General features: G+C 64.3%; 101 protein-coding genes and 1 pseudogene (2 of these 102 only partly in view). 48 read left to right on the top strand and 54 right to left on the bottom strand.

Features of this window, described 5'->3' with window-relative positions:
• Both LK459_RS14760 and LK459_RS14755 read left to right on the top strand, forming a co-directional pair.
• Positions 1 to 494: the final stretch of an AbrB family transcriptional regulator gene (locus tag LK459_RS14760; protein ID WP_227919193.1), read on the top strand. Its footprint begins 661 nt before the window's first position; 494 of the gene's 1,155 nt are visible here — the last part of the coding sequence; its start codon lies beyond the left edge, outside the window; it ends in the stop codon at positions 492 to 494.
• Between the two features lie 74 nt (positions 495 to 568).
• The gene (locus LK459_RS14755) at positions 569 to 1,909 is read left to right on the top strand and encodes a saccharopine dehydrogenase family protein (RefSeq protein WP_227919191.1); all 1,341 of its coding nucleotides are present in this window, start codon (positions 569 to 571) and stop codon (positions 1,907 to 1,909) included.
• Between the two features lie 13 nt (positions 1,910 to 1,922).
• Here the strand turns inward: LK459_RS14755 and LK459_RS14750 are convergent, their stop codons facing one another.
• From LK459_RS14750 to LK459_RS14735, 4 genes are all read right to left on the bottom strand, one after another.
• Positions 1,923 to 7,475, bottom strand: a complete 5,553-nt coding sequence (locus tag LK459_RS14750) for an Ig-like domain-containing protein (RefSeq protein WP_227919189.1) — start codon at positions 7,473 to 7,475, stop codon at positions 1,923 to 1,925.
• 165 nt (positions 7,476 to 7,640) lie between these two features.
• The gene (locus LK459_RS14745) at positions 7,641 to 8,630 is read right to left on the bottom strand and encodes a GGDEF domain-containing protein (protein ID WP_227919188.1); all 990 of its coding nucleotides are present in this window, start codon (positions 8,628 to 8,630) and stop codon (positions 7,641 to 7,643) included.
• 167 nt (positions 8,631 to 8,797) lie between these two features.
• Positions 8,798 to 9,454 (bottom strand): PaaI family thioesterase, encoded by a 657-nt coding sequence (locus LK459_RS14740; protein WP_227919186.1) that lies wholly within the window; start codon positions 9,452 to 9,454, stop codon positions 8,798 to 8,800.
• A 21-nt stretch (positions 9,455 to 9,475) separates the two neighbouring features.
• Positions 9,476 to 9,637: a hypothetical protein gene (locus LK459_RS14735; protein ID WP_007238641.1), complete on the bottom strand. Its 162-nt coding sequence runs from the start codon at positions 9,635 to 9,637 to the stop codon at positions 9,476 to 9,478.
• A 62-nt stretch (positions 9,638 to 9,699) separates the two neighbouring features.
• On the opposite strand from LK459_RS14735, the gene LK459_RS14730 reads away from it, so the two are divergent.
• On the top strand, positions 9,700 to 10,671 hold the full coding sequence (locus LK459_RS14730) for a 1,4-dihydroxy-2-naphthoyl-CoA synthase (protein ID WP_039993944.1): 972 nt from the start codon (positions 9,700 to 9,702) through the stop codon (positions 10,669 to 10,671).
• 20 nt (positions 10,672 to 10,691) lie between these two features.
• Here LK459_RS14730 and LK459_RS14725 read toward each other — a convergent pair whose 3' ends face one another.
• Positions 10,692 to 11,912: an EAL domain-containing protein gene (locus LK459_RS14725; protein WP_007238639.1), complete on the bottom strand. Its 1,221-nt coding sequence runs from the start codon at positions 11,910 to 11,912 to the stop codon at positions 10,692 to 10,694.
• A gap of 251 nt (positions 11,913 to 12,163) precedes the next feature.
• On the opposite strand from LK459_RS14725, the gene LK459_RS14720 reads away from it, so the two are divergent.
• Positions 12,164 to 12,826 carry a YdcF family protein gene (locus LK459_RS14720; protein WP_227919178.1) on the top strand — a complete coding sequence of 221 codons (663 nt, stop codon included), beginning with the start codon at positions 12,164 to 12,166 and terminating at the stop codon, positions 12,824 to 12,826.
• Positions 12,827 to 12,895: 69 nt separating this feature from the next.
• On the opposite strand, the gene LK459_RS14715 is transcribed toward LK459_RS14720, so the two are convergent.
• The gene (locus LK459_RS14715) at positions 12,896 to 13,966 is read right to left on the bottom strand and encodes an LLM class F420-dependent oxidoreductase (RefSeq protein WP_227919177.1); all 1,071 of its coding nucleotides are present in this window, start codon (positions 13,964 to 13,966) and stop codon (positions 12,896 to 12,898) included.
• A 316-nt stretch (positions 13,967 to 14,282) separates the two neighbouring features.
• Between LK459_RS14715 and LK459_RS14710 the strand changes: the two genes are divergently transcribed.
• The 5 genes from LK459_RS14710 to menE all read left to right on the top strand — a co-directional run bounded on the left by LK459_RS14710 (position 14,283) and on the right by menE (position 17,898).
• A complete protein-coding gene (locus LK459_RS14710) occupies positions 14,283 to 15,515 on the top strand; it encodes an inorganic phosphate transporter (protein ID WP_039993937.1) in 1,233 nt (410 codons plus the stop codon).
• Positions 15,516 to 15,556: 41 nt separating this feature from the next.
• Positions 15,557 to 15,841, top strand: coding sequence for a hypothetical protein (locus LK459_RS14705; RefSeq protein WP_227919174.1), 285 nt, complete (start codon positions 15,557 to 15,559; stop codon positions 15,839 to 15,841).
• Positions 15,842 to 15,884: 43 nt separating this feature from the next.
• Entirely contained in the window at positions 15,885 to 16,214 is a 330-nt protein-coding gene (locus LK459_RS14700) for a DUF3349 domain-containing protein (protein ID WP_227919173.1), read from the top strand.
• Positions 16,215 to 16,310: 96 nt separating this feature from the next.
• On the top strand, positions 16,311 to 16,679 hold the full coding sequence (locus LK459_RS14695) for a DUF3349 domain-containing protein (RefSeq protein WP_227919172.1): 369 nt from the start codon (positions 16,311 to 16,313) through the stop codon (positions 16,677 to 16,679).
• A 10-nt stretch (positions 16,680 to 16,689) separates the two neighbouring features.
• Positions 16,690 to 17,898, top strand: coding sequence for an o-succinylbenzoate--CoA ligase (gene menE / locus LK459_RS14690; RefSeq protein WP_227919171.1), 1,209 nt, complete (start codon positions 16,690 to 16,692; stop codon positions 17,896 to 17,898).
• On the opposite strand, the gene LK459_RS14685 is transcribed toward menE, so the two are convergent.
• On the bottom strand, positions 17,839 to 19,344 hold the full coding sequence (locus tag LK459_RS14685; protein ID WP_227919169.1) for an alpha/beta hydrolase-fold protein: 1,506 nt from the start codon (positions 19,342 to 19,344) through the stop codon (positions 17,839 to 17,841). The two genes, menE and LK459_RS14685, sit on opposite strands and share 60 nt — an antisense overlap.
• Positions 19,345 to 20,025: 681 nt before the next feature.
• On the opposite strand from LK459_RS14685, the gene LK459_RS14680 reads away from it, so the two are divergent.
• Genes LK459_RS14680 through LK459_RS14655 form a run of 6 tightly spaced genes read left to right on the top strand, consistent with a single transcriptional unit; the run spans position 20,026 to position 26,572 of the window.
• A complete protein-coding gene (locus LK459_RS14680) occupies positions 20,026 to 21,156 on the top strand; it encodes a GumC domain-containing protein (RefSeq protein ID WP_227919167.1) in 1,131 nt (376 codons plus the stop codon).
• Positions 21,157 to 21,161: 5 nt separating this feature from the next.
• Positions 21,162 to 22,019: a glycosyltransferase family 2 protein gene (locus tag LK459_RS14675; RefSeq protein WP_227919165.1), complete on the top strand. Its 858-nt coding sequence runs from the start codon at positions 21,162 to 21,164 to the stop codon at positions 22,017 to 22,019.
• Positions 22,016 to 23,365 carry an oligosaccharide repeat unit polymerase gene (locus LK459_RS14670; RefSeq protein ID WP_227919164.1) on the top strand — a complete coding sequence of 450 codons (1,350 nt, stop codon included), beginning with the start codon at positions 22,016 to 22,018 and terminating at the stop codon, positions 23,363 to 23,365. The genes LK459_RS14675 and LK459_RS14670 overlap by 4 nt, the downstream gene beginning before the upstream one ends.
• Positions 23,362 to 24,453, top strand: coding sequence for a right-handed parallel beta-helix repeat-containing protein (locus LK459_RS14665; RefSeq protein WP_227919162.1), 1,092 nt, complete (start codon positions 23,362 to 23,364; stop codon positions 24,451 to 24,453). The genes LK459_RS14670 and LK459_RS14665 overlap by 4 nt, the downstream gene beginning before the upstream one ends.
• Positions 24,450 to 25,517 (top strand): glycosyltransferase, encoded by a 1,068-nt coding sequence (locus tag LK459_RS14660; protein WP_227919160.1) that lies wholly within the window; start codon positions 24,450 to 24,452, stop codon positions 25,515 to 25,517. Before LK459_RS14665 ends, LK459_RS14660 begins: the two co-directional genes overlap by 4 nt.
• A complete protein-coding gene (locus LK459_RS14655; protein ID WP_227919158.1) occupies positions 25,514 to 26,572 on the top strand; it encodes a glycosyltransferase family 4 protein in 1,059 nt (352 codons plus the stop codon). Before LK459_RS14660 ends, LK459_RS14655 begins: the two co-directional genes overlap by 4 nt.
• A gap of 20 nt (positions 26,573 to 26,592) precedes the next feature.
• Here LK459_RS14655 and LK459_RS14650 read toward each other — a convergent pair whose 3' ends face one another.
• A complete protein-coding gene (locus LK459_RS14650; RefSeq protein ID WP_227919156.1) occupies positions 26,593 to 27,903 on the bottom strand; it encodes a lipopolysaccharide biosynthesis protein in 1,311 nt (436 codons plus the stop codon).
• Between the two features lie 86 nt (positions 27,904 to 27,989).
• On the opposite strand from LK459_RS14650, the gene LK459_RS14645 reads away from it, so the two are divergent.
• Positions 27,990 to 29,375 (top strand): glycosyltransferase family 87 protein, encoded by a 1,386-nt coding sequence (locus LK459_RS14645; protein ID WP_227919154.1) that lies wholly within the window; start codon positions 27,990 to 27,992, stop codon positions 29,373 to 29,375.
• Here LK459_RS14645 and LK459_RS14640 read toward each other — a convergent pair.
• Both LK459_RS14640 and LK459_RS14635 read right to left on the bottom strand, forming a co-directional pair.
• Positions 29,312 to 30,283, bottom strand: a complete 972-nt coding sequence (locus LK459_RS14640) for a polysaccharide deacetylase family protein (protein WP_227919153.1) — start codon at positions 30,281 to 30,283, stop codon at positions 29,312 to 29,314. The genes LK459_RS14645 and LK459_RS14640 overlap by 64 nt on opposite strands.
• The gene (locus LK459_RS14635) at positions 30,280 to 31,161 is read right to left on the bottom strand and encodes a DMT family protein (RefSeq protein WP_227919151.1); all 882 of its coding nucleotides are present in this window, start codon (positions 31,159 to 31,161) and stop codon (positions 30,280 to 30,282) included. The genes LK459_RS14640 and LK459_RS14635 overlap by 4 nt, the downstream gene beginning before the upstream one ends.
• Before the next feature lie 61 nt (positions 31,162 to 31,222).
• On the opposite strand from LK459_RS14635, the gene wecB reads away from it, so the two are divergent.
• From wecB to LK459_RS14615, 4 genes are all read left to right on the top strand, one after another.
• The gene (gene wecB / locus LK459_RS14630; protein WP_227919149.1) at positions 31,223 to 32,377 is read left to right on the top strand and encodes a non-hydrolyzing UDP-N-acetylglucosamine 2-epimerase; all 1,155 of its coding nucleotides are present in this window, start codon (positions 31,223 to 31,225) and stop codon (positions 32,375 to 32,377) included.
• Positions 32,378 to 32,549: 172 nt separating this feature from the next.
• Entirely contained in the window at positions 32,550 to 33,368 is an 819-nt protein-coding gene (locus LK459_RS14625) for a glycosyltransferase family 2 protein (RefSeq protein ID WP_227919147.1), read from the top strand.
• A complete protein-coding gene (locus LK459_RS14620) occupies positions 33,365 to 34,678 on the top strand; it encodes an FAD-dependent oxidoreductase (protein WP_227919145.1) in 1,314 nt (437 codons plus the stop codon). Before LK459_RS14625 ends, LK459_RS14620 begins: the two co-directional genes overlap by 4 nt.
• A 25-nt stretch (positions 34,679 to 34,703) precedes the next feature.
• The gene (locus tag LK459_RS14615) at positions 34,704 to 36,065 is read left to right on the top strand and encodes a sugar transferase (protein WP_227923769.1); all 1,362 of its coding nucleotides are present in this window, start codon (positions 34,704 to 34,706) and stop codon (positions 36,063 to 36,065) included.
• Here the strand turns inward: LK459_RS14615 and LK459_RS23330 are convergent.
• The gene (locus tag LK459_RS23330) at positions 36,059 to 36,301 is read right to left on the bottom strand and encodes a hypothetical protein (protein WP_407648833.1); all 243 of its coding nucleotides are present in this window, start codon (positions 36,299 to 36,301) and stop codon (positions 36,059 to 36,061) included. The two genes, LK459_RS14615 and LK459_RS23330, sit on opposite strands and share 7 nt — an antisense overlap.
• Positions 36,302 to 36,337: 36 nt before the next feature.
• Positions 36,338 to 36,607: pseudogene (locus LK459_RS23325) on the bottom strand (arsenate reductase/protein-tyrosine-phosphatase family protein); the annotation flags it as partial.
• Between the two features lie 162 nt (positions 36,608 to 36,769).
• On the opposite strand from LK459_RS23325, the gene LK459_RS14605 reads away from it, so the two are divergent.
• Positions 36,770 to 37,147: a histone-like nucleoid-structuring protein Lsr2 gene (locus LK459_RS14605; protein ID WP_227919143.1), complete on the top strand. Its 378-nt coding sequence runs from the start codon at positions 36,770 to 36,772 to the stop codon at positions 37,145 to 37,147.
• A gap of 20 nt (positions 37,148 to 37,167) precedes the next feature.
• Here the strand turns inward: LK459_RS14605 and LK459_RS14600 are convergent, their stop codons facing one another.
• Together LK459_RS14600 and LK459_RS14595 are read right to left on the bottom strand one after the other, a co-directional pair.
• Positions 37,168 to 37,584: a hypothetical protein gene (locus LK459_RS14600; protein ID WP_227919142.1), complete on the bottom strand. Its 417-nt coding sequence runs from the start codon at positions 37,582 to 37,584 to the stop codon at positions 37,168 to 37,170.
• Between the two features lie 129 nt (positions 37,585 to 37,713).
• On the bottom strand, positions 37,714 to 39,135 hold the full coding sequence (locus LK459_RS14595; RefSeq protein WP_227923768.1) for a sugar transferase: 1,422 nt from the start codon (positions 39,133 to 39,135) through the stop codon (positions 37,714 to 37,716).
• A 997-nt stretch (positions 39,136 to 40,132) separates the two neighbouring features.
• Here LK459_RS14595 and LK459_RS14590 point away from each other — a divergent pair.
• Complete coding sequence (locus LK459_RS14590) at positions 40,133 to 41,509, top strand: IS1380-like element ISGbr1 family transposase (protein ID WP_064862420.1); 1,377 nt, start codon at positions 40,133 to 40,135, stop codon at positions 41,507 to 41,509.
• Positions 41,510 to 41,622: 113 nt separating this feature from the next.
• On the opposite strand, the gene LK459_RS14585 is transcribed toward LK459_RS14590, so the two are convergent.
• Positions 41,623 to 42,765 carry a vWA domain-containing protein gene (locus LK459_RS14585; RefSeq protein WP_227919141.1) on the bottom strand — a complete coding sequence of 381 codons (1,143 nt, stop codon included), beginning with the start codon at positions 42,763 to 42,765 and terminating at the stop codon, positions 41,623 to 41,625.
• 712 nt (positions 42,766 to 43,477) lie between these two features.
• On the opposite strand from LK459_RS14585, the gene LK459_RS14580 reads away from it, so the two are divergent.
• Together LK459_RS14580 and LK459_RS14575 are read left to right on the top strand one after the other, a co-directional pair.
• Positions 43,478 to 44,710 (top strand): HNH endonuclease signature motif containing protein, encoded by a 1,233-nt coding sequence (locus LK459_RS14580; RefSeq protein ID WP_227919140.1) that lies wholly within the window; start codon positions 43,478 to 43,480, stop codon positions 44,708 to 44,710.
• A 280-nt stretch (positions 44,711 to 44,990) separates the two neighbouring features.
• Positions 44,991 to 45,647: a thymidine kinase gene (locus tag LK459_RS14575; protein ID WP_227919139.1), complete on the top strand. Its 657-nt coding sequence runs from the start codon at positions 44,991 to 44,993 to the stop codon at positions 45,645 to 45,647.
• A 106-nt stretch (positions 45,648 to 45,753) separates the two neighbouring features.
• On the opposite strand, the gene LK459_RS14570 is transcribed toward LK459_RS14575, so the two are convergent.
• Positions 45,754 to 47,565 (bottom strand): DUF4012 domain-containing protein, encoded by a 1,812-nt coding sequence (locus LK459_RS14570; RefSeq protein WP_227919138.1) that lies wholly within the window; start codon positions 47,563 to 47,565, stop codon positions 45,754 to 45,756.
• 541 nt (positions 47,566 to 48,106) lie between these two features.
• Here LK459_RS14570 and LK459_RS14565 point away from each other — a divergent pair.
• The 4 genes from LK459_RS14565 (at position 48,107) to LK459_RS14550 (ending at position 52,996) form a co-directional block, all read left to right on the top strand.
• Complete coding sequence (locus LK459_RS14565; RefSeq protein ID WP_227919137.1) at positions 48,107 to 48,763, top strand: response regulator; 657 nt, start codon at positions 48,107 to 48,109, stop codon at positions 48,761 to 48,763.
• On the top strand, positions 48,730 to 49,959 hold the full coding sequence (locus LK459_RS14560; RefSeq protein ID WP_227919135.1) for a sensor histidine kinase: 1,230 nt from the start codon (positions 48,730 to 48,732) through the stop codon (positions 49,957 to 49,959). Before LK459_RS14565 ends, LK459_RS14560 begins: the two co-directional genes overlap by 34 nt.
• Positions 49,944 to 50,972: a hypothetical protein gene (locus LK459_RS14555; RefSeq protein WP_227919134.1), complete on the top strand. Its 1,029-nt coding sequence runs from the start codon at positions 49,944 to 49,946 to the stop codon at positions 50,970 to 50,972. The genes LK459_RS14560 and LK459_RS14555 overlap by 16 nt, the downstream gene beginning before the upstream one ends.
• Positions 50,973 to 51,277: 305 nt before the next feature.
• Entirely contained in the window at positions 51,278 to 52,996 is a 1,719-nt protein-coding gene (locus tag LK459_RS14550) for a DUF4012 domain-containing protein (protein ID WP_227919132.1), read from the top strand.
• A 22-nt stretch (positions 52,997 to 53,018) separates the two neighbouring features.
• Here LK459_RS14550 and LK459_RS14545 read toward each other — a convergent pair whose 3' ends face one another.
• Positions 53,019 to 54,485: an alpha/beta hydrolase gene (locus LK459_RS14545; RefSeq protein ID WP_227919131.1), complete on the bottom strand. Its 1,467-nt coding sequence runs from the start codon at positions 54,483 to 54,485 to the stop codon at positions 53,019 to 53,021.
• 195 nt (positions 54,486 to 54,680) lie between these two features.
• Here LK459_RS14545 and LK459_RS14540 point away from each other — a divergent pair, with 195 nt between their 5' ends.
• The 3 genes from LK459_RS14540 to LK459_RS14530 all read left to right on the top strand — a co-directional run bounded on the left by LK459_RS14540 (position 54,681) and on the right by LK459_RS14530 (position 56,960).
• Positions 54,681 to 55,070 (top strand): DUF5313 domain-containing protein, encoded by a 390-nt coding sequence (locus LK459_RS14540; protein ID WP_227919130.1) that lies wholly within the window; start codon positions 54,681 to 54,683, stop codon positions 55,068 to 55,070.
• Between the two features lie 158 nt (positions 55,071 to 55,228).
• Positions 55,229 to 56,416 (top strand): hypothetical protein, encoded by a 1,188-nt coding sequence (locus tag LK459_RS14535; RefSeq protein WP_227919129.1) that lies wholly within the window; start codon positions 55,229 to 55,231, stop codon positions 56,414 to 56,416.
• A gap of 37 nt (positions 56,417 to 56,453) precedes the next feature.
• Positions 56,454 to 56,960, top strand: a complete 507-nt coding sequence (locus LK459_RS14530) for a hypothetical protein (protein ID WP_227919128.1) — start codon at positions 56,454 to 56,456, stop codon at positions 56,958 to 56,960.
• Positions 56,961 to 56,995: 35 nt separating this feature from the next.
• Here the strand turns inward: LK459_RS14530 and LK459_RS14525 are convergent, their stop codons facing one another.
• Positions 56,996 to 57,580: an excalibur calcium-binding domain-containing protein gene (locus LK459_RS14525; protein WP_227919127.1), complete on the bottom strand. Its 585-nt coding sequence runs from the start codon at positions 57,578 to 57,580 to the stop codon at positions 56,996 to 56,998.
• 175 nt (positions 57,581 to 57,755) lie between these two features.
• Here LK459_RS14525 and LK459_RS14520 point away from each other — a divergent pair, with 175 nt between their 5' ends.
• The 3 genes from LK459_RS14520 to LK459_RS14510 all read left to right on the top strand — a co-directional run bounded on the left by LK459_RS14520 (position 57,756) and on the right by LK459_RS14510 (position 62,158).
• Positions 57,756 to 59,906 (top strand): hypothetical protein, encoded by a 2,151-nt coding sequence (locus tag LK459_RS14520; protein ID WP_227919126.1) that lies wholly within the window; start codon positions 57,756 to 57,758, stop codon positions 59,904 to 59,906.
• Between the two features lie 176 nt (positions 59,907 to 60,082).
• A complete protein-coding gene (locus tag LK459_RS14515; RefSeq protein ID WP_227919125.1) occupies positions 60,083 to 61,156 on the top strand; it encodes a PE-PPE domain-containing protein in 1,074 nt (357 codons plus the stop codon).
• A gap of 9 nt (positions 61,157 to 61,165) precedes the next feature.
• Positions 61,166 to 62,158 (top strand): glycoside hydrolase family 26 protein, encoded by a 993-nt coding sequence (locus LK459_RS14510; RefSeq protein ID WP_227919124.1) that lies wholly within the window; start codon positions 61,166 to 61,168, stop codon positions 62,156 to 62,158.
• Here LK459_RS14510 and LK459_RS14505 read toward each other — a convergent pair.
• From LK459_RS14505 to LK459_RS14495, 3 genes are read right to left on the bottom strand one after another with little or no spacing between them, the layout of a single operon-like run.
• Complete coding sequence (locus LK459_RS14505) at positions 62,155 to 64,203, bottom strand: acyltransferase family protein (RefSeq protein ID WP_227923767.1); 2,049 nt, start codon at positions 64,201 to 64,203, stop codon at positions 62,155 to 62,157. The two genes, LK459_RS14510 and LK459_RS14505, sit on opposite strands and share 4 nt — an antisense overlap.
• A 41-nt stretch (positions 64,204 to 64,244) precedes the next feature.
• Entirely contained in the window at positions 64,245 to 64,427 is a 183-nt protein-coding gene (locus tag LK459_RS14500) for a cellulose synthase (UDP-forming), glycosyl transferase family 2 (RefSeq protein ID WP_227919123.1), read from the bottom strand.
• Positions 64,424 to 65,953: a glycosyltransferase family 2 protein gene (locus tag LK459_RS14495; protein ID WP_407648800.1), complete on the bottom strand. Its 1,530-nt coding sequence runs from the start codon at positions 65,951 to 65,953 to the stop codon at positions 64,424 to 64,426. The genes LK459_RS14500 and LK459_RS14495 overlap by 4 nt, the downstream gene beginning before the upstream one ends.
• A gap of 313 nt (positions 65,954 to 66,266) precedes the next feature.
• Here LK459_RS14495 and LK459_RS14490 point away from each other — a divergent pair, with 313 nt between their 5' ends.
• Complete coding sequence (locus tag LK459_RS14490) at positions 66,267 to 67,352, top strand: lipase family protein (protein WP_227919121.1); 1,086 nt, start codon at positions 66,267 to 66,269, stop codon at positions 67,350 to 67,352.
• A gap of 38 nt (positions 67,353 to 67,390) precedes the next feature.
• Here LK459_RS14490 and LK459_RS14485 read toward each other — a convergent pair whose 3' ends face one another.
• Positions 67,391 to 67,609, bottom strand: a complete 219-nt coding sequence (locus tag LK459_RS14485) for a hypothetical protein (protein ID WP_227924026.1) — start codon at positions 67,607 to 67,609, stop codon at positions 67,391 to 67,393.
• On the opposite strand from LK459_RS14485, the gene LK459_RS14480 reads away from it, so the two are divergent.
• Both LK459_RS14480 and LK459_RS14475 read left to right on the top strand, forming a co-directional pair.
• Positions 67,608 to 68,252, top strand: coding sequence for an SGNH/GDSL hydrolase family protein (locus tag LK459_RS14480; protein WP_322590785.1), 645 nt, complete (start codon positions 67,608 to 67,610; stop codon positions 68,250 to 68,252). The two genes, LK459_RS14485 and LK459_RS14480, sit on opposite strands and share 2 nt — an antisense overlap.
• A gap of 30 nt (positions 68,253 to 68,282) precedes the next feature.
• Entirely contained in the window at positions 68,283 to 69,152 is an 870-nt protein-coding gene (locus tag LK459_RS14475) for a 1,4-dihydroxy-2-naphthoate polyprenyltransferase (protein WP_227919120.1), read from the top strand.
• A 370-nt stretch (positions 69,153 to 69,522) separates the two neighbouring features.
• Here the strand turns inward: LK459_RS14475 and LK459_RS14470 are convergent, their stop codons facing one another.
• The 14 genes from LK459_RS14470 to LK459_RS14405 form a co-directional block, all read right to left on the bottom strand.
• Positions 69,523 to 70,428 (bottom strand): Clp protease N-terminal domain-containing protein, encoded by a 906-nt coding sequence (locus tag LK459_RS14470; protein ID WP_227919119.1) that lies wholly within the window; start codon positions 70,426 to 70,428, stop codon positions 69,523 to 69,525.
• Positions 70,429 to 70,466: 38 nt separating this feature from the next.
• A complete protein-coding gene (locus LK459_RS14465; RefSeq protein ID WP_005208515.1) occupies positions 70,467 to 70,697 on the bottom strand; it encodes a hypothetical protein in 231 nt (76 codons plus the stop codon).
• Between the two features lie 99 nt (positions 70,698 to 70,796).
• Positions 70,797 to 71,279: a glycoside hydrolase family 16 protein gene (locus tag LK459_RS14460; protein ID WP_407648592.1), complete on the bottom strand. Its 483-nt coding sequence runs from the start codon at positions 71,277 to 71,279 to the stop codon at positions 70,797 to 70,799.
• Positions 71,280 to 71,581: 302 nt separating this feature from the next.
• Positions 71,582 to 72,709: a glycosyltransferase gene (locus LK459_RS14455; RefSeq protein ID WP_227919117.1), complete on the bottom strand. Its 1,128-nt coding sequence runs from the start codon at positions 72,707 to 72,709 to the stop codon at positions 71,582 to 71,584.
• A gap of 26 nt (positions 72,710 to 72,735) precedes the next feature.
• Complete coding sequence (locus LK459_RS14450; RefSeq protein ID WP_227919115.1) at positions 72,736 to 73,509, bottom strand: alpha/beta hydrolase; 774 nt, start codon at positions 73,507 to 73,509, stop codon at positions 72,736 to 72,738.
• A 56-nt stretch (positions 73,510 to 73,565) separates the two neighbouring features.
• Positions 73,566 to 74,744, bottom strand: a complete 1,179-nt coding sequence (locus LK459_RS14445; protein ID WP_227919114.1) for a glycosyltransferase family 4 protein — start codon at positions 74,742 to 74,744, stop codon at positions 73,566 to 73,568.
• Positions 74,741 to 75,973 carry a hypothetical protein gene (locus tag LK459_RS14440; protein WP_227919112.1) on the bottom strand — a complete coding sequence of 411 codons (1,233 nt, stop codon included), beginning with the start codon at positions 75,971 to 75,973 and terminating at the stop codon, positions 74,741 to 74,743. The genes LK459_RS14445 and LK459_RS14440 overlap by 4 nt, the downstream gene beginning before the upstream one ends.
• Before the next feature lie 12 nt (positions 75,974 to 75,985).
• Positions 75,986 to 79,240, bottom strand: a complete 3,255-nt coding sequence (locus tag LK459_RS14435) for a glycosyltransferase (protein ID WP_227919110.1) — start codon at positions 79,238 to 79,240, stop codon at positions 75,986 to 75,988.
• A 20-nt stretch (positions 79,241 to 79,260) separates the two neighbouring features.
• On the bottom strand, positions 79,261 to 80,541 hold the full coding sequence (locus LK459_RS14430; RefSeq protein ID WP_227919109.1) for a lipopolysaccharide biosynthesis protein: 1,281 nt from the start codon (positions 80,539 to 80,541) through the stop codon (positions 79,261 to 79,263).
• The gene (locus LK459_RS14425; protein ID WP_227919107.1) at positions 80,538 to 81,350 is read right to left on the bottom strand and encodes a glycosyltransferase family 2 protein; all 813 of its coding nucleotides are present in this window, start codon (positions 81,348 to 81,350) and stop codon (positions 80,538 to 80,540) included. The genes LK459_RS14430 and LK459_RS14425 overlap by 4 nt, the downstream gene beginning before the upstream one ends.
• Before the next feature lie 245 nt (positions 81,351 to 81,595).
• Positions 81,596 to 84,130: an ABC transporter permease gene (locus LK459_RS14420; protein WP_227919105.1), complete on the bottom strand. Its 2,535-nt coding sequence runs from the start codon at positions 84,128 to 84,130 to the stop codon at positions 81,596 to 81,598.
• Complete coding sequence (locus tag LK459_RS14415; protein ID WP_227919103.1) at positions 84,130 to 84,843, bottom strand: ABC transporter ATP-binding protein; 714 nt, start codon at positions 84,841 to 84,843, stop codon at positions 84,130 to 84,132. Before LK459_RS14415 ends, LK459_RS14420 begins: the two co-directional genes overlap by 1 nt.
• A 27-nt stretch (positions 84,844 to 84,870) precedes the next feature.
• Complete coding sequence (locus tag LK459_RS14410) at positions 84,871 to 85,245, bottom strand: holo-ACP synthase (protein ID WP_227919102.1); 375 nt, start codon at positions 85,243 to 85,245, stop codon at positions 84,871 to 84,873.
• Positions 85,242 to 85,490, bottom strand: coding sequence for an acyl carrier protein (locus LK459_RS14405; RefSeq protein ID WP_227923763.1), 249 nt, complete (start codon positions 85,488 to 85,490; stop codon positions 85,242 to 85,244). The genes LK459_RS14410 and LK459_RS14405 overlap by 4 nt, the downstream gene beginning before the upstream one ends.
• A gap of 215 nt (positions 85,491 to 85,705) precedes the next feature.
• Between LK459_RS14405 and LK459_RS14400 the strand changes: the two genes are divergently transcribed.
• The 3 genes from LK459_RS14400 to LK459_RS14390 are packed head-to-tail and all read left to right on the top strand — an operon-like array spanning position 85,706 to position 89,592.
• Entirely contained in the window at positions 85,706 to 86,854 is a 1,149-nt protein-coding gene (locus LK459_RS14400) for an acyl-CoA dehydrogenase family protein (RefSeq protein ID WP_322590784.1), read from the top strand.
• Positions 86,855 to 86,859: 5 nt separating this feature from the next.
• The gene (locus tag LK459_RS14395) at positions 86,860 to 87,804 is read left to right on the top strand and encodes an amino acid--[acyl-carrier-protein] ligase (protein WP_227919099.1); all 945 of its coding nucleotides are present in this window, start codon (positions 86,860 to 86,862) and stop codon (positions 87,802 to 87,804) included.
• Between the two features lie 3 nt (positions 87,805 to 87,807).
• Complete coding sequence (locus LK459_RS14390) at positions 87,808 to 89,592, top strand: alpha/beta hydrolase (RefSeq protein WP_227919097.1); 1,785 nt, start codon at positions 87,808 to 87,810, stop codon at positions 89,590 to 89,592.
• Here LK459_RS14390 and cds1 read toward each other — a convergent pair.
• Positions 89,565 to 90,716 (bottom strand): L-cysteine desulfhydrase Cds1, encoded by a 1,152-nt coding sequence (gene cds1 / locus LK459_RS14385; protein WP_227919095.1) that lies wholly within the window; start codon positions 90,714 to 90,716, stop codon positions 89,565 to 89,567. The genes LK459_RS14390 and cds1 overlap by 28 nt on opposite strands.
• Positions 90,713 to 91,075, bottom strand: coding sequence for a DUF4229 domain-containing protein (locus LK459_RS14380; protein ID WP_227919094.1), 363 nt, complete (start codon positions 91,073 to 91,075; stop codon positions 90,713 to 90,715). Before LK459_RS14380 ends, cds1 begins: the two co-directional genes overlap by 4 nt.
• Positions 91,076 to 91,233: 158 nt before the next feature.
• On the opposite strand from LK459_RS14380, the gene LK459_RS14375 reads away from it, so the two are divergent.
• The 3 genes from LK459_RS14375 (at position 91,234) to LK459_RS14365 (ending at position 92,361) form a co-directional block, all read left to right on the top strand.
• Entirely contained in the window at positions 91,234 to 91,455 is a 222-nt protein-coding gene (locus tag LK459_RS14375) for a BldC family transcriptional regulator (RefSeq protein WP_007237419.1), read from the top strand.
• A 70-nt stretch (positions 91,456 to 91,525) separates the two neighbouring features.
• Positions 91,526 to 91,732: a hypothetical protein gene (locus LK459_RS14370; protein WP_007237418.1), complete on the top strand. Its 207-nt coding sequence runs from the start codon at positions 91,526 to 91,528 to the stop codon at positions 91,730 to 91,732.
• Between the two features lie 131 nt (positions 91,733 to 91,863).
• Positions 91,864 to 92,361, top strand: a complete 498-nt coding sequence (locus LK459_RS14365) for a helix-turn-helix domain-containing protein (protein WP_227919092.1) — start codon at positions 91,864 to 91,866, stop codon at positions 92,359 to 92,361.
• Here LK459_RS14365 and ccsB read toward each other — a convergent pair.
• The 11 genes from ccsB to LK459_RS14310 form a co-directional block, all read right to left on the bottom strand.
• The gene (gene ccsB / locus LK459_RS14360; protein ID WP_007237416.1) at positions 92,318 to 93,331 is read right to left on the bottom strand and encodes a c-type cytochrome biogenesis protein CcsB; all 1,014 of its coding nucleotides are present in this window, start codon (positions 93,329 to 93,331) and stop codon (positions 92,318 to 92,320) included. The two genes, LK459_RS14365 and ccsB, sit on opposite strands and share 44 nt — an antisense overlap.
• Before the next feature lie 51 nt (positions 93,332 to 93,382).
• The gene (gene resB, locus LK459_RS14355) at positions 93,383 to 95,041 is read right to left on the bottom strand and encodes a cytochrome c biogenesis protein ResB (RefSeq protein WP_227919090.1); all 1,659 of its coding nucleotides are present in this window, start codon (positions 95,039 to 95,041) and stop codon (positions 93,383 to 93,385) included.
• Positions 95,038 to 95,175: a hypothetical protein gene (locus LK459_RS14350; RefSeq protein WP_227919088.1), complete on the bottom strand. Its 138-nt coding sequence runs from the start codon at positions 95,173 to 95,175 to the stop codon at positions 95,038 to 95,040. Before LK459_RS14350 ends, resB begins: the two co-directional genes overlap by 4 nt.
• Positions 95,172 to 95,951: a cytochrome c biogenesis CcdA family protein gene (locus LK459_RS14345; RefSeq protein WP_227923760.1), complete on the bottom strand. Its 780-nt coding sequence runs from the start codon at positions 95,949 to 95,951 to the stop codon at positions 95,172 to 95,174. Before LK459_RS14345 ends, LK459_RS14350 begins: the two co-directional genes overlap by 4 nt.
• 5 nt (positions 95,952 to 95,956) lie before the next feature.
• Complete coding sequence (locus LK459_RS14340; protein ID WP_007237413.1) at positions 95,957 to 96,562, bottom strand: TlpA disulfide reductase family protein; 606 nt, start codon at positions 96,560 to 96,562, stop codon at positions 95,957 to 95,959.
• Between the two features lie 14 nt (positions 96,563 to 96,576).
• Complete coding sequence (locus LK459_RS14335; protein WP_007237412.1) at positions 96,577 to 97,203, bottom strand: histidine phosphatase family protein; 627 nt, start codon at positions 97,201 to 97,203, stop codon at positions 96,577 to 96,579.
• Positions 97,203 to 98,537, bottom strand: coding sequence for a glutamate-1-semialdehyde 2,1-aminomutase (gene hemL, locus LK459_RS14330; protein ID WP_227919086.1), 1,335 nt, complete (start codon positions 98,535 to 98,537; stop codon positions 97,203 to 97,205). Before hemL ends, LK459_RS14335 begins: the two co-directional genes overlap by 1 nt.
• A 172-nt stretch (positions 98,538 to 98,709) precedes the next feature.
• Complete coding sequence (locus LK459_RS14325; protein ID WP_227919080.1) at positions 98,710 to 98,871, bottom strand: hypothetical protein; 162 nt, start codon at positions 98,869 to 98,871, stop codon at positions 98,710 to 98,712.
• 272 nt (positions 98,872 to 99,143) lie between these two features.
• Positions 99,144 to 100,079 carry a type IV toxin-antitoxin system AbiEi family antitoxin domain-containing protein gene (locus LK459_RS14320; protein WP_227919078.1) on the bottom strand — a complete coding sequence of 312 codons (936 nt, stop codon included), beginning with the start codon at positions 100,077 to 100,079 and terminating at the stop codon, positions 99,144 to 99,146.
• Positions 100,080 to 100,175: 96 nt separating this feature from the next.
• Positions 100,176 to 101,195 (bottom strand): SGNH/GDSL hydrolase family protein, encoded by a 1,020-nt coding sequence (locus LK459_RS14315; RefSeq protein ID WP_227919076.1) that lies wholly within the window; start codon positions 101,193 to 101,195, stop codon positions 100,176 to 100,178.
• Positions 101,192 to 102,694: a PucR family transcriptional regulator gene (locus tag LK459_RS14310; protein WP_227919074.1), complete on the bottom strand. Its 1,503-nt coding sequence runs from the start codon at positions 102,692 to 102,694 to the stop codon at positions 101,192 to 101,194. Before LK459_RS14310 ends, LK459_RS14315 begins: the two co-directional genes overlap by 4 nt.
• A gap of 104 nt (positions 102,695 to 102,798) precedes the next feature.
• Here LK459_RS14310 and gabT point away from each other — a divergent pair, with 104 nt between their 5' ends.
• From gabT to LK459_RS14295, 3 genes are read left to right on the top strand one after another with little or no spacing between them, the layout of a single operon-like run.
• A complete protein-coding gene (gene gabT, locus LK459_RS14305) occupies positions 102,799 to 104,178 on the top strand; it encodes a 4-aminobutyrate--2-oxoglutarate transaminase (RefSeq protein ID WP_007237407.1) in 1,380 nt (459 codons plus the stop codon).
• Between the two features lie 45 nt (positions 104,179 to 104,223).
• Positions 104,224 to 106,170, top strand: a complete 1,947-nt coding sequence (locus LK459_RS14300) for a primary-amine oxidase (RefSeq protein ID WP_227919073.1) — start codon at positions 104,224 to 104,226, stop codon at positions 106,168 to 106,170.
• Positions 106,148 to 107,617, top strand: coding sequence for an NAD-dependent succinate-semialdehyde dehydrogenase (locus tag LK459_RS14295; RefSeq protein ID WP_227919071.1), 1,470 nt, complete (start codon positions 106,148 to 106,150; stop codon positions 107,615 to 107,617). Before LK459_RS14300 ends, LK459_RS14295 begins: the two co-directional genes overlap by 23 nt.
• A 117-nt stretch (positions 107,618 to 107,734) precedes the next feature.
• Here the strand turns inward: LK459_RS14295 and LK459_RS14290 are convergent, their stop codons facing one another.
• The gene (locus tag LK459_RS14290) at positions 107,735 to 108,358 is read right to left on the bottom strand and encodes a TetR/AcrR family transcriptional regulator (RefSeq protein WP_227919070.1); all 624 of its coding nucleotides are present in this window, start codon (positions 108,356 to 108,358) and stop codon (positions 107,735 to 107,737) included.
• Positions 108,359 to 108,494: 136 nt separating this feature from the next.
• On the opposite strand from LK459_RS14290, the gene LK459_RS14285 reads away from it, so the two are divergent.
• Complete coding sequence (locus tag LK459_RS14285) at positions 108,495 to 109,475, top strand: oxygenase MpaB family protein (protein WP_227919068.1); 981 nt, start codon at positions 108,495 to 108,497, stop codon at positions 109,473 to 109,475.
• A 95-nt stretch (positions 109,476 to 109,570) separates the two neighbouring features.
• On the opposite strand, the gene LK459_RS14280 is transcribed toward LK459_RS14285, so the two are convergent.
• The 4 genes from LK459_RS14280 to LK459_RS14265 all read right to left on the bottom strand — a co-directional run bounded on the left by LK459_RS14280 (position 109,571) and on the right by LK459_RS14265 (position 113,877).
• The gene (locus tag LK459_RS14280; RefSeq protein ID WP_227919066.1) at positions 109,571 to 110,734 is read right to left on the bottom strand and encodes an acyl-CoA dehydrogenase; all 1,164 of its coding nucleotides are present in this window, start codon (positions 110,732 to 110,734) and stop codon (positions 109,571 to 109,573) included.
• 91 nt (positions 110,735 to 110,825) lie between these two features.
• Positions 110,826 to 111,335, bottom strand: coding sequence for a DUF6328 family protein (locus LK459_RS14275; protein WP_227919064.1), 510 nt, complete (start codon positions 111,333 to 111,335; stop codon positions 110,826 to 110,828).
• Between the two features lie 82 nt (positions 111,336 to 111,417).
• Positions 111,418 to 112,107, bottom strand: a complete 690-nt coding sequence (locus LK459_RS14270; RefSeq protein ID WP_227919062.1) for a TetR/AcrR family transcriptional regulator — start codon at positions 112,105 to 112,107, stop codon at positions 111,418 to 111,420.
• 81 nt (positions 112,108 to 112,188) lie between these two features.
• The gene (locus LK459_RS14265; protein WP_227919060.1) at positions 112,189 to 113,877 is read right to left on the bottom strand and encodes an AMP-binding protein; all 1,689 of its coding nucleotides are present in this window, start codon (positions 113,875 to 113,877) and stop codon (positions 112,189 to 112,191) included.
• Between the two features lie 345 nt (positions 113,878 to 114,222).
• Here LK459_RS14265 and LK459_RS14260 point away from each other — a divergent pair, with 345 nt between their 5' ends.
• On the top strand, positions 114,223 to 115,343 hold the 5' portion of the coding sequence (locus LK459_RS14260; protein WP_227919059.1) for a hypothetical protein. 409 nt of this gene lie beyond the right edge of the window; only the first 1,121 of its 1,530 coding nucleotides appear in the window; the start codon lies at positions 114,223 to 114,225; its stop codon lies off the right edge, out of view.

Here is a 115,343-nt window from a genome sequence, read left to right as displayed (position 1 = left end):
TGCTGCTCCTCGCGGTCTGCATCGGTGTGGGATATCCCCTCGGACGCCTCGTCCATCTGCCCGCCGCGGGCCTGCTCGGACCGATGGCGCTCGCGACCGCAGCCGAACTCACCGGGATCGCCGGTGACGCAGCCGTCCCATCGGTGCTGCTCGCGGTCGCATACGCGGTCATCGGATGGCAGGCAGGCCTCGGATTCACCGTTCCCCGACTTCGCGCCATCGGCCGTATCCTCCCCGCCGCGATCGTCCTGATCCTCGCGATAGGCATCGGCTGCGCCCTGCTCGGCGTGCTGCTGTCGTGGTGGACCGGCGAATCGATGTTCGATTGCTACCTGGCCACCACTCCCGGCGGCATCTACGCAGTGCTCGCCGCCGCGACCGCTGCCGGATCGAACGTCGCATTCGTGGTCGCCGCGCAGATCCTGCGCGTGCTTCTCATGCTGTTCGTCGCACCGTTCGCCGCACGTGCCGCGGCACGCAGACCTGCCTCCTGATCGGTGCAACCACCGGACTCCCATTGTTGGACTCCCATTGTTACTGTGACCGGAGTCGCATATACATTGAAGCCATGACCGGTGAGAGCCAGCCCGAAAAGACCACACCGACGACACCACAGAGCGCCCCGACGGCACCGGACACCGCGCCCGCGACACCCGACGACTCGCCTCGCGAGTTCGACGTCGTGGTCTTCGGCGCAACGGGATTCGTCGGCGAACTCACCGCCCGCTACCTGGCCGAGCATGCCCCTGCGGGGACGCGGATCGCGTTGGCCGGACGGTCGGAGACCAAACTCGCCGACACCCGACGCCGACTTCCCGCCGCGGCCCGCGACTGGCCACTCGTCGTCGCCGACACGTCGTCACCCGCATCGCTCGACGCAATGGTGGCCCGCACCCGCGTCGTGTGCACCACCGTCGGGCCGTACCTGCGCTACGGCGAAGCTCTCGTGGTCGCGGCAGCCACCGCAGGCACCGACTACGTCGACCTCACCGGCGAGGTCCCCTTCGTCCACTACTCGATCCAGAAGGCGCACGAGGTCGCCGAGGCTACGGGAGCCCGCATCGTGCACTCGTGCGGCTTCGATTCCGTCCCCTCCGACCTCGCCACATATGAGCTCTACCGCGGCGTCACCGACGCCGATGCAGGCGAGATGACCGACACCACCATGGTCGTCACAGCGATGCGAGGTGGCGTGTCCGGCGGAACCATCGATTCCATGCGTGTGATCGCCGAACAGGCCAAGGATTCCAGCGTCCGACGCCTGCTGCTCAATCCGCAGGCGCTGTCCGGTTCGCCGACCGAGACTCCGCGAGCCGCTCTGTCGTCCGAACCCAGCGACATCGGGATCATCAACGCGCGCAAGGTCGATCCGTCACTGCGCGGAACCCTCGCCCCGTTCTTCATGGCATCGCACAACACCCGCATCGTTCGACGCTCCAACGCGCTGCTCGACGGCGCTTACGGCTCCGACTTCCACTATGCGGAGACGATGGCCGTCGGCGGCGTTCCGGGTTTGTCGACGGTGCTCGCCGGCGGTGTCAGTGTCGGATCGGGCTTGTTCCTCGGCGCGATGTCGTTCGCTCCCACACGCGCGGTCCTCGACCGCGTGCTCCCCAAGCCGGGTTCCGGTCCGAGCGAGAAGTCCAGGGAGAACGGCTATTTCGTCGTCCACACCTACACGCGCACATCGACCGGACGCCGATTCCGGTCGACGTTCTCGATGAAGGGCGATCCCGGCTACAAGGCAACCGCCGTCATGCTGGGCGAGAGCGCACTGACACTCGCGGTCAACCGCAGCCAATTACCCACGCGCGCAGGTGTTCTCACCCCTGCTGTCGCCATGGGCGACGCCCTCATCGACCGTCTGCGCACCGCCGGGGCGACCATCGAGGTCACCGAGTTGCACTAGGAACGCCGGGGCATCACGCGCGCCGACCACCCAATGCACCGACCAACCAGTGCCAGAAATAGTTCCACGCGCTCGACGTAGCGCCGTGCACCGTCGCGTAGAACGCGGCAACACCACTCCAGAACTTGGCCCAGCCGGTCTGCGCTGGCGCCGCGGGCTTCTTGACCGCGACGGTCACAGCCTTCTGGCTGATGCCACCATGCCCGTCAGAGGCCGTGATCGTGAACGAGTCGGAGTAGTCGCCTGCGGCACGCTTGGTCGCGTTCGGGGTGTAGGTGAACGTGCCGTCCGCATTCGACGTCACGGTGCCACCGGTCGGCTGCGTTGTCACCGCCGTGGTCACGGTATCGCCATCCGCGTCAGCGACGGTGGGCGTCACGGTCACCGCTCCGGTCGACGCATCAGCGGCCCCCTGCGCGATCGCGATGGTCGGCGTCGCATTGCGCTTCGCGACCGCGATCTGCGCCTGGGTTGCCGTCTCCAACGCGCCGTCACTGGCTGTCACCGTCAGCGTCTCGACGAAGTCCTGTTCGTGGGCATACCCGGAATCCGGTGTGTAGGTGTAGGTTCCATCGCCGTTGTCGGTCACAGTCCCGTGCTGAGCGCCGATGATCTTGACCGTCACCGGGTCGCCGTCGGCATCGGTGTACGCCGGAGTCAACACGACGACGCCCGCCGCGTCGGCGGAACCCACCGTCACGGTTCCCGTTGGCGCGGTGTTCTTCGGAGTGATCACCACCGCGACCGGAACGTTCACCGATCCGCCGTGACCGTCGGACACCGTGACCTCGAAGGCATCCGACGCCGGACCGCCGAGGCCCGCAGCATGCTCGGCACCCGCGTTCGGGGTGTAGACATATGACCCGTCAGCGCCAACGGTCACGGTGCCGTGCAGTGGCTGACCGATCACCGTGTAGCTCAACGCATCGAGGTCGGCGTCAGTTCCGGCGACCGAGCCCGTGTAGCTACCGGCCACGGCGTCGGGCACGGTCGGCAGAGTGTTCTTCGGTGTCAACGTCACCGCCACCGGGACGACCACCGAACCACCGTATCCGTCGGATACCTTCACCTCGAAGGCATCCGACGACGCACCACCGGCCGCGGCAGCATGCTCAACACCCGCGTTCGGCGTGTAGCTGAACTGTCCCGTCGCGGGATCGAGGGTCACCGATCCGTGCGACGGACCGGACACGACGGTGTAGGTCAGCGAATCGTTGTCCGTATCGGCTCCGACGACGGTGCCTGCGTATTCGGCGTCACCGTCGCGCGTCACACTGCCGGTCGGCACGGCGTTGGGCCCGACGAGCGTCACCGCTACGGGCACCACGGCGCTTCCTCCGTAACCGTCGTCCACCGTGACGTCGAAACTGTCGTGCAGTGTGCTCCCGTGAGCCACCGGCGTCGTCGGCGTGTACGTGTACGAGCCGTGTGAATCAACCACCACCGAACCCGAAACCGGTTGCCCCGACACCGTATACGCCAGCGGGTCGTGGTCTGCGTCCTGCGCAGCGATCGCACCGGTCGCGCCGCTACCGGTCGCGGACGCGGTGGGCGCCAGGTTCTTCGGCGCGAGGGTGACCGGTACCGTCACCGTTGCGGTGCCGCCGTGTCCGTCGGATACCAGCACCGTGAACGAATCCGTTGTCGGCCCGTCGCCCGCCGCGGCGTGCTCCGCCCCGGCGTTCGGCATGTACGTGTAGGCCCCGGTCGACGAGTCGACGGTGACGATGCCGTTCGTTGCACCTGTCCCAATCGCATACGTCAGCGGGTCGTTGTCCTGATCCGACCCGAGAACCGTTCCGCTATACGAGTTCTGACCGGGCGACAACTGCGCCGTCGGTGCGGCGTTGTCTCCGGTCGCCGTCACCGAGACAGGCACCGTCAGGCTGCCGCCGTGTCCGTCGAAGACATAGACGCTGAACGAGTCCGACAACGTGTCACCGTGTGCCAGCGGGGTCGTCGGGGTGTAGACGTAGGTGCCGTCGGCGTTCACGACGACCGAACCCTTGGTCGGCCCAGAAGCAACGTAGTACGACAGGTGGTCGCCATCAGGGTCGGTGACACCGACCGAACCGGCGGTTCCGCCGTCGACCGTCGAGCCGGGACCGACGGGCACCTGGTTCTTCGGCGTGATCTGCACGCCGATGTTCTGCTGCGACGATGCCCCGTACTGATCGGTGATGGTCACGAGGAACGAGTCGTAGCTCGTCTGACCACTCGCTGCCTGATGCTCGACGCCGGCATTGGGCGTGTACACATAAGCTCCCGTTGCCGGATCGAACACCACCGTGCCGTAGAGCGGCTGGCCGGTGAGCTGCATCGTCGTCGTGTCTCCGTCGGGATCAAGCGTTTTCACCGTCCCGGAGTACCCGGTGGTGTTCGACGATGCGTAGGGGGCATTGTTGGTGATCAACGCTGTGCCGTCCTGCGCATACGCCGACCCGTAACCCGCGGAGACGAGTCCGTACACCACAGGCTTCCCCTGCGCGTTGCGCGCCCCCTGGACGAGGTACGTGCTCTGACCGAACGACGAATCGGCCACGCTGTAGGTCTTGCTGGTGCCCGCCGCCAGTACGTCGAAATTCTCGGCTCGCGAATTCACCACCGCGACATCGTGAGTGCCGGAGTTGGTGATGGTCACCGTTCCCGCGGAAGAGTCGTAGGTATAGGTGACGCCCGCATCCGCGAGTGTTTGCATCTCGGCGAATCGGGGGTACTGGCCAGAACCCTGGTAGGTCTGATCGGGATCACCCGGCGTCCAATACGAGTTCGACGGGTCCGCGGATCGCCAGAACTCGGACGTGATCGGAGCGATGGTGTCGCCAGGGATCGTGTCGTACACAGAGTAGGTCGCAGGCGATGTCGATGTACCCGGGTACATCATCACGACCCCGTAGAGCACGGGTGTACCGGCATCGACGCCGCTGGCGACCCGCGGGGCCTGCACGGTCAGATACACAGGGGCACTGCTGTATTCAGCGCGCGACTGGTTGAAGGTGAACCTGTCTCCCGGCGATACGACCACCAGGGACTGCTGGTCGTCGTTGCTGCCCGCGTAGGGATTCGTCACCACAATGGCGATGTCGTGGTCGCTGCCGTTGTGGAATGTGATGCCGTCACTGCCGGTCGAGTAATACACCCCGTCAGCGGCCGCATCACCGCCCACTGCTGTCGCGGGCACAACCGACTGGGTGGTCGTGTCGCTGTCACCAGGATCCCAGAATCTGTTGTCGGGGTCGGCGTCGAGCCACTTGTGTGTCGAAATCGTCGGGATGCCGTCATTCGGGAAGAGGTCGTAGGTGATGGTCTGCAGACCGGCGCCCGTGCCGGGGTTTTGCGCAATCACCACGCCGTACAGGGCGGGTTTACCCGTGTCCGGCCCCGTCGAGACCCGCTGGCCCTCGACCACGACGTACGACGTTACGCCGGAGGCAACCGTGACGGTGTGAGTGGTGCCCGCCGCGATCTCGGTGAAGTGGGTCGCACGGGCCCCGGATGGGGACACACTCGTGACCAGCACCGCGATGTTCTTCGTTCCGTCGTTGTAGACGGTGACGTCGTGCCCGTCGACGGAGTAGTACACGCCATCGGTCACGGGATTGGCGCCGACGGCGTTGGTGGGCACGAGGCCGGTGGACGGATCGGAGTCGGTCGGGTTCCAGTAGAGGTTTCCCGGGTCGGTGTTGAGTTCCTCGACCGACGGGATGGCGGGCACTGTTCCGATCGGTACTGACGAGGCCATCCCGTCTTTCAGCAACACAAACCCGAGTAGGCCGACCTTCCCGTCGGAATCACGCGGGGTTTCGACGTAGTAGCCGGCGTAAGGCGCCGTGGGGGCGGTCGCGGACTCGTGCGGAGCTATCACATAGATTCCGTTGCCCAGGGGCGCATTGCTGTACACATTGGCTCCCATCAGAGCCACGGTCTCCTCGGAGTCGTTGTGAAATGTGATCGTCGAGCCGTCATTTGCCAGTTCGTAGCTCAATCCTGTCGGGTTGCCCGGCGTGAACTGCAACGACGCCGGATCGTCGCCGGCATCGAGGTACTTGTTGTCCGGGTCGATCGCAGCCCACAGTTGTGACGACGAGTTTCGCACGGGAGCCACCTGCGTCCCCGTCACGTTCGAGACGCTGGGGGTTCCCGAATTGTTGGTCACCTGCACGAGTCCCAGCACCACCGGGGTTCCACCGCCTGTTGGCTGGCCGTTGGCATCGACGCGTTGTCCCTGGATCGCCAGGTTCCGCGAGGAGCCGGTCGAGTAGCTCGCGCTGGACCCGGGGTCGATGATCTTCGTCGAAGTCACCGAGGCGTTGATGGAGTCGATGACCGCCACCGGAGCCGACCCCCCGTTGCTGATCGTCACGCTGGCGCCGTCATCGGACACGGTGTAGGTCAGGCCTGCGTCGTCGGGATTTCCGTACACGACTGTGCCGTTCGGCATCCCGTTGTAGTCGACGCCACTGAAGTCGCTGTCGTCGGGATCGAGGAAGAGGTTGCCGGCGTCGAACACTGTCGACAACAGCATCACCGAACGCGCCGCGAACGTCTGCGCCGTTGGCTCGGTCAGCTCGACGTCGTCGGCCTCGGCATCCCAGCTGTGTTTGCCCAGCGAGAGATCCGCGACGGTGCGCTCAGGGACGAACACCGACTCGCCGGGCTGCATCACGGCGAGGTAGTTGTCGGCGGAGTCGGACTCCGAATCGCGTGAGCGTCTGTTGAGCACCGCGGCGGCCACAGCGCCCTGGTTGACCAGGATCAGCCCCTGGGTGCCATGATCGCCGACGATCTGCCCGATGATGCCTTCCTTGACGGTCTCGAACGCATCAGTCAGGGCATCGGTGACCGAGCCGACGGCCGAGCCGACGGCCGTGATGACCGCACCGCTCACGGATGCCCCGCCGGAGATCGGTTGGGCAGACATCGTTGTCGTCCGATCAGGACCGACTCCACTCCGAGCCGAACCGCTACCTGGAGTGTCCGTGTGCGTTCCGGTGACGGGCCGCTCGCCGGCGGCCGTTGGCTTGCTTACGTGCGGTGGGAGCACGCTCGGCGACGGCGGCTTGTTCACGGCGACCGGACTCTGGGCGCTGGATTCGGGGTGCGTCGGGGCCGCGGCACCCGGCGCAGGTACCGGCCCGGCAGGAGCCTGCGTGGTCTCGGGTGTCTGTCCGTCGGCACCCCCGGTGTCCGACGTCGCGGCGGGTTCGGCGGCCACGGGTGCCGAATCAGGGGATTCGGACTGACTCGGCGCGGCCACACCGGACGTGGGCTGCATGTCGACGCCGCCCGTGCCCGCCTCCGCCACGGCCGACGTCCCGACGGCTGTCGCGGCGTCTCCGGCGGTGCCGCCCGACCTGCTCACATCGGCGCTCGGTGGAGGAGAGGTCTGTTCCGTGTCCGTGACACTGGTCGGCTTGCTTTCGGCGGCGGAACCGGTTGCGCCGCCGGAGGTATCGTCAGCCATCGCCACGGCTACGGGACTGACGGCGAGAAGCGCGGCCGCAATCCCCGAGGACGCCACCACGCGCTTGGTGACACCGAGTTTGCGAATGGCTGATTTCGACATTGAATCCCCTTGCGACACGCACCGAGTGAGTGGCCGAAAAGTACCACCGCAAAATGCCGAGGTGAGTTTCCATGTCGTAGCCCGTTCGGACTATTCAACGACTATTTCGTCCGAGTGGACTACACGAACCCGCAGTATCGGAGTCCATACGGCCACGGCGGCCTATCACCTCGACAGTCGGACCTGCATCATGGCGCGATCGCTCTCGTCGATCAACGACTCCAGACTTGCCGGCGAATCGGGTTCCCGCACAGCCCAGCCCACGGTGGTGGGATGTCCCGCCAGCGCGCGTCCCACTCGTTCGCGCACGCCAGGTATCGACGCTCGGTCGTCAACGCTGACCACCACCGCGAATTCGTCTCCACCGACACGCGCTGCGATATCGCCTGCGTCGAGAAGTGGGCGCAGGACATGACCGATGTCGGCGAGCAGCTGATCACCCGCGGCATGGCCCCGCGAATCATTGATCTTCTTGAGACCCTCCACATCGATGAACCCGAAAAGCAGAGTGCGCCCGGTGGAGTCGGCTGACTGCAGCATCAGTGGCGCCCGCTCAGCCAGGCCGCGTCGATTGAGCAGGCCGGTCAACTCGTCCGAAATCGCGATTTCGACGATGGTCTGATTCGCTCGTCGCAGTCTCGCCTCGGTCCTGCGCCATGTCAGCGCGATGATCAGCGCCACCACGTCGGCCTTCACCAGTTGCAGCACAACAGAACCCACGGTCGCCGACTGCGGGTAGGCGATGGCAAATGTCACCGCGATGACGTTCAACGCGAGGATCAGTCCTACTGCGAGTCCCGGATAGGGCACCAGTGCTCCGATGGCCACGATGACGAGCAGTGTCCCGATCGCCGGGTAGGCGATCTGCGTCGCGACGATGTACGCAATCGGATTAGCCGCGACCACAATCGCGAGCGCGGCAACAGCGATTGGCGCCGTGCGTTCGGTGATCAGTTCCGGGCGTCGTCGTAGCAGGACCGCGGTGAAAGCCAAGATCACCGCGGTGGCGAGCGCCACACCTGACGCGACAGACGATCCCGGTGTGGGATCGGCGAGAAGTTGCCCCACTCCGACAACGAAGAACAGCACCGCGCTGATCGCAACGCTGAGTGTCAGACGATCGTCCACCAAACCTTCGGGCTTCCACGTCCTCATCGAGGCGCTCCACTGATCGTGAGCACGCGGCAACACCATCCCTCACCGAAGTCGACGCCCGAGAAACCCCTCGAACAGGATAACTGCGGCGAGCACATCCCGTGTCGCCGTTGGTCGGGTGCGCGCGGGGTCGATACTCGAGGCGACGCGCACGCTCGTCCGATGTCCTACGGCTGGCCGGGCTTCAGTTCGATGAACAGGGAGTCGAGCTCTGCGCACAGCCGGTCACCGTCGTGCAGGGTGCCCTTGACGAACGCTTTGCGCCCATCACGCTTGTCGACCCAGGTCCTACAGGTCAGCGGCGTCGACAACGGCGTCAGCGAACGATATTGAACCGTGAGATACGCGGTACGCGTGACACCGTTGACCGCCAGCGCCGACGCCATACCACCCAGGTCGTCGAAGGCGACTCCGACCTGACCGCCGTGCGCGGCATTGTTGCCGCCGAGGTGGAAGGGCCGGAAGGTGACCTCTGCGACCACACCGTCGGGACTCGCACTGGAGATTACGTACGGCGGCAAGGTGATGTTGCCGCGAGCAGGCAGGTCGATGCGGGTACCCGCAGGCGTGTGCCACTCGTCGACCTGGACCTCGGCGAGGCGGTCGTTGAGCGAGGTGAGTTGCGCGATGAGCTCGTCGGTCTCGTCGGGTTCGGGGCACGCATAGCGGGCGAGGTCCATCATCCGTCGGATCTGCTCGTTGAGCTCGCCGTATCGTGGGCCACCGCGGTCGGTGGTGACTTCGATCCTCGCTCGGAAACCACCCTCGTGCGGCGAGTCGTCTTCGGAGCGGATGTCCCAACCGTCGCGCGTGTCAGATGTCATCTGACCACCGTATCTGGCCGCTCAGCCGTCCCGCTTGTCGGTTTCCGAACCGCTGACGACGTGCGGTTCGCGCGGAGCTTCTCGCCGGTCACGTTGCCGGATCACGGCGCCGACCACGAGGGCGACGACCACCGAGATCGTCACCCAGGCCACGATCACGATTGCGATCAGCTCGAATGACATATCTCCAGAGTGCCATGCACTGCTGGTCAGAGGCCAACTATCGGGCACTAATGTCGGTGATCATGACCTCCGGTGACTCACACAGCACGCCAACTCAGCCCTTCGACGCCAGCCAGTGGACCACTGTCCGAGGCTTCGACGATCTCACCGACATCACCTACCACCGCCACGTCGGCACAACCCGAGCCGACGGCATAGTCCGTATCGCTTTCAACCGGCCCGAGGTCCGCAACGCGTTCCGACCACACACGGTCGACGAGCTGTATCGCACCCTCGACCACGCCCGCCGCACCCCCGACGTCGGCACCATTCTGCTCACGGGAAACGGCCCGAGTCCCAAGGACGGCGGTTGGGCATTCTGCTCGGGCGGCGACCAACGCATCCGCGGACGCTCGGGGTACCAGTACGCGACCAGCCATGATTCGGATGTCGCCGCAGCCGACGCCGCGGGTGTCGACGAAGCGCGCGTGAAGGCCGAGGGCGGCCGACTACACATCCTGGAGGTCCAGCGACTGATCCGCACCATGCCCAAGGTCGTGATCGCCGTCGTGAACGGGTGGGCTGCCGGCGGCGGGCACTCTCTGCACGTCGTCTGCGATCTCACCCTCGCCTCCCGCGAACACGCGCGCTTCAAGCAGACCGACGCCGACGTCGGCTCGTTCGACGCAGGCTACGGTAGCGCCTACCTCGCAAAACAGGTCGGTCAGAAGTTCGCGCGCGAGATCTTCTTCCTCGGTGAGGCATACGATGCCGAGACCATGCACCGCATGGGCGCGGTCAACCGCGTCGTCGACCACGCCGATCTCGAGCACACCGCCATCGAGTGGGGTCGCATGATCAACGGCAAATCTCCGACGGCCCAGCGCATGCTGAAGTTCGCGTTCAACCTCACCGACGACGGACTGATGGGTCAGCAGGTCTTCGCCGGGGAGGCCACCCGACTGGCGTACATGACCGACGAAGCGGTCGAGGGTCGGGACGCGTTCCTGGAGAAGCGCTCTCCGGAGTGGGATGCGTTCCCGTACTACTACTGACCCGCGGGCACCTCAGCGGCTCAGGATTCCGTGACCCCCGAGAACGGCTCGGGGGCACCGAAGTAGATTCCCTGGGCGAACTGGAAGCCAAGCGTTTCCACACCGCTGAAGTCGATCGACTGCTCGACGCCCTCGGCGACCGTAGCGATGTTCATCGTCTCCGCGATTTCACAGATCGCCCGCACCACGGCGAGGTCGGTCGCACTGCGTGCGATCTGCGAGATGAGTGCGCGGTCGACCTTCAACACGTCGACGGGCAGATCACGAACGTAACGCAGTGCTGAGAACCCGGACCCGAGGTCGTCGATGCAGACAATGCAGCCGCTGTCGTGCAGACGCTCGACGGCGTGCTGGGCGTCGGTGTCGAAACCGATCACCTCGTTCTCCTGCACCTCGATCCAGATCTGACCGGGCTGCACGCCGTATGCGTCGATCTCGGCCACCACATGGTCGACGATCGTTGCGTCGAGAAGCTGCTGCCGCGACAGGTTGATACTCACGAACGCTTCCGGTCCACAGAGCGGCTCGATCGACTCGCGTAACGCCCGCACCGCCTGGGTGACCCCGTTACGCCCGATCGGGACGATCGTCGACGTGTGTTCTGCAGCGGCGAGGAAATCTGCGGGCAACAGAACACCGTCTGCGGTGACCCATCGCACCAACGACTCGTATCCGGCGACCACGCGGTCGGTCACCCGGACGATTGGTTGGTAGAACTGCTGGAAATCTCCCTCCGACGATGCTTTCAGCTTCACTGCGAGATCGAGATCCTCTTCGAGCCGCGTATACGACCCGGGGCCGGCAACCGCCATGCGCCGCCGGGACTCCAACGCGACGCACAGGGCCGCATCCGCGGATCGGACTAGCCGTTCGTCATCGTTCACACCCGACTGCGAACCCGCCGACACGAGGACACCGGAGATTCCGTAGACGAACTCGACGAACACGGCGACACCGTCGACGACAGACATCGTTGCGCCGAGACCGGAGTCGAGTGTGGCGATGAGTAGGTCGATACCCGAGTTCTTCGGAATTCGAAGCAGCCATTCGAGTGGACCTCGCGCATGTGCTCGCACCCCGTGACCGAGAGCGTCGACGATCTCGGTCATGACCATCTCTGCGGCACGTACCGCCGTGGTACGCCCGTACACGGCGCTCGCCTGCCGCTGCGGGTCGGCGAGTATGGAGACAACGGCGTCGGGTACGTCGCTGCCAGCCCGCTCGCTCGACTCCCTCTCCACGCGAGCAGTTTACGGTCAAGTCCGCGGACGAGTGTGAGTTGGATCCAACTGTTCCGAATTCAACTTCCACCTATCGATTGTTCATGCTATTAAATGACCGCTCCGACAAGCGCTTCCACGTGCAAAACCGCTCCCGCCAAGACCCGAGGCAAGCTGTCGGACCACGCGCTACTCGTCTGCTGTTCGGGCGACGGACATGTACGTCGATTAATCTCGACGGTGTCAGATTCTGCGGCCGGAGGGTTTACCACGTGACGTCGACCGACCACGCGAGACCCGCCGATTCCAACGAGGTCGCAGCTGCGTGGCGCGCTCAGACCGCCCGCAGGCGTCGACAGCGCTCATCCCCTCGCATCGTCATCTCTGTGCTCGTGGTTCTCGTCGTGTTCGTCGCGTCCTACGCGGGCGTCGGCTATCAGCTCTTCTACCGCGATCATTCCGACTCGCTGCGCAAGGTCAATGTCATCGTCGTACTCGGCGGCGAGCACGACGGCCGCGAGGACTACGGGCTGAAGCTGGCCCACGAGGGCTATGCGAAGACAGTGTTGATCTCAGACCCGTACGTCAACGACGGCTACAACCGCGAGGGTCAGGCGCTCATGCACCGTGTGTGCTCGTCGAGTACCGCCGAGGTCGAGGTCATCTGTTTCAACCCCGACCCGTCGACCACGCGCGGCGAGGCGATGTTCACGCAACGGATGGCGAAAGCGCGGCACTGGCACTCGGCGATCGTTATCAGTTGGCGATTCCACCTGGTACGAGCGCGATACATTTTCGGACAGTGCTTCGACGGCGACGTCGTGATGCGCGGTATGGACAAGCCGTACCCGACATCCCCTGCATTCTGGGCGTGGCAGTTCAGCTATCAGTACGTCGGCCTGGCGAAGGCCGCCGTACTCGGCTGCGAAAAATAGGGCCACGGCGACACAACCCCTTACCCCGTCCGAGCAAGGCCCTCGGCCAGCCGCCGTGAACCCCCAGCGTCAGCCGCCGAAGATCTCGGCGAGCTGGCCCATGTCCTGCACCCGCTCCTTGTGGGTCGGCGCGGCGGGAGCCGCCAGGATGCACGTGACGCCCGCGGCGCGGAAGGCCTCGGCCCGCTCGGCCACCAGCGAGCGCGGGCCGATCAGACTCATGGCCGCCACCAGTTCCGCAGGCACCGCAGCAGCCGCCTCGGCCTTCTTGCCGTCGAGGTAGAGATCCTGGATCTCTTTGGCCGCGTCGGCATAGCCGTAACGGACGGTCAGCTGGTTGTAGAAGTTCTTTCCGCGCGCGCCCATGCCGCCGATGTAGAGGGCGGCCTGGTGCCGCACCATCTGCGAGGCGTTCTCGATCTGCTCGGGATCCTCGGTCACCCGGGCGGTTGCCTGCACCACGATGCCGAGCTCCGGCAGCGACGGGTCACGCTTCGCCTTGCCTGCCGCGAGGGGTTCGCCGAATGCGACGTCGACGTATTCGGGATGGAACAGGAACGGCTGGAACTCCTCAAACATCTCGGCCGCCAGCTCGGTGTTCTTGGGACCAATCGCCGCGAGCAGCATCGGAATACGTTCACGCACAGGGTGATTGATGATCTTGAGTGGCTTGCCCAGCCCGGTTCCGCCGTCTTCCTTGGTGAACGGCAGCGTGTAGTGCTTGCCGCGGTACTCCGTCTTCTCGCGCCGCCAGATCAACCGGCAGATGTCGGCGTTCTCGCGGGCACGGCCGACCGGGTAGTCGTACTTCACACCGTGGAAGCCCTCGATGACCTGCGGACCCGACGCCCCGATACCGAGCACGAAGCGCCCACCACTGATGAAGTCGAGTCCCGCGGCGGTCATCGCCAGATTCGACGGCGTACGCGAGTACATCGGCAGGATGCCCGACTGCAGTTCCATCTTCTCCGTGCGTGCCGCGATGTAGCCGAGTTGGCTGACCGCGTCGAAGCTGTACGCCTCGGGGACGGTGATCCGGGCGACGCCCGCCGCCTCGAAGTCGACCAGGTTGTCGATGGTCTCGCGGAAGTCTCCCGCGTAGTTGATGGGCATACCGAGCTTGATGGCAGATGCGGTCATGGTTTCGGATTCTTCCACAGCGGTTCGACGCTCCGATAGGCCCGCCCGAGCGTTCGCTCGCTACTTGCCGTCCACCCCTCGAGCCGTCTCACCGATCGAGCCGGGAATGCCGACCAGGCCCCTCCGCCGGTCGGACTCCTCGAGACCACGCTCACATCCGAGGTATCGTTCGCGCCGCAAATGGTGTCCGCCCACGGTCCAGTTGATGAACACTAGATGAACAGCATGTGCAGATAGGCAAACCCGCAGGTCACAAACTTACGGCAGTCGAACGTAATTTAGGCGAAACCTTAAGCGGGGTCGCATGATATTGCGCATGAGCGGAGAGATGCTTGTCCTGGTGCTGCTGGTCATCACAGCACTGGGATTCGACTTCACCAACGGATTCCACGACACCGGAAACGCCATGGCGACGTCCATCGCCACTGGTGCCCTCAAGCCCAAGATCGCAGTGACAATCGCGGCGATCCTCAACCTGGTCGGCGCGTTCCTCTCGGTCGAGGTGGCCGCGACGATCACCAAGAACATCCTTCACCTGCAGAACAAGTCCGGAGACCTCATCTCCGGCATCGATGCCAACGAGGCACTGCTGATCATCTTCGCGGGACTCGTCGGCGGCATTCTCTGGAACCTCTTCACCTGGCTGTTCGGCCTGCCGTCGAGCTCGAGCCACGCATTGTTCGGCGGCCTCATCGGCTCGGGTATCGCCGCGCTGGGTGCAAGCGGCATCGACTGGCACGGCGTGCTGTCGAAGGTCATTATCCCCGCACTCGCTTCCCCGTTCATCGCCTGCGCAGTCGCAGCGGTCGGCACCTGGCTGATCTACCGGATCACCGCGAGCGTCCTCGACTCCCGCAAGGAGAAGGGCTTCCGCTCAGGTCAGATCGTCACCGCCTCGCTCGTCTCCCTCGCCCACGGCACGGGTGACGCGCAGAAGACGATGGGCGTCATCGCCCTCGCCCTGATCTCCACCGGCCACCTCAGCTCGTCGTCGGTCAAGCACGGCCTGCCGATCTGGGTAGTCTTCAGCTGCGCCGCGGCCATCGCACTGGGCACCTACCTCGGCGGATGGCGCATCATCCGCACCCTGGGCAAGGGTCTCGTCGAGATCAACTCGCCGCAGGGCATGGCCGCTGAAGCCAGCTCGGCCGCGATAATCCTCACCAGCTCGGCAGCCGGCATGGCGCTGTCGACGACGCAGGTCGCCACCGGTTCGATCCTCGGTTCGGGCGTCGGCAAGAAGGGCGCACAGGTCCGCTGGGCCGTCGCAGGCCGCATGGTGATCGCCTGGGTCACCACACTTCCCGCCGCCGGCATCGTCGGCGCGATCTGCTACGGCCTCGGCCATCTGCTCGGCGACGTCGCGGGCGCGATCGTCATCTTCGTTCTCCTCTGCGCGGCGTCAGGCTACATGTACTGGCGCGCACAGCAGAACAAGGTCGATTCGAACAACGTCAACGACGAATGGGACGACGAGACCAACTCGATCATCCCGCCGTCCGCCCAGGACGGCCCGCGACAGGTTCCCGACCCCACGGCGATGACCTAGTCCGCCGAGACACAGACGACTGAAGGAACAGCTGAAATCTCATGGACATCGTCGAATCAATTCTCAAGGTCTTCGCAATCGGCCTCCTGCTCGGCGCCGGGCTGCCCGCTCTGTTCGCGGTCGGCATGCTGTGCGAGGCGCGCGGTGAGGGCGGCACGAACGCCGACGGCACCACGTCGGCACCCAACCCGGCACTACGAGTGGTCGGCTACATCCTGTTCGCGCTCGTGGCCGCCGTGATCGTCGTCGGCCTGCTGTGGATCTGCCGCCAGACGCTCAACTACTACTTCGACATCAAGCTCTTCCCCGAGTGGGCCTACAAGTAGCACCTGCGCAACCGCCGCTCGACGCTTCGAACCGAAAGGCATCATGGCCAACGCATCGCTGTTCGAATCCGCGATCAACTGGATTCGCAAGGGGTATCCGGAGGGAATCCCGCCCACGGACTTTCCACCGCTGCTCGCTCTGCTGACGAAGGTGCTCGACGAGGGTCAGATCATGCGAGTGTGCATGGAGCTGGCCGCCGAGCAGGGAATCGGCACCCCTCTCACCGAGGAACAGATCCGCAACGCGATCGCCAAGGTCTCCGACCAACCGCCGGGTGACTACGAGGTCAACCAGGTCGCGTCTCGTCTCGCGGCGGTCGGGTGGCCTCTCGCGGCCGACTCGGAGGAGCGGGCACAGAGCAACGTGAACTGACACCACACCCGACGTGCAGATCAACCCGGTCCGCGCCTGCCACGAGCAGGCGCGGACCGCTTAGAATCGCAGACCAGAGCCATGAAGGTTCTCTGTGTGTGCGAGAGGGGGAACGGCGTGGCCGACCGGCCGCAGTTTTTGAAGAAGATCATCGACTGGTTGCGCGCGGGGTATCCCGACGGCGTACCCACCGACGACTACATCCCCCTCGTCGCCATCCTGCGGAGACAGCTGAGTCCCGAAGAGGTCGACGAGGTCTCGGGCGAGCTCATCCGCGAGTCCGCCCCGCCCCCCGAGCCGATCTCGAAGATCGACGCCGGGGTGAAGATCTCGAAGGTCACCCACGAACTCCCCCACGACGCCGACATCGAGCGGGTGCGCACGTACCTCGAGTCGCGGGGCTGGCCGTTCGACGATCATCCACTCGACCCGCCCCACGGCCCCGACGCCGGTCCGTCGGAGTAGTTTTCGTGCAGTGACCCGCATCCTGCGACCACTGTCCCTCCCGGCCGATCCGAGCGTTCTCGACCTGCGCGACGAACTCCTTTCGCTGGTTGAGCCCGCCGCGAGCGCAGCGAGCAGCGGTGTCGAAGCCAGCGTCACCACAGCCGCGCTGCCCGTCCCCGCCGCCGAACCCGCGCAGGCTGCCCGCCTCGCCGACGCCCTCGCCGCGGGCACCCCCATCGACGAACACATCTCGCTGGTCATCTCGACGTCGGGCACCACCGGCGTCCCCAAGGGGGCGCAGCACACCCCGGCTACGCTCACCGCATCGGCGAGCGCGACGCACGCCCGCCTCGGTGGCCCCGGCAACTGGCTGCTCGCTCTCACGCCGCACCACATCGCGGGGCTCCAGGTGCTACTGCGCGCACTCGCCGCGGGTTTCACACCGGGCGTCCTCGACCTCTCGTCCGGCTTCGACCCCGAGACCTTCGCCGACGCCCTCGACACACTCGACGGCCCGCGTCGCTACACCTCGCTCGTTCCTACCCAGTTGATCAAAGTCCTCGACTCCCCACGAGCCACCGCAGCACTCCGCGACGCCGACGCACTCCTCGTCGGCGGTGCCGCGACACCCGCACCACTTCTGCGTCGAGCACTCGACGCCGGACTGCCCATCGTGCGCACCTATGGAATGAGCGAGACCGGCGGGGGCTGCGTCTACGACGGAATCCCGCTCGACGGCGTCACCGTCAGCCTGATGGATCCAAACCCCGAAGGCGTTGGGCGCGTAGCGCTCTCGGGTCCGATGGTCGCGCACGGCTATCGCAACCTGCCGGAACATCCGGCGTTCGCTCTGGCACCGGAAGCGAGGACCTTCCTCACCGACGACCTCGGCCGCGTCGACGACGGCGTCCTGAGCATCATCGGACGCGCCGACGAGGCCATCACCACCGGTGGGCTCACGGTCGTCCCACAGGTCGTCGAAGCCGTCATCCTCGACGACGACGCGGTGGCCGAGTGTGCCGTCGTCGGGCTACCCGACGACCGGCTCGGCGAGAAGGTCGTGGCGTTCGTAGTCACTTCGGGCACAAACAGATTCGACCCCGAGCGCATTCGTGGCGCAGTTGTCGACCGACTCGATCGCTACGCGGCCCCCCGCGACGTGATCGAGCTGGACCAGCTACCCCTGCGCGGCCCGGGGAAGATCGACCGCCGCGCCCTGCGGGACCGTTTCAGCTGAGCCCTTGCCCGCCTGCTGCACTTCCTCCTGCCGCAATTCATCCTTCTGCGGTTCTTGCTTGCGCAGCGCGCTCTGATCGGACGCGTCGGGTGTGTGCGGCACAGCTGCACCGGTGGAACTCGGCTCGGCAATTGGCGCCCGACCGGGGTCCGGCACATCCTGCTCTACCGCACCCGACGCCGGCAGTTCCGATGCAGCAGAACTCTGTTCCGGTGCAGGCTCGGTAGTCGACGGAGCCTCGTCGATGTCGCTTCCCCCAGACGTCGGCACAGTAGCCTCGGAGGATTCCGGATTCCGAACTGTTTGCGCCACTGCGTTTTTCGCCACCGACTCCTCAGACGCACGCGTTGATGCCGTCACAGTCGGCTGTTCAGCCGAGCTCTCACGAGACCGCTGCAGCGCGTCCTCGATGGCCTGCGCATCGCTCGGGGCATCGGCCGCCCACGCGTACCAGTTGTGGGTGCCGTTGCTGAAGTGGTAGCTGATCGGAAGCCCCTGCAGCGTCGTCTGCGCGGCGAGCGCCAGCGTCGACACGAACGCCCCCGCTTCGAGACCGATGCCGAGTGCCAAACCGCTGAGCGCGGCGGGCAACAACGCGGGCAATTGTTCGGGGGTCTGCTCCCATGTCTGTGTGATCAATGCCGCCGCGATCGACAGTTCGTGGAGCGTCGGGATTCCGTCGCCCGAGGAAATGATCACCGTCTGCCCGTTGGCTTCTGCCTCGGTGATGCGCTTGGACACGTCGTTGTCGGCCCAGACATTGCCCTGGCTCAGTGGCAGGCCCCACATCGCCGACAATCCGTTGTCGATACCGGCCCGCTGGCTCTGGATGAACGGGATCAGCAACCAGCCGAAGGGTGAGTCTGTCTGGTAGTACCCGGAATACGAGCGGATCACCGAGAACACGTCGGGATGGTTGAGTCCGATCACCACCGCCGACGCGCCGGACATCGACACTCCGACAATGGCGTTGTCGGTGGTACCGATGTCGAAGTTCTGGTTGAGATATGCGGGGAGTTCCTTGCCGACGAAGGTGTCCCATTGCGGTGCGGTGGTGCTGCCGGTCGGCGCCTGCTGCCAGTTGGTCATCCACTCGCCGGCGCCACCGGCGGGCATCACCAGGTTGTATTCGGTGCTGTACGAAGCGACTGCGCCCGCGTCCGGCAACGACCATGTGCTGTATTCCGGATTGGAACCGAGACCGTCCAAGAAGTAGACGCCCTGTTCCGCACTGCCCGGCGCGTTGCTCGACGGCCGTACCTGAACGGTGACATCCTCTCCCAACGACGTCGAGTAGAACGTGCAGGTCTGAATGTGCTCGGCCTCTTCGTCGGCAGTTCGCCACACGCATCCTGAGCGAAGCCGGTCCGGATCGACTGCGGCGGCCGGCCCAGCCGAGCCGAGGATCACGGCCCCACACGTTCCCGCTGCCAGCACTGCCGTCATGATCGCTCGTCGCCTGCGCTTGAAGCCGACAACGCTGCCGAGATGCATGGGGTCCCCTGTTTCGGTCTTGAACTGCTCCAGAGACCATCTCACGCCACCCGGCTCGTCGCACACCAAACAACCGTCTACGTTCGGCCGAGACCTACAGATCGGTCTCACGAGTGGACCGGAGTGCAAACCCGCAGCTGATGCGAAAGGCGGAAAAGAGTAAAACGACACAAGCTCAAACGGGCAGATCCGGCGTTACCTGACAACTGTGTGTGAGTTGCGTCGCCAAGGCGGATATATGTCGGCGTTGTTGATGATCTCGGATAAGGTAGCATCGAGTAAATAGGGGGAGTTCGTTTGATGCACGTACCAAATCGTGCCCAGCTGACCCGTGGGGTGGTTGCGCTGTGGCCTTTCGCACTGTTATGCGCAGTTCTCGGCGCTTTGCTCGGGGGGGCATCGCAGATCGGGGGCACCTCGCGTTCCGCTGAGGCGATGGTGAGGCTCGAGCAGCCGGCCAGTGTTTCCGCTGTGCTCAGCGGTCAACCGACGTCCACTGACGAGCTGCAGAGTTACGTGAGTGGTGAGATTGCGTACCTGTCGGGTTCCGGATTTCACAACGCTGTGAAAGCACAACTCGGGTCGGATTCCGATCCGACGATCAGTGCGGTTCAGAACAGTAATTCTGCAGTCGTGACGATCTCTGCGACATCTCCTGACGAGAACGAGGCAATGCGAGCCGTCGACACCGCGATATCGACATACCTCGCCCACACTTCTCAAGAACTCAACGACCGCAATAACGCAGCGCTGGATTCGATCAACGCCTTGATAAACCGCCAGCAGGCAGCCGGTCGAACGTCGGGTATCCAGGAACTGCGTACACAGGCTTCTGCCCTCCAGCTCCAGATGGCAGCGGGCGCAACAGCTACGGTCGTACAACCGGCAACCGAGACGAGCAGCGGCTCGTCCAATTGGCGCATCACAGCAGCGATCGGCGCAATCGTGGGTGCGTTGGTCGGACTCGGCGGCGCACTGGTGTGGCGCAGCCGCAAGAAGTTCATCTCGTCGCCCTTCGACGCCGAGGAAGTGGCAACGACCCTGACCCCCGTCGTGGCGACATCCGGAAGGTCGGGCGTAGCGCCGACGGAAGCCGAGAAAGATGCTGCGCGAAGCATGTTCGCCCAGCTGGGTTCACCGAGGCACGGCACGATCGCCGTCGTCGGCGCGTCTGCGGATTCCGGGACGCGTCGTGTCGGTGAGTTACTCGCCGGGGCTGCAGCCAATCACGCTGAGGTCCGAGTCGTCGAGTGCCTCCCCCTCGGCGTGGATGCCGATCTCGCCGACCATCTCAAGCATGCGGATTACATCGTGGTCGTTGTCCAGCAGTACGTCGACAGACTGCCCTCGCTCAACTCCACGCTGGCCATCGTCCCGGCCTCGACACCGGCGTGGGTCGCGGTGACCCGCCACCGACGTCGGTTGCGTGGGCACCACGAGCCGACGACCACGCAGCCCGAGACCTCGCCAACGGTCATCGACGGCGACGAGATCTCCGTCGCAGCTTCCGACGACACGAATCACGGTGCCGCGGCTGCAAACGGTGATGGTCCTGCCCGCGGCGTCGCGCCTGTCGATGAGAGTGCCACCGAAGGTCTTGGCGACGGATTCGATCCGGCTGGTGACGGCGACGTTCAGTCAGAAACCGACGACACGGCAACACACGATGACGCCGACCGCGAGGCTCGGGACGGCGGTGTGGATTCGGAGGCGACGACTTCAGGGCACGACCACCGCCACGTCGTTTCAGCGGAATCGGTCTGACTCTGATGAGTGAACCCCGAGTGTCTCTGATCTGCTCGACGATCGGCAGACCGGATGAGCTGCGCCGCCTCGTCGATTCGGTTGCCGCGTCTACCGTCGCAGATGAGGTGGAGTTCATCGTCGTCGATCAAAGCGACGATCAGAAGTGCGCAGCGATCGTCCGCCAAGCCGAACTGCCCGGTCCGACGCGGATCGCGACGAGTGGCCGCGGCGTCTCGACAGGACGGAACGTGGGCACACAGATCGCGACGTCACCCGTCGTGGCCTATCCAGACGACAACTGCTGGTACGCACCGGACACCCTTGCCCGGGTGATCCGGCTGCTCGACGAATCCCCGGACACAGCCGGGGTGAGCGGGATGCAGGTCACCGACACCGGACGACCGTCCATGCAGCGTTGGCTGACCAAGCCGACGACGGTCTCTCGCTTGAACTTTCCGCGCACGACCATCTCGAGCACACTGTTCATCCGCACGGCATGCCTGCCGTCACTCTCTCCGTTCGACGAGGGACTCGGGGTCGGTGCGCGCGGCATGAGGGGGGCGGGAGAAGACTCCGATCTCGTGCTCCGCCTACTCGCAGCCGGTCACACCCTCGCCTACGATCCCGCGATTCGGATACTGCAGGACGACGATCGCGATGCGATCACAGACGCTTTCGTGGACAAGATGTTCCGATACGGTGTCGGGAACGGCCACCTCTGGCGGCGACATCGTCTGTCGTTGGCGCAGTTCGGTTATCACGGTGCACGCAAGGTCGCCGGAAGTGCGATTCGTTTTGCGCGGGGCAATCGCGTGCACTCCCGTGCAGATCGCGCCTACCTCCGGGGAGAGTTCATCGGATACTTCGGATTGGACCGATGACACGCCGCGTATCGCGCCCGATCTGGTGGATCTCCCCTGTCGCGATCGCGTTGCTCGTCGGTGGCCTGTCCCTGATCCCGACATCGTTCATCAGCGACACCGAGTTCCGTGCGCTGTGGCGATCTCCTCGCGTTCTCGACAACCACACGCTCGCCATGTTCGGCTCCGGCGTACTCGTGCTCGCGTTGAGCGCACTTATCGGGATGTCCGTCGTGCGGAGGCGCCCCGCGGTCGAGGGCACGTGGCCGGGCTTTGGTCCGGAGGTACGCGGCCTCCTCACCCGTGCCAGTACCGTCCTCCTCGTACTCACCGTCGTCGGCTACCTCGGATTCGGGTACCTGATCGCGAAGTCGGGCCTGACGCCCGCCGATCTACTGAGCGCGACATCAGCCGACGGCACTCCCGCAAAGGACGCGATCGGAACGATTGCCGGCGTGACCACGCTCACCCAGTTCGGCGTCCCCGCAGTCGTCGTCGCAGCGCTGCTCCTCACCCAGGGAAGAGATCGCCGCCAGATCGCCACGATCGCCATCGTGCTGATCCTGGCGATCGGACGAGCCTATGTGTTCTCAGAACGGCTCGCCGTCCTCGAACTGGTCGTGCCGCTCGCGGTCATCGGCAGCGCTCGACTCGGCAACCGAAGCCGGCGCGGTAACGTGATCGCGCAGTGGATTCCCCTCACCTCACTGCCCATCCTGTTGTTCGTCTTCGGGTTGTTCGAGTACTTCCGATCCTGGTCGTTCTATCGCTCGCGCACCTCGAGCAGCTTCATCGAGTTCGCCGCCGACCGCTTGGCCGGCTACTACGCGACGGCGATCAACAACGGACAGATCATCTACGACAACATGCGCTGGCCGGGACGCGTCCCGTACGACACACTCGAAGTCGTGTGGACCGCTCCCGGACTGGAGAACGTGTACAACACACTGCCCCCACATCGGGCCGCGTTCCCGCTCGGCCCGACCGACTACTCCACGTTGCTGACACAGCACGGGAATCCGGAATTCAACAATCCGAGCGGATATACCGGACCTTTCACTGATTACGGACCCTATGGCGGTCTTGTTTACCTGGCAATCGCCGGACTCGTCGTCGGGGTAACGTACAGAGCGTTCGCCAATGGATCCCTGTTAGGCATGCTCATGTATCCGATAATGTTCACCGGCCTTCTCGAAATGCCGCGCTATCTGTACTGGGCGCAGGGACGCGCCGCACCCGCATGGGTGGCCATGCTCGTGATCGGTTACCTGGGCATGCGGCTCATGCGCCGCGCCAGAGTCGCCCGCAACACGGCACCCGGTTCACCGGTCGGCGCAGCGCGTACGCAGAGGGTGATGTCGGCGTGAAGGCCCAGTGTTCCAAGGCATCCTGGATACTGCCTCTCGTCGCCCCGCTGTTGCTGTTGACCTCGTGCGGCACAGCAAACCCCGCACCCCCTGCGATCGATCGCACCGCGGAGTTGCAACAGAAGTTCGACTCGTTGGCACCGGGATCGACCCTTCATCTCGATGCCACCACGTACCGGCACTCCGGCGTCCTCAAGATCCGGGTGCCGAATGTGACGATCGAAGGAGACGGCACCGTCCTGGCTGCGACCAACGAGCAGACATCGTCGGTTCAGGTGACCGCGAACGGTGTCACGCTCTCGGGCCTGACGTTCACCGGCCCGACCACGGGCACCCGACGTTCCGGATTGGATCAGCACAAACTCGTGATCAGCGGCCAGAACGACGTCGTGCGTGACGTCACTGTTCACGGTTCCGCAGCAGCCGGAGTTTTCGTCGATGGGGCAAAGGGTTTCACGATCGACCGCGTGACCGTGTCGGATACCCTTGCCGACGGGGTACACATGACCGGCGGCGCGAGTGGCGGCACAGTCAGCGATGTGACCACCTCGGGAACCGGGGATGACGGTGTAGCCGTGGTGAGCTATTCCGATGACGGGCTGTGCTCGGACATCACCGAGCGGAACATCACCGTCAACGGAAACCGTTGGGGCCGGGGAATCACCGTCGTCGGAGGGACCCGTATCACCATCAGCGGTTTCGCCGTGTCGAACACCTCGGCCGCGGGTCTGTACATCGCGAGTGAGGGAAATCCTTACTTCACTCAGTCGACCTCGCAGGTTTCTGCCTCGAACGGCACGATCACCTCGGCCAACATCGGAAGCGTGGTCCAAGGGGCCGTCCTAGTGTACGCCGGGCGTGGCGTCAGCGGCGTTCAGGTATCCGATGTGACCATCGGATCGACGCCCGCCAAAGCGGGCCGCGACGTCGCGGTGTTGGCGGACGGCGGGGGCGCTGTGGATGGCATCTCGTTCTCGAGAATCACGCTTGTCAGCAATTCCGTGCAACCGTTCGTCACCAACGCACCCCGCTCGGCAACCACAACCTCCGGTTGGACCGTTAACGGCACAGCGACCGAAGTGCGATGAGCGGCAACACATCCGAGCGTCGGTTGATTCATGTCACCGAATCATTCGCGAGTGGAACAGCGGCCGCAATCGGTGACTACGTACGCAATTACCCCGATGCGGAGCACCACCTCATCTACTCCACTCGCGCCGAAGCCAGCATCGAGATGGACTCACTCGAGCGATTCGCGTCGACGACGGAGATGCCAGAGGGGACGCTGTCGCGTGTCCGGTTTCTCAGGCGTACGCTGCGCGGCGCACGACCTGCTGTGGTGCATGCACATTCGAGTAAGGCGGGAGTCTACGTTCGTGTCGCGCTGCGTGATTCACGACGCTCCCCTGTCGTGTACACGCCGCACTGTTACGCGTTCGAACGCCGCGACGTACCCGGCGCGGTCAGAAGCGGCTTTCGGTCAGCGGAGTGGATGCTCTCGTTCAACACATCCGCGGTCGGTGCCTGCTCTCCACGTGAATCCGAGTTGTCATCGTGGCCACTGTCGAGACCACGTACCGTCACCGTGCCGAATGTGGCGCCGTCACTCATCCCCGCTCGACGGGCAGGGGATCCCTCGTCGCCACTTCGGATCGCAGGAAACGGCCGGCTCGGCCCGCAGAAGGATGCCCGCTTCTTCGCAGAAGCGGTGAGCAGTGCGCGCAGCGACGGCATCGACGTCGACGCCGTGTGGATCGGTGGCGGCGACGATGAGATCGCCCGACACCTGCTCGACTCAGGGGTGGACGTGACCGGATGGTGCAGTCGTGAGCAGGCACTGAAGATTCTCGCCACCTGCGACGTCTACTTCCACACCGCGCAGTGGGAAGGTTTTCCCATCTCCATCCTCGAAGCCACGACCGCGGGCCTTCCGGTCATTGCTCGAGCCCAGCCGTACATCCGCGGATTCGAGATGCCGATGACCGTCGCCCAGCCATCTGAACTCGGCGACGTATTGACCGCGCTGCGTGACCGGGACACCTATGGGTCTCGGGTCGAGGCGACGCGACGAGCACTCGCCGACAACAACGATGAGGCACAACGCGCAGCTCTCCGCCATCTCTACGACCCCCTGTTCGAGGTGATGTCATGACCGAGATACACGTCAACGGTAAATGGCTCGCACAATCGATGACCGGCACGCAACGATATGCCGATGAGATGGTTCGAGCACTGATGGAGCTCACGTCGGACCACCGTTTCGTGATCCACGTACCAGCGGATGCGCAGGTTCCGCAGTGGCTGAGCAAGAGTGGCGCGCAGATACGCCGCTCGCGGTGGAAGGGCGTGGCTTTCGAGCAGTTCCACCTACCTGCGGTGACGCGTGGCTCGTTGCTGCTGAATTTCGCCGGTCCGGCGCCGCTGCTGAAGCGCAGGCAACTGGTCACCATGCACGATGCGACGCCGTTCCGATTCTCGTCGACGTTCCGCCGATCGTTCGTCTCCTTCTACGCCGTGATGTATTTCCTTCTGTCCCGCACAGCGTCTCATCTGGTCACGGTGTCCCAGTTCAGCGCGAGCGAACTGGCCGACTTCCTACGCGTGCCCTCGGAGCGTTTCGTTGTCGCCTACTGTGCGGCAGATGAATTCGATGTGATCGAAGCCGTCACACCCGAACTGGCGGAGAAAGTCGACGTGCCGAGGTCACTGGTCGTCGTGGGCACCCTGGCGCAACACAAGAACCTCCCCGATCCTGTCAATGCGTTGGTCGGCGAGGGTTTCTCGGTCGTGGTCGTAGGCGCTTCGGGTAATCCGCAGGTGTTCAGCGAGGCGTCGCCACTCTCGCCCGGCGCAGTCGTCGCCGGCCGACTCAGCGACGGCGAACTCGCATGGTTGTACCGGCACTGTCGGGCACTGGTCTTCCCATCCCGATACGAAGGTTTCGGGCTACCGGTCCTCGAGGCACAGGTATCGGGCTGCCCCGTGATCTGCAGCGACGCCGCATCACTCCCGGAGGTTGCAGGTGACGCAGCGCTGTTCTTCGCACCTGACGACACGCGTGCGATGCTCGACGCCGTCTATAGGGTGTCCGACGACGACAGTGCGCGCACCGACCTCATTCATCGGGGAAAGCGCAATCGCGAGCGCTTTTCGTGGCGCCTTTCGGCCCAGCGGGTCCTCGACGCCATCACCACGTCATTGGTCTGACGAGCGGTCAGACCCACCAGTCAGCGGAAAGTCGCAAAGGACGAGCGCAGCGCGAATCCCGGCCGGGGGGTGTCCTCCAGAACACGGCGTGCACTGAGCCATTGCACGATCGCGGTGAAGGTGACGGCGAGAGCAGAAACGATCGCGAGAGCCATGGGTCCACCGATGATCGCGGCTGCGATACCCGCCGGAACCGCGATGGCCAGGACGACCAGCGCCGATACTGCTGCACGATCGATGTTGTCGCTGATGATGAGCATCGTGATGTTTCCGCCCAGAGCCGTTTTCGCGATTCCACCCGCCGCCAGGATCAGCAGCATCACGCCCGCACCGGACATCGAAGGTCCGTATGCCCACGACACCACCGTCTCGCCAAGCACCGCCAGAAAGGCGACGATGAGCAGTGTCACGAGAGTCCCGAGGGTCGCCACCGCAGCCAGCACCGACACAACTCGCTCGCGGTTGCCCGCAACCCATTCACGCGCGACGACAGGCGTCACCGCCAACGATGCAAGGCTCTCGATGATCGTGACCTGAAGAGCGAGAGTTGCTGCCGCCGAATAGGTTGCCGCATCGTGTGGCGCGAACACGAAGTTGGCGAGCCAGACGGTGCCCGGGAGGCACACGAACGCCGACAGGTCCAGGACGAAGAGTTTGGCGCCATGACGGATCGGGTCGCGCAAGGTGCGCAAACTGCCGGGTCCGACCATCGACACCTCATCGCGACCGGCAACCAGCGAAACGACCAGCTGTACCGCAGCGACCACCGTGTACACCGCGAGAACGACGGTCAGCGACGGCTTGTCGAAGACGAATACCAGCAGGGTGACAGCAGGCAGTACAAGCGTGCTGCGGACGTGGTGAGTCGTCAGCACCGCCATACCGACGCGACCGTGGGCCGCGAATATGTCACTGAGAGTGAGCCGCATCGACTCGATGATCACGACGACGACGGTGAGGATCAGTACCGGCCAGTACTGCGGTTGACCGTGCATAGCCCACGTGGCGACGAGTCCGATGAAAGGCGCGGTGATCAAGGAGAGTACGAGCGTGGCACGCAGGTGAACAGACGCGATACTCCGCGCCTCTGCTCTCGTCGTCGCAGTGGGGAGCAGCCGTATCACGTTAGGCCCCAGGCCAAGTCGACCCACCATCGGTCCGATCGACAACGCGGCGAGGATCGCGAAGAACACTGCCGCTTGCCGCACGTCCAGCGCCCGGTACGCGACGATCGTCATGAGAAAAGTGCACAGGAGCCCCGCACCCGCCGCAACGAAACGAAAACTGAAACTTCGGCGGACTTCGACAGCGGAATTCTCGGTAGTGGTCATTTGGCGCCTCCTGAGAATCCGGCTGCCGCAGCTACTGTGTAAAGTGAGCAGCCAGTTCTGGGCCCTGATCGGACGGAGGTTGCCCGGTGCCTAATCGTCGGCTTGCCGCCCGTTGGCAGGTTCCCCTTCTCATCGTGTCCGTGATCGCGATGGTGGCGCTCGGATTCTCCCTCGTCAGAAAGGCGCTGGGCGATCGGATCGGCGCCGATGAATCCGTCGAGTGCGCAGTTCGACCGTGCCATCTGTCCTTCGTGGATTTCCGCGACGCAACATGGCGGGCCGCCTCCTGGTTCGTGACGGGCAACAACCCGTATGACACCCAGACCTATCTGGAACACTTCCCCAACTCTCTGGACTACCCGACGTATGCGCCGGGTCATCTCCTTCTCTGGGCTCCGCTGGGTTGGGCGGGCTGGGACACGGCGACCCTCCTCGCAGCGGCGGTCAACCTCGCGGTGATCGTGGCGACGGGCTGCTGGCTCGGCCTGCGTGCCGCAGAGCTCCTCCCCGCACGACTGGTTCCCGCAGGACGCGAGGGTGCCACTGCGCGCGCAATCATGGCAACGTGGGGCGTGATACTGCTGCTCCTGTCGCGCCCGGTGACCCTCGCCTACTACCTCGGCCAGCCGAGCGTCGTGTACGTCTTGCTCGGGGTTCCGGCAATCATGGTGCGCAACAAATACGTTGGAGTGATTCTCGTCGCAGTGTGCTGCATGAAGCCGCATATCGGACTCGCGGTCGTAGTCGTACTTCTCGCTCGGGGTGCGTGGCGGCGGGCTATCACCGGTGTCGTGCTGTCGGCTGTGCTCTCCCTGGCGGCGGTACCCGTGATGGCCGGCGGACTCACGGGCGTCCCTGGTTGGTTCAGCAGTCTTGCAGCCAACATCAGCGAGTCGTCGTCGAGGCGTACCGAGGACTGGCTCGACGAGCGGATCGACATCGTCGGAAGTCTTCAACACGCCGGTGTGGGCATCTCCACCATGGTCACCGTCGCCGTCGCCGTCGTCGGTGTGGTGCTCGCGTTCGTCCTGTCCCGTCGAATGTTCACTCGTTCGGAATCGATCGCCACGCTGCTCGGGCTCTCGTTGATCACACTGACGCTCTACCACCTCAGTTACGACGCCGCGTGGCTGATTCCGCCGATCGTTCTCGGCGCGTTGGAGGCGGCTCGAGACCGTCGTCTCCTGATCAGAATCCTGCCGGCGCTCGCGATGTTGTTCTTCGGAGCTGCAATCGCGCACTACTACGTCTTCGACCGGATCGGCACAGCGATGGGAATCGAGAATTTCTCCATCTACCTGATGCGGGTGCTGTTGTTCGCGGGCACCGTACTGTTGATCGTCACGCTGTGGCCAGAGCTTCGCAATCGTCGGGACCCGCGCGTGCGAGCGACACGTACAGCCGCTGATCATGATCGCTCCGACTCAGGTCCGGGGATCGATACACCCGGGGCCGACATCGCAGCCACGTGATCGCCGGTCCCCACGACGTCGAACTCACGCTGCATCGCACGTACCACCCACGCCATGAAGGCGACTTTCTCGGCCGCCGGGACCGCCATCCCCGGGAAGAACTGCATCAGGGGCACGTCCTTGCCGTCCAGGATGTCGGTCGGATGTATCAACATCGACATGCCGACTCCCCGCATACGACACATGCGCACGGCTGTACGGAAATAGGCACGCGCAAGCTTCGGAGATATCGAGTAGAGCTGCATGAGGTAGGACCCGTGCACCGGAATCCGAGCGAGCGGAAGCGTCGTCACCGGCAACTCGACGAGTTCACCAGACCTAGTCGAAATCCGGTGTGGGTGAAGGCTCGAGCGCGCTTGGCCAAAACCTCCGAAGAGCTCGGCACGCTCCTCACGTTGCTCCTCTGTGAGCATCGCACTCCGGAAATGTTGATACCGCGCGACAGGACCTATCCACGTCGGCAATGTACTGGCGTCGTACCGATAGCCACGCTCGGAGAGGAGGTTGAACAATTCCGGTGTGTGGCTGTAACCCGGCGCGCGGAATCCGGTCGGCGCAGGTGCGCCTGCGGCGATGATGGCTTCGTGGGTGCTGTCGATCTCTGCAGCCAGCCGTTCGGCGCTGTAGCGGTGGAGCCACGGTTCGTGCTCGTACGAGTGATTTCCCACTTCATGACCTGCTCCGACGAATGCCGAGATCGCACCAGCGCCGTCCTCGCGCGCGGCATCTGCGCCGATGACGAAGACCGTGGTGCGTTGTTCCAGCTCTCCGAACAGCTCGACGACGCGTGGAACTGCAACGGACAGATAGCTCGGTCGCGCTTCCCATTCGGGGTCGCCGTGGGTTTTCAGATAGGACCAGATGTTGTCGAGGTCCACTGAGACACTGGCTATCGTCGACGCACTCATTTCACACCTCTCACCGCAGTCGTATCGACTGCGTCGGTCAGGTTCGGTTCGCGTACGGCAGGACCCGGGTGGCGGCCCGTTTCGATGCGTGCCATCGCCCCCACTCCGACGACCGACAACACGAGGCCTGCTGCCACCCACACCGCGCGGCCCTCGCTGACCCGGTCCCCGAGCAGCGCAAAACCTGCTCCGGATGCCACCACCATCGTCGTGGCGTCCATGACAGAGCCGACGGCTGTGGTGGATCCACGAGCGAGCGCGAGTGCCATCTGAATCTGCCCGATCACGGCCGTCGCGAGAACGATCCACGCCAACGGATCGATGACGAGCGAAGGCCCGAGCGCCGCGGCTACGGGACGACCTGCGACAGCAAGGACTGCGAAGCTCATCCCCGCGAGGCATGCGAGCGGCACCGCCCCCGAGAATCGCGCCGCCACGAAGGTCGCACCGAACAGCACGGCGGTGACCACCGCGAGGCCCGCGATGACGGCTCTGCTGAGCTCGTATCCAGCAGACGGTTGCGATGCGGCGAGCAGAATCGCCACCGCAACCGTCATGACCGCGAACACTGTCAGCTCACGCACCGATGTACGTCGACCGAGAAACACGAAACCAAGAAACGACGCCAACGCGACCGACGCACACACTGCCCCCTGCACGAGGTAGAGCGGCAGCTGTGCTCGCGCGAGAAAAGCGAGCACGAATCCCGCTGTCTGGCAGCAGAATCCGACGACATAAACCGGATCACCGATCAATCGGATCAGCGATCCAAACCGCACGTCGGACGGCGCGGAACGCTTGGCGCCCACGCTCTGACACAGAAGTCCCACTGCATAGGCCCCCACCGCAGCAGCGAGATAGAAATAGTCAATTACCACTTCGACTCGAATCCACCCCGTTAACTATCCCGCACTCGAGAATGTATGTAGTCTATCGCGAGTGCCGACCGTTCATCTAGTTGCAGGAACTCGACCGGAAGCCATCAAACTCGCACCACTCCACACCGAGCTCCAGAAATTGGGGCTCACCACCCACTTCGTGGCGAGTGGTCAGCATCCGACGATGGTCAATGATTCATTGCGCGCGTTCGGAATCGCTCCTGATCTCGTACTCGAGATCGATCGAGGAGACGGCGGGCAGCCAACACTGATGGCAGCGCTGCTGACGGGCCTGTCGCAGATGTGGACCAGCGAACGCCCCGAGGCGGTGGTCGTCCAGGGAGACACCACCACAGCACTGGCCGGCGCACTCGCGGCATTCTGGGCCAGACTGCCGGTGGTACACCTCGAAGCCGGACTGCGCTCACACGATCTTCATTCGCCGTTTCCCGAGGAGGCGAACAGAAAACTCATCGGACAGATCGCCGACCTGCATCTCGCCCCGACCACGCGCGCTCGCACGAACCTACTCGACGACAACGTCGCACCGGAACGGATCTTTGTGACAGGGAACACAGTGGTCGACGCAGTGCTCCGGATCGCCTCGACCGTTCCCGAACCCGACATCGACCCGTCGAAGCCTCGAATCCTGCTGACAATGCACCGGCGCGAGTCGTGGGGCGACCCGCTCGATCGCGTACTCGACGCGGTGTCACAGCTACTCGACGAGTACCCGGATCTGAGCGTGCTGTGTCCGACACACCCCAATCCTGCTGTACGTCAACAGGTCTACCGAGCGCTCGACTCCCACGATCGAGTGACCCTCACCGAGCCTCTGCCCTACGAAGAACTCGTCGGTGTGATGAAGCACTCGACACTCATCATCTCCGACTCGGGCGGCATCCAGGAGGAGGCTCCCTCGTTCAGGGTTCCGGTCCTCGTCGTGCGAGAGGTGACCGAGCGGGTAGAGGCGATCGAGCACGGATGTGCGATAGCGGTGGGCACCGACCCGAATGCGCTCCTCCAAGCCGCACGAAGGCTTCTGGACGACCCAGAAGCTCGTTCTTCCATGACAATTCACGGAAATCCCTTTGGGGACGGTGCGGCAGCATTCCGGGGAGCACGGGCAATCGAAAACCTGCTGAATGGCGGCACCGAGCTACCGCCGGAGTTCTCGACCGATGTGCGGAAGACCACACAGACAGTTCGCAACTGAAAGAAATGATAAGTGTCACTGCAACTTTCAATCGGGCTGCAGTGGCAAAGCGGACATCGTCATGTTAGTGTGAATCCACCATTCGTTATCCGACAGGGGGAGTCGGATCGCTCCTGGGGGGGAAACTATGGTTATTGACTCATATGCGGGTCAGGCCACAACTGTCAGTCGTTTGGATGACATACGTTCGACCGGTAGCAGTGACGCGCACGGCCAAGGACGCCTGACACGCACGCGCACCATTCACTTGGTTCTGCCGGCCTACAACGAAGAGGATTCGCTCCAGCCGCTCTTCGAGAGGCTGCGGTCCACCACACTGCCGATCCACCTGAAGGCGTGGGTGGTCGACGACGGTTCGAGCGACCAGACAGCGGCAATCGCCACTCGAGGGCTCGAGGGACTCGACGTCCAGGTCGTCCGACATCGCGTCAACCAGGGCTTGGGGCGCGCTGTCCAGACCGGCATTCGGGCAGCACTGAACGCGGCGTCGACTGACGACATCATCGCAATGATGGACGCAGACAACACACATGACCCCGCACTGCTGGTCCCGATGATCGCCGCTATCGACGGGGGCGCCGATCTTGCTGTGTCGTCGCGATTCACACCTGGCGGCGACGACACCACGGCACCTCCGTTCCGGAGACTTCTTTCCCGTGGGGCTGCCGGGGTTTTCTCCCGACTGATCGCAATTGACGATCTGCACGACTTCACCTGCGGATACCGGGCTTACCGAGTATCACTTCTCCGCCGCGCGTCTGAGTACTGGGGTGAAAGCCTCATCACCGAACAGGGATTCGCGTGCATGGTGGAGCTTCTGATGAAGCTGCGGCATCTACAGCCTCGCGTCGTCGAAGTACCAATGGTGCTGCAGTACGATCTCAAACAGAGCGCATCGAAGCTCAAGCTCGCACTGACCTTGCGTCAGTACGCCAAACTCGTTCTGCGCGAACAGATGACGCCAACCCCTGATCTGGCGGGCAAAGATTGAATCGGCCGAGAGCGACCGGCGTCACCGTCATAGGCGGAGGCATCGCCGGTCTGGTTGTCGCGTACCGACTCACCCAGCAGGACGTCCCCGTTGTATTGCTCGAGCAGAGCGCTCAGCTGGGCGGACTGGGAGTCGAAGGCGAGATCGACGGTCATCCTATCGAGCGCTTCTACCACTGCATCATGCCGAGCGACGACGCGCTCTTGGGATTGCTGGATGATCTCGGGCTGCAGCAAGACATCGAATGGCGTTCCACCACAATGGGAATGCTCGTCGATCGTAGGCGGTACCCGTTCAACACGCCCGCGGACCTACTGCGATTTGGTGCTCTGAATCCCGTCCAGCGGATCAGGTTCGGCGCGGTGTCGGTAGCGCTTCGTCACCTCGGGCGTGGCAAGGATCTCGATGGGGTGACCACCGAGGCATGGCTGTCACGGCTCTACGGCCGCGAGATCTGGTCCCGGATGCTGCAACCCATGTTCGGTGCCAAGTTCGGCGACGCGTTCGCGCACGTGCCGGCCCGTTACGTCTACGAGCGACTCGGACGCGAGAAGAACGTCGCCGTACGCGGCTACCCACGCGGCGGGTATCGATCAATCGTCGACGCCCTGAGTCGAGCGATCCGGGACGCCGGAGGCGTCATCGAGACGTCGGCAACGGTCACGAACATGAGCGAGACCGCGAGCGGCATCGAGGTGACCGTCGACGGCGACGTCATCGAGTCCGATCGTGTGGTGTCCACCGTTCCGATCCCGGTTCTGCATCAGATCGCCGATACGAATCTTCGTGCATCACTGCCTGTTTCGGAACACAGCTACCAGGGCGTAGTCAACGTCGCATTCCTCCTCAAGAGGCCTCTCGACGGACACTACTGGAGCCCGGTGATCGGTTGCGACACCGAGTTCGACGGTGTCATCGAGATGTCGGCACTGTCGGGAACCCGCCGCTACGACGACCACACCTTGGTCTACACGATGAAGTACTGCAAAAGGGATTCGCCTCTCTTCCAACAAGATCCCGAGGCGATCGCGCAGCGCTGGACTGACCAGCTGCGTGACCTGTATCCCGATCGGATCGGCGCCGACGATGTCGTCGCGACCGCCGTCTTCTCAGCACCTTTTGTCGAGCCGATTCCTTTTGTCGGCCAATCACATCTACGTTCGGATGGTCATGTACCAGACACAAGACTCCATATCGCCACGACCACTCAGCTCTATCCGCAGGTCACCAGTTGGAACTCCTCGACCGGCCTCGCTGACGACATCGCACAGCGAGTCGGATCCTCGGACTTCTCAGTCAGTACGACGTGACGTCACCCGGTCCCATGCGTGCGTTCTGCGCACAGCCGAGATCGTCTCGGTCGCGGGGGGCGTCGCCTTCGCGGTTCTGATCAGCAACGATGCGCCCGTAGCCAAGTCGGTTCTCGAGCGTGTCGTCTTCGGAATCGGGATGGCAGCCTGTTGGGTATTGCTGTTGGCGCGTGAGGATTCGACGAATCAACGCATCCTGGGACGCGGAATCGAAGAATTCGTCCGGGTCTTCATCGCGACGGTCAAGCTCCTGGCTGTCGTCGCAGTTGTCGTCCTGGTGCTCGGCGTTCCCATTCCTCGGCAAACACTGCTCATAGCTTTCATCTGCGGCTTCGCCGGTTGCATGGCTGCCCACCTGGCCAGCACGATCTACATCGCGACTCGACGTCGACGCCACGGGGCTGCCACAACGCGTGTGCTGATCGTCGGGACGCCTGAGTCGGCCGCGCGAATGCGTGCGACGATGACCAAGAACCCGTCACTCGGGTACGTACCCGTCGGAGTCGTCGAACCGCCCTCACCGTCGGAACACGACATGACGATGATCGAGGACCCCGGCTATATAGTCGAGGCTGCACGGCACGATGTCGCCGACTACATCGTCATCGCGTCGTCGACTCCGCTGGAGACAGAATGGTTGCGCGCCTTGCGATTCGGTCTGTCGGAGGCAGGAATCGGACTATTGATCGCGCCGTCGATGGTCGGCCTCGCTCGCCCGAAGATCACCCTGGAATCCATCGCGGACGTGCCCCTCATCCACGTCGACGAGCCGGGCTACGGCAGCCGTTCGGGTTGGGGCAAAGCGCTGTTCGACCGCGCAGTCGCCGCTACGTTCCTGCTGATGCTCTCGCCACTTCTGTTGTCCGTCGCGCTCGCCGTGAAGGTATCTGACCGGGGACCCGTGTTCTACCGTCCGGAACGCATCGGTCGTGATGGTACACCCTTCCGGATGTGGAAGTTCCGCTCGATGTACCAGGATGCCGACAAGCGGCTCGCAGACTTGCGAGCGAGCGGAGCGATACCCGACGACAAGTTCTTCAAGCTGCAAAAGGACCCGAGAATCACTCCGGTCGGACGATTCATACGTCGCACAAGCATCGACGAACTCCCCCAGTTGCTCAATGTCATGCTCGGCGAGATGAGCCTCGTCGGTCCGCGGCCCCTCGTACACGGAGAAGGCCACAGCTTTCCCGGCTTTGTCGAGCGGCGCCAACTGGTCAAACCGGGAATGACTGGATTATGGCAGGTGTCCGGGCGCTCGGACACGACGGACGAGCAGCGTGTGGAATTGGATCTCTACTACGTGGAGAATTGGTCGATCGAGCAGGACCTGCGAATCCTCATGCGGACGGTCGTGACTGTGGCCCGAGGCGAAGGCGCCTACTGAACGGCCGTCGACACAGCCCATTCCACCACGTTCGCCACTCGCGGGTGCACTTCGCGATAGACACGCTCGAAATCTGATTTCGGGCGACCCATCGGATCAGTGATGTCGAAATGCGCGGAGTTGGTATCGATCTGACCTCGCGAGTTCATGATCGAATCCAGAGTTGCACCAGCACCGGGTGTGGAATCGGACTCGAGAACATTGAGCAGCTCGACGAACTCGATCAGCGTGAACATCCGTTTCCATCGCGCAGGCACCATGCGCTGGCAGGCGGCACGGTGTTCACGCGTAAGGCAGAGTACGAGTTCGGCTGATTGGAGGATTCTCGGCTGCAGATACCGCGATTCAAAACCTGTTGCGTCACAACCATGTTCGGCGAGAACCTCGATCGCGAAGGGGTGCATCGGTTGGCCGTTGAGAGCGCCGACGCCAGCGCTCGTCGCCGAGACCCGCGCGCCGCGATCTACCGCGATATCGCGACAGATGCGCTCTGCGATCGGAGATCGACAGATGTTGCCAGTGCATACGAACAGTACGTCCATGGACGCCACCCTATCGCCATGCGCACATCGACTTTCCGAGGACCAATTCGAGCCGTGAGAACATGCATATTCGCCTGGCGAACGAGCCGCCGCACAGTTTTTGCGTAGTACGTCAACGTGTCCGTCCTCCGTTCGACGGACGGCATAAGTTAACCTCGACACATGGCAACCATCCGCTCGGTTTCTTTTGTTGATGATCTGGACGGTCGGGAGATCGATCTCGATGATGTTCACACCGTCATGTGGTCGTGGCTCGGTGTCGAGTACCAACTCGACATCTCAAGCGCCAACCTGGACAAAGTCGAGAACGGTCGCGTCACAGTGGCCAAGCTCCTCGAAGCTTCCACCCGAGTCGGGGGGCGCAAGCAGTCGACCGCCCCTCGGGTGTCGAAGCGCTCCGCCGGAAACGCCACGTCATCGAAGGGTGGTGCCGCCAGTACAAGTGATATCCGTGAGTGGGCGATCGAAGAGGGATACGAGGTGGGGCCACGCGGCCGACTGCCCAAAGAGATCGTCGACGCTTACGAAGCCGCGCACTGACGGCTGAACAACATCTCTGCTCAGATTCCCGAGCACGAACTTCCCAGATCAAGACGCCGCCCCACGTCGGCACCCGTCAACTTCCAGGTACCTCCCTGTCGGGCACCCAGAACGAAATGTCCTTCGACCACCGGGCTCCAGTGGAAGATCGCCACATGTCCACGAGGTGCGACGTCGAAGGTGAAACGCAGAAGCTTTCCGTTGGCGAGACGGGTCGGTTGACGCACCGAGAATGTCACGGTGTCGTCGTTGGTGACCTTCGCAGTGAGGGTGTACGTGCACCCCGCGCCGTATTTGCCGGTTCCGCCCGGTTGGGAGATTGCAAGCGTCCTGACAGCCGCATCGGCGTCGGGGACGAACCCAGCCAGCGTGCACGTGAACGCCACTGTGCTCACGAGCATCGCTCGACCGGGCAACCGCCGTGTCCGCACTGCCATCCCGCTCTCCCTGCGTATCGACTGCTGGACGCGCTCAGGATATCGGTCGACTGAAAGACTCAGGGGATTCACGGCATTTGTCGACGTCGCGTCGGCTTGTCGAGGTGACCTCTTCACGCGCTACGGGGATCAGTACGCACCGTCCTTCGACACCACAGCCCGGAATGTCCGCCACAAGATCACCAGATCCTGCATGATCGACCAGTTCTCGACATAGGAGAGGTCGAGCCGAACCGACTCCTCCCACGAGAGATCAGACCGTCCCGACACCTGCCACAGACCTGTCATCCCCGGTTTCACCAGCATGCGACGCGCTACCCGTCCGTCGTACTTCTCGACCTCTTCGCGCAGCGGCGGACGCGGCCCGACAAGACTCATCGTTCCGCCGATGACGTTGAGCAACTGAGGAATCTCGTCGATGCTGTATCGACGCAGAATTCGACCGACGCGTGTCACGCGCGGATCGTCCCGGATCTTGAACAGCACGCCCGCCCCTTCGTCCTTGTCGCGGAGTTGCGCACGCAGGGCATCCGCGTTGGACACCATCGTCCGGAACTTCCACATCGAGAACGACTCGTTGTTCAGCCCTACCCGCGTAGCTCGGTAGAACACACTTCCTCGCGAATCGAGCTTGATGGCGGCCGCGACCAACAGCAGGACCGGTAGGCAAGCAACAAGTAGGAGCATGGCCCCCAAGCGATCGAGTGAGGCTTTGCGCAGCCGATTGGCACCCTCGTATTGCGGCTTGTCTATGTGCAGCAACGGCAAGCCGGCCACCGGACGGACCATCATCCGCGGCCCGGCGACGTCGGTGATGCCCGGAGCGACCATCATGTCGACCTCCATGCCCTGGAGGCTCCACGACAGATCCTGGATCGCTTCGTGTCCGAGTGCATCGGCAGACATGACCGCCACAGTTGTGGCGGCAGATGCCGAAACTGCAAGCGCCACATCCTCGAAGTCTCCGTAGACCGGTATCGGCTCGTCGTCGGTGGGAATAGTCGGCTGCGACGGTGCCATACCGACAGGCAGGCACACGCCGATCACCACGAATCCCAACTCCGGGCTACGCCTCAGTCGGTCCACGAGGTAGGAGACGGCAGCAGGCTCGCCCACGGCCAGCACCCGCTCGAGCCGCCTACCTCGTCGACGGTCGAGGCACAACCGATGACGCCACATCCATCTCGAACCGATCAATCCGGCGGTGCCCAGCGGAAGGGCCAGTGCGAAGTATCCCCGAGAGATCTCGATCTGGAAGACCATCACCGTGATGGCGAGCGCGCCGAAGACCGTGAAGCATGCGGTCAACACTCTGCTGTACTCGGCGGAGCCGGAACCGACGATCCGCCGATCCAGCGTCTGGTAGACGCGGAGGGTGAGCAACCATGCGAAGCACAGGACCACCGACACGAGAAGGACGGGGTGCCCGCTCACTCCACCGAAGCTCTCGCCTGCATGTCCAGGCCCGAATCGTATTCTCTGTGCGGCGAATACCGCAGCGACCACGACGACGACGTCTGTACATGCGATCGATACGAGGTATCGCCTCATCCATGACGACGCATTGATTCTGGCTGCCACCCGGACTGGGCGACGTCGCACGTCGGGTATCTGAACAGAACCGGCTCTCGCGATCGCGGGCCCTGTCGGGTTTCGTGGCTGGATCACGTCTCCCCCAATGAAGATTCAATCACTTAGTAGAACTGGGGGATTGCTCGCCTAGATGACGGACTCGCCCAGTCACGTCGAACCGCATCGGTGGTGCGGCTTCTGGAATACCTCGAGACCTGTTCGCGGCACTGCCTCTTCACAGCGCTCAGCCAGAATACACATCTTCTCGTCACCTACGACCGTCATCACGAAAATATCTGACCACCACCGACGCGGTCCACACTCCCCGAGCCCGGCGGCACTCGTTGCGAGCCACCGTTCGATCATGATGCTGATCAGTTATCACATTGCCGCACAAGGTAATACATCATATTTTACGCGTATGCGCGGAGTTGCCGAACCATCGCCGCACGGCCATGAAAGGAGCATTTCGACGTCGCGCCCCCTAGGTGCCAAGACAACTCATGTCCTCTGATCGACTGTAGCGAGCATCGATCGTTCGATGTCCCCCTTTTAGGTGTCACCAGAACGGTGGTCACTTTCGAATACCGGGAAAGCCCGAGAACTAGCGCACCTATTCGGACCATGACGACACGCGGAGATTTCGCACTGAGAATACTTAGCCTGGCTCACCTATAAGCCTCAGTCGATTGATATACGCGGAATTTCGCTCGCTATTCGTCTGTGCCGATTGAGGTTTCAGGTACTGCGCAAGAGCTACATTCGAATAGAGGACAACAAAGTCTTGCCTAACAAGGCTCCAATACGCCTATCATCTCGTGCACCGGATTCTTCATCCGAGGGCCGGGGGTGTTTAGCCTCGATCCACCGATTTGCTTGTGATCGGTCGGTGAGGGATAAACGAAATGCCCTGTCTGAGTGACAGAATGGGACTTCTCTAGGGTTCCATCCACACACACAGGAGGGCATGTCGTAGATGCGATTGTCTCACACTCACCCGGTCCGGTCTGCATCCTGTGACGATCCGAATCTCCTCGCCGCTGCGGGGGTGGTGCCGGTGATGGCGCTGGCCGAACGCGCCAGCCTGTCGGAGTTGGCCCGCGAGCATCTGAGCGTGCCCACCGACAAGGGCGCCCATCCGGATCGGAAAATGTTTTCCCTGGTGGCGGGGATGGTGGCGGGCGCCGACAGCATCGACGACATGGCCGTGTTGCGACACGGCGCGATGGGCAAGGTGTTCGACCATCCTTACGCCCCGTCGACGTTGGGATCGTTTCTTCGCGAGTTCCGGTTCGGGCATGTCCGCCAAGCCGATGCGATCGCCACCCGGCTGTTGGCGGGACTGGCTCGCCATACTCCGGTGCTGGCGGGGATCGACGGGCCGGTGATGATCGATATCGACGACTCGATCATCGAGGTCCACGGCCCGGCCAAGCAGGGCGTCGGATTCGGCTACACCCGAGTGCGTGGGCTGAACTCGGCGATCACCACCCTCACCTGTGGTGACGGTGCGCCGGTGATCGCCGCTCAACGCCTGCGCAAAGGGGCGTGTAACTCCGCGCGCGGGGCGCATCGGTTGATCGCCGACACCCTGGCCACCGTGCGGCGGCTACGGTCGTCCGATGCGTCGGGACCGATACTGCTGCGAGCGGATTCAGCGTTCTACGGCCATCGCGCGATCACCACCGCGCTCCGGGCCGGTGCGCAGGTGTCGGTCACCGTGCGTCAGGATTCCCACGTCCGAGCAGCGATCAGCGAGGTACCGGCAGATGCATGGACGCCGATCGAGTACACCGACGCCGTCTTCGACGAAGACAGCGGCCAGTGGGTCTCGCGGGCCGAGGTCGCCGAAGTACCGTTCACCGCGTTCACCTCCAAAGCCAAGCGCCTGCAGGTATCCGGACGGCTGGTGGTGCGCCGTATCCCTGACTTCGCAGCCGAGGGAGACGGCTTGTTCGACGTGTGGCGGTTTCATGCGTTCTTCACCACCAGCGACCTGGACACCGTGACCGCCGACAAGACTCACCGCGGTCATGCGATCATCGAGCAAGTCCACGCCGACCTCAAAGCCTCCGCATTGGCGCATCTGCCCTCGGGAAAGTTCTGCGCGAACGCCGCATGGCTGGTGTGTGCGGTCATCGCGTTCAACCTGACCCGCGCCGCAGCCTGTCTCGGTGGACAGCGTCTGGCGAAGGCGACTACCTCCACCATCCGACGCACCCTGATCTGCATACCCGCTCGAATCGCGTCCTCAGCGCGGCGCATCACGATGCATCTACCCGCCCGATGGCCGTGGGAACGCGAGTGGAACCTGTTGTTCAACAACACGATCAAACGACAACACTCAGCCTGACCCCTAACCATCGGCCAGAACCGGCCCCGACACGAAACCCAGTGAAACACGCCGACACCAGAGATCGGCGACTCACCCACGCCCACCGCCACCCCGAACATACACAACACATTTCACGAGACATCAAAAAGCCGATCGGTGGATCGAGGCTTAGTCGGCGCTGTCCGCTGCGGCAAACAGTTGCACAGCACGATGGTCCGAACCGAACCTGTTCTCACGTTCCCCGAGAAGACGATCCGCAGGGCTATACCCGCAGACTCATCCGCCGCGAAATACGCAGTCGACGAGCCCTCGTCGACTTTTACAGGCTCTCCGAACAGCTCGATCACCCGGCTCATCGGCGTACCCGCTTGGATCCCGTCCACCGTCGACGCGTTGGTGGGCCTAATCTCGGTCAACGTCTCGTCGTCGAAGACCCAGTCACAGTCCTTCCACCGCACCACCACTTTGTCGCCTTCGCGAGAGCCACTGGAAAGTTCGGGGAAGGAGGGATTGGCGTCGCGGATCGCTGCCTGCGATTCGCCGATCTTGATGCCGGCGAGGCCGGTGTTGGTCAGTTTCTGCGCCGCAGTGTCGGCGTTGCGCGCGGCGTCGATTCGCGACGACAGTTGCGCTGCGTTGTCGGCGGTGACGAAGACTCCACCTGCCTCGCGGGCTATGCACTCCAGCTGCGCGTCGGATGATTTGAACCCGATCGTGCTGATCGAGACATCCGGATGCTCGGCTCGCAGTGAGCGAGCGGTATCGCATGGATCGGGCTGGCAGGTCGACTCGCCGTCGGACACCAGTACTACCGACCCACCTCCCGAACCGAGTGTCTCGACGCCCTCGACGAGCGCGCGGGAAAGCGGGGTCCACCCGAGAGCCTGGATGCCGTTGATCGCCTGGACGGCTTCCGCCTTGTTGATCGGCGCGGTACGGATCACGGTCGATACGTCCGTGCAGCCCTTGGTCTGTGGGGTCGTCCGCGCGTTCATGGTGTTCCCGTACGCCACGAGACCGAAGCGGGTCTGCGGTGCGAGGTCGTTGACGAAGGTGGTGACTGCCGACCGCGCGGCGTCGATCCTGGGACCGGGAGCATCCGCCGTCTGCATCGATTCCGAACCATCAAGAACCACTACGACCGGTGTCTTCTCATAGTTCGACGAAGGCGCCGACGACGAGCGTTGGACAGGCTGATCGGTCGTCGTGCCGCATCCGACGAGCATTACGCAGAGCAGGAACGAAGAAATCGACCACACCGCGGCGCGATTCATGGCTGCAGCGTAACCATGGCCGTCTGCGAGCAAGAGACCGATCTGCACAATTGGTACGTTCGGGTGAACGCCTGGGAATCACCGTCGGCGCGGATACTCACTCCACATTGACCGGTATCGCACTGCCGACGGAGCCGACTTCGCCGTCCTGCGCCGTACCGCTTGGGGCAACGCTGCGACGTCGCCTGTACCTTGCCTCCGTCGCCGCCGTTACCGCCGTTACCGCCGTTGCCGAAACTGAGGTCGCCGTTGCGGCCGAGCCGCGCGGCGCCCGGTTGCCTGATGCCGGATTTTGGACCCAGATCTGCAGTGCACTCAGCAGTCAGGGACCGCGCGCTGCGAATCTGTACTGCGTCGATTCTCTTGAGGCCAAAGCAGGTTTCGAGGCTGATCCGCCGAGAAGGCTCAGCAGGCAGGCAGCACCGGCTATGTGTACCAAAGACTCCGCCGTCCCAGCGTTTTCAACGGTTTCTTGTGCGGCGCACCCGTAGCCACGCATCGTCGCGTACACACGTCCCGGGTATCCAATACGTCTCGATTCGCCGCCTGCTGTGGATAACCTCGCTCGACGCCGCGATCGTGTCAGACCCAATCGTTAGAATGGTGGTGGGATCACTCAGGTCTGCGAATCATACTGTTGTGCAGCATGTTTCGCGGAATCTTCTTCTTCAAATCCCTTGACTCGAACACACGTTCTCCGCATAATGGACATATGCCACCCCTCCCCACCCTCCTTGACGAACTACGTGACATTCGTCTTGACGACGATGCCACCGGTCGCGAGATCCACGCCGCGACACAGACACTGATGACGATGCGCAATGTCATCGACCATGTGATCTCACTCCACGCTGCCGCAATGGACAGGCTCGGCGTCGCCGGACCGGGCGGCAAGACACGCGCGCTACTCATCGAGATGGGTGCCGCACCGGCGGTCGCAACACGCTGGCTACAACTCGGAACGGCGATGGCGACATTGCAACGCCTACCCGGCTACGTCGAGGACGGTGTGTTCTCCAGCGAGCACGCATCAGCGATGGTGTCCGGACTCGCACATATCGAGAAGCGTTCGGTAGAAAGACTTTCCGACGCCGAGCGACTCGACCACGAGCGCGCCCTCATCTCTCAGGGTCTGTCGGGTGCCAATCCACGAGAGATCGCGTTGGTGGCACGCGGTCGGGCCAACGAGCACGTTCGGGACCAGGGCGGGGTTCCCGCAGCAGAAGACCGAAGCATCAATTCGCTCTCCATCACACAGAACAGCGAGGGACGCGCCGAGATCCGGGGCGACGTCGACCTGATAATCGCCGAGAAGCTCACCAGCGCAATCGATTCACTCTCCGCCCAACGTCCCGAACCAGACGGCGCGCCGGATAGGCGGTCGACAGGGCAACGCCGCACCGAAGCCCTCGAACAGATTCTCGATCTCGCTGCCTCCATCGACACACCGTTCGTCACAGCACCCAAAACCAGCATCGCGCTATTGGTACACGCAGACACCCCCGAGCCTGCACGTCTTCCGTGGGTCGGCCCGGTCACCGACCTGACCGCGCGAGCGCTGGCATGCGACGCCTCACTCACGGAAGTCGTCATCGATGGCGAGACAGTGCCACTCGAGATGGGCCACACCAAACGACTGTTCCCACCACACCTGCGCAAGGCTGTCACGATCCGCGACGAATGCTGCATCAAATGCGGAGCGCCTGCCTCGTGGTCGCACGTGCACCATATCGAGCACTGGATCGATGGCGGCGCAACCAATCTCGACAACGGTTGCCTGCTCTGCCCGTCGTGCCACGCACAGATCCATGCCAGCGAGTGGGAAGTCGTCATGGGCCACGACCGCCACCCATGGCTGATTCCACCGGCCGGTGTGGACCCACACCGCACACCACTACCCGCTCGAAACCGAAGAACCATGCGACTCGACGACGTCGCCGCGTAGAAGTCGCCTAGCCCGCCCAGACCTGAGACCGCCAGTCCGTTAGAGCCCCAGTCAACTGCTTTCCACTCGACGCCTCGGCGTCGGATGCACGATCCTTGAGAACTCTATACATCGCCCAGGATGCCGTGGATACGACGGCACGGACCAGCTCACATCACCGACCAGGTCGACGTCGAGATGGGTCGTGTGCGCTATCAGGCATCCATCGGCCCCATTCTTCGACGCTGCGTAACCCGTGCGCGTGCAGCATCATGTGACGAGTGTTCGCCGATATGTAGGCATGATCGACGTTGTCGGCGCGGTTCGTTTCGAGGAGGTGCTGTGGACGTGGTGCGTGATGGGTGAGTCGGGGCGCCTCGTGTTCTACTACGGGCCGATGGGCGCGGGTAAGACCACCGTCGCCCTGCAGACACATTTCAACCAGAGTCAGCAGGGGCGTATCGGTCTACTCCTCACCAAACGCGACCGATCCGGCCTCCCGCTGGTTACCAGCCGCATTGGGCTCGTCGCCGACGCGATACTCGTCGACGACAGCACGAACGTCCACGACCTCGTCGACGGATTCGGCTCGCACCGCATCGACTACGCGGTGTGCGACGAAGCACAGTTCCTCACCAGTGCCCAGGTCGATCAACTCGCGCAGCTCGTTGACGAGCGTGGAATCGACGTCTTCGCGTACGGACTGCTCACGGACTTCCGTACGCGCCTGTTCGACGGTTCTGCACGTCTCATCGAGATAGCCGACGAGACTCATCGCATGCAGGCTGTGGTGCTGTGCTGGTGTGGCCGAACGGCTTTCATGAATGCACGGATCGTCGATGGCGCGATCGTCCGGTCTGGCGATGTCGTTGCGGTCGGCGACACCGCCGATGGTCCGATGCAGTACAGGGCGCTTTGCCGTAGACATCATCGCGAGGGAAAGCCCTTCGCAGACTGAGCCACTGTGCGTCACCGCCGCTACTGAACCATCAAGCCACCCGATCACCAGCTAGCAGGCCATTAGGCCATCAGACCAGGATCACCCGCAGTCCGGCGACACCGGCTCAGCCGCCGCACACCGGGACGTCGACCTTCGGTGTCGGGTTGTCCACGAGTGGCTGCACCGGAACCGCCGCTTCACCCTGAGCCGATGTCGGTTCGGTTGCAGTCACGGTGACCTCGACGCTCTTACCAGCGGGGATCGGCACCTGCGTGTAGACCACCGGGTGACCGTAGAGCTGCCCCTCGCTGTACAGAGCAGGCGCACCGTCGACCTTCAGCTCCTTGATGGTCGCACCCTTGGTGAGGGTGAATTGCACGTTGGCCAGGTTGGTGCCCTTGTCGACCTTCTCCTGAGGATTGCCCAGCACGCCGATCACGTAGTCGGGCAACGACAAATCGGTCAGCGTGTTGGTCAGCTTGATGGTGGCGGTCGAATCACGGGTGTCGCCCGAACACTCGCCGGCGGTATAGGAGATCTCCCGCCGCAGGTAGTAGTCGATCTTGTTGCCTGCGATGTTGCCGACGGTCACATCCATGAAGGGTGCCGACGAATCCGGGAGCTGGTGCCCGAGCGCAGTGGTCTCCAAGACCTCCTGCTCCTGTTTGTGAGTGCTGTACACCATGATTCGACGTTCCTGCACTCCGTGGCCCAGGGCCTCGAGCAGAGCTCCCGAGTTACCCCTCATGGTGCCGATCTGATCGATGACCGCCTTCGAGATCGCCTGCAGATACAGCTTGCGAGCCGTGTTGTTGTCGGCGAATCGCTCGTACGACGTCGAGAGCGTGATCGGAACGACGTTGTCGGCGGTGATCTTCTCGCCGTCGGCGAGTGTGACCGGTCCGGTCACCTTGAGAACGTAGCTCAGTGCAATCGGGTCCAGCGCGACGGCACCGTCGAGTTGCTGTCCCGTCTGCTCTTTCCAGTTCGCGATCCAGATACGCGCAGTATCAGGGAAATTCGGGCTGATGTTGCTGTTGCGGAAGTCAGTGTAGGGACGGGTCCAGTCGTAGAGCGCGTTGTAGTCCGATCCGAAGTCCACTTGCCGCGTGCGTGGGTCCTCGAGATCGGAGTTCTGCCCCAGCTGTGGCGCCGATATGCGCCCGTCGTCTGCTCGCAGAATAGCGAAGCCACCTACCAAACCGCCGGTCGCGCGCGATTCCGACGGGGTCTGCATTGCGAGGAAGTAGTTGCGCGGCCCGTAGAGACCGAGCATCCCCGGTGCGATCTTCGCCGCGACATTCGTGCCCTGGACGAAGCGCGCGGTCTCGCCCACCTGATCGACGAGCTGTTCGCGCGCATCCGACACCGGCCCCAACCACGAACCAGAGATGTGCTGCACATGGTCATCGATCCGAGTGGCGTTACCTGCGATTCCCTCTAGTTTGGGCTGTGCGGCCGCCAGGGGTTGGAGGTTGACCGCGTTTCCATCCTCACGCAGTTTGCTGGGGCTGATCGTGTCGGCCAGCTCCGCGCTGGGGACCAGGACCTGTGAGGTCAGATCCGCCACCGACTCGGCCATCTCGTGCACACTCTTCAGCGGCGAGCCAAGTCCGGGTATGGCCGCAACTGCGCTCCAGACCGGGTTGCCCGACGTATCGCGAGCATCGCGTGCGGCCGCATCGGCGTCACCAGCCGCCGACTGCGCCTTGGCGACATTACCGTCCATGATCGCCGATTTCGCCGCAGCCGCATGGCTCCGCGCCTCCTCGACGCTGCTTTTGACGTCGAATACCAAGTACGCGAGGTAGGCGGCGAGCGCAACGATGAGGATGACGACGACGACCGCACCGATGGCGATCCGACGACCGCGTCCCGCCGATTGAGTGTCGCGTCCGTTGTCAGATGTCGAAGAATCCGTCGGATTCCGCACCATGAGAAAAATCCTCCGCTATCGCACATCTACCGGTTTCCGGACATTGGTCAGCGGAGTTTACCTTGAGATCCTTCACAGCACGCATCGACCACGTGACCGCGAGAGCGCATCCAGAGCTCGCCCGAGCACTTGCAGCGATGGCGCAACTTGTCGGCCAACCGTACCAATAACTCCCGATACTGTTGCGCATCAGCATGTTTCATCTTTCGGGCGCGCATTCGCACCTGGTGCACTCGTTCCGGACGCACGGAACGCGAATCCGAGGAGCTCGTGGTTCAAATCAAGCTCCGCAGCAACGTCCTCGAGAAGTCGCAGGCCAACCTGAAGAATGTCGTGCCGAGCGATGCGTCTTCCGCCGACGCCACGCACTCAACTTCCAACGCATGTACGTCGAACTCAATCAGCTCGTGACCGAGGTCCTCTGTTGACGTCGAACAATCTGTCGAATCTGTAGTCCGAACGGACTAAATGACGCCACACCTGGCGGGCATCCACCAGCGCAAGCACCAATGCAACACGGGTGATCAGGCAAAATACTGCCATGACGGACCCTCATCGTCGCGCTCGCATCGGCGTCGTCGACGATCACGCGCAGATCGTGCGCGGCCTGCGTGCCACCTTCGCCGAGCACGACGCCCTCGAGTTGACCGCCGGCGCCGACACGGTCGCCGACCTGCTCGCCATCACCACCGACCTCGACCTCGTGCTTCTCGACCTCCGCCTCGACGACGGCACCTCCCCGCTCATCAACATCGCAACCCTCACCGACGCCGGCATACCGGTCCTCGTCTACACCTCGGGCGACGAGATGTTCCTGGTGCGTCAGGCGGCTAGTGCGGGCGTCATGGGTGTGATCCGCAAGAACGCGCGAGATGCCGAGTTGCTCGACGGCATCATGCAGGCACTCGATGGCAAAGTGGTCGCGAGCATCGACTGGGCCGCGGCGATCGACTCCGACGACGAGTTCGTCGACCTCCCACCCATGCAGCGTCGCGTCCTCGAGTTGTACGCCGCAGGTGAATCCACCAGCCGGGTGGCCGCCGAGCTGCTTCTGTCCACCGAGACCGTTGCCGACTACGTCAGTCGCATCCGCCTTCGATACCAGGCAGTCGGACGTCCCTCCCCTACCAAGACCGACCTGTACAAGCGAGCGATCGAGGACGGATGGCTACCGATTCCGCGGCGCCTTCGACGGTGAGCGCCACCGCACCGGCGCTTCGACCGGACGACGCCTCGCGCGACGCACTCGCGGGGCGTCGTATTCTGCGCCAGTTCACTCTGTTCGCGTCGGCGGGCTACCTGCTCTACTGTCTGCTGGCCGTAGGTCCGATCACTGCAGCCACGAAGGTGGTGTCTCCGTGGTGGACCGTCCTCGCAGTGGTCCTGACGTTCGGTACCGGGGTGGCGATGGGACCGCTGACCTGGCGCGCCGATTCCCGTCGTCTGCAGATCATCACCGGAGTCAACGCCGTCGGCTATCTGATCGCTGTGGGCTTGTGGTGGTTCGCCTGGAACGGCGGCCACATCTACACGGTGCAAGGATTCTGGATGGCGGCGTTCCCGGGGCTGGCAGCCATCACGGCCGCTCTCGCGTTCCGGCCGATGTGGGCATACGCAGTCCTCGTCGTCGCAGTGACCAGCTCTGTGCTCATCGACCGCACGGTTCGACGCGCCGACGTCGTCGAACCCTTTGCCGCACAGACTGTGTGGGCCATCGCGTTCTCGATGGTCTTCGTGGTGGCCGCGATCATGGGACGGAGAACAGCCAGAGTTCTCGACGACTCACGCGCCGAGGCCTACGCCACCACCGCGGCCGCAGCAGCCGCCCAGGCCCGCTCGGCGGAACGTCACCGATTCGACGCACTCACCCACGACAGCGTGATGTCGACGCTGCTGCTCGCCGCACGGCGCGGAACGTCGCCGGAGCTCGTGCAGGACGCACGCAACGCCCTGGCCGCCATCGACCGCGCCGGCACCGACGTCATCGACGACGAACTCGGCGCGACCGACGCACTCAGCCGCATCCGCGCCGCGATCGCACTCGTCGCCCCGCAGCAGATCGTGACTGTAGACCACGTCGATCCGTCGGCCAGGTATCCAGGTGCCGTCGTCACCGCGATCGCAGGCGCCTCGGCAGAAGCAGTGCGCAACGCAGTCCGTCATGCCGGGCGTTACGCGGATATCTCGGTACACGTATCGACATCGACCGACACGCTCCACGTCGACATCGCCGATACCGGAGCGGGGTTCGACCCCACTTCCGTTCCCGCCTCTCGCCTGGGCATCTCGGTGAGCATTGTGGGCCGCATGTCGAAACTCGCCGGCGGATCGGCAATCATCGAGTCCCACAGGGGTTCCGGCACCACCGTGAGGTTGTCATGGACACACCGCTGACCGACGCCCGCGATCTGCTCGGCATGCGGCAACGCGGCGTCTGGGTGGTCGTGGCCTTCTTCCTCGCCGCAGTGTGGCTGGTGGCTGCGACACCGTCGGCGTCGGTGCACACCATCGCAGGCACTCTGGCCGCTGCGGCGATCTACACCGCGGCAACGATCACGTTGGTTGCCGCCGAGGGTGATCCACTTCCGATGGTGCCGACGATCTTGCTCACACTGGCCGGACCAGCCAGCGCAGCCTTGGTCCTCATGTCGTCGGACTCCACAGCACTGACCGCCACGGCCGTGGGGATGAGTCACGGTGCCGGCGCGGCGATCTATGCGTTCATGATCGTGCGTGGACGTCGAGTCGCACCGTGGTTGGGATTCTTGGCGATCGTCGCCATCTTCGTCGTCTGGGGAGCGCACTCCGGAGCAGGCGTCCCTCCGGCTTTCATACAGTCGGTCGTCGACGTCGCGCCCCTGCTGATGGCCACACTGTTCTCCTACACACTGCGACCCACAGCGAGCGAGGTGTTCTCACTTCGTGAGCAGACCACCGAACAGGTCGCCCAGCTCGCCGCATCGTCCGCTGCCTCCGATGAACGCACACGGCAAGTGCGCCAGCTCGATTCGTTGGCCCGACCACTACTCGAGCTCATCGCATCCGGCGCAGTGCTCAGCGACGCACAACGACTCGACTGCGAGGTGCTCGAAGCCCATCTGCGCGACAGACTCCGCGCCCCGCTGATGTCCGAACTCGACCTCGACGCCCCCGCCTACCGCGCTCGGCTCCGCGGCGTCGACGTGGTGCTGATCGACGACTCCACCACCGAGATCGCGCCCGACCTGCGTGACCGCATCGCCACGCTCGCGACCGAAACTCTCGATGCGGCCTGCGACGGTGAGGTGTTCGTCCGCGTGTCACCAGCGAACCGCTCCACCGTGGCGTCGGTGCTGCATCGACCGGCGCTGGGTGCGAGCACTCGCGTGGAAGTCGACGCCGAGGGGCAGATCCGTTCGGCGGTCTGACAAGCAGCGGTGTAAGCACGGGCCGACGCGAGATTTGTCATTCAACATCGCCGGTCCGATGGACTATTGTCCCGGAGGGGTGCATTCGGATCCGTCGGGGGCACGCCCACCGGGCGCGACGGTTGGATGCGGAAAATGCCATAGGGGGCACCGTGACATTGGAAAGTGTGGAAGCGCCGTCGACAACTGGCAGCGAAGTCGGCAGTGGCGAAGTTGGCAGTGGCGAAGTCGGCAACGATGCCGGACCTCGATGGCGACGCCGGCACACGAAATCGCGTCGGCGTCGCTGTGTGGTGATCACATCGATGGCTTTCGTGATCGCCATCTGCTCCTATCTCGCGTACCTCATCGTCGACGTCAAGAGCAGCATCGACGATGCACGACGTCACGGCATTGCCGCAAAGGCCGCGATCATGGACGGCGACGTACACGGCGCCCAACTTCATGCCGCCGCCGCCGAGTCGGCCGCCGAGTCCGCGCGCAGTGCCACGGAGAACCCGGTGTGGCGCGCGACCGCGACCATCCCCTGGCTTGGTTCACCGCTGCAAAGCGTCCACCAGATGACCGAGTCCGTCGCCGACACCGCCGCCCAGGTGCTCGTACCCAGTGCCGCGCTGGCCCAGACGATCAGTCCCAGCACACTACGTGGACCCGACAACGCACTGAATCTGAAGCCGCTCGCGGCGGCACAGCCGAGACTCGCAGAGATCGCGACCAACGCTGAGCGAATCGACGAACGGACACAGCGCATTCCGGGTTCATGGCTGGCGCAGGTGTCGGATGCTCGTACACAACTGGTGGACCAGATCGCCGAAACCGCACGGTTCCTCCGCGGCACCGACATCGCAGCGCAGATCGCACCTTCGATGCTGGGTGTCGACGGCGCTCGCAGCTACTTCGTCGCGATGCAGACGCCGTCGCAAGCACGGGGTACCGGCGGGCTCGTCGGCGGGTTCGCCATACTCGGAGCCGACAACGGACACGTCACGACACCGCAGATCGGACAGAACCTCGGCATCGAGGAGCCCGACGCTCCGCAGGTCGATCTGGGCCACGACTACAACCGACTCTATGGCTGGACACGGTCGTATCTCGACGTCCGCAATTCGAATATGAGCCCCGACTTCACCGACGCCGCACGGGTCTGGATCGCGAACTGGAAGGCACAGACGGGACAGCAGCTCGACGGCGCGATCGTAGTGGATCCGATAGCGCTGAGCTATGTGCTGAAGGTGACGGGTCCGGTCACGCTCGCGGACGGCGAGAGCATCACCGCCGAGAACGTTGTGCCCATCACCCTCTCGACATCCTACGAGCGGTTCGCGAACGACAACGACGCGCGCAAAGCGTATCTGCAGTCGATCTCCAGAGCGGTCATCGACAAGATCGGTACGCTCGACGGCAATACCGGCGCCCTACTCGAAGCGCTCGGCCACGGCGTTCAGGAACGTCGGATCATGGTGTACAGCAGGATGACTCGTGAACAGCGGGTTCTCGAGTCGACCCCGCTCGGGCATCAGGTCGCCGACACGGCAGCACCGTACCTGGACGCCACCGTGGTCAACATCGCAGCCAACAAGACCGACTACTACCTGCGTCGCGAGATCACGTACACCGCGGGCGAATGCCGCGGTGACACGAGAGAATCGACCGCGCGGATGCGATTGACCAACACCCTGACCGACACCACACTGCCCGACTACGTCATCGGTACGAGAGCGCAGCGACAGACACGCTTCCCGCAGGGCACCAATTACGCCAATCTGCAGCTGTTGCTGACGAGGGGGGCAACACCCAAGCAGCTGACTGTTGACGGCACTTCCGTGGATCTCAATGTCGGAACGCTTCACGGCCATCCGGTGGTCTTCGCCCAGATACCGATTCCGCCGGGCAAGAGCGCAGAGGTGGTGCTGACGTCGACCGAGCCGACGTCAGCTCACGGCGAAGCCGTCGTGCCGGTCCAGCCGCTCGTCGACAACCCGACTCCGCGCGTCGACGTACCGGTGTGCGGAGCCGCTCACTGAGTAGGCCCGGAGCGAACGGGCCTCACGGCGCGGTTGCGCTCGGCGTCGCCTTTTCCGACGCCGCAGTCTCGGCGGGTGTCGACTCCGACGAATGGTCGACGGGTGGCGAGACGACGTCTCCCACCTTCTCTGTCGAGGTGTCAGACCCCGGGACGGGTGTCTCCACAGGCGTCGCGCCACCGGCCTCGACATCCTTCGGCTCCGACTCCGAGGTGTTCGCCACAGGCACCGAACTCGACCCGGCCGTATCGCTCGACGGTGCTGGAGCCGCTCCGGTTGCGACGTCGGCAGGCACGGTCACCGCGTAGGACTTGGTCTCAGCGGTCGCACTCGTCACAGCAGTCGATGTCGGAGCCGCCTGAACCGTCGCCTCGTGAGCGACCGGCGGCTGCGCCACCCGTGACGCCGTCGAAGGGGGCGTTTTCTGGTACTTCTCGAGTCCCGCCTCGACCTGATCTGCATACTCGTCTGTGTGTGCACCCCAGTTCAGCCACGAATGGGTGCCGTTGTTGTAGATCCCCTGCACGGGCGCACCCACGAGCGCTGCGACGAACTGGAGCAGATGTGCGGAGACATACGAGAGCTGCTCCAGGGCAACACCAGCGACGACCTCTTGGAGCCCGCCGTGGGAGAACAGCTCGTCGAACTCCTCCTTCGAGGTGATGATGCCGTTGCCCGCCGTGACGATGATGGTCTGCCCGTTGTCTTTCGACAATCCGATCCGGTTGGTGACATCGTTCTCGGCCCAGGTGTTCCCGGGCGCGAAAGGACTGCCCCACATGTCGTTGAGTGCGTTGGATACACCGGTTCGAGTCTTCAACGCGTACGGCACGAGGAAATAGCCGAGAGGGTTGTCGGTCTGGTAGTAGCCCGAGACCGACAGCGCAACCTTGAAGAGGGTCGGGTACTTCAGCGCGATGTTGACCGCCTGCCCGCCGTTTTCGGACAAGCCGACGATCGCGTTGTCGGTCTCGTCGATATCGAAGTTCTCGTTGAGGTACTTGGGCAGCTCGGTCCCGATGAATGTCTCCCAGCGCGGGTTGTAGGTCCCGCCCGTCTGATTGACCAACGTATTGCCATTCGAATCGCGCGGTGGGGCAACCCAATCCGATGTCCACGCGTTGGAGCTGCCCTCGACCATGACCAGGTTGTACTTGTCGCCGTATCCGCTGGCCAGCGTGTCGCTCGTGCTGGTGATTCCGCCGAGCAGATACACCGCCTGCTCCTGCTGCCCAGCGGACTGCGTCGACGGTCGGACCTTCACCGTCACCGTCGACCCCATCGCGGCCGACGGGACGGTGCACGTCTGGATGTTCTGCGCACGCTCCGCGTCGTTGGCGAAGTAGCACCCGGCACTCGTGCGTGCCGTGGTCGGATCAACCGCCGCTGCCGCACCGGTACCGCCGACGAGCGCGGCGCCGGCGAGCGCCGCCGCCACCACGCCCATCGCACGACGATTGAGCCAGAAATGGACGGTGTTCTCGGACATGCAGCCCCCCGGCAGAAGGTCGATGGATCCAGAGAATCGTAGCGCTCTTCTGCGATCACCATCACACGGCATGCGAAGGTGTCATCCGAACGGACGTCAGCACGTTGGTCCAGGTCAGATAGGCCTTCGAGGATCGCTCTGGACATCGCGTAGAATTCAGTAGCACGCGATTGAATTTCGAGAAGGGCGCAACCCATGGCCGACACAGCAGCCCGTCCCCGGGGATGGCAGTACATCCGCTACTGCTACGGAGCAGTGCTGCCGGATTCTATGCGCGACTGGGTGGCCAACGACCTCGCAGGAAAAGGCGCCCCGATACGCATGGTGGTCCGCTGGGCGATCCCCTGCATCATCCTGATGCTGCCGATGCTCTTCGTGCCGGCAGATTGGGGCGTGCGGTTCATCATGTTCTCGCCGATCCCGATCGCCTACGTATTCTTCTCGATCGCGCTGAACGTCATCTACCGCAGGCATCGACTCGAACAGCACGGCCTGAATCCCGATCTGGTCAAGCGCAACGAGCGCATCCGCAACGCGGATCTGTACGACGAGTACCACCGGAAGTACCGGGGCAGCGCGCGATAGTCCACCGGACACAGGCGCCGGGTCATCCCTTGGCGCTGTCACCCGATCAGACGAATAGTGTTCATGATCAGCACTATTCGGGTCATCGACGCCGTGCACACACTTACAATTGACTCCTTCGTCGACTTCGTTGACACCGAGGAGCCGATTGGCGATGCATGCCTGAGAGTTGCCGTGGCGACGCGCCGCTGAACCCGACCACTGCCGACACCAGCCTCAGCTGGCTCGATTGGAAACCTGGCGACGCACTGAAGAACGTTGCCGACGTCACCGACGCCGATACTCTGCCTTCCCCGGCCCCGACCCCGAACCCCGCCTCGCCGACGGACCCGCAGCCATACGGCACTCCACCGCCGTACGGGGCGGTGGTACTGCCAGGTGGACGGTCGTCGAATGCGCCGTGGCTGGCCGCACTAGCGGCGATCGTCGTGCTGGCGCTCGTCGGTGGCGTCGCGATCTGGGCGGTGAGCAACGGCAAATTCTCGGGCATCACATCGTCGACTTCGGCCGCTGGCGGCAACGGAAACTCCGCGAACATACCGGACACGCTGACCAGGTGTTCGCAGCCGATCAACGTCACAGACATTCGAACAGCGCTCAACCCCGCGGGACTCGCGGTGACGATGACCTTGTCCAGTCCGTGTTCTGACGGCGACGTGCTGTCGGGTTCAGAAGCGAACGTGACGATTTCCTCGTCAGCGGGGACCGTCGCCGGCGGCAACCTCGATCTGTCGGGTGCGCCCATCGGCATTCCGCCGCAACCGAATTCGCGCCAGGTTACCATCACCTACCCGACGGGCAGCTACTACCAGCTTCCCGATGTGTTCAGCGGCTCCGACCTGAAGGTGCAGATCACCGACTCCGACCCCGCGAGTGTCAGTGGCCTTTCGTCGTCGCAGACAAGCGCTGCGACATCGGCGACCGTGTCGCAAGCGACTCTCCCGTCGAATGAGAGCGCGGATTCGCTTGCTGCACAGTCACTCAACGCACAGATGGCAGTTGACCGCGGCCAAGTGCTCGCCAACAGCAACAACCAGTGGGTCGCGCAGCTGAGCTCCAAACAACCAGGGCTGGTCGCCGATGGCAAGACCTGGACCAACAAGGACATCCTCGACGAGTTCACCGCCAACTATCAACGCTTCTCCGGGGCACGACTGCTGTGGAGCAACGACTGGTCGGTCTTCAGCTCGCCGGGGTGGTGGGTCACGATCACCGCCCAGACATTCCCTACCGGGCAGGCAGCGGTGAATTGGTGTGTGCAGCAGAACTTCGACCGCGACCACTGTCTGGGAAAGCTGATCAGCAACACCGCTCCACCCGAGGGCTCCACCGTCTATATCCGATGACCGACTCGTTTCGAGGCTTCACGAAAGGCATGACCCGATGACCGCTGCCGCAGCTCAACCTCCGCTCCTCCAGGGCGAAACCGTCCAGTTCCACGCACAGTTCAGCCCGCGCTTGATTCTCAAACACATCAAGACGACGGTGACTGTGACCAACCGGCGTGTCGTCGTGCACGAGCCGCACGTCATCTTCGGATTCATCGAGCATGGTCACTACCTCGGTGAGATCCCCTTGCGTCACGTCGCGCAGATCTCGACCGGCAACACCACGTCGTCGCGACGCCTGATGATCGGCACCGCGTGCGTCCTACTCGGCGTGGTCTTTTTCATGTCCGGACTCGCCCTCGGCGCCAGCGGCTCGCCTTTTGCGGTTCTGCTCGCCCTGATACTCATAGTGGCCGGCGTGATCTTCTTCGCAACAGCGCACTCCAACGGGATCGTCTTCCGCAGCACGGGTGGTAGTGCATTGGTCGCCCATGGATCGAAATCTGAACTGCCACAGATTGATCACGCGGGCCACATCATCGGCAGCCTGATTTTCAGTTAGTACGCGGCGCTCGCAAGCCGACTCCTCGCTGCGGACTACTCGCAGGCGACCCCGTCGCCGTCACGATCGAGCTTTGACGAGTAGCCCGGCTGCCCCGCATACAGCGGAGCGGCACCCGCAGCCCGTGCTGCCGAACAATTCGCGTAGTAGCCGCCTCCCCCTCCGGAGTTCGAGCCCCCTGAATTCGAGTCGACGGTGGGGGCGGTGGTCGGTGTCCCGACCAGTCCACGCGGAGTGTTGTCCGTGTCGTCGGCGACCTGCGTTGTCGTTGTTTCCGGCGCCGTTGTGGTTTCCGGCGCTGTGGCCGTCACTGTTGTCGTCCGCCAGAGCGTTTCGTTCGACGCGGCTGCTGCGGTCTCGGTCAGAGTCATCGTGGACGTGACCGTCGGCGCCGCCTGAGTACTGTCGCTCCCGCCGATCGCCGTCCCGACACCACAGCTGGCGAGCATGAGAAAGAACGCACCGGCACCGCCGAGGATCATCGCCTTACCACTGAGCTTCGACGAACGACCAGCGGGAGCGGGCTGATAGGGATACCGACCGGCCATGCTTACCACCTGACTTGTGCTGGCTTCGACAACGGGTTGTGCTCCCATCCCCTCGACCAGCACCGAGGACATGAGCCCGCTCAGTCTGCTCGTCGCACCGGCAAAGTACGTATATCGGCCCAGAATTCACTCGTTCGAGTTACACCGCGCGAACGACTGGGTGATTGAACTCGCGACGGGCGCACGCGGCCTCGGCGTCATACGAACGACGTACCCGGGTCCCAACGTGGTGCGACAATTGCTTTTCATGGCCGACGACGTGGCTCCCGAACCGTTCGTCCTCCTCACCCACGGTGTGAGCGGAACGGAATCCACGGTGATTCTCGACAGCTCGCGCGTTGTCGAGGTTCCCGGTATGAGCGGGTGTGGGTTCAAGGGCGAGTTCACGACTTATCCGCCACGGCCCACCCATGTGCAACGACCGCGCAACCGTGTCGCCTACCGGTGGGGAAACATGACGTCCGGCCTAGCAGTCCAGGCGATCTGGGCGCTCTTCGGACCCTTCGCATTGGTCAATGTCGCTGCCTGGATGTATCCAAAAGTCCCCCAGGGCAACCCGACCGCGCGGGCCTGCGTCGCCGTTCTGCGTTTGCTGCTGCGACTTCTCGGACTCGCCCTGACCGTCACCATGGTCGCACAGCTCACCTTGCTGATCGACGGCGTCCTGTTTCGCCCCGTGTCGGACGGAGCGCCCCGCGACTGGGCTGTTCTGGGTTGCCTCACAGTCATATTCGGCGTCGGTGCGTTCGTCGCGCTGTGCGCCGACAACGACAAGGACGTGCGGGGTCGTCCTGATCCGTCACCGCAATCCGACCCGGCCGACCCACCGCTGATCGCCACCGACTCGTTCGTCTCTCCTTCGGATGGCAGGGCGACGACGCTGATCACCACGCACGCCGTTTCCGGGATACTCACTGCTGCAATCGTCCTGAGCGACACCGCCACGCCGCGCTGGCTGTGGGGTGTCGTGGTCGTGATGCTCACCGCTGTGGTCACGGCCACCATGCTGTGCGACGACTCACGGTCTGCGACCGCGCAACGGTGGCGGCCGGCCTTCGTCTCGTGGCCCGCAGTTGCCTGGGTTGTCCTCGCATCCGCACTACTCGTCTGGGCCAACTTCTGTTCGAAGCCCCACCACATCGTCGGTGGATCGATCCGCTGGTTGTTTCTGCTCGACAGCGCCCTCGTCGGACTCGCCGTCGTCGCAACCCTTGGGGCGCTGGTGCTGCCCCGCAACGTGACGCACTGGTGGGCTCGCCGGAATCAACCGACCACGCCGTGGCTGAACGGTCTGCACGCTCCGCTCGTCGCGGCGGTAGGGGTGTTGTGGGGAGTCGGGATGGGGGTTGCCCTGACCCGTATCGCTGCCATCGCCGTCGACCACCGTGATCCGGTGAAGCTGCCGGACGTCTACGCCGACACCGCATGGATGTGGGGCGTCACAGTCCTCGTCTGGGGCCTTGGTGTGGTGGTCTGCGTCGGCGGCTCCGTCGTCGCCAACGGTTGGTCTCGAGCATCTCTCGCGATTCGCCAGCAGCAGGCCGTCGGACTTCGACGGCCCACGGGCAGACAGCTCTTCATCAAGCGCATCCAGTGGGGTTTCGCCACCGTCAAGCTCCGCATCCCCGCCTGCGTGGGCACCCTCGTCCTGTGCGCGGCGGCAGCGAGCATCACAGCAGCGGTGGGTCACCGCGTCGTCGACGGGAGCCGAGGCTTCGAATGGGTCGGAGTCATCGCGCTCGGCCTCGTCGACCTCATGCTGCTGCGTGCGATGTACAACGCTGCGCGAAAGCCGCGAAAAGCCGGACGTTCCCTCGGAGTGCTGTGGGATCTCGCTTCTTTCTGGCCACGTGAAGCGCATCCACTTGTGCCACCGGCCTATGCCCCGCGCGCAATACGTGATCTGGAAAGATTCATGCGCACGAAATCCCATCGTCCGGTTATTCTCGCCGCACACAGCCAGGGATCACTGATCATGTACGCGCTCGCATACCGACTGGTCCGGCGTCGAGACGGTATCTCGTTACTGACATACGGTTCGCAACTCGGCTGGGCGTACGGAAGGGCCTTCCCCGCAGCACTGAGTCACGCGAGCCACAAGCAATTGCGAAAGGAATTGAACGACACGTGGATCAACCTCGTGCGCCTCACCGACTTCATCGGCGACGGTGTTGTCAGTTACACAGATGAGGGCGCGCTGAGGCGATACGAAGAGACGTGTCGTGTCGGACACGAGTTGTGCGACGGGGGCTATGTCGTTCGAGAGAACGACAGGATCGTCGAGGTGTGGCTGCCTGATCCGTCGCCCGGCGACAACCCGCCCGACGTCACGCACCAGCATTCCGCGTATACCTCGGATATCACTTGGGACACGTGGATCGCACTGTTGAGTAATTGAATTCGCAAGGAAATTCGGTTCGCTAATTGTGCTACGTTGGCACCGCGATCGGGGGAAAGCACGTTAGGCATTCACATAGGGGGATAGTCGTGTCCACAATTCGAGGGACATACCGACAGCGGGTACGGGTGCTCGTTGTCTCACTTTCGGCTGTATGTGCACTCGGCGGTACCGCGGTGGCACAGGCAGCGACGGTGCTGACCGTCTCGGGAAACACAACACTGGCGCCGCAGCCGATGGAAACCGAGCTGCGCGGCGTCATGTGCCAGCCACCGAATGTGTGTAAGAAAGTCGAGTACGCCTCCGGCGGCAGCGGCGAGCAGGTCTACACCAGCGGCTACACCGCACTCAAGCAGGCATTGAGTGAGACCTCGGGCGACGTCGTCATCATGGCTTACTCCCAGGGTGCGGTGATCGGCACCCGGTGGCTGATCAACGACGCGAGCACAGCTCCTCAATCACCCGATTCGCTCTATGTCGTGCTGCTCGGCAATCAGAGCCAGAGCCTCAACGGATGGTCGACCATCTCCGGAGGCGTGAAGACCCCGAACGACGGCAAATACAAGGTCGTCGATGTGTGCAGACAATACGATCCGCTGTGCGACTACCCCAACGTCGCAGGACTCCCCGCGATCATGAACGCACTCGCGGGTTACACGCAGTTGCACGGCAACTACACGAACGTCGATGTCAACGATCCGAACAACTGGGTGCGTACGGTCGGCAACACGACGTACGTGTTGGTACCCACCGAGCAGCTCCCGATGTTCTCCTGGATGCGCAGAATCGGCCTGTCAGCGGTGGCGGATCAACTTGACGCGCAATGGAAGCCGGTCATCGAGTCATCGTACGAACGCGCCGGCTACACCCGCCTCGGTGACCAGTCGGTCCTGCCGCTGAACTCCGGTCACAATGGCGACTCCAGCGCGACGTCGGCGTCGAAGCAGACGCCCGGTACCAAAACCCTCGCCACCACTCGGTCAGCCGTTGCCGACGTGACCGACGTCGGAGTGACGACCCCGAATTCCCCGTCGCCGACCCCGAGTACCCCGGGGAGCACGTCCGGAACCACGAGCGTCGACGTCGACCCGACATCCACAGCGTCGCCGACCGCGCCGACGACGACAGAAGTGCCGGGAACAACCGACGAATCCGACACCGACGAACCCGTGCGCCCGACATCCGCGCGCCCCGGATCGCCGGTTACCGCAGTACCGTCGGTGCCCGGCGACACCGTGCCGGCCGCTTAACATTGCGGGGTGACCCGCACCCCACTGTCCCGACGCGACGCCTTGCGTCTGGCGACGATGGGCGGAGTCGTCGCGCTCGCCGGTTGCTCCGCGACTCCACAGCGAGCGACGACGCAGCAGAGCGCCCCGGTTGCGCGCCGAGCGTGGGGCGCGTTCATCCCCGACGTCCTGGCACGCGACGGGTCGACGTCGAACCCGATCGAACGTCTGGCCACACTCGCAGGTAGCACACCGCACTACCTGCACCGATTCGTCTCCTTCGGCGACAGCCTGCCGACAGCCGAACTCGACGCCATCGGCGCCGCGGGCGCGCAACCGCTGCTCACCCTGGAACCCTGGAAGCCCGGTGCCGGCACGGTGCAGCCCCTGTTCTCGCTGGCGCGCATCGCCTCCGGCGTGTTCGACGGCGAACTGCGCAAATGGGCGTCGGGCCTCTCCGCGTGGGGCAAACCGGTGCTGCTGCGCTTCGCGCAGGAGATGAACGGGACGTGGTACCCGTGGTCGATCGGCGTCAGCGGCAACACCGCAGACCAGTACCGCGAGGCATGGAAGCGCATGCACACTGTCTTCACCGACGCCGGGGCCGGCAACGTGCGATTCGTGTGGGCGCCGAACGTGGTCACCGACGGCACCTCTGACTTCACCGCAGCGTTCCCCGGACACGACCTCGTCGACTATCTCGCGCTCGACGGCTACAACTGGGCCGGCGGATCAGGACATCGCTGGCAATGGCCGGAAGAACTCTTCTCGGCAAGCCTGGCCACCCTGGCGCGGATCGACTCCGACCGACCGCTGCTCATCACCGAGACCGCAAGCGCCGAGGGCGATATGCCCTCGCTGAAGGCCGACTGGATTCGACGCCTCTTCGGCATCGTCGAAGCCACCGACCGTCTCGAGGGAGCCCTGTGGTTCCAGATGGACAAGGAACGCGACTGGCGATTCAACTCGACGCCGCAGAGCCTCGACGCCTTCCGCCGGTCGGTGGCCGCACTGTCCGGTTAGCGGCCGGCGGCGTTACGTCCGGTGTAGTCGAACCGCTGCGCGTCGAGTCTCTTGACCAAGGCGGGCTCGAGAACCGTTGCCGCGGTGTTGGTCAGGTGGGAATCGTCGCGGTAGAACATGATCTTGTTGCGTGCCGGGAAGCACGTGTTGCCGTCGCACAGCAGATCATTGACGCCGATCGTGGTGATGTCGGAGTCCTCGCCGCGCGCCTGGGCGTCGATGATCGGTTCGATGCGGGTGAAGCCGTCGAGCCCGAAATCGCAACGGTGCCAGTTGTCGAGTGCCCCCGACATGCAATCGGCGATCTGGAAACCGGGGTACGGGGTGTCCTCGATGTAGACGAGTCGGGCGCCGGTTGCACGCAGGCGGTCGAGCGTGCGATCCCATGCCTCCTGTGCCGAGGGATAGTCGGGGACGTACGTCGACAGTGACGAGACGATGATGATCTTCGGGCGTACCGCGTCGATCGCATCTAATGTCGACGACCTCCAGTCGACGCAGTCCTGCTTGTTGAACGGATCCGGTTGCCCCGCGCGGGGTGTGAGGTCTTGTGCCGGGCATGCCGCCTTGGTGAACTGGTGGATCTGCCATCCGTGGGCATCACCGATCGAACGGATCGCCTCGGCCCACTGCTCGGCGTGGCTGTCGCCGAACAGCACCACGGGAACGCCGCCGTCCTGCCCGAACACGCACGACCGGGTCGGAGATGTCTGCCCCACCGGGACGAGACATTCATTGGGCGACGGCCGGTCGTCGTACGCCTGAAACGGGTTGGGGGTGACCGGCCCCGACATGGGGGCGCGTGCCTGCCCGAACACCGAATCGTAATTGAGCGAGGCGTTCGCGACGGTGTCGCGACTGGCTGCCTTGACCACCAGCACACCCGTCGTCATCGCCACGGACAACGCGACAACCAGCCCGGTCACCCCGACCGAGATCGACGCCGAGGCGTTGCGTCGTAGTTCGGCATTGCGGATGATGGGTTCCTCGAAATACAACGTCGACAATGTCGCCAGCGCAAGCGATCCCACCGACACGCCGAGCAACACCGGCCATGCACGGATGTGCGTCTGATCCTCGAAGATGACGAGGACCGGCCAATGCCAGAGGTACCAGGAGTACGAGACCCTGCCTAGAAACTTCAGCGGCAGCAGCGACAGCAGACTCCCGACGAACGGCACTCCTGCACCGGCCAACTGACCGGCGACGATGACAGCGCCCGCCGACAGGGTCGGCAGCAGCGACACCGTGCCCGGATACGGTGTGGTCGGGGTGATCAGGACGCACGCGGCAATGAGTCCCGCGAGTCCCGCCCACCCCAGCGCGAAGCCCAGAACCCGGCCGACTCCCAGGTGCCGTCGCCCGAGCCACGGTGCAGCTACCGCGATGAGCGCACCGACGCCGAACTGCCACACACGGGTGTAGGTGGCCATGTAGGCGACGGCGGGCTCGGTGGTGGTGAGTCGGACACACGAGATCAACGACGCCGCGGTGATCAGCGCCACCACGATCCCCACCGAGACCCGGACCGAGACACGCTCGCGCAACACGGTTCTGGCCACCACCGCGGCTGCGGCGAAGACGATGATCGGCCAGACCAGATAGATCTGCTCCTCGATCGACAGCGACCAGAAATGCGTCGCGAGACTGCCGTCGATGGCACCCGCGAGGTAGTCGGCGTTCTGCGCGATGAAATGCCAGTTGGCGACGTTCGCGGCAGCTGCCAGCAGATCGATGGACTGCTTGAACACCTTGAGCAACGGCATGGTCGCGATCGCCGCGACCAGCGACACGACGATCACCAGCGCTGCCGCCGGGATGATCCGGCGACACCGTCGCGCGTAGAACCCCCTGAACGACACGGTCTTTCTGTGCTCGAACTCCTCGATCAACAAGCGCGTGATGAGGAAGCCGGAGATCACGAAGAAGATGTCGACGCCGATGAATCCACCGGGCAGGAAAGGGATTCGCGAATGGAACGCCACCACGACCAGAACGGCGACGCCGCGCAGCCCTGCGATGTCGTCGAAGAACCGGCGGTGCATCGCCTTCGCGGGGCTCTGCGCGGCGAGGAGCGTCGTGAGGCTCACGTCGCCCACGGGAGCATGATGTCGAAGACGCCGAGTGCGAGCGCTCCGATGAAGACGATCGCCAGCGTGTAGCCGATCACCTCGAACACGGTGATGCGATTCCAATTGGGCTCGGCGGGGCGACGTTCGGTCTCCTCCGGCCGGGGCGGCTCGGGCCGACCGAACCCGGGCGTATTCACGCCGACACCTCGGCGGCCTCGGCGAGATCGGCGGTCGCCGACTCCGACACCTTGGCTCGACGCGGCGCGATCAGCACCTTGGCGAACTCGGTCAGCAGTGGCAGCGCCAGATAGGTGTAGGCGAGGACGAATCCGACGAGCATGAAGTAGTCCCACAGCCCGTACTCGAGAACGTCGTACACGATGAGTACCCAGAACAGCGCGAGCGATCCGCCGAGCGCCACCACGCCGAGCAGACTGATCGACCGCGCCAGCGAATTCGACTTGCCGACAACGCTCGTCGGTACCCAGCCCTTCTCGCGGCCGGTCAGCTTGTGCCAGATCGCGACGGTGTGGGCGAAGCTGTAACCGATCTGGATGCGCAGGACCTCGAACCGCCACCTACTGCGCGAGACGAGCGGAAACAGCACCACGTACACCCACAGACCCAGCAGGAAGGGCACGAGTTGTCTGGGATGCACGTCCTCGGGATAGAAGGCCGCCATCACGATGCCGGGGATGAAGAGCATGAACACATTCATGGCGGTGGTCAGGTAGTAGAACACTCCCGCCCACGACGCGAGACGCTGACGAATCGTCGGCCGCACCTGCGCGCTACTCAGGTGCGGATTGGGAAGCCGTGACAGCGATCCCATGCACCACCGGTACTGCTGGTTGAGGAACGCCGCGAGATCCGACGGACACAAGCCGCGCGAGAGGACCACCGGGACGTACCGCACCCGAAACCCCGCCTGCTGCAGGTGACGGCCTGTGTGGAGATCCTCGCTGTGCTCGATCGGCGCGAACCCACCGACGGCGTTCAGTGCCGAGCGCCGGTACACGGCGGACGTGCCGACACAGACCGCGGCGTCGATCCCGTCGCGGGACGGCAGGACCCAGCGGTAGAAGAACTCCTGGGTGGCCCCCGCAGTGCGCTGAATCCAATTCATCGGCTCAGTGGTGGCGAATGTCTGGGGGCTCTGCACCACTGCGACGTCGAGGTCGTCCATGTAGGGAATGAGGTGCCAGAGGAAGTCGGGTCGCGGACAGAAGTCGGCGTCGAAGATCACCACGTAGTGGCCGGAGGTGATGTCGAACGCGTGCCTGAGATTTCCCGCCTTGCGCAACTCCCCGCGGTTCGGCCGCACGATGTATTCGAATCCGTACTCCTGGGCGAGGAATTCGACACCCGGTCGCGCGGCGTCGTCGAGGACGAAGAACTTCACCCGGCTGCGCCAGGTGAGCCCCGAGACGTGTTCGTAGGTGTTGCGCAGGATCGCGAGGCTCTCCCCACACGTCGGCAGGAAGACGTCGATGCGGGGATACCGGCCGTCGGCAGGCGTCCAGGTGGCGGCCAGCTGTTGATGCTCGCGCCACTGCACGCGCCTGCGGTTGACACCGGTCAGGGTCGCGAAGACGACGCTCGCCGCATTGAACGCGAGGACGATCAGCGCGGGCCACAACATGGGGTGTGCGGTGGCGAAGACGAAGAGTGAGGCACCAGCGAGAACGAACGCCGCGATCAGGAACAACTGCACCCAGCGCATCTGCGGCCCGAGGTACGTGTAGACCTCTCCGTCGCGCGGCGCCGTCACCGCATTGGGGTCTTGCGCGACCTCGGGCGGATCGCAGTGGCGACGCCGAGTCGACGGTCCGTCGCCTCGGGTCGGCAGCTGCAGTCTCACGCGAACAGAATCATCTACCAGTCCGCAACGCGCAAGCAGACGCGAGTACATGCGCTCCACCCGCTAGATTCTCCGTGTGAGAAGAGCGTCGGCCCCCGTGTGCGGATTGGTGTTCGCATGTGCGATCACGCTGTGCATGCTGACTGCCTGCGGAAACGCCTCGTCCGGAGAGGTCGTGACGAAGACCACAGCTGCAAGCGGGGAGGTTCTCGCCACCGACGCCGGACTGCAGAGCTGGACCTCGGCGATGCCCACGGGTACGCGTGTCACCCGACTGGACTACAGCTCGACGTCGGGTGTCGACGACTCACGCACATCGGTGAGCGGAGCGGTGTTCGTGCCGTCCGGGTCGTGGCCGCAGGGCGGGTGGCCGTTGATCGCCTACGCGCACGGCACCACGGGGCTGGCCCGCGACTGCGGACCGTCGGATCACCCGGACATGTTCGGCGACATCGCCACGATCGGGTCATTCGTGCGTGCGGGATATGCGGTGGTGACCACCGACTATCAGGGTCTCGGAATCCGTGTCGACGCTCCCCCGCACCCCTATCTCGAACCACGGACCGCGGCACACAACGTGATCGACGCCGTGCGCGCCGCACGCGCGGTGGAGCCGACGATCGGCCCCAAGTGGGTTGTGGTCGGCCCGTCCCAGGGCGGAGCCGCCGCCTGGGCGACGGCCGAGCTCTACCCGAGATTCCGCGATGCCGATTCCGGCGACCTCGTGGGAGCGGTTGCGATGTCGCCGGTCCTCGATGTGAGCCGATACCCCACGGCGGCCCAGGACGGCACACTCAATTCTGCGCAGCGGTTCCTCTATCCGCTGATCGTCGTCGGGGCCTCGCACGTCGACCCGCAGATCGATCCCGCCGACCACCTCGGTGGAATGTCGGCGTCGGAGATCTCGTCGCTGGTCTCGTGCGCCACCGGCCGCACGGCCCTCGCTGCCCAAACACACAGTCGCGATGCGTCGACGCTCCGGTCGACGCCGGGAGCGAATGCGGAGCTCGACGCCGCGGTGTCGAAGTTCGTACTGCCCCAGCAGCACACCGACGTTCCGATCCTCGCCATGTACGGAACCGCCGACGAGATCACCCCGGTCGACGTCATGGAGACCAGTCTGTCCCGCGCCTGCACGCTGGGCGACCCCGTGGTGCGCGACCGCCGCGAGGGCCAGGGACATTCGTTCGATCCTGGACCAATTCTCGGGTCATGGATATCGAGTCGTCTGCAGGGGCTGCCCTTCCATGCGGACTGTTAAGTGGTTTGCGGCTATTGTGACCTCTCGAGCGCGATGCACTAGATGGAGTTGAAGAGTCGAATGGGTAATCTGCTGAAGCGGATCTGGGCGTCTGCGCCGATCTGGGCCTGGGTGGTCATGATCGTCTGCGTGATCGTCCTCGTGGTGGGTTTGGTGGTGTCGGGAAACCGTACGAGTAGTGCGAGTTCGTCGACGCCCGTGAGCGCAGCACCGTCGAGCGTCGCACCGGCTTCCACCCCGTCCACCGTGGCATTCATGGACGCGGCCAAAGCCTCGCCGGAAACGCCCAAGACCCTTGTGTTGTTGGGGGATTCGACCGGGTCCAATCCGAAGGGATGGGCACCGGCGCTCGGGTCGGCGATCAGCAGTTCCCTCGATCGGCCGGTCGCCACCAAGTATTGGAATGTGGCCACCGGACGGTACGGACCGATGGTGGGTCTCGGCGAGGGAAAGAACGGGGCCGTCGGATTCTGGAATGGCAGCGCCGCAGGCAAAGATGCCGCTTATGCGCAGCAGAATTTGGACGAGCTGATCCGACCCGAAGTGACTCCCGACCTGATTCTCTTGAACTTCGGACGCACCCAGGACCAGAGCAAGCCCCTCGCGACGCAGGTACAGCCCCTCGTCGATGACCTGCAGAAGAAGTACCCGAACGCCAAGATCGCGGTGATCAAGCAGAGCCCGGACGCGACTGCCGGTGCGGGGTCGTCGGACGAGTTGTCGGTCTACGCGGCCGCCATGGATGCGGAGGGCATCCAGGTGATCGACGTGTACTCGGCGTTCCCGTCCGATTCAGCGGGCCGCGCGGCGCTCGTAGACGCAGATGGCAACCCGAACGAGGCCAGCCAGAAGCTGTGGACCAAGACCGTTCTCACCGCGTTCGGTCTGCCGAGCACGTAGCAGAGCGCAGGCAGGAATAGTCTTCTGAGCGTGGCAACCCCAACGCAGTGGATCGCCGGGGCGCGACCCCGCACACTTCCGAATGCGATCGCCCCTGTCGTCGCCGGTGTAGGCGCAGGCCTGCACATCGGTGGCGTGAACTGGTGGAAGGCAGCACTGGCCGCGGTCGTCGCGATCGCTTTCATCATCGGTGTGAACTTCTCCAACGACTACTCCGACGGCATCCGCGGCACCGACGACGAGCGCGTCGGCCCGATGCGACTCGTCGGGTCGGGTGCGGCGTCGCCCGAGGCGGTCAAACGCGCGGCGTTCATCTGCTTCGGCATCGGGGCCGTGTGTGGTCTCGTGTTGGCAGCAACGACCGCCTGGTGGCTCGTCGTCGTCGGCGCCATCTGCATCGCGGGCGCATGGTTCTACACCGGGGGGTCCAAACCCTACGGCTACCTCGGTCTCGGCGAGGTCGCTGTGTTCGTGTTCTTCGGACTCGTCGCGGTTCTCGGCACCGAGTACGTGACGGTCGGGACCGTCGACTGGGTTGGACTGGCGTGCGCGGTCGGCGTGGGATCGCTGTCGACGGCAGTGCTCGTGGTGAACAATCTGCGCGACATCCCCACCGACCGCGAATCGGGCAAGAACACCCTGGCCGTCCGGATGGGCGACGCCGCAACTCGACGGTTCTACGGCGTGTTGCTCGTCGTGCCGCTCGTGATGAGCGTGGTGCTCGTCGCCGCCACACCGTGGGCGCTGCTCGGCTTGGTGGCCGCTCCCCTGCTGTGGAAGGCGTATCAGCCCGTGCGGGCCGGTGCCGTCGGGCCGGGGCTCATCGCGTCACTCGGCGCCACCGGCATGGCGATGCTCGCCTGGGCCGTGTTGACCGCCGTCGGGCTGGCTGTCGGCTAGCGCGAGACGCGCGTTGACCCGAGCACAGGTACACGTGATTTCGGCAGATGCGAGCGAAGTTCTCCGCGCACCCGCAAGGAACACATGTATTTGCGCGACTCGGCTGGGTAGGCGGCCAGTTATCGAGGCGGTCGATGCTCAGAGCACGCGCGCGTTGCCGCAACTCCCCCTGAAGCGGGCCTCACGGCCAACGACCATATACACAATCGGGTCGTCAGCGAGACGCCACGACAATTATTGTCGCCGCACTCCGCTGACGTCGCGATTGTGTACGTACTCGGGAACGAATCGCGGCAGACGGGTGCCGAAGTTGCTGCCAGCGCCAGTGGAGGCTGGCGGCAACTCCGGCGTGAGGTCCGGCGGTCGGAGCTCAGACCTCCGCATCGACGTCCGGCAGGCTCGCCAGCACGGCGGCCTTGAGATCCTCTGTGCTCGTGGCGGATTCGACGACGGCGCGTGAGGCCGGGTCGTTCACCTCGAGGATGCCGAGCAGTAGGTGCTCGGCGCTGAGCTGATCGTCGCCGCGCTCACGGGCGATCTGGACCGCCTCACGGAACGCGTCGCGAGTCTCCGGAGCGAAGCGGGGACGACCCCCGCGGCCGCGCGGACCACGACGTCCGCGACCCGGCTCCCACGGCCCCTGCCGGCCGTCCTCGTCACCGAAGGGTCCGCCCTCGACGAAGGGGCCACCGGGGAATCCGCCGGGGCCGAAACCCTGCCGCGGATCGAACCCCGGGCCGAAACCACCGCGCATCCCGAAGTCTCCGCGGTCGAACTCGCCCCGACCCCTGCCGTGGCCACGCCCGTGACCTCTACCGTGTACACGTCCCCTGCCGCGGGGACCGCCGCCACGCGGACCCCCTTCTCGCGGACCACAGTCGCGACCACGAGGTCCCCGGCCACGCTCTGGCCGCTCGGCCCAGCCCTCGGAGAGGTCGTCCCCGAAGCGATCGCGTACGGCGGCACGGACTTTGTCGAGGTCGATCCCGATGCTCTTGAGAGCCTCGCGATCCTCCTCGTAGCGTGCTGCCGCAGCCTGTTCGGCGGCCTCGGTGACGTCGGCGTCGTGTTCCTCGTGGTAGGCCCGCACGGCGTCACGCGTCGTGGCGAGCGTCAGACCCTGCTCACCGAGCAGCCCGAACAGCGGCGAACGCGCGTTGCACAGCATGCCCAGGATGAGGTGGTCGTTGCCGAGCTGGTGATGTCCCAGGTCGGCGGCTTCTTGTGTGGCAAATGCCAGCATCATCTTGTCGTCTCGACTGAATCGACCAAACATGATGGTTCTCCTTTCGGCCTTGGTGCCCTTCGGGCTCCTCAGGCCTCACGTTGTGAATGCTTCTGGTGCACGGCCTGGCGGCTGATCTGCAGAATCTCCGCAATCGCCTGCCAGCTCCAGCCCTTCGATCGAGCGTTCGCAACCTGTACTTCCTCGAGCCGGTCGGCCAGGGTCCGCAGTGCGCGGACCGCGGCGAGGCCGATGGCCGGATCGTCGCTGGCAGCGGCCCCGGCCAGATCCTGCTCTGGTGTCGTCGGTTCGTCGTGCATGACTGTCAGGTTATGTTGACATCACTGCGTTGTCAAGAATTATTGACACGACTCATCGGGGACGCGCCGCTGGCCGCGGTTCTGGCTACGGGGAAGCAATCAGAGGCGATACTGGGCTGCCCAGTCGACGTACATCTTCGCGCCGGGCACAGTCAGGCCACCGAAGTTGTCGAGTTGCAGACACAGGTGCATGGGGCCCCGGGGAAATCTGGACGCGTCCGTGGACTGAGCCCACAGCACGCCGTCGACGAACACAGCTATTCGCGACGGGGTCCACTCCACGCCGTAGCTGTGCCAGTCGGTTCCGGTAACAGGGCGCGCATGTTCCTCGACATTGTTCGCCGCGCCGTAGTGGAGGTTGTATTCGAGCTGCCCGCGCATGGGATCGCGGATCTCCATGAAATCGATCTCGCCACCCGCAGGCCAGACATCGTCGTTAGGCCACAGCAGCGCCACCGAGTGGTACGCAGGAGCCGACATACTCGACCTGATGCAGGTCTCCCACCGGCCGTACTTACCGTCGTATCCGACCTTTTGCGCGATACCGCCGGAGGTTCCTGCCCAGTCAGCGTTGAAAGTCAACGACCCGCCAGAGACCGACAGAGCAGAGATAGACCGCCTTCCGTTGCCGCCGTTACCTGCTCCTTCGTAGACCCACCATTTGTTCAGAGATGTGGCTTGATTCGAAAAGTCATCCGAGAAGGCAACATTCGACCATCCTTGGGTCGCGGCAGCCGTCTGCGGACAGTTCGCAGAGCTGACCACTCGATGCGACTCGATCGGCAACGCTCCCGCGGGATTGCTTGTGGTGCAGGCCATCAGCAACGCTCCGGAGAGCAGCGAAACGGTGCTCATATGAACTCGGCGAACTGTCCGGTTTGTTTTCATGTCATCACAGCCTCTGGATTTCGATGAGCGGGGACTACACGCAGCAGTCGTGCGTGTAGGTTGTCGTACTTCCTGACAGATTCGGTCCACGACGTAGGGTCGTCGAACCTTTCCCCCCTCATCGCTGCCAGCGTGTGCAGCGACGTCTCCAATCCCTCCACGTCACCTGGCTCGAAAAACACACAACCCGGGTAGTCCGATGCCGCATCGACGAGTGCAGGAACGCTACTGACCGCGATGGGTAGCCCAAGCGACATCCCGATGTGCAGCGGGCCGCTTGCCGACGACCTGCGATACGGCAGCACCAGAGCGTCGGCGCCCGCGAGCCACCGTGCCGCCTCGTGATCGGTGACGTAGCTGTTGACGAAGGTGATCCGATCCCTGAGCGGACTCTGCTCAATCAATTCGGCAGGGTACGTCCACCCCTCCCACGTCTCACCCACCACGGTGAGCCAGAAGCGTTGGGGTTCGCCGAGTGCATCAAAAGCGCGGATCAGATCTTCCAGGCCCTTGTAGGGCCGAATTGTGCCGAAGTATGTGAGGTTGACGCAGTCGGCGGGAGCCGCACGAAGGGCATCGTCGGCACGGTACTGGGCGAATGGCCCGTGACGAATCACCTCGACCGGTTTGTCCGCGACGTCATGCGATGCGCAGAGCGGGACGCGGTCGGCCTCGGAATGAATCACGTAACCGTCGATCATGGGCGCCATCAGCTTCATGAGGAGTCGTGTGTATGCAGGGACCAATCGTATCCGAGCTTCACCGGTGTCCTGCATTTCATGCATCTCGAACACGATCTTGGCGCCACGCATATGAGCGACCGCGACCAGAAGCAGATAGGAATGCGCCACCGCACCGGTCCACCACTGGAACGTGACGAGATCCGGTCGCTCGCGCCACATGAGCCGTAGTGCACCGAGAATCGACGGCAGTAGAAACCAGTCGATACCGTCGTATACCCGCACGTTGTCCGGGTATCCATGGTCACCGACATTCATGCCGACCCGCTCGGCCCCCGGATAGAGCCGTCGCGGTACCAGACCGCGCATCAGAATCACCGAGGTCCGATGCCGTTCGGCCATCGCGCACGCAAGCCGATGTGTGTACTGGCTGATTCCACTCATGAACCGAGTACCGGAACCGACCACCATCACTCGTTGCCCAGACTCCTGAACCATGCGAGTATGTCCTTTCCCTGAATGCACGACTTGTCCATGTGCTCGCCGGTGCACTCGACGGTGGAGATGTTGGCCTCCCGACCGAACCTGCGCTCGAACGCGATGACATTGGTGTCGGAGTCGACGAGTTGGTCGGTCTTCGAGTAGTAGAAGCGAAAGTTTTTGCCGCGCAGGGCCGTCGGCGGTAGGTCGATAGGACTGGTGCGGCGGTATTGCGGGTTGACCTCGTGTGCCGCGGTCACATAGTCGGGCGGACCGGAGGTGAGGTTGAGGAGCGGACTGATCCCTGCGAGACCCCGCACCCGCAGATCAGACTCCTGAGCCATGAGATTCACCGCCGCCACGGTTCCCATGGATTCGGAAACGAAGAAGACCGCTCGCGTCTTGAATTTCTCCGTCGCCGCGTACACCAGTTGCGCATAGTTGTGTTGCGACTGTTCGTTGCCGTAAGCGTTCCCGCTCGCGTCGCTCGCGACGACCGGATATCCGGCATCGGCCAGTGTCTGCGTGAGTTCCTTGTGCGGACTGTCCATCTCGATGACCGTCTCGTCACGATCGAGACCGTGGAAATAGATCACGACACCCTTCACCGGGATATCCGTGCGATACAGGCCGAGAACGCGTTGACCGTCCACGTCGGCGGTCACCTTCGACAGACGTCCGACCGTCGTCGTCTGTTCGGACGGATCAGCCGAACAACCGGTCAGCACCACCAGAGTGCTCACCAACGCTGCGGCACAGGCCAATCCGAGACACCTAACCCAGCGTCGTCGCGGGGATTCTTTCCCGACCACCATCGACATCACCCGGTCACAGCCTCATAGAGAGCCGCGAAACGGTCGGCCCGCAGGTCTGCGTTGTACTCGTCCTTCGCATGAGCACGGCCCGCGGAAGCGATGTCTCGACGCCGCTCCTCGTCGCCGAGCAGGCTTTCGAGCGCACGCGCGAGTGCGGTGACGTCAGCGGGCGGCACCAGCAGCCCCGTCTCTCCCTCGATCACGAACTCCAGCGGACCGCCCGCTGCCGAAGCCACCACGGGCACACCGCAGACCTGTGCCTCCAAGATGATCATGCCGAACGGCTCTGCATACGACGGACAGGCGAGAACGTCCACGGCGTGTAAGACCCCTGGCACGTCGTCGACCTGTGGTATCCATCTGAATGCCTGTCCGAGCAGGGACTCGCCGAGACCCCGCAGGTCCCGCAGATGCCCGCCGTCAGCGTCTTTGCTCGGCGATCCGACAAGTGCGAGTTGCGCACGGGAACCCGCTCGTCTCATGTCCGCAACGGCCCGGATCAGAACACCGAGTCCCTTCTCCGGATCGATTCGGCCCACAGCGACGATGATCGGCTCGTCGGGATCGGCCGCCAGTTCCGCGCGCCAGCCCGAAGCTGACTGTGCATCGACGAAATGGGCGCCATCGAAACGTGCGAGGTCGACACTTTGTGGAATGACCACGACGCGCTTGCGCGCCCACCTGGGAACCTGATCTCGAACCGCACCACTCACGGCGACGGTGCGGCCAGATAGCAGCGCGGCTACTCCCAGCGCCCACCGTCCGACGCCTGGGGAGACGATGTCGTGCAGTTCGATTATCGACGACTTGCCGGACAGTCGCGCCGCGAGCACGCAGTCGAGGTGGGTGATCAGCCTGTTCGAATGGATCACGTCAGCGGCAGAACGCCTCGCTGCCCGCCGGACTCGCGACACGGCGCGCATTGACCGCCACGGCAAGGTGAGGTATTCGCCGAGCGAGCTGTATCCGACACCAGAGTTGGGTCTGAACCCCTGCCTGTCCGGAACGGTCAGCGGGCAGAACTCCAAACCGGCCGCACGCCACCTCTTTTCGAAAACTCCACCAGGTACCGTCGCCAGCGCCATCTCTATTCCACGGGTCCTCATCAGCGGTGCGATGTTCAGCAGGCTCTGCTCAGCGCCGGTGACGTCCGCGACGACGGTCACAGCCAGTGTCTTCGTCACGCATGCCCCCCGCTGTCCGCGAGCACACCGGCAGGGTCGGAGGCGAGCGCGTCGATCGACTTGCGCAGCAGATCGGCGTCGATGGCGGTGTCGTATCCGGAGGCACACACGACAGTGACATCTGGGGTGCGGGTGAATCCGACCGTCACCGCCGACGGCCCGGCCGGCGGCGCGGTCTGCGCCCAGATGGCAGGGCCTTTTCCGGTGAACGGCAGCGGTTTACGAGGTAGGACGCCGAGATCGGTGATGGTCAACTGCGTCTTTCGTCCCGCATCGATCGTCGACGGCATCGGATTCGGGACATATCGCTTGCCGCCGGTATGCATCGACGACAGGATCGAACTGGCCAGCGGCCGACCGGATTTCAGTGTCCTCTTCAACACCGCAGACAGCTCCCCCGGTGTCGATTTCTCGTCGAGCCGGAGCGGGACGGTCGCGACGAAGTTTCCGTCGATCCATCCCTCGCCGAGATAGTTACGCAGATCTGCCATGACGTTCACATTGGGTTCGACCTCGAAACCCAGCTCATCGAAGGTACGCAACAGCAGGACGCTCAGCAGCGAGAATCGGCTGACCTTGATCCCGCCGGCAGCTGCACGCTCGATCGCTCCGTCGATCATCTCATTGGGAATCGTGGACACGATCGCCTGCATCGACGGCTTCCACGCAATCTCCGTTCCGGAGCTCGAATCCGTCTGCTCGACCGGACGATCCGCGATTGCGTCGCGCAGCTTTCCCGGATGGCGAGCGAACGTCTTGATCGCGGCCTTCAGCAGCGGCGCGCGACTCGACGCATGCGCAGGCCACATGTGGTACTCGGCGCACACGGCCGCACGAACCACCGCCTCCGAGATCGTGGTCGCATTGCGGCCGTCCCACAGCCCGTGCCGCGAGACGAGCGCGATATGTTCGGGCAAGCAGACCACGGCCACCGGAGAAGCAAGTGACTCGTCGGAGTACAGGCGGTCGAGAACCTGCTCGATCGAGGTTCCGACGGGCCACTCACGCTCCACGACAGCCGAATCCGGCAGCACGTCGTGGAGCTCCCAGTGCCGGCCGTCCTCACTGACCGTCCACGTCAGCCTGCTCGTGGGGTTCAGACGCGCATAGGTACGCAGACGAGACCGCACCACATCGATGGGAGGGACCGGTAACGGCCCCGCCATGTACACGGTGCGGGTCGACATCCACGGCCGATCACGTCGCTCGATAGGAATACTCCGGGACATGGTTTGCTCTCCTTATGCCGAGTGGGCGTAGAGGTACACCCAGACGTCCTTGCCTGAGGCCACGGTTTTCCACCGCGGATCGGATGCGAGGTGGGCTCTGAGGTTGTCCATCGCATTACCTGGGAACACTCCGAAGTAGTTGCCGTAAGCCTTCATCGGCTTCGACAACACGATGTACGTCGGCGCCGCGCGTGCGGTCACCAGTTCCATCAATTTGTCGTAGGACTTCTGGGCCGAGAAGTCTGTCGGGATGAGATCCGTCGCGAAGATCATCTCGTGGTCGAACGTGTCGGTCCAGCGCGCGTAATCGACGTAGTCGGCAGTACTGCGTTCTGGCCAAGCGGGCACCATCGGAGTCATGTACGCAGGCAGGTCGCCACGTGCGAGCAGATCACCGGCAACAGTCACCTGCGACCGTGTCATCAGGTTGGTGTACCAACTTCCGAAATAGGCCTGCGCTGCCATTGCAGTCGCCAGTACCAGGGCCCCGATCGCTATCACGGCTCGGCGTCTCGGGGAGCGTAATCCGCTCAGCCACACCGGAGCCAGGACGATGGCACATCCCGGCAGCGAATAGAGGAACACCCGGAAGATGGCCTCCCCGCCATAGCCCTGTCCGCCCAGGATCAGAATCGGGCTGAGCGCGAGCACTGCCAGCGCCCAGAATTGTTGCTTCCGACGCCATCGCAAGCACAGCACGATAACCGTGGCGAGCCAGACGGATCCGGTGAGAGTGCGCATCACCCAACTCGTGACGCGTTGTCCGGTAGCACCGATGTTCGCGTCATTGGTCCTGATGTTCTTCAGGATATCCAGCGACAACATGTGGTAGTTGCTGGTCACATCGAGATTTGTGGCCAGAAAAGCCCCCAGGATGAGCGCCATCGGGATCAGCAGCCACCACGGCCGCAACGAGCGTCCGAGAACCAGGAGTACGGCGGCGAGCATCACCCAGTACGGAGTCAGCTGATGGGTGATCGTCAACGCAGCGAACAGAATACAGATCAGAGCGACGGCTGCCGACCTGCGTCGGGCGCTCCCGAAGAGGATGAGGATTCCCGCGGTGAGAATCATTCCGATCGCCTGCGGCGAGAAGTAGTCCTGCTCAACCCAGTTCAAGGTGACGACCAGGAAAGTGGCCAGCAGTGCCTGATCCCGGTTGAGTCGCCACACCCGCGCGAGCACGTACATCAGGCCGGCGAGCGCCACGTGGAACACCGGGGTGAACCAGTGCGCGATGTCGATCGCCGAATAGCCGGTGAGATCGGCGTACCACGCGGTCAGCGAGAACAATCCGGGCCAACCGTTGTAGATGTCGACTCCATGTGCCAGCGCGTGGTGCCGCTGGATATAGTCGACGACACCCAGGTGCTTGTATGTCCAGGCGTACATGGGCACCTCGGTGGTGACCACACGTGGCAACCGCAAGCACACGATCATCACCATGATGGCAACCCAGGCCGCCGGGTACTCTCGGCGAAGCAGCGCAACGACAAAGGCACAGGAAGACAACAGGATCGACGCCGCATAGATCGGCGACGCCGAGGCGAGCAGCCCGAACAAGCTGACCGAAGAATCGCGAATGGTCGTCACGCCGTACCCGAATGCGGCCAACGATGCTGCCAGCAGCACCCACGGTGCCGGGCTCGGGGTGTGAAATGCTCTGGCGCGACCACTCGAGAATGCGCGCAGCTCGGACGGAGACCGCAGTAGTCGTACGCCTGCACCGGCAGCGGTGACTCCGGCCATGATCAGGAGCGTCGTCGGCGGCTTGTAGAAGCCCGCCAAGAGCGGGACACCAACGGCGAGAATGGTAGTCGCCAAACCTGCAACCGGAACAAGCGCCCGGGTCACGAGAACAGGTAGCGCTCGGCAGTACGCACAGATCAGTGCTCCCGGAGCGAGCAACACGAACAACAGTACCGCTACTGCTCGCACCGGGCTCGGCAACCACCCGATCGCGCCGAGCGCGCCGAGCACGGCAAAGACGAATGCGATGAGCGGAAGGCCGGACTGCGCTGAACGCGGGGTGAGCGGCGCGGCTGCACGTCCCGATAACCGGCCACGCACCAATTCCCATGGTCCGCGGAGGATTCCACGCCTCTCACGCGCAGTGACATCAGCCAGTCCCGGATCGGCGACGCGTGCGGACGGGTCGTCGACCACCGTGATATCGCGAAAGTGCCTCATACCGGCAGGCAATCGGCGCAGCACCATGATGCCGGTCCGCGGCTGCTGCATGAGCTTCGACATGAATGCCGAGAGTCCTACCGCGTAGTTGAACATCTGCTGCTCGAGTTCCGGGGCAGTGCGGCGATGACTGTGCCACACCAATGCCGAGGGTTCCCGCACCAGAAGGTGGTCTGAAAGCAGCACACGGACGAACATGTCCATGTCCTCGCCACTTCCGGCCGGCGCCCCGGCACCGAGCGCTTCGTCGAAACCGCCGATGCCCAGGACGACGTCACGGCGCACCGCGAAGTTAGCGCCGGTGCCGAACTCCGAGACCCTGAGTGGGAAAAGCGGATCGGCGAGACGTTCGTCCAGACTGTAGGTCTCTGGCGACCACCGCTCCGCCCACCCGACACGAGCATCGAAGTAGGACTGTGCTGGTGTGAGCAGTTCAGAGGTGGGCACCATCCCGCAGACACAGGCGACGCGGTCGTCACGTCCGAATCCTTCGGCAATTCGTGTCAGCCAATCCTTATCGACCACCACGTCATCGTCCGTGTAGGCGACCAGGTCGTAATCGGCGTTACGCAACCCGACGTTTCGGGCGACGGACAGGCCCTGCCGCGGCGCGTCGACCAGCCGCACGGGTACGCCGACATGCTCGTGTACGACCCCGGCTGTCAGTCCACTCGATGGGTTGTTGTCCACCACGATGACCTCGAAGCTCGGGTAGTCGAGCACGTCGAGACTTCGCAGCATGGCGCGGAGGTGTTCGGGACGGTCGCGCGTACAGATGACCACTGAGATCTGAGGCCACACCACTCTGGTCGGCGGTGCCGGGACGGGCGGCAGTTTCGCGCCCAGGTCGCGTACCTCGGCTCCGTCGACGTATCCATTGGAGATCGGCGCCTGCACGAAGCCGAGTGGTATCCCTGAACTGCGGATCAACAACCGCGCCTGCGTGTATTGCTCTCCGCCGACCAGTTCGAGATCGCCGCTGACGAACTCGCCGATCTCGATCTCGCTCACCCATACCGCCCCCGACCAGGGCTCGAGATGTGCGGGCAGCTCGGTGATCGGCCGGATCACGGTCATCACAGAACCGTGGTATCTCGTCATGTCGTCTCTCTCCGTCCGGTTCTGTTCAGCAAGTGGTGGCAGACAGCGGCGACGGTCAGCGCCAGTTGGTGAACCAGAAGCGCGCAAGCACCGCCCAGTGCACCGAATCGTTGTGCGAGCAGGGGCAGCAGTACCAGCATGAGAACGGCCGTGATCGCGTTGAACACCAGTGGGATTCGGAGTTGACGCCGAGCCTGCTGAACCGACGTCCACACGAGATAGGGCACCCGGGTGAGCGTCCCGAGACACAACACGATGATCACCGGTAGCGACTCGCTCCTGGCATACGCGGGATTCAGTATCTGCAGCGCGGTCGGTACCACCAGGACTGCCGTGATAGTGCCCACGAGTGTGATCGCGAATGCACGCCGCAGGACACCTCTAGCCATCGCTGTGGTCTGCTCGGGCACTCCCGACGCGTGCACGACCAGCGACACCGCCATCGACGCACCGATGAAGTCGAATGTCGCCACGATCGTCAGACACAGCGCGAAGAGGGCGCCCTGGGTCGGTCCGGCGAAAACCGTCACCAGAAAAGGTGTGATGGTGAGTAAGCCGAGCCCCAATGACGACAACGTGATGGTCTGACGTACCACCCTGTTGAACTCACGGATCGAACGCTCCTCTGCCACCGAACCTCTCGTCGGCAGACTGTCGTTACGAATCGCCAGCAACAGGATCGGCCGTAGGATCAGCGCCGCCGCCGCGACCGCCACTATGGCCGCCAACTCCACCGAGTGCCAACCGATCGTGCGTACCAGGACCACCAAGAGCGCGATCTTCGCAAGCCCTACGGCCAGATTGGCGACAGGCACCCAGCGCGCCCTGCCCACCGCGATCATGGTCGAGTTCTGTAGTGTGAACGATGCCCAGAAGACCACCCCGACTGCGATCAACACAGCCGCAGCGACGGATCCGCGAATTTCGCGCAGCATACCGACCGCCACCATCGCCCCCACCACTCCCGACGCGACGGTCAGCACGTAGAAGATGCGCTGACCGTGCTGGTATACACGACCACGTGCGCCTCCGGTCGCGGGAAGCAGGGCGGTGTATGCATCCCCGACGCCTGCCGCGACCACTGAGGCCAACGAGGTGATGACCGAGAGCACCGCCGTCATCACACCCAGTTGGTGGGGTGCGATCAATCGTGCGGCCAACGCCCAGAACAGCACACCGAGGCCGGCGTTGCCCATCGACGAAAGCGCAACCGCGATCGCATCGGAGTGCAGGCGCCGCGCGCCGAACCGTTCCCCGGTCGTGGCGGCAGGCGTCACAGGGCCGATGGCACTTGCGCCACTTGGGTTGTGGGCAGCACCGGCCGTTCAGAACGGCTGTTGGCGAACTCCCGGCGGATCGTGCGCAACACGCGCAACCCGTCACTGAACGCATTCAGGTTACTGACGCCGTGGATACGTTCCGACTCGAAACTGTGCACTTCGACCAGGCGCAGGTCACTGGCAGCAATACGCACATTGATCAGCGTCTCGACTTCGAACCCATCACCCCATTGGTGTCCCGTCGAACCTGACGACGGTAATGCCATCACGTCGAGACACCGACGCCAGAATGCGTTGTAGCCGTAGCAGAGATCTGTGAAGCGACTCGCGAACAAGTTGTTCACGATGGCGTTCAGGCCCCAATTACCCATGCGCCGCATCTGGGTGATATCGGCACTTCCCCCACCACGGATGAATCTGGAACCCTTGGCGAAATCGGCGCCTGACGTCAACGCGTTGACATAGCGAGGGATTTCTTGCGGGTCGGTACTTCCATCCGCGTCGAGCATGACGATGATGTCGCCTGTTGCGGCCTCGAAACCACAGGCGAGGGCGTTCCCCTTGCCCTTTCTAGTCTGCGTGACCTGAACTGCGTTCGGCCACAGCATCTTACTGATCTGCACGGTGTCATCCGTCGAGCGACCGTCGACGAACACCAGCTCATCGATGTCATGGGGCATCCGTTCGGCAACGAAAGGCAAATTGCGCGCCTCGTTCATTGCAGGCAATACCACCGACACCTTCGGTCGGACACAGTCGGACGGGTAGTCATCCCAAATTCCATAGATCCCAGGGCTTTTCGCCATGTGCATTCCCAACGTCGGCGAGAAAGTTGACTGAAGCAACGGAGGTTTGACCATGGGCTGAATGGCCCCCCCGTTTTGTGATCGCAAACTCTGAGATCACGACGAATATCGCATTGGCCGGTCACGGACGCAACTCAGCGGCGTCATGCGTTCGGCCGAAAAATCGACTCGCCGTGAAGCGAGTCACTATATACTCCTGCTGGGTCGCGACGGGCGCAGGTCACTGCGATAATTCGCGCCCGAGACTATTCTTCGACGATCGCCTCGGTGATGTTCATGCGGGCCGCGCGGGCGGCGGGCACGAAGGCGCCGACGAGGCACAGCACGATCGACACCGCTACGAACAGCAGGGTCGACGGCCGCGGCGAGTACGCGATGTCAAGCGAGGTGGTCGCCGAGAGGATCTTGTCGGCCAGAAAATGCAGCCCCGTCCCCATGACGAGTCCGGTGACCGTACCGACCACCGCGATCGCTCCCGCCTCGGCCACCACCATCCGGGAGATGAATCGGCGTGAGGCGCCCATCGCCCGCAGTACACCGAGTTCGCGGCGCCGTTCCAGCACCGACAGCAACAGCGTGTTGAGCAACGCGATCGCCGCGGCCAGCGAGACGATCCACTGGATCGCGACCGTGAACGCACCTGCCTGCTGTGCCTGCTGCTGCGTGGCCTCGAGCGCCTGTGCCCCCGTGTACAGATATGCGGTGCCCGACCGCGGCGTCGGATGAGAGTCGACGATGCGCTGCAACTGCTGCTGCACCTCGGTTCGATCCGCGTCCCGTCCGACATCGATCTGCAGATACGAATCGCCGGATCGGTTGAACCATTGCGCGAGCAGGGTATTGGACATCGCAGCGGTACCCGAATCAATGGAGATGTAGTCGACGACGTCCCGCACGACAAGATCGTGGTATCCGGTAGGCGACGCCATCCGCAGTGTGGAGCCCACCTGAGCGTCCAGAGACCGTGCCAGCACACCTGACAGGATGATGCCGCGACCCTCCTGGACGTCGTGGAGTGCTTGCGGGGTGGCCTTTTTGGTGAACGGCGCCGTCGAGCCGGGTTCGAGGCCCTGAACGAGAATCCTGGCCTCGCCGACGTTGACGTTCGCCCACTGCGCCCCGACAACCCGCGACACACCGGGTACGTCACGCACCTCGTCGGCGATGGCGGCGGGTAGCGCTGTGCCGGCCGGGATCTCGTCACGCGGCGTCGACGAGATGTAGAAGTCCGGGTCACCGAGGCCGTCGAGTGAATGCGAAATCGACGCGACGAGATTGTCGAGCGCACCGGACGTCCCCATTCCGACCGCGATCGCGACGGCAACGGTCATCAGTGTCGCCCAGGCTCGTCGAGGAGCGCGTTCGGTGTTGACCGCGGCAAGCTGTCCCGGGCCACCGAATCGTCTGGCCACCACGACGACGAACTGCACGAGGGGTCGGGTCAGGGCATAACAGATCAGAAGAGCCCCAACCGCATACACAGCTCCGGCGATGATCGCCGGACGTCCCGGAACGTCGACCGCGATGAACCATGATCCGACGAGCAGCGCCACGCCACCGACTGCCGCCAACCATGTCAGCGGCCCGCGCTGAGGCTCGGCGTCAGCGACCTCGCCCGAGACCATCGCCTCCACCGGCGACACCGCGAACACCGACCTCGCTGCAAGCGATGTCGCCGCCACACATGCCAACACGCAGGCGACCACCGCAACGACCGGCGCATATGACGGCAGGTGGTAGTCGACGGCGATCGAGACCGAGTCCCGTGTCGCCGCGGGAACGCGCGAAATCGCCCACCGCCCCGCGAGTATTCCGATCGGTACGCCGATCGCGCCGCCGACGAAGCCGAAGACCGCCGCCTCGACGAGCAGATCACCCACCAGATGAGAACGCTTGGCGCCCAACGCACGGACCATCGCCAACGACTGGCGTCGCGACGCCACCGCCATGTTCATGGTGTTGAACACGAGGAACGCGGCGATGACGAGAGAGATGAGCGACACGAGGAGCGTCGAATCACGCGTGACCGACCCCGCCACCTCTGCCTGTTTGGCGCGGAAACCCGGATCGACGACCACGGCGCGACCAGCCACGACACGCTTGACCTCTGCGTCGAGTCGGCCGTTATCGGCCCCCGGTCGCGCGACGACCAGAATCGACGAGACCTTGCCCTCGAGACCCGTCAACCGTTGCGCCAGGCCGAGATAGGCGAACATGAAGTCGCCGTTGTTGAGTCCACCACCGCCACCGCTGTCAACGACACGGACCACGCGCACATCGACACCGTTGACCGAGATGCGCTCTCCGAGGCGAAGTCCGGTGTCAGCGCCGACGACGACGCCGTCGTCGAGATCGTCGGCCTTCAGCCCCGTCTCCGCGGCCTGCTGGACGGCCGAGCCGAGAGCGGTCGCACGAAAGTCGGACCCCACCAGCGCAATCCGCCGATCGCCGACCACGGCGGTTCCGCGGATAACGGGAACGACAGCCTTCGCATCCGACGCCCCGGCGCGGATCTCGCCCGCCAGCGACTCGTCGATGCCCGAGTCGGCGATCGAGGCAACCTCGAGCTGGGCCACTCCGTTGATGGCGGAGTCGAAATCGCGGATCGACTCCGTGAGCGAGCCGTACGTGCCGAGCACTGCGATCAGCAGCGCCGACGACACCGCCACCACGATCAACGATGTGAGCACGCGCAGCTTGTGGTCGCGCAGCTCGCGCAGGTTGAGCACGCGCACGCGGGTGAGTGCAGCGAGCGGCGACCGCACCGGTCTCGACGACACTACGCCTCGTCCTGAGCTGCGATCCTGCCGTCTCGCACCGTGATCGTGGTGTCGGCGACATCGGCAGCATGTGGATCGTGCGTCACCATGATCACCAGCCGGTTCGGCGCGTCGTGGGCAACCTCGGACAGCAGCCGGAGGACCGATTCTCCGGTGTGCGAGTCGAGGTTCCCGGTCGGTTCATCGGCGAGCAGGATGGACGGCTCCATCATCAGCGATCGCGCGATGGCCACGCGTTGCATCTGGCCACCCGACAGCTCCGACGGTCGATGATCGACCCTGTTGCCGAGTCCGACGCTGTCGAGGAGCTCGACGGCGCGCGGTTTGGCCCGACGCAGCGATTGACTGTCGAGAAGTCGTGGGAGAGCTACGTTCTCCCACGCCGACATCGTCGGCACGAGGTTGAAGAACTGGAACACGAACCCGACGCGGTGCCGTCGAAAAGCGGACGCGGCATTGTCGTCGAGTGACGCGAGGTCGACACCGTCGACCTCGATGGAGCCCGACGTCGGGGTATCAAGGGCGCCGATGATGTGCAGCAGCGTGCTCTTGCCGGCGCCGGACGGACCGACGATGGACACGAACTGTCCGCCGTCGAGCGAGAGGTTCAGTCCATCGAGCGCACGGACCCGCTCATCGCCGAGTCGGTATTCACGAACCAGCGCTTCCGCCCTCACCACACAGTCGGCCACCTCGCCGATGGTAGGCGACACACGGTGTTCCCCGTCACACCCCCACTGTCACATCCCGACTTGGACGACGACGGTCGCCATGGCGTGCGTCGACGTATGCGACAGTGACAGCGATGGATTCCGCCATGCTCTGCGCTCGGCGAGCGCAGCCATTCCACCTGCCAGGGCTATGCCGGGCACGGCACCGTTCATGACGACTTCGATCTCGCGCAACGGTGTCGCGTCGTCGACGATGCCCAATGTCTTGATCACCGACTCCTTCGCCGCGAATCGCGCGCCGAGACGCTGCGCGCGATTCGGCCCGTCGCAGTGAGCGATCTCCGCGTCGGTGAACACCCGGGTCAGATAACGATCGCCGAATCGGTCGATCGATTCCTCGATGTCGGCAACGTCGACGAGGTCGCAGCCGACGATGAACGTCACACTCCTGCGGCCACGAGCGAGCTCAAAGCCGAAGCGAGGCTGTTGACACTGGAGAAGGTCGACTTCTTCATCAGTTCTTCGGGGAACTCCACGTCGTAGAGATCTTCGAGGCCGAGCATGACGTTGACGGTCGCATGCGATGTCAGTCCAACTGTGAAGAGGTCGTCGTCATCGTCGACCTTCTCCGCGGGCACCGCCAGCTTTCCGAAGCGGTCCAGAACGTCCCTTATGTCCGATTTGTCAATGGTCGCCACTGAACTCCTCCCCCATCTTCCGCCGTCCCCCGGTCGGATTAGTCTGCAAAATTCCGCGTTGCAGGTGCCACATTCTGCTCGTATACTACATTTGCTTTGAGTCAATGACCACTTGGGGGAGCGGTCGGCTTCAGCGCTTTGGGGGGGATTCAGCGGTCCACAATTCCCATCAAGCCACGTTTGTTCGCTTTGTTGGAAGGATTCTGTTGACCACAGGAGAATTGAATTCCGTGCTCGACTCGACTGCCGCAGTCTCGGCTGCGTGCGCCGCTGCCGACGACGTAGATCGCAACGGCCGTTTCCCGTTCGAAGCGGTCGCAGCACTGCGCGATGCCGGCCTGCTGTCGGCATCGCTACCCGCCGAATACGGGGGAAGGTCCAGTTCGATCGCCGAATTAAGCTCTGTTGCAAGAGAACTCGGTGCAGCTTGCAGCTCGACAGCGATGATCTTCGCTATGCACCACTCGCAGGCTTTGACCCTGCGTTTTCATGCGACTTCAGCCGCGTCGGTCGAGCTTGCGCGTGAGATCGCCCATTCCGAGGCGCTATTAGCCTCCGCGACCACGGAGATCACCACGGGCGGTGACGTGCGATCGTCGACATGCGCTGTCGAAACAGACGGTGGGAGCGTCCATCTGGAGAAGAACGCACCCGTCATCTCCTACGGTGAGTACGCGGACTACATCTGCACCACGGCACGGCGCGGACCCGACAGTCCGCCCGGAGACCAGGTGCTCGTGGTGTGTCCTCGAACCGAAACCACACTGACGAAGACGTCCGAGTGGGACACCCTGGGCTTTCGGGGGACCTGCAGTCCTGGCTTCATGTTGTCGACTGATACCAGCGCCGACCACGTCATTCCCGCTGATTACGCGACCATTTCCGCTCACACCATGCAGCCGTCGTCACACACGCTCTGGGCTGCGGTCTGGCTCGGTATCGCCGATGCAGCGGTCGCCAAGGCCCGCAACGAGGTACGCAAGGCGGCGCGGAGGTCTCCGGGTTCGGTGCCACCACAGGCGTCACGATTCGCTGATCTCCTGGTGCTGCACCAGCGCTTCGAGAGCGCGGTGACCGACGGAATCTCCCGCTATGAAGCGTTTCTCGCCTCCGGCGACACGGAGCCGACGATCGGATTCTCGGTCGCCATGAACAACTTGAAATTAACCGCATCAACCGCCGTTGTCGAAGTTGTCGCGGCCGCGCTCACCATTTGCGGAATCAACGGATACCGCGAGAACCATCCAGCGTCGATGGGTCGGCTTCTGCGTGATTCGTATGGACCGGCACTGATGGTTTCCAACGACCGGATCCGGGCGAACAATTCGCAACTGGTCCTCGCACTACGGGGGTAAAGAACATGACTGACCAACTAGTCGCCGATCTCGGCTTGGCGCACAGGCTCTTCCGCGACCAGCTGATCGAAGCGGGACACCTCGTCCCCTCCGGCATCGACGGACTCTACGGTCGTGGGGCGGAGTACGAGGCCGTATTCGAAGGAGTCGACCGCGTGGTCTGGCGACTCGGAATCGACACCCACGGAGCCGGCAACGTCACACGCCTTCGTTTCCCACCTGTCTTTCCGCGCGAGGCATACGAGAAGACCGACTACATCGCCTCGTTCCCTCAGCTGACAGGCGCGATCTCCACGTTCACTGGCGATTCGAAGCAACATCGCTCGCTTCTTCTCGACCGCGAGGCGGGGCTACCGTGGGACGGGCACCTGTGCTCTGCAGGGACGATGCTCGTCTCAGCGGCATGCCATCCCCTGTATGCAACGCTTCCCAGCACCCTGCCCACAGGCGGATCGCGCTACAACGTCCACGGCTACTGCTTCCGCCATGAGCCGTCCGACGACCCTCTGCGGATGCAGGCCTTCAGAATGCAGGAGTTCGTCTACGTGGGAGACCCCGCGGGCGCGATCGAACACCGCGCGACGTGGACACGAGTCGCCCACACCATGTTCACCGAATTGGAGCTGTCCGCCGACGCCGTGCCCGCCAACGACCCCTTCTTCGGCCGAACCGGCAAACTGTTGGCAACCAACCAACTCGAGGAAGGCCTGAAGACAGAGTTCGTCGTGCGCCTCTACGGAGACCTCGACGAAGGAACGGCGCTCACGTCGTGCAACAACCATCAGGATCATTTCGGAGCCGGGTTCGACATCTCGACGTCTGACGGCGAAGTCGCACACAGTGCGTGTGTCGGCATCGGTATGGATCGGATCACGTTGGCGTTGTTCGCGATTCACGGAATCGACAGCGGCTCGTGGCCGAGCCACGTCAGAACTGCACTCGCACTGTAAACGATGAGGATCGTCAACACACCGACCTACCTGCGCGCCGACACCTCCCCGGTCTTCGGCGTGTACACCTACCCTGCCGACGGTCTCGTTCGGGGCGCGGTGTTGATCTGCCCGCCACTCGGCAAGGAGTTGAACCACACCTGGCGTGGGTTCAAGCGACTCGCCGAATCGTTGGCGGAGCAACGACTCATGGTGTTGCGTATCGACTACGCGGGCACGGGCGAATCAGCTGGCGCTCAGGCGGATCCGTCGGCAATCGACCGATGGGACGAGAGCGTCACCGCTGCGTTCGATCACCTCTCCGGCCTCGGCGTCGGCTCGATCGCTGTGGTGGCGCACCGCAGTGGAGCCCTCGTCGCGACTGCCAACGAACGTGTGCGCGACCACGCGCACGCTCTCGTCCTCTGGGATCCGGTGCTGCGGGGACGACATTTCATACGCACCCAACAGATGCTGTACGCGACCCTTTCGGAAGGTGACGAGACCTCGGTGAGCGACCGGGCCGACGTCGTCCATCTGGCAGGTCTCACGCTGCACAAGGATGCGGCACGTGCCTTCTCCCGAATGACTCTCGATCCCACTGCAGCAGTCGGATCGCGCACCACGGGTGTCCTCGCGCTCGTTCCGGAGGATGAACTCGATTCGACGCTGGCGCACACGGTCAGCGACGCAGGCGGCACGGTGCAGTCCATCAGCGACCAGTCACCGTTCATCCTGGCGACCGAGGCACTGCTGATCGATTTTCCCGTCGAGCTTCGACGCATCGCGCAGTGGTTACCTCGGCATATGCCCACGGCGACCACAAAAATCACACCGAAACCGATCGAACGGGCCGTGATGGCGTGGACGACAGACGGTCGTCCGATCGAGACTCAGGTACGTACGACCGACGACGGCATCGTGGTGTGGGACACCGCACTTTCGGGCACCCACGGAACCGCGGAGCGCGTGCTCGTCACTCATCCGATCGGTCACGATATCCGCAGTGGACCCGCCCGGCTGTATCTCGAACTTGCGCACGAGGTCGCAGCGCGAGGTGGCCGGGCGGTACGGTTCGACCGCCGCGGCGTCGGAGAGTCCGGTACGACGTCGGAGAACGACACTTTCGTCAAGCTGTTCACGTCGTCGTATATCCGCGACGGTGTCCGCATTCTGGACGAACTCAACCTCACGCGCATCACTGTGCTTGCGCACCTTGGTATCTGCGCAGGGAACTGGATGTCGGCGCACGCAGCAATCGAGACGGCTCGTCGTCAGAACGAACGCTCGAGGACAGTCGCCATCATCGCCAACGTCAATCGATGGGATGTGTGGCCCAGCACGCCGGTGCCCTTCATTCGTGGTGCCGAATCGACTGCGGCGCGACTCGAGTTCCAGCGGCATCGCACGATTCATCGAGGAATCAGGGATACGACCGATTTCGTAGGCAGAGTGCGCTCCCCCCTGCTACGCGCCGCGATGGCACGGCTACGCGTCTTCCAAGTGCCGGAGACCATGATCGCGCACATCCAGCGTTCGGGTGCGGACGTGCGACTCATACTGGCGCCGAACGACTATCGACAGTTCGAGCGACTGGGAGGGCCCAGAGCGTTCACACGCCGGGGCATTTCGGTCCCCATCGCTCAGGGGATCGGCACCGACCACTCCGGCTACCATTTGCCGACGCGGAACCTGTTGAAGCAGAACGCTCTCCGAGCGCTCGGACTCGACGACGTGGTCGTGTCGGCGATCGACGGCCCTGATCCGCAGAGGGAACCCCTTCAACCCGTCCAGACCGCAGTGCGGTAGAACTCGTCGAGCACTGCGGTCGGTGCGGTGAGGTCGAAGCCCTGCGCGGCGACCCACTCGTCGTCGAAATAGGTTGTCGCGTAACGGTCCCCGGAGTCACACAGCAGTGTGACGACGCTGCCTGCCTGACTCTGTGCCACCATCTCGGAGATCACCTGCGCGACACCCCACATGTTGGTGCCGGTCGAACCCCCGACACGGCGTCCCAACCGATCCGAGAGGTGACGGGCGGCGGCGATCGACGCGGCGTCGGGTACACCGATCATGCGGTCGATCACCTGCGACACGAACGAGGGTTCGACACGGGGTCGCCCGATGCCTTCGATCCGCGATCCGGTCTCCGACCGCAGGGACCCGTCACCACTCTCGTAGGCCGGCAGGAACACTGAGTTCTCGGGATCGACGACGGCCAGCCACGTGGGGTGTCGGCGGTAGCGGAGATAGCGGCCGAGCGTCGCCGACGTTCCGCCGGTGCCTGCACCGACCACGATCCATGTGGGCACCGGGTGATCCTCGGTGGCCATCTGCGCGAAGATCGACTCGGCGATGTTGTTGTTGCCGCGCCAGTCGGTTGCGCGTTCGGCCATCGTGAACTGGTCGATGAAATGTCCACCGAGCTCGCGCTCGAGTCGCAGTGCCTCGTCGTAGACATCCGACGCACGCTCGACGAAGTGGCATCGTCCGCCCTCACGTTCGATGAGAGCCGTTTTGGCCGGCGATGTGCCCGAGGTCATCACCGCGATGAACGGCACACCGATCAGATGAGCAAAGTACGCCTCGCTGACGGCCGTCGACCCCGAGGACGCCTCGATGACCGTGGTGCCCTCGGTGATCCATCCGTTGCAGAGCGCATAGAGGAACAATGATCGGGCCAACCGATGCTTCAGCGAGCCCGTGGGATGGGTGCTCTCGTCCTTCAGGTACAGGTCGACGCCGACCTCGGTCCCGGGCGCCCCGTTGCTTCCGTCGTCGACCCAGCGCGACCACGCGGGCAGTTCGCAACGCAGCAGATGCGTGTCGGCGCTGCGGCGTGCATCCGCTTCGATCAGTCGCACCGCGTTGTCGGCCCAGCGTCGGTCGCCGCGATGGTCGACGCTGCGCGCGGACTCGACGGTGTGCGTCATTTGCCGTCTGCTCCACGCAGGCGCGTCTGGAGGTCCTCGTGCTTACGACGACGCTCGGAGTCGACCGCTGCGATCTGCGTGTTGACGCGTACGCGCAGCTTCTTGAACAACACCATCCCGAGCGGAAGCGCGATCAGCACACCGAACACTGCGGCGACCAACAGCGGCACCGTGACACCTGCCAACGCGCCGACACCCATGATGATCGCGGCCACGACCACCACCAGCAGAAGACGGGCAACTGTGTACAGCAGGATGGAGACCACCAGGTCTCCCATGCCCACACCGCGCTGACCTGCGATGTCTGTGTTGTCTGGTTTGTGTGTACCCGTTTGCGTGGGGTCCCGCTTGTCACTCACACGCTCAGGATACTTGGGCCGGAATAGGTGTTCGCAGGTCACGGCCACCTTTTGACTCTCTTTACCTCGATATGACGGTTCGAGTACCTGGGCGTTTTGCGTGTATTCATGTGTGAGCGCGCAAGCTGCGCGTCTTCGAGAACCCGAAGGGGAGAACAATGACCGCTCTCAACCCTGGTGCAGCCACCGTCATCACCCCTGGCCTCGCCAGCCAGCACACGCTGACCCCCGGCCAGGTCGCCGCGATGTTCAATGTGAACCCCAAGACCGTCGCACGGTGGGCGAGCTCGGGCATTCTCGGGTCGATCCGCACCCCGGGCGGCCATCGACGCTTTCGCGAGGAAGACGTCGTCGCCCTCCTCAATCGTCGCGTCGGATAGTCGCACGCGCCGCCAGCAGGTCACAGGCCTCCCACATCGGGTCGCGTACCCTGGTTGATGGGAGGTTGCCATGACGTTTCTACTGGCCATCGTCGGCTTGGTCGCGATCGGTTTTCTGTTGTGGCGCGCTTTCGGGCCTCAGCTGTCAGAACGCCGCGACTCGATGGGTGCGCGCACCTCGCGCTCGCGTGCGCATCGACCGGTCGGCCCCGACGATGACGCAGATTTCCTTCGCGACCTCGACCGGCGCACCCGAGGACCCAACGACGAACTGTGACGCATCGCCCAACCGGGATGCACGACACGCCCTCGCAGAGTCCGGGTACGATGACGGTTCCGTATCCGACACTGCGCCAGGGGGATACCGACATCACCACCCACATCGACACGTCGGGCTGGTCGTGATCCATGACCATTCGCCCGGGCACGGCAACCGGTGGCGACGACAGTTTCGCCGCCAAGCTGGCTGAACTCTTCGAACACTCCAGAGACGAGAACGGCCACCGGTACACCGGTAAGAGGATTGCCGAGAAAGCCAATCAACGCGGTCACTCGCTGAGTGACGCCTACATCTCGCAGTTGCGGACAGGTAAGGCGCGCACGCCGTCGTTCAAGACGGTCGAGGCCATCGCCAGCGCCTTCGAGGTCAGCGTGACCTACTTCCTCTCGAATCCCGACGAGGACCTCGATCGCGTACAGCGGCAACGCGATTACGTGGCGATGCTCGCCACCACCGAGACACATCTGTCCGGAATCGATGTGGGTAGCCTGTGCCCCGACACCATCGACGTCGTGATCGACCTGCTCAAGATGGTGCGCGCGCAGGCTGTGTCCGAGCGGACCGCGAGAACTACAGCGGGGCTCAGAGTCCCGCGTAGGAGTGCAGGCCCGACACCACCAGGTTGATGATGAACAGGTTGAACAGCAGGGCGACGAATCCCGCGACGTTGATCCAGGCCGCTGTGCTGTTCCGCCACCCCGCGGTCGCGCGGGCGTGTAGATATGCCGCGTAGATGATCCAGGCGATGAAGGACACGGTCTCCTTGGGGTCCCAGCCCCAGAAGCGGCCCCAGGCCGACTCGGCCCAGATCGCGCCGAAGACGATACCCAGCCCGAAGAGCGGGAATCCGAACACCACGCACTTGTAGGCGAGACGATCGAGTGCCTCTGCGCTCGGGATGTGGGCGACGAGTCGTTTCAGTCCCCCGATGGCACCGCCGCCGGTCTCGGCGACCGTCTCGGTCGACGCTCCCCAGCGCATCTTCACCAGGTACAGGATGCTGGCCACACCGGACACGAGCAGCACACCGGAGCTGATCGAGATGATGGACACGTGGATGGCCAGCCAGTACGACTTGAGCGCAGGAACCACGGGCGCGGCCTGCGTGTAGAGCCAGCGGCCCGCGATGAACATGAGCAGCGTGACCGGCAGCAGCACAAAGGCGATCAGCGGACGGTTTATCTGCTTGCGCAGGATGACGAGTCCCGCGACCACGCAGGCTGCGCAGGTCAGCGAGATGAACTCGTACATGTTGCCCCACGGGGCGCGGTCGGTGGCGATTCCTCGTGTGACGATCGATGCGATGTGCGCGACCAACCCGACGAACACCACCGGATACGCCATGTTGCCGATCTTCTCCGACACCGTGCGTGGAGCCGGACCCTCGATCCTGCCGGGAGCCCGCTGTGTCGACGTGGTCGATCCACCGCCCGCGGTGACCAGTTCCTTGGCTGCGGAGAGTTTCCGTGAGCGTGCACCGGCGAGGGCCGCGAGGAACATGAGCATCGCCAGGACGTAGATGGTGATCGCGGTACCGAACAGAAGGTCGGAGTAGCGCGCCATCGTCTCGTCGATCAGGTCTGTTCCGTTGCCCATCTGTGCCTACCTCAATTTGCTGCTATCGATGCGTCCACCACGACGCATCTATTACAGGCGTCTCGGGCGACTGTCCTCGTCGAGCAGGCCACGCGCCTGATCGTCGAAGCCCTCGCCCCAGCCGGCCTGGTCGGTGCGGGCCAGCCCGGCAATTTCTACTACAGTACGTCGTCGCTCGCCGTTCTCCGAGTCGGGCACCAGACGGGCCCAGATGCGGCGGCGTCGGATCACCAGCGACACCACCAGACCACCGAGCATGACGATGGCCGAGACCAGCACCCAGATCTGTGCGGGGTCGTGGGAGACCTGCACCGAGATCCAGCGCTTGTAGCCGTCGAAGCTGACCTTCGTCCCATCCGGCAGGCTTGCGCTCTCGCCGACCTTGAGATTGGCCTGCGCCTCACGATTCAACCTGCCCTGGTGGATCATGTTGGTGTCGAGGGAATACGCATTCTGCGCGCGACCGGTGTCGAGGCCGGTGTCGCCCTTGTAGATCCGGATCGCGACCTGCGGGTCGCTCGGTTCGGGCGACGACGAGCTGAGCAGCGTGCCGTCATAGCTGGCCGTCGGCGCGAAGAGACCCTCGAGAGCGATCTGGTTCTTGCGCCGCGTGTCCTCGTCGGGATACAGCCCGGCGGGGGTGTCGAACCGCGCGGCACCCGACGACAGCATGGTCTGCATGACCTCGGGGATGAACAGCGCTGTCTGGGTGCGCTTCTCCCCGTTCGGGAAGGTCACGGTGAAGGTCGGCGCGAAACCGTTGCCCAACACGTACACACGGTCGCCCGAGACACGCAGCGGATCGTTGACGCGCACCGATCGCTCCTGCCACTGCGACGACGGTGTGCGCGGGTCGGTGGTGTAGCGGATCTTCGCGTCGTACATCGACGGCTGGCCGTCGGGGAGGAATGTCGCGGAGAAGTCGTCGACGCGAATGCAGAACGGTGACAGATCGGTCCCGTCGACCAACGCGCCCGCGCGGAACGAGTCGTAGACCGCCGTCGACGTGTTGCACAGTCCCTGCTCGCCGTCGGCGACCAGACTGCGCGTGCCCTCGTAGCCGTACACCTTGCCCACCGCGATCGAAACCAGCAGTGCCAACAGCGCGAAATGGAAGACCAGGTTGCCGAATTCGCGGAGGTAGCCCTTCTCCGCGGACACCTCGACACAGCCTTCGGGATAGGCCTTCGACGGCTCGCGCACCGTGACCTCGCGTCGCCAGCCACGCAGATTGCCCGAGATGCGTTCGGCGAGTTCCACGGGATCGCCGTCGACCGTCTCGGTGATGTGACGCGGCATTCGCGACAGATTGCGCGGCGCAGCAACGGGTTTGGTGCGCAGGCTCTTGGCGTGTTCGAAGATGCGCGGGGTGAGGCAGCCGACCAGCGAGATGAACAGCAGCACATAGATCGCGGTGAACCATGCGCTGGAGAAGACGTCGAAGAGCTGGATCTTGTCCATCCACTCGCCGAGCCAGCCGTGGTCGGTGATGTATTGCGCAGTCTTCTGCTCGTTGAGTTCGCGCTGCGGCAGCAGGGCGCCCGGGATGGCAGCCAGTGCGAGCAGGAACAACAGCACCAGGGCGGTGCGCATCGACGTCAGGCTGCGCCACACGTTGCGCAGCGGCCACAGCACCCGACGCTTGACCCAGTGCGGGCGCTGCGGGGTCTGCGGCGCCGGTGTGGATGGCCGGTCGACGGTCTGTGTCATTCCTCGCCTCCGCTCGGGGTCAATGCCTCGCCTCCGCTCGGGGTCAATGCCTCGCCTCCGCTCGGGGTCAATGCCTCGCCTCCGCTCGGGGTCAATGCCTCGCCTCCGCTCGGGGTCATGCGGTCTGCGTTCATACCGGAAGCTCGGTGTCGGAGATGAATGCGTCGCGGACCCACACGATGAACTGATCCCACCAGCCGGTGACCAGGGCCACGCCGACCGCGATGAGCATGATGCCGCCGAAGATCTGGATGAGCCGGGCGTGCGTGCGCAGCCAGGTGAGGCTGCGTAGCGCCCACGCCGACGAGAACGCGAGGATGACGAAGGGAATCCCCAACCCTGCGCAGTACGCGATGATCAGCGCGACACCCTTGACCGCTGTGGCCCCCTGCGTTCCGCTGGCGGTCGCGATCACCGCAGCGAGTGTCGGGCCGAGGCACGGGGTCCAGCCGAGCGCGAAGACCGCGCCGAGCAGCGGCGCGCCGACGATGTTGGAGACGTTACGCGGCGCGAAACGGAACTCACGCTGCATCATCGGGATCAGGCCGATGAACACCAGACCCATCACGATGGTGACCACACCGCCGACACGTTGCAGCACATCATGATTGACGATCACCGTGCTCGTGATGCCCAGGACCGTCGCGGTCGCCGCGACGAACACGATGGTGAATCCGAGCACGAACAGCGCTGCGGCGATCGCCACGCGCGAGCGTCCTCGCTTGGGTGATTCGCCGACGGTGACGGCAGGCGCTTCGGCACCGACGAGTCCGGCGAGATAGGACAGATAGCCCGGCACCAAAGGCACCACACACGGTGACGCGAACGAGACGAGACCGGCGACGACACACGCGGCAAGCGCCAGCAGCAGCGGGCCACTGGTCACGGTGTCGGCGAAGGTCTGTCCCATCCCGCTCACGGCTGCTTTCCGGAGTCTTCCGCAGCGACCTTCTCGACCATCGCGCCGAGCTCGTCGGAACTGACCGTGCGCAGGTACACCGCTGCCGGACGGTGCTTGCGGTCGAGAACGACGGTGGTCGGCACCACCGACGTCGGGGTGGTCATCGAGGCGAGTGTCGCGCCGTCGAAGTCGTAGATCGACGGATACCCGACCTTACGATCGGCGACGAAATCCTTCGCCGACGCACGATCGTCACGCAGATTGATGCCGACGAAGGCGACGCCCTTGTCCTTGTTCTGCTCGTACACGGTCTCGAGGTCGTCGGCCTCCGCGCGGCACGGCCCGCACCACGAGCCCCACACGTTGATGACGGTGACCTTGCCCGCGAAATCCTTGTCGACGTCGATCTGCTGATCGGTCACGAGATCGGGGCCGACGAGGTCGGCGATCGGTTTGCGCTCCGACTCCGGGTAGGTGATCGTCGTCTTCCCACCCGGCGACACGAACTGGAAGGTGTCACCCTGCGCGACGGCGTCGTTGCCTCCGCTGCAGCCGCTCACCAACACGCCGAGCGTGGTCAGCACGGCGATCAGAGCAGCGGTGAAGGTCTTGCTACGCATGTGTCGAACCCGGTTCATGCCCCGGTCGCGAGCGGATCGGAATGCCCTGCGGGTTCGGAGTAGATGATGTCGACGAGCGCGTCGTCGTCGTAGATGAGGCTGGTCAGCGACGCCAGTGAGCACTGACGACGACGCGGGTCGTGCCAGAGTCGCTGGCCTTCGAGGAAGCGTCGGAGCGTGTAGACGGGCAGTTGATGGCTGACGCAGACGGCCTCGTGTCCGCGCGCGGCGTCGCGGGCCTTGTTGGCCGCCGCGAGCATGCGGTGCGCGAGCTGGATGTAGGGCTCGCCCCACGACGGGGTGAAGGGGTCGCGCAGCTTGAACCAGTGTCGGGGCTTGCTCAATGCGCCGTCACCGACGGAGACCTTGAGTCCTTCGAAGACGTTGTCGGCCTCGATCAGCTGGTCATTGGTGAAGATCGGCAGACCGTGCGCCGCGGCGATCGGGGTGGCCGTCTCCTGCGCGCGCTGCAACGGCGAGGCGAAGACCGCGGTGATGTCGTGATCGGCGAGCGTGCCGGCGACCTTCTCTGCCTGCGCCCGACCCGTCGTCGACAAATGGAATCCGGGCAGGCGACCGTAGAGGATGCCGTCCGGGTTGTGCACCTCTCCGTGGCGCATCATGTGGACGATTGTGTGCATCAGTCGGACTCCCCCGATTGCGTGGCGTGCGCTGCGGCGCGGGCTGCCGTCGGCAGCGCGTCAGCGATTCGACCAAAAGCATCCTCGTCCAGCGCCGCTGAGACAAACCAGGCCTCGAATGCGCTCGGCGGCGCATAGACACCCGCATCGAGCAGCGCGTGGAAGAACGGCGCGAAACGCCAGGTCTCGGTGTTTTTGACCGCGGCATAGTCGGTGATCGGCGTCGTCGGATCGGAGGTGAAGAACACACTGAGCAGGTTGCCCGCCTTCTGCACCCGGTGCCCGACCCCGGCGTCGGTGAGCGCCTCGTCGAACAGCGAGGCGAGACGGTCGGAGTTGGCGTCGAGGGCTGAGTAGACGTCGGCGTCGGCGTGACGGAGCGTCGCGAGACCTGCCGCGACGGCCACGGGATTACCGCTCAATGTGCCCGCCTGGTAGACGGGTCCGGTGGGCGCGAGATTCTCCATGATGTCGGTGCGTCCGCCGAACGCTGCAGCGGGGAGACCACCACTCATGACCTTGCCGAAGGTGTAGAGGTCGGCCGCGACACCTTCGAGCCCGTACCACCCGGACGGGCTCACACGGAAACCGGTCATCACCTCGTCGATGATGAACAGCGCGCCGTGGCGTCGGGTGAGGTCGCGCAGGCCTGCGTTGAATCCGTCCACGGGTGCGACGGCACCCATGTTCCCTGCTGCGGCCTCGGTGATCACGGCTGCGATCTCGTCACCGAAGGCGTCGAAAGCCTTGGCGACGGCGTCGAGGTCGTTGTACGGCAACACGATGGTGTCATGAGCTGCAGCACCGGTGACGCCGGGCGTCGTCGGGAGGCCGAGCGTCGCGATGCCCGATCCCGCGTCGGCGAGCAACGCGTCGACGTGACCGTGGTAGCAACCGGAGAACTTGATGATCTTGGACCGGCCGGTGGCGCCGCGCGCCAGCCGGATCGCCGACATCGTCGCCTCGGTGCCGGAGTTGACCAGGCGCACCCGCTCGACCGGGTCGACGCGGTCGATGATCTCCTCGGCGAGTTCGATCTCGCCCTCGGTCGGCGCACCGAACGACAGGCCGTGCGTCGCCGCCGTCTGGACCGCCTCGACGACCGCGGGGTGCGCGTGGCCGAGGATCATCGGCCCCCAGGAGGAGACGAGATCGACGTAGTCGTTGCCGTCGACATCGGTCAGATGGCAGCCCTGCGCCGAGGCGATGAATCGCGGAGTGCCGCCGACCGCGGAGAACGCACGTACCGGCGAATTGACCCCGCCAGGGGTCGCGTCCTGGGCCCGGCGGAACAATTCGGTGGAACGGGCTGCGACTTCAGCGGAACTCCTCACGGCCACCAGTGTTCCAAATCGCAACGATCAAGGAAAATTCGCCCTGGTCAGGGCATCACAGAGGTTGGACGAGGTCGCGATGGCGGCGTATCAGGCAGCCGGGTCGGGTACGTACACAATCGGGCCCTCAGCGGTGCGCCACGACAACTATTGTCGCGACGTCCCGCTGACGTCACAGTTGTGTACGCACTCCCGAATGCCCGGCGGCGAGATCGGGATTCCCGGCGAGATCGGGGTGCGGCGCGGGAGAACGCGCGTAGAGCTCCGCGACCTGACGCGTTACGGGCGCCGAGGCCAGGGCGCGGCACGCGAGCGTGCGCGAAGAACTGCTCAACGCGTCCGGGGCTCCAGATCATGCCACCACCCACACGGCAATCGGCCCGGTGCCTACACAATCGGGCCCTCAGCGGTGCGCCACGACAACTATTGTCGCGACGCCCCGCTGACGTCACAGTTGTGTACGCACTCCCCGGGCGGCCAGCGCGCGGGTCAGGGTTGGGGCGCCCGAAACTGCGCAGAAGCCCGCGCGGCTGGCCCGTCCAGAGCGCGGGGTTCGGGGTGGGACGCGTCTCCGCGGCCTGTGGCTCAACAGCCGGCGACGTTGAGTCAGCAGCCGGCGAAGTCCGGATCATCCCAGTAGCCGAGTGCGTGATCCGCGCCGGACTCTGCGGCGAGGCGCGTCAGTTCGGGCGGCTCCGCCAATGCTTTGAGGTGATCGCGCCTGCGGATCATCGCCAGCAGCGTCTCGACCACCTCGTCCCAGCTGAACATCAGCCTCTTGTACGAGATGCGCCACGGTATGTAACCCATGCGGTGGGCGGCTTCGTCTCGTACTCGATCTTTCTCGCGCTGCGCAGGCGACTTGTCGTGATAAGCGATGCTGTCGACCTCCACGATCAGCCGCTTTCCGATCAGGAAATCCACTCTGCCGATACCGGGGATCTCGACCTGACTCTCAAACGCGATACCCAAGCTAGCCAGCCGGAACCCGAAGATCGATTCGGCCCCGGAGTCGGCGCAGCCGTCGCACCTGTCGAGGAGCCGTCGAATCCGGATCGGCATCGACGAGAACATCGCCTGCAGGTCCGCCGACTCGAGCAACCCCTGGTGCAGGACGGAGTCGCAGGCGGCGACGATCGCCTCGCCCTCGAGACATCGGACCGCATACGCGAGCGCGGTCGCCACGTCGTCGAGTGGATAGAGCTCTGGTTGCGCCCGTCCATACCGCCTGCACACGTGATGTGTACCCGTCGATCCGTTCGGGGCGACGTTGCGCCCGCGGACGTGCACCAGGTCACCGAACGGAGCGACCCACACACCGTGCAGTTCGAGCGCGCTCGCACAGGTGCAGACACCGCCGGCGCTGACAGCCGAGGCGACTGTCGGGTCGGCGTTCGCGGTGGCGTACCACCCTCGACGCAGCGCTCGCAGGTCGCCGCCGGCCACCATCCGCCGCACCTGGGCCTGGCTGAAGCCGCGGCGTTTGAGCTCCGCCCAGGACAAGACGCCGCGCCAGTGGTCGTCGTGCTCGGGTTCGGTCACACACCACAGCGTCGCCGAACAGGAGCCGCTCGTCGGCGTCGACCTCGCAGCTGCCAGCGATGCTGTGCAGGGACGCCACACTGTGGAGTATCCGGGTCACCGGCCCAGCACGGCACCCACCTCGTCGGCGATCGCCCGTTGCCCAGCCGCGTTGGGGTGCACCGTGACCGGAGCCGACGACCCGACTTGCGGTTCGATCCACCGCGTTCCCTCGGGCTGACACGCATCGTGCCCCTCGGAGACCGCCGACATGTCGACAAACGTCCCGCCCGTGGCGGCCGCTGCCCGTGCGACGGTGTCGTTGAGCGTCGACTGCAGGTCGCGGATGTAGGCGACGTCCCCCGCTGCCACGCGCATCGTCGGATAACAGCCCGTCGTCGGCGGCAGAATCCAGGGATACCCGACCACCAGGACACGCGCGTGCGGGGCGCGTTCGCCGACCGCCCGCAGCGCCCTGATCACATCGGGATAGGTGCGTTCGCGGACACGTTCGACGAAAGTGTCGCCGTACCGAGCGCGGCAGGGCGAACCCGAGGGGTCATCCGCCGCGACGTCGCCGCAATCGCGGATCGTCCCCGAGAAGATGTCTCCGTCGTTGCCACCGATCATGAGCGTCACGAACCGCGTGCCATCCCCGAGCGCATCGAGCTGTGGCCCGACGCCGAAGTACTGTGCCGCAAAGAAATCCGACGTCGTCGCGCCGGCACAACTGACGTCGTCGAGCGCCAGGCCGCGACGCTGCGCGAGCACGTGCGCAAAGTTCAACGAGGACCGCTGACACTGGAACGGCGAGTCCTCGACCAACGGCCTGACTCCCGTTCCGGCGCTGTAACTGTCGCCGAGGTTCACGTAGACGGTGCTGTCGGCGGGATCGCTGGTGCTGTCGACGGGATTACTGGTGCCCTCGGCCCGAGTGCCGGTGCCGTCGGCGCAGGCGGTCGCGGTGAATGCGACCGCGATGAGCAGCGCTGCGATGACGCGGATGTGTCGGGTCGGTGCGGCCGTCATGCGCAGCCGGGATGCGGGCCCCTCCCGGGAAGCGAGCAGCCGTCGGGTGCGCGCGGCCGCCATGTGTAGCGGCCGGGATGAGGGCGATCGGTGGCGAGTGGTGATCATGCGCTTTCGCTCAGCAGGGTCAGGAGGAGTTCGGCACGGGTGCGGGCGTCGGTGAGGTCGACGGCGAGCATGTCCTCGACGCGTTCGATGCGTCCACGCAGTGTGTGCCGATGCACTCCGAGCACACTTGCGGCAACACCCCAGTTGCCGTTGGCCTCCAAGAACGCCAGCAAACTCTGCTGAAGCTGGCCACCGTTTGCGGCGTCGTACGCGACGAGTGGCGCGATGCGCTCGGTGTAGCTGTCGTGCAACACTTCTCGCACGCTGTCACTGGCAAGCAGGGAGCGTAGATCGTAGAGGTCGACCAGCTGGCCGGCAGCCGCGGAGCGGCACGAGAGCTTGGCCTGTCGTACCGAGTCGGCTAGATCGTCGACGGGAACCGAGGGACCCAGACCGCCGCGGACCCCGCCGGTGGAACTGAGCATCGTGAGGAGACCGGTCGCGAACTGGATGTGGTCGTCGCCGCGGACGAGTCCGACGACCTCGTCCTCGCGCCTGTGCACGAACACCGGGCGCCAGCGGTGTTCGAACTCGATGGCAAGGCGGCGTGCGCCCCGGAGCGCGTCGTCGACTCCTTCGAAGCGGAACACCACCGCACGCACCCGCCCAGCGGGATCTGCTGCGCGCGAGAGTATCTCGCGAGATCGCTCCCCGATGTGCCGCTCCATGGCGAGGGCGAGGACCTCGCCCTGCAATTCGCCGACATCGCGTCGAACCTGTTGTGGCTTGGCGTATTCGATGGCGAGCAGCGAGACGGCATGACCGATCAACATGCGCCCGACATCGTCGAGCGGGCTCGATCCGATCACGCCCAGATGACCGAACGTGGTTGTCCCCGAGCCGACTCGCGCGACGGTCAGCACCGAGTCGTCGGTGACGCGGACGGCACCCGCGGAGGCGGGGTCACGCAGCGCGACGGCACGGATCTGCTCGAGCTCGTCGGGACGCGCCGGACCCGGCGCCTCGGCCACCGGGGTGTGCGCGGCGTCGAGCAAGATCACCCGTTTCCCGACGGCGTCGGCGAGTTCGCGCACGAGCCCCTTGGAGCCCGACGCGGTTGCGGCCCTGGTCATGCGTGGTTGTGCGCGGGTGGCCGACACCAGCCGGGCCGAGCGCTGCGCGGCGATCTGGTCGAGAACCGCGCGGGTGATCGCCGAGAACGGAATGGCCAGCGGCACCTCGAACAGCGGCAGACCGAACTCGTCGGCCGCCGCCAACAGGTCGGCGGGCACCTCGTCGAAACCGAGGCCGACGCCGAAACCGATCGCCGCGGCACCCACGGCGTCGAGGCTGCGCACGAACTCTCGTTGCCCGTCAGGGTCGTCGACGCTCAATCGCATCCCGGTGGTGAGCAGCACCTCCCCGCCCTGCAGCCAGTCGGCGGTCGAGACGAGTTCAGAGCTCACCGCACAGTCGAGTTCACGGTCGAGGCCGTCGACGCCCGCACGGAGCGAGAGTTCGAGCCGACGCTGGGCCATCAGCCATCGAACGGTGGTCACCACACCACCGTAACCGTGCACTGGACATCTTGGCAGCAAAGAGACCACCTGGTGGACAACTTGTCAGGTCCGCAGGTAGGCGTCGCAGGCGAACACTGGTGTCCATGACCACAGCAACCGACATCACCTACCGGCTGCCCCAGGAGCGGAAGCTGGTGACCGAACTCCCCGGCCCGCGCTCGATGGAAATCGGGGCGCGTCGTCTGGCCGCCGTCGCCGCGGGCGTCGGGTCAACTGTCCCCGTGTTCGCGACCGACGCCGACGGCGGCGTGATCGTCGACGTCGACGGCAACTCGCTCATCGACCTCGGCTCAGGCATCGCCGTCACGTCGGTCGGCGCGAGCAACTCCGCCGTCGCCGCCGCGGTAGCCGAGCAGGCTGCGCACTTCACGCACACCTGCTTCATGGTGACGCCGTACGAGGGCTACGTCGCCGTCGCCGAGAAGCTCAACGAGATCACCCCCGGCGACTTCGACAAGCGCACCGTGCTGTTCAATTCGGGCGCCGAGGCCGTCGAGAACGCGGTCAAGATCGCGCGACTGTCGACGCGACGCAACGCCGTGGTCACCTTCGACCACGCCTATCACGGCCGCACCAACCTCACCATGGCCATGACGGCGAAGAGCATGCCCTACAAGCGCAACTTCGGTCCGTTCGCACCCGAGGTGTACCGGATGCCGATGAGCTACCCGTACCGCGACGAACTCGGCAGCGACGGCGTCGCCGCGGCCAAGCGCGCGATCTCGATGATCGAGAAGCAGGTCGGCGCGGAGACCACTGCGGCAATCGTCATCGAGCCCATCCAGGGTGAGGGCGGATTCATCGTTCCCGCACCGGGATTCCTGTCGACGCTGGCCGAATGGTGCACCGCGCACCGCGTGCTGTTCATCGCCGACGAGGTGCAGGCCGGATTCGCCCGCACCGGAACGTGGTTCGCGTGTGAGCAGGAGGGCGTCGAACCCGACCTCATCACCATGGCCAAGGGCATCGCCGGCGGTATGCCGCTGTCGGCGGTCACCGGACGCGCCGACATCATGGACACCGTCCACGGCGGCGGTCTCGGCGGAACCTACGGCGGCAACCCGGTGGCCTGCGCTGCGGCGCTGGCAGCCATCGAGCAGATGGAATCACTGGATCTGTGCGGCCGTGCGCGGCACATCGAGACGATCATCACCGAGACCCTCACAGCGACCGCGGACGAACTCGCCGGGGCGGGGCTGCCGGTGATCGGCGACATCCGTGGCCGCGGCGCGATGATCGCGGTCGAACTGGTCACACCGGCCGAGGACGGCACGGCGACCCGCGAACCCAACCCCGACCTCACGGCCGCTGCCGCGAAGGCCGCACTCGCGCAGGGAGTGGTCGCGTTGACCTGCGGCACGTACGGCAACGTGCTACGTCTGTTGCCACCGCTGGTCATCGGCGACGATCTGCTGCGCGATGGCCTCGCGGTGCTGTGCCAGGCCATCAAGGACAACGCCTGAACGCTGTGCCCACCGGTTGTCGCCCGAATGTTAAGGAGCTCTGCCATGCATCCGCTCGATCCACTCAGTGCCGAAGAATTCCGCACCGTCACCGCGATACTCGGCTCTGAGCAGGGCGTCGGCGACGGTTGGCGTTACGCATCGATCGAACTCGCCGAACCGACCAAGAGCGAACTCGCCGCCTACGACACCGACGGCACACCACCGCCGCGTCGAGCCGTGGTCGTCTGCTTCAACAGCGGTGAGAACACGACATACAAGGCATTCGTGTCGATCTCCGGCGGCAGCGTCGACTCGTTCGACCTGATCCCCGACGTCCAGGCGAACTTCACCGTCGACGAGTTCGAGGAGTGCGACCGCGTACTGCGCGCCCATCCCGACGTCCAAGCGGCGCTGGCCAAGCGTGGGATCACCGATCTGGACTCGGTTTTCATGGACACGTGGACCTACGGCGGCGCGGTGATCCCCGAGGAGTACAAGGGTCGACGTCTCGGTTGGTCGGACACGTGGATTCGCAACAGCGAGGGTTCCAACCCGTACGCGAATCCCGTGTCGGGTCTGCACTGCGTGATCGACGTGAACACGATGGAGCTGCTGCGGATCGAGGACACCGGCGGCTTCGACCAGCCGACGGTGATGGGTGAGTACGTGCCACGGCACATCCCGCAGCGTATCCGCGACACGTTCAACCGGCCCGAGCTCAAGCCGCTGGAGATCACTCAGCCCGACGGCCCGTCGTTCACGCTCGACGGAAACCAGTTGACGTGGCAGAAGTGGTCTCTGCGTGTGGGATTCAACTATCGCGAAGGCATGACGCTACACACCGTCACCTACGACGACGGCGGCAACGTCCGCAAGATCGCTCACCGTCTGTCCTTCGCGGAGATGGTGGTCCCCTATCGCGATCCCAGCGAAGACCATTACCGCCGAACGGCTTTCGACATCGGAGAGTGGGGTCTCGGCTTCATGACGACGTCGCTGGAGCTCGGCTGCGATTGCCTCGGCGAGATCCGATACCTCGACGCCACGCTGCACAACAGCGCGGGCGAGCCGTACACCATCACCAACGCGATCTGCATCCACGAGGAAGACAACGCGGTCCTGTGGAAGCACGTCGATCACGACGCGGGCGCCGAGGTCCGTCGTATGCGTCGGTTGACGGTGAGTTTCCATGTGACCGTTGCCAATTACGAGTACCTGGTCTACTGGCGTTTCTACCAGGACGGCAACATCGAATGCGAGGTGCGCGCCACCGGCATCATGGTGACCACACCGATGCCGGAGGGCGTGACGTCGAATCCGCACGGCACCACGATCGACAACCGGACATACGCACCGTTCCACCAGCACTTCCTGGTCGCACGGATGGATCTCGACATCGATGGCAGCGACAACACCGTGTATGCCAGCGAGACCCTCGTCGAGCCGATGGGTCCCGACAATCCGCTCGGACTAGGGCTGGTGCAACAGAACACCCCGCTGCGCACCGAGTCGGAAGGCATGCAGGATCCGAACTTCGCGACGCAGAAGTCGTGGAAGATCGCCAATCCCAACAAGACAACGTCCCTCGGCCTGAACCCGGCGTACAAGCTGGTTCCAACGGGCGCGTTCCCCGCGATGTTCGATCCGGCGTCGCCGATCTTCCAACGTGCCACAGTCATGGGTCATACGCTCTGGGTGACACCGAACAGCCCGGACGAGCGTTGGCCTGCAGGCGAATTCGTCAATCAATCCGAACGCGACACCGGTCTCGGCGTCTGGACCAAAGCCAACCGTCCGATCGAGAACACCGACGTCGTCCTCTGGTACACGTTCGGCATCCATCACATCACCCGGCCCGAGGACTGGCCGGTGATGCCTGCCGACACGGTGTCGTTCTGGCTCAAGCCGTTCGGCTTCTTCGACCGCAACCCGTCTCTCGACGTCGAGGCTTCGCCCCCGACCCACTGCCATCACGAAGGGAACTCGCATGACCAGCACTCAGGTGCTTGACCCACAGGCCGTGCTCGACGGAGTACCCACCGGTCTCTGGATCGACGGCCGGGAGGTCGAGGCCAAGGGCGGCAAGACATTCGACGTCATCAATCCGGCCACCGAGGAATCACTGGTGTCGGTTGCCGACGCGAGCGTCGACGATGCGCTCCACGCGCTCGACCGTGCCGTCGCCGTCGCCGACTCGTGGGCCGCCACCCCGGCCCGTGAGCGGGGCGAGATCCTGCGTCGTGCTTTCGAACTGGTTGCCGATCGAGCCGACAGCCTCGCGATGCTCATGACACTCGAACTCGGTCGGGCACTGCCCGACAGCCTCTCGGAAACGAAGTACGGCAACGAGTTCCTGCGCTGGTTCGCCGAGGAGGCCGTCCGGATCGACGGCCGCTGCACGCAGTCCCCCGGCGGGACGGGCCGAATCCTGGTGAGCCACGGGCCGGTCGGGCCGTCACTGGCGATCACGCCGTGGAATTTCCCACTCGCCATGGGCACACGAAAGATCGGTCCGGCGCTCGCTGCGGGCAACGTGATGCTGGTCAAACCGGCGCACGAGACCCCGCTCACGATGCTCGCCCTGGCCGAGATCTTCGCCGAGGCAGGACTTCCCGCGGGCGTGCTGTCCGTGCTGCCGACCACCGATGCGCGCGGTGTCGCGTCGGCGATCATCACCGACGACCGCATTCGTAAGATCAGCTTCACCGGGTCGACTCCCGTGGGTCGGAACCTCATGGCCCAGGCCGCGGAACGCGTCCAGCGCACGTCCATGGAACTCGGCGGAAATGCGCCGTTCCTCGTGTTCGACGACGCGGATGTCGACAAGGCCGTCGAGGGCGCCTTCCTGGCGAAGATGCGCAACGGTGGCGAAGCCTGCACCGCGGCGAACCGCTTCCTGGTGCAGGCCGGCGTCGCCGACGAGTTCACCGAGAAGCTCATCGAGAAGATGTCGGCGGTGCGCCTCGGACCCGGTTACGAGGAGGGCGTGACGCTCGGACCGCTGGTCACCGCAGCACAACGCGACAAGGTCGCCGCCGCAGTGGAGAGCGCCGTCGCTCACGGAGGCCGGGTCCGCCTCGGCGGCAAGGCACCCGATGGCAAGGGCTACTTCTACCCGGCGACGGTCGTCGACCAGGTCGACGCGTACGCACCGGTCACCCGCGACGAGATCTTCGGACCGGTCGCGGTGATCAGTACGTTCGAGTCCGAGGACGAGGCGATCGCAGCCGCCAACTCGACCGAATACGGGCTCGCCGGCTACTTCTTCACCCGCGACCTCGACCGCAGTATCCGTGTCGCGTCGAAGCTGGACGTCGGCATGGTCGGGGTCAACCGTGGCGTGATCTCCGACGTCGCGGCGCCGTTCGGCGGAGTGAAGCAATCGGGAATCGGACGCGAGGGTGGCTCCGAGGGGATCGACGAGTACCTGACCGTCAAGTACGTCGCGCTGAGCTGAGGTCACCTCCACATCAGTGCGTGACGTCGGCATCTTTGTGCCGCGGAGGATGAAGATCTTCCGCGACGCAGCGAAGACACAGCACGCGAACTTTCAGTTCCAACCCGCCTACGCCGGTTAGGCTCCGCGCAACGCTCGGTAGACGGCAGCGCCGACGACACCGCCGAGCGACTCCGGAGTCCAGGTGTCGTCGGCCAGCAGCGTACGCACTGCCCCCTCCCCCGCAGATACCCACAACTCCACCAGTGCAGGCAGTTTGGTCTGCGCGTCGTCGATCCCCCATGCCGACAACGTGGGCCCGAGCAGGCGTGTACATCTCGCGACCATCGCGGCCCTGCCTGAACCTGCGAGGTCCGCCACGACCGGGTCGGGATGACCGAACACCAGTCGCCACGCCTGCGGACGATCGACGACGACGTGCAGCATCGCACTGAAGCCCTCAACGAAGACGTCCTCGCCCGCATTGACCGTGCGCTCGTGCACCGCTTCGGAAAGCCGTGCGTCGAGATATCGCTCCTCGCGCCGGAGCAAGGCGTCGACCAGGTCTGCACGACTGGCGAAGCACGAGTAGACGACCGGACGCGTGACGTCGAGCCGCTCAGCAACCGACGCGATCGTCACGCCGGCGATACCCTGTGCGGCCGCGATGTCGAGCGCTGCGTCGAGAATTTGTGGTCGACGCCGCTCGGGCCCCAGGTGCTCGGCCCGGTGCCGTCGTGACGACGAAGCGGGAGCGTTCATTCGTCCACCGTATCTGGCGACGAACGCGGTCTAACATCTTCCTACACAACTGTAGATTCTATTCCTACACCTATGTATATTTTGGGGCGTCTGCACTCGACGGCGGACCGTCGACCGTCCACACACGAGGAGCACCGTGACCGCCACCGCACCGATCCATGACACCGCACCCGAGAGCGCTCGGCGTCCGCCTCGGCGCACACTCACCGACAGCGGCTGGCCGTTCGACCCCGCTCGTCGTCGTGAGAACTACGGGTTCTTCGGACCCGATTCCCCGACGTGGCGAGTCTGGTCGTCGCCCACCTCTCTGATCGCCTTCCAGCGGTCGGTGGTACTCGAGCATTTCGACCCATTCCTCACCGCGGCTGTGGCCGATCGGGCGGGCATCTACACCGATCCGCGCGGCAGGCTGGACAGCACGCTGTCGTACTTCCTGATAGTGGCGCTCGCCGATGGGCGATCGGCGATCGAGGCGTCGGATCTACTGACGCGAGTTCACGCAGACGCAACCGGTATCGAACCGATCAGCGGAAAACGTTACAGCGCAAACAATCCCGATTCACAACTGTGGATTCACCTGACCGGCTGGCATTCGGTACTCAAGTGCTACGAAATGTACGGACCGGGGCCGTTGACGCCCACCGAGGAGCGGCGATACTGGGCCCAATGCGCTGTGGCCGCGCAGTTACAGACCTTTGACCCCGCAGCCGTTCCGGCCGACCGCGACGGGATTCACGACTACTTCGCGGCCGTCCGTCCACGGCTATGCACGTCGGAGCGGGCCCGACGCGGAATGCACTACCTTCTACGAACACCGTTGTCGCAGAGCAATGCGCAGTTCGCTGTACTGAGCAATCTCACGGCGCCGGCCGTCATCGCCACCCTGCCACGGTGGATGCGTGAACTCGGTGACATGGATCAGCCGAGCATCGTCGACGTCGTCTATCGGCCGCTGGTGAAACAGGCGATCCGGATTGCCGCCAGACCACACATCACACTCACGGCGCTTCGCTCGCTCCCGATGACACGCGCGGTGTACGCACAGCATTTCCGCGGCATGCCGCCGCTGACGGAGTCCACGGTCACCCCGCAGGAGGCACGCGCGCGGCTGACGTGAGCACACCTGCCTCGGGACGACGACGCCCCCGCTCGGGTCGCAATCCGAGCGGGGGCGTCGTCGTGAATTATGTTGTGCCTACGTGCGATCGGGCGTCAGCGCAGCAGTGCGCGGCTCATCACCACACGCTGGATCTGGTTCGTTCCCTCGTAGATCTGGGTGATCTTGGCGTCGCGCATCATGCGCTCGACCGGGAAGTCACGCGTGTAGCCCGCGCCGCCGAACAGCTGCACGGCATCGGTCGTCACCTGCATCGCGACATCGGAGGCGAAACACTTCGACGCCGAGCTGATGAAGCCGAGGTTCTTCTCGCCACGCTCGGCACGCGCGGCCGAGGTGTAGACCATGAGTCGGGCGGCCTCGAGGTTCATCGCCATGTCGGCGATCATGAACTCGACGCCCTGGAACGAACTGATCGGCTTGCCGAACTGCTTGCGCTCCTTGACATATGCGATCGCGGCGTCGAGCGCGCCCTGGGCGATGCCGACAGCCTGCGCACCGATCGTCGGGCGGGTGTGGTCGAGGGTTTGCAGGGCGGTCTTGAAGCCGGTGCCCTCCTCGCCGATGATCCGGTCGGCCGGAATGGTGCAGTCCTCGAAGTACAGTTCAGCGGTCGGCGAACCCTTGATGCCGAGCTTCTTCTCCAACGGACCGACGGTGAAGCCCGGATCGTCCTTGTGCACCATGAACGCGGAGATGCCATTGGCACCCTTTTCCGGGTCGGTCACGGCCATCACCGTGTACCAGGTGGACTTGCCGCCGTTGGTGATCCAACACTTGGTGCCGTTGATGACCCAGTTGTCGCCCTCCTTGCGGGCGCGCGTCTTCATCGACGCGGCGTCGGAACCCGCCTCGCGCTCGGACAGCGCATACGACGCCATTGCCTCACCGGCGGCGATCGACGGCAGAACCTGCTTCTTGAGTTCCTCGGAACCGTTGAGGATGAGGCCCATCGTGCCGAGCTTGTTGACCGCCGGGATCAACGAAGCCGACGCATCGACGCGTGCGACCTCTTCGATGACGATGCACGCGGCGATCGAATCTGCGCCCTGGCCGTCGTACTCCTCGGGCACGTGGATGGCATTGAAACCCGACGCGACGAGGGCATCGAGGGCTTCTTGCGGGAATCGAGCGTTTTCGTCGACATCCTTGGCGTAGGGCTCGATCTCCTTCTCGGAGAGGGCGCGGATGGCCTCGCGCAGTGCGACGTGCTCCTCCGGCAACTCGAAAACGTGGAAATCGGGATTTCCGTAACCCATGGTGGCTCCTCAATCGGTGGATTCGGTCGACGACACTGAGTGCCACGATACTCGCTTGCATCATGCACTGTCGACACTCGGTGCCACTCGCTTAGTGATCGGGCTCGCCGACCTTCTTGCGGAGTGCGAGCGGGAACACCAACCACAGTGCGCCGAACAACACGGTGACCGCCACACCAGCGCACACCGCGGCGACCGTCGATGACGTGGTCACCTCGAATACGACGGCCACTGCACCCACGAGGGCGACGCCGAGCAGCAGCAGACCGACGTAAGCCATCCGGTGGGCGACGGTCACGATGAGCTCGAGTTGATGGCGTCGGAACAGCGCACGGTGCAACGCGACTGGCGCTGCCAGCAGAATCGCCGCGGCGATCGCCGCGGACACGGTGACCAGGTAGACGGTCCGAAATCCGTGTCCGAGGTCGTCAAACCTGTTCTGGAACGGCAGGGTCAGCAGGAAACCTGTCAGGATCTGCACGCCCGTCTGCACCACGCGCAGTTCCTGCAGCAGCGCCGACCAGTTCCGGTCGAGCCGCTGGGTCGTGGTCTCCGCTCGCGCAGCCTCGTTCCACTCGGCGTCGCCTTCGGGGTGAGCCATGGATCCATGGTCGCACCGCGGCGCCGCGAACATGGTCGAACTGCACCCGAGTTCCTACGCGTCGCCAGCGAACGCAGAACCGTCAGTGTCGGCGCGCGGCCCGGTCCTCATCCAGTTGATCGGCCACCGCGCGCGAGATCTCATCCGCGCTCATCCCGGCCGGATAGGTGATGACCGCAACCTCAGGCCTCCGGGTGGCACCGAGGGCCAGCCGGATTCTGGCGAGATCCCTCCGGAGCCGCTCGAGCGTCGCATCGGCGTCACCCCGGATCATCGAACGAAGCAGATAGTTGTGCGCCGACGTGATCGCCGCCGCGAAGGCGACGATGTGCACCGGCGACTCGTCGGTAAGCCGCGCACGCAGATGCTCTTCGAACACGCGCTGATAACGGTAGGTGGTCACGAGTTCGCGCTCACGCAGCGCGGACACCTTCGACACGACCTCCATACGACGAACTGCCAGTTCACGGCTCGTGAGGAAGTGAACGAACACCAATTCGGCCGCGGTGCACACCGCCGCCCAGGGATCGGAGTCGCCGCTGTCGGCGAGTTGTTCTGCGACGGCGGCCAGCAGCACCTCGTGGTCGGCGAAGATCATGTCCTCCTTCGACCTGAACTGTCGGAAGAGGGTCCGCCTGGACACGCCGGCGGCAGCTGCGATCTGATCGACCGTCGTCGACTCGTACCCGTTCTCGCTGAACAGGCGGATCGACGCTGCGACGACCTCTGTGCGGAGGTCGATCGTCCCTCCCGCGGTGTCACTCGGTGCCATCTTTTCAGATTAGCCCCGACTGAGCGTGGTTCGCGTTCACCGGCTGGCATCCGCGGGCTCATACGCTCCCGGCGTGAGCCCTCAGTCCACGGCCTGCTTGCGCAACTCGAACTTGAGGACCTTGCCCGTCGACGTGCGCGGCAGTTCGTCGGCGAAGACGATGTCGCGCGGGATCTTGTAGCCCGCCAACAACGTTCGCGCGTAGTCGATCAGTTCCTCCGCGGTGAGCGACTGCCCTTCCTTCAGCAGGACATAGGCACGCGGCCGCTCACCCCATTTCTCGTCGGGTACGCCCACCACTGCGACGTCGAGAACCGAATCGTGACTCACCAGCGCCTGTTCGACCTCGATCGTCGAGATGTTCTCGCCGCCCGAGATGATGATGTCCTTGGCACGATCGCGCAGCTGGATGTAGCCGTCGGGATGCATGACGCCGAGGTCGCCCGTGTGAAACCAGCCGCCCTCGAACGCCTTACGCGTTGCGTCGGGATCCTTGAAGTATCCGGCCATGATGTTGTTGCCGCGCATCACTATCTCACCGATCGTCTCGCCATCGGCGGGCACGTCGACGAGCGGAACAGTCCCCTGTTCGACGACCCGCACCGGCTCGGCCTGGACCATTCCGACACCCTGGAGCGACAGCTTGGTCGCACGGTCGGCAGGGTCGAGATCGTTCCACGCCTCCTGATACTCGCAAATCGTGTACGGCCCATAGCTTTCGGTGAGTCCGTACACGTGGACCACGGCGATGTCGAGTGCCGCGAGGGCTCCGATCACCGTCGGCGACGGTGGTGCACCCGCCGTCGTGATGCGCAGCGGCGCGTCGAGTCGGTGTGCGCGCGGCGAGCCAGCGATGGTGATGAGCACCGTCGGCGCTCCACACAGATTGGTGACGCCGAGGTCGTCGATCGCGTCCCATACCGCGTCGCCGCGTACGAGCCGCAGGCAGACGTGCATCGCCGACGCCGCGGTGACTGCCCACGGGGTGCACCACCCGTTGCAGTGGAACATCGGCAGCGTCCACAGGTAGCGAGTCGTGCCGGTGAAGTGGTTGTGGTGCATCTCGCCGAGCGCGTTGAGATAGGCGCCGCGGTGCGTATACATCACGCCCTTGGGTTTTCCTGTCGTGCCCGAGGTGTAGTTGATGCTGATGACGCGGTCTTCGTCGTCGACAGTCCACGGCAGCGGGGCCTGATCGAGTTCGTCCGCGCTCGCGACATACTCTGCGTACGAACGCAACCCGCCGATGCCGGACGCGTCGACGTCACCGGGAACCGGCCCGAACTCGGGGTCGGCGATCTCGATGTAGGAGGTCACCTCCGGCACCTCGTCGGCGATGGCCGCGACGGTGTGTCGGTACTCCGCGTCGAAGAACAGGGTGGTGACCCCAGCGTGATTCAGGATGTAGACCAGTTCCGGGCCCGCGAGGCGGGAGTTGAGCGCAACCAGCACCCCACCCGCCAGCGGGACCGCGAAATGTGCGACGAGTAGTTCCGGCACGTTGGGCGCCAGGTAGGCGATACGCTCACCCGGCCTGATCGTCGACCGTAGTACTCGCGCCACGCGCTGTACCTCGTCGCCGAGCTCCGCGTAGCTGACCGACCTCGCGCCGTAGCGGATGGCGGTGCGCTCGCCGAATACGTCGACCGACCGTTGCAGGAACCGCAAGGGGGTCAACTCTGACCGGTTGGCCGAGCCGCAGTCGATGCGGTCGAACTCGGCGTCGAGCTCTGCCGCGGCGGCAGTCGGATCGGTTGTCAGTGACGACACAGTGATCTCCCAAGTGAGCACACACGCGCGCGAGTGGTACCCGCGACAATTGACGTCCCTCTACGATATGGACCACACTCGTGGGCACGCCACCCCCACAAGGGGTGGTGCGACGGGTGTTGTGGGGTCGGGAGGAGTTGTGGGGTCGGAGGGAACCGACCGACACGCGGTCACCGAACGCCGCGAGTTCTGCAACACACCGCACTGACGAACTATCGTGACCACAAGCCGAGCCCGTGGGGGGATCACTTGAAGTACGCCGACGCCCAATCAGCCCGTGACAGCGTCCGCACAGGAGGTTCGCGATCCGGTTCCGCGATCGGTGCAGCGCTCCTGGGAATCGGGATGGTCTCATCCCTCGCGTCGCATATGTCGCCGGTGAATCAGGTGTCGGCGGCCGATCAGGTGGCGGCGGCGACCAGCGCCCCGAATCCGACAGTCGCGGCTGACGTACGCCTCGCCGCGCAGAATTCGGTCGCGCACGTCCCCGAGAACATCGCGCAGACGATCGCCAACATCCCGTCCGTCGAGTACGAGGCGATCAACAAGACCAGCGATGCCTTCGAGAACTCCGGGAACTGGTGGCTCTACATCCCGACCAACGTGGTCGGATTCGACCAGCAGGACAAGGAAAAACTCGAAGGCCTCACCCTGTTGATGGTCCCGATACCCCTTGTGGCACAGGCGAACTACGACCAATGGTGGCTCTCGTTGGCCGCCAACGCACCGATGACGCCCAACTGCACCGGCATCCCAGGACCGTGTTCGGACGTCTTCTACTTCGACCAGTACGGCACCGTGCCGACGTGGCAGCTGGTACTCGGCTACACCTTCCCGGAGATCCGCAACACGATCGACCCCGACCACGACACCTACACGACACCGGAAGGCAAGGTCGTCCACATACAGCCCGACTGGTCGGGCAAGACCTACAAGCTCGACCCGTGGGGTCCGCAGCGGGCGATCTGGGAGACGCTCACCCAGAAACCGACCGGATATCGGGCAGCGCCGACGATCGATCAGTGGGCCAAGAGCTTCCAACGCCTCGGCAATGCGATGTGGATCGGGCTCAATCCCAACGTCGAGGGCACCTACTGCCTGCCGTGCCAGCTCGGAGGGACAGTCGGAGCACCCGACTCATTACCCAAGCAGTACCTGTTCGGCAACTACTACACGTTCTTCGACTTCGGGCAACCACACACCCGGCACGACTGGGTGTACAACCGTCCCGATTACGACGAGACCAAGCGTGAGGACTGGGTCGAGGTACGCAACGGATGGGACCCGAAGGTCCAGCAGGAGCTGATCGCCGACGCCAGGGCGGCGACGACACCGCAGGCGCTGCGCGACAGCACCGACGAGTTCTTCCGCACCATGGACGCGATCGGCAAGGAACTCGACAAGAACATCGCCGTCAACATCGAAGGACTGCAGAAGGCGTTCGGCGTCACTCTGCAGTCCGGGCA

Origin of the sequence: Gordonia otitidis (assembly GCF_020735545.1) — a bacterium.
Taxonomy (GTDB): Bacteria; Actinomycetota; Actinomycetes; order Mycobacteriales; family Mycobacteriaceae; genus Gordonia; species Gordonia otitidis.
This window is presented reverse-complemented; position numbering and strand designations above follow the sequence as displayed.

Bases quoted from the DNA above. Each gene is read 5' to 3' on its own strand.
- LK459_RS14440 (WP_227919112.1), bottom strand. From the start codon at position 75,973: ATGTCCCGGAGTATTCCTATCGAGCGACGTGATCGGCCGTGGATGTCG.
- LK459_RS14670 (WP_227919164.1), top strand. From the start codon at position 22,016: ATGACACGCCGCGTATCGCGCCCGATCTGGTGGATCTCCCCTGTCGCG.
- LK459_RS14370 (WP_007237418.1), top strand. From the start codon at position 91,526: ATGACGTTTCTACTGGCCATCGTCGGCTTGGTCGCGATCGGTTTTCTG.
- LK459_RS14705 (WP_227919174.1), top strand. From the start codon at position 15,557: ATGGACATCGTCGAATCAATTCTCAAGGTCTTCGCAATCGGCCTCCTG.
- LK459_RS14745 (WP_227919188.1), bottom strand. From the start codon at position 8,630: ATGAGGACGTGGAAGCCCGAAGGTTTGGTGGACGATCGTCTGACACTC.
- LK459_RS14580 (WP_227919140.1), top strand. From the start codon at position 43,478: ATGCCACCCCTCCCCACCCTCCTTGACGAACTACGTGACATTCGTCTT.
- LK459_RS23330 (WP_407648833.1), bottom strand. From the start codon at position 36,301: ATGTTCACGCTGATCGAGTTCGTCGAGCTGCTCAATGTTCTCGAGTCC.
- LK459_RS14300 (WP_227919073.1), top strand. From the start codon at position 104,224: ATGCATCCGCTCGATCCACTCAGTGCCGAAGAATTCCGCACCGTCACC.
- LK459_RS14530 (WP_227919128.1), top strand. From the start codon at position 56,454: ATGACCGCTGCCGCAGCTCAACCTCCGCTCCTCCAGGGCGAAACCGTC.
- LK459_RS14675 (WP_227919165.1), top strand. From the start codon at position 21,162: ATGAGTGAACCCCGAGTGTCTCTGATCTGCTCGACGATCGGCAGACCG.
- LK459_RS14485 (WP_227924026.1), bottom strand. From the start codon at position 67,609: ATGAATGCCACGGTGGACGGGGTGGAAGCCGGTGCGACGCTCGACGGT.
- LK459_RS14525 (WP_227919127.1), bottom strand. From the start codon at position 57,580: ATGTCCTCGGTGCTGGTCGAGGGGATGGGAGCACAACCCGTTGTCGAA.
- LK459_RS14395 (WP_227919099.1), top strand. From the start codon at position 86,860: ATGACTGACCAACTAGTCGCCGATCTCGGCTTGGCGCACAGGCTCTTC.
- LK459_RS14295 (WP_227919071.1), top strand. From the start codon at position 106,148: ATGACCAGCACTCAGGTGCTTGACCCACAGGCCGTGCTCGACGGAGTA.
- LK459_RS14600 (WP_227919142.1), bottom strand. From the start codon at position 37,584: ATGGCAGTGCGGACACGGCGGTTGCCCGGTCGAGCGATGCTCGTGAGC.
- LK459_RS14740 (WP_227919186.1), bottom strand. From the start codon at position 9,454: ATGACATCTGACACGCGCGACGGTTGGGACATCCGCTCCGAAGACGAC.
- LK459_RS14540 (WP_227919130.1), top strand. From the start codon at position 54,681: ATGGCCGACACAGCAGCCCGTCCCCGGGGATGGCAGTACATCCGCTAC.
- LK459_RS14290 (WP_227919070.1), bottom strand. From the start codon at position 108,358: ATGAACGCTCCCGCTTCGTCGTCACGACGGCACCGGGCCGAGCACCTG.
- LK459_RS14495 (WP_407648800.1), bottom strand. From the start codon at position 65,953: ATGCGCTGGGTGCAGTTGTTCCTGATCGCGGCGTTCGTTCTCGCTGGT.
- LK459_RS14650 (WP_227919156.1), bottom strand. From the start codon at position 27,903: ATGACCACTACCGAGAATTCCGCTGTCGAAGTCCGCCGAAGTTTCAGT.
- LK459_RS14270 (WP_227919062.1), bottom strand. From the start codon at position 112,107: ATGGCACCGAGTGACACCGCGGGAGGGACGATCGACCTCCGCACAGAG.
- LK459_RS14315 (WP_227919076.1), bottom strand. From the start codon at position 101,195: ATGATCACCACTCGCCACCGATCGCCCTCATCCCGGCCGCTACACATG.
- LK459_RS14660 (WP_227919160.1), top strand. From the start codon at position 24,450: ATGAGCGGCAACACATCCGAGCGTCGGTTGATTCATGTCACCGAATCA.
- LK459_RS14535 (WP_227919129.1), top strand. From the start codon at position 55,229: ATGCCTGAGAGTTGCCGTGGCGACGCGCCGCTGAACCCGACCACTGCC.
- LK459_RS14550 (WP_227919132.1), top strand. From the start codon at position 51,278: ATGGCTTTCGTGATCGCCATCTGCTCCTATCTCGCGTACCTCATCGTC.
- LK459_RS14375 (WP_007237419.1), top strand. From the start codon at position 91,234: ATGACCGCTCTCAACCCTGGTGCAGCCACCGTCATCACCCCTGGCCTC.
- LK459_RS14710 (WP_039993937.1), top strand. From the start codon at position 14,283: ATGAGCGGAGAGATGCTTGTCCTGGTGCTGCTGGTCATCACAGCACTG.
- LK459_RS14280 (WP_227919066.1), bottom strand. From the start codon at position 110,734: ATGGGTTACGGAAATCCCGATTTCCACGTTTTCGAGTTGCCGGAGGAG.
- LK459_RS14465 (WP_005208515.1), bottom strand. From the start codon at position 70,697: ATGCACGACGAACCGACGACACCAGAGCAGGATCTGGCCGGGGCCGCT.
- LK459_RS14735 (WP_007238641.1), bottom strand. From the start codon at position 9,637: ATGTCATTCGAGCTGATCGCAATCGTGATCGTGGCCTGGGTGACGATC.
- LK459_RS14435 (WP_227919110.1), bottom strand. From the start codon at position 79,240: ATGACCGTGATCCGGCCGATCACCGAGCTGCCCGCACATCTCGAGCCC.
- gabT (WP_007237407.1), top strand. From the start codon at position 102,799: ATGACCACAGCAACCGACATCACCTACCGGCTGCCCCAGGAGCGGAAG.
- LK459_RS14425 (WP_227919107.1), bottom strand. From the start codon at position 81,350: ATGGCGAAAAGCCCTGGGATCTATGGAATTTGGGATGACTACCCGTCC.
- LK459_RS14275 (WP_227919064.1), bottom strand. From the start codon at position 111,335: ATGGCTCACCCCGAAGGCGACGCCGAGTGGAACGAGGCTGCGCGAGCG.
- LK459_RS14555 (WP_227919134.1), top strand. From the start codon at position 49,944: ATGGACACACCGCTGACCGACGCCCGCGATCTGCTCGGCATGCGGCAA.
- resB (WP_227919090.1), bottom strand. From the start codon at position 95,041: ATGACACAGACCGTCGACCGGCCATCCACACCGGCGCCGCAGACCCCG.
- LK459_RS14685 (WP_227919169.1), bottom strand. From the start codon at position 19,344: ATGACGGCAGTGCTGGCAGCGGGAACGTGTGGGGCCGTGATCCTCGGC.
- LK459_RS14390 (WP_227919097.1), top strand. From the start codon at position 87,808: ATGAGGATCGTCAACACACCGACCTACCTGCGCGCCGACACCTCCCCG.
- LK459_RS14565 (WP_227919137.1), top strand. From the start codon at position 48,107: ATGACGGACCCTCATCGTCGCGCTCGCATCGGCGTCGTCGACGATCAC.
- LK459_RS14715 (WP_227919177.1), bottom strand. From the start codon at position 13,966: ATGACCGCATCTGCCATCAAGCTCGGTATGCCCATCAACTACGCGGGA.
- LK459_RS14350 (WP_227919088.1), bottom strand. From the start codon at position 95,175: ATGAACGCAGACCGCATGACCCCGAGCGGAGGCGAGGCATTGACCCCG.
- LK459_RS14345 (WP_227923760.1), bottom strand. From the start codon at position 95,951: ATGGGACAGACCTTCGCCGACACCGTGACCAGTGGCCCGCTGCTGCTG.
- LK459_RS14730 (WP_039993944.1), top strand. From the start codon at position 9,700: ATGACCTCCGGTGACTCACACAGCACGCCAACTCAGCCCTTCGACGCC.
- LK459_RS14575 (WP_227919139.1), top strand. From the start codon at position 44,991: ATGATCGACGTTGTCGGCGCGGTTCGTTTCGAGGAGGTGCTGTGGACG.
- LK459_RS14755 (WP_227919191.1), top strand. From the start codon at position 569: ATGACCGGTGAGAGCCAGCCCGAAAAGACCACACCGACGACACCACAG.
- LK459_RS14750 (WP_227919189.1), bottom strand. From the start codon at position 7,475: ATGTCGAAATCAGCCATTCGCAAACTCGGTGTCACCAAGCGCGTGGTG.
- LK459_RS14505 (WP_227923767.1), bottom strand. From the start codon at position 64,203: ATGCACCGCCGGTTCTTCGACGACATCGCAGGGCTGCGCGGCGTCGCC.
- LK459_RS14570 (WP_227919138.1), bottom strand. From the start codon at position 47,565: ATGGTGCGGAATCCGACGGATTCTTCGACATCTGACAACGGACGCGAC.
- ccsB (WP_007237416.1), bottom strand. From the start codon at position 93,331: ATGGGCAACGGAACAGACCTGATCGACGAGACGATGGCGCGCTACTCC.
- LK459_RS14340 (WP_007237413.1), bottom strand. From the start codon at position 96,562: ATGCGTAGCAAGACCTTCACCGCTGCTCTGATCGCCGTGCTGACCACG.
- LK459_RS14605 (WP_227919143.1), top strand. From the start codon at position 36,770: ATGGCAACCATCCGCTCGGTTTCTTTTGTTGATGATCTGGACGGTCGG.
- LK459_RS14560 (WP_227919135.1), top strand. From the start codon at position 48,730: ATGGCTACCGATTCCGCGGCGCCTTCGACGGTGAGCGCCACCGCACCG.
- LK459_RS14520 (WP_227919126.1), top strand. From the start codon at position 57,756: ATGGCCGACGACGTGGCTCCCGAACCGTTCGTCCTCCTCACCCACGGT.
- LK459_RS14595 (WP_227923768.1), bottom strand. From the start codon at position 39,135: ATGAGGCGATACCTCGTATCGATCGCATGTACAGACGTCGTCGTCGTG.
- LK459_RS14655 (WP_227919158.1), top strand. From the start codon at position 25,514: ATGACCGAGATACACGTCAACGGTAAATGGCTCGCACAATCGATGACC.
- LK459_RS14480 (WP_322590785.1), top strand. From the start codon at position 67,608: ATGGACGCGGCCAAAGCCTCGCCGGAAACGCCCAAGACCCTTGTGTTG.
- LK459_RS14640 (WP_227919153.1), bottom strand. From the start codon at position 30,283: ATGAGTGCGTCGACGATAGCCAGTGTCTCAGTGGACCTCGACAACATC.
- LK459_RS14590 (WP_064862420.1), top strand. From the start codon at position 40,133: ATGCGATTGTCTCACACTCACCCGGTCCGGTCTGCATCCTGTGACGAT.
- LK459_RS14365 (WP_227919092.1), top strand. From the start codon at position 91,864: ATGACCATTCGCCCGGGCACGGCAACCGGTGGCGACGACAGTTTCGCC.
- LK459_RS14455 (WP_227919117.1), bottom strand. From the start codon at position 72,709: ATGAGTGGAATCAGCCAGTACACACATCGGCTTGCGTGCGCGATGGCC.
- LK459_RS14470 (WP_227919119.1), bottom strand. From the start codon at position 70,428: ATGTTTGGTCGATTCAGTCGAGACGACAAGATGATGCTGGCATTTGCC.
- LK459_RS14700 (WP_227919173.1), top strand. From the start codon at position 15,885: ATGGCCAACGCATCGCTGTTCGAATCCGCGATCAACTGGATTCGCAAG.
- LK459_RS14585 (WP_227919141.1), bottom strand. From the start codon at position 42,765: ATGAATCGCGCCGCGGTGTGGTCGATTTCTTCGTTCCTGCTCTGCGTA.
- LK459_RS14335 (WP_007237412.1), bottom strand. From the start codon at position 97,203: ATGCACACAATCGTCCACATGATGCGCCACGGAGAGGTGCACAACCCG.
- LK459_RS14545 (WP_227919131.1), bottom strand. From the start codon at position 54,485: ATGTCCGAGAACACCGTCCATTTCTGGCTCAATCGTCGTGCGATGGGC.
- cds1 (WP_227919095.1), bottom strand. From the start codon at position 90,716: ATGACGCACACCGTCGAGTCCGCGCGCAGCGTCGACCATCGCGGCGAC.